Origin of the sequence: Nocardia sp. JCM 34519.1 (assembly GCF_020361265.1) — a bacterium.
In the GTDB taxonomy this organism is placed as follows: Bacteria; Actinomycetota; Actinomycetes; order Mycobacteriales; family Mycobacteriaceae; genus Nocardia; species Nocardia arthritidis_A.
The window spans coordinates 1-113,816 of record NZ_JAIRBR010000015.1 but is presented as its reverse complement, the minus strand read 5'-3'; the positions used below and the strand labels follow the sequence as shown (position 1 = coordinate 113,816).

General features: G+C 67.5%; 108 protein-coding genes (1 of these 108 running past the window's edge). 65 read left to right on the top strand and 43 right to left on the bottom strand.

The features are described 5' to 3' along the window. The 3 genes from LGY53_RS30175 to LGY53_RS30165 form a co-directional block, all read left to right on the top strand. Window positions 1-790 carry the 3' portion of a helix-turn-helix transcriptional regulator gene (locus LGY53_RS30175; RefSeq protein WP_225730076.1) on the top strand. The gene continues 158 nt to the left of window position 1, outside the view, so only the last 790 of its 948 coding nucleotides appear in the window; the start codon falls outside the window, past its left edge; it ends in the stop codon at window positions 788-790. Window positions 791-914: 124 nt separating this feature from the next. Beyond that, window positions 915-1,562: a TetR/AcrR family transcriptional regulator gene (locus LGY53_RS30170; RefSeq protein WP_225730075.1), complete on the top strand. Its 648-nt coding sequence runs from the start codon at window positions 915-917 to the stop codon at window positions 1,560-1,562. Then, window positions 1,559-2,140 (top strand): hypothetical protein, encoded by a 582-nt coding sequence (locus LGY53_RS30165; RefSeq protein ID WP_225730074.1) that lies wholly within the window; start codon window positions 1,559-1,561, stop codon window positions 2,138-2,140. Before LGY53_RS30170 ends, LGY53_RS30165 begins: the two co-directional genes overlap by 4 nt. A gap of 69 nt (window positions 2,141-2,209) precedes the next feature. Here the strand turns inward: LGY53_RS30165 and LGY53_RS30160 are convergent, their stop codons facing one another. Beyond that, a complete protein-coding gene (locus LGY53_RS30160) occupies window positions 2,210-3,760 on the bottom strand; it encodes an acyl-CoA carboxylase subunit beta (RefSeq protein ID WP_225730073.1) in 1,551 nt (516 codons plus the stop codon). A gap of 250 nt (window positions 3,761-4,010) precedes the next feature. Here LGY53_RS30160 and LGY53_RS30155 point away from each other — a divergent pair, with 250 nt between their 5' ends. After that, complete coding sequence (locus tag LGY53_RS30155) at window positions 4,011-5,006, top strand: alpha/beta hydrolase family protein (RefSeq protein ID WP_225730072.1); 996 nt, start codon at window positions 4,011-4,013, stop codon at window positions 5,004-5,006. 27 nt (window positions 5,007-5,033) lie between these two features. Further along, the gene (locus tag LGY53_RS30150) at window positions 5,034-6,080 is read left to right on the top strand and encodes an LLM class flavin-dependent oxidoreductase (protein WP_225730071.1); all 1,047 of its coding nucleotides are present in this window, start codon (window positions 5,034-5,036) and stop codon (window positions 6,078-6,080) included. 31 nt (window positions 6,081-6,111) lie between these two features. Here LGY53_RS30150 and LGY53_RS30145 read toward each other — a convergent pair whose 3' ends face one another. Beyond that, window positions 6,112-7,332 (bottom strand): CdaR family transcriptional regulator, encoded by a 1,221-nt coding sequence (locus LGY53_RS30145; protein ID WP_225730070.1) that lies wholly within the window; start codon window positions 7,330-7,332, stop codon window positions 6,112-6,114. A gap of 278 nt (window positions 7,333-7,610) precedes the next feature. Between LGY53_RS30145 and LGY53_RS30140 the strand changes: the two genes are divergently transcribed. Next, entirely contained in the window at window positions 7,611-8,087 is a 477-nt protein-coding gene (locus LGY53_RS30140; protein ID WP_167474827.1) for an HAD-IIIC family phosphatase, read from the top strand. Here the strand turns inward: LGY53_RS30140 and LGY53_RS30135 are convergent. After that, a complete protein-coding gene (locus LGY53_RS30135; protein WP_225730069.1) occupies window positions 8,084-9,016 on the bottom strand; it encodes a sigma-70 family RNA polymerase sigma factor in 933 nt (310 codons plus the stop codon). The genes LGY53_RS30140 and LGY53_RS30135 overlap by 4 nt on opposite strands. A 118-nt stretch (window positions 9,017-9,134) precedes the next feature. Between LGY53_RS30135 and LGY53_RS30130 the strand changes: the two genes are divergently transcribed. The 3 genes from LGY53_RS30130 to LGY53_RS30120 all read left to right on the top strand — a co-directional run bounded on the left by LGY53_RS30130 (window position 9,135) and on the right by LGY53_RS30120 (window position 10,255). Beyond that, on the top strand, window positions 9,135-9,485 hold the full coding sequence (locus LGY53_RS30130) for a DoxX family protein (protein ID WP_225730068.1): 351 nt from the start codon (window positions 9,135-9,137) through the stop codon (window positions 9,483-9,485). A gap of 61 nt (window positions 9,486-9,546) precedes the next feature. Further along, window positions 9,547-9,858, top strand: coding sequence for a helix-turn-helix transcriptional regulator (locus LGY53_RS30125; protein WP_225730067.1), 312 nt, complete (start codon window positions 9,547-9,549; stop codon window positions 9,856-9,858). Between the two features lies 1 nt (window position 9,859). Continuing rightward, on the top strand, window positions 9,860-10,255 hold the full coding sequence (locus LGY53_RS30120) for a VOC family protein (protein WP_225730066.1): 396 nt from the start codon (window positions 9,860-9,862) through the stop codon (window positions 10,253-10,255). 7 nt (window positions 10,256-10,262) lie between these two features. Here the strand turns inward: LGY53_RS30120 and LGY53_RS44005 are convergent, their stop codons facing one another. Both LGY53_RS44005 and LGY53_RS30110 read right to left on the bottom strand, forming a co-directional pair. Next, window positions 10,263-11,477, bottom strand: a complete 1,215-nt coding sequence (locus tag LGY53_RS44005; protein ID WP_305082714.1) for a peptidylprolyl isomerase — start codon at window positions 11,475-11,477, stop codon at window positions 10,263-10,265. A gap of 32 nt (window positions 11,478-11,509) precedes the next feature. Further along, a complete protein-coding gene (locus LGY53_RS30110) occupies window positions 11,510-13,099 on the bottom strand; it encodes a GMC family oxidoreductase (protein WP_225730065.1) in 1,590 nt (529 codons plus the stop codon). Window positions 13,100-13,225: 126 nt separating this feature from the next. Here LGY53_RS30110 and LGY53_RS30105 point away from each other — a divergent pair, with 126 nt between their 5' ends. Next, window positions 13,226-14,038 carry a hypothetical protein gene (locus LGY53_RS30105; protein ID WP_225730064.1) on the top strand — a complete coding sequence of 271 codons (813 nt, stop codon included), beginning with the start codon at window positions 13,226-13,228 and terminating at the stop codon, window positions 14,036-14,038. Window positions 14,039-14,258: 220 nt separating this feature from the next. Continuing rightward, window positions 14,259-15,776 carry an LCP family protein gene (locus LGY53_RS30100; protein ID WP_225730169.1) on the top strand — a complete coding sequence of 506 codons (1,518 nt, stop codon included), beginning with the start codon at window positions 14,259-14,261 and terminating at the stop codon, window positions 15,774-15,776. Window positions 15,777-15,786: 10 nt separating this feature from the next. Here LGY53_RS30100 and LGY53_RS30095 read toward each other — a convergent pair whose 3' ends face one another. Together LGY53_RS30095 and LGY53_RS30090 are read right to left on the bottom strand one after the other, a co-directional pair. Next, window positions 15,787-16,332, bottom strand: a complete 546-nt coding sequence (locus tag LGY53_RS30095) for a hypothetical protein (RefSeq protein ID WP_225730063.1) — start codon at window positions 16,330-16,332, stop codon at window positions 15,787-15,789. A 349-nt stretch (window positions 16,333-16,681) separates the two neighbouring features. Further along, on the bottom strand, window positions 16,682-18,121 hold the full coding sequence (locus LGY53_RS30090; RefSeq protein WP_225730062.1) for an MFS transporter: 1,440 nt from the start codon (window positions 18,119-18,121) through the stop codon (window positions 16,682-16,684). A gap of 187 nt (window positions 18,122-18,308) precedes the next feature. Here LGY53_RS30090 and LGY53_RS30085 point away from each other — a divergent pair, with 187 nt between their 5' ends. Continuing rightward, a complete protein-coding gene (locus tag LGY53_RS30085) occupies window positions 18,309-18,857 on the top strand; it encodes a TerD family protein (protein WP_225730061.1) in 549 nt (182 codons plus the stop codon). A 304-nt stretch (window positions 18,858-19,161) separates the two neighbouring features. Further along, complete coding sequence (locus LGY53_RS30080; protein WP_225730060.1) at window positions 19,162-20,079, top strand: helix-turn-helix transcriptional regulator; 918 nt, start codon at window positions 19,162-19,164, stop codon at window positions 20,077-20,079. Here the strand turns inward: LGY53_RS30080 and LGY53_RS30075 are convergent, their stop codons facing one another. Then, the gene (locus LGY53_RS30075; protein WP_225730059.1) at window positions 20,080-21,801 is read right to left on the bottom strand and encodes a GMC oxidoreductase; all 1,722 of its coding nucleotides are present in this window, start codon (window positions 21,799-21,801) and stop codon (window positions 20,080-20,082) included. Between the two features lie 136 nt (window positions 21,802-21,937). On the opposite strand from LGY53_RS30075, the gene LGY53_RS30070 reads away from it, so the two are divergent. Continuing rightward, window positions 21,938-22,636, top strand: a complete 699-nt coding sequence (locus tag LGY53_RS30070; RefSeq protein ID WP_225730058.1) for a TetR/AcrR family transcriptional regulator — start codon at window positions 21,938-21,940, stop codon at window positions 22,634-22,636. Between the two features lie 16 nt (window positions 22,637-22,652). Here LGY53_RS30070 and LGY53_RS30065 read toward each other — a convergent pair whose 3' ends face one another. Beyond that, window positions 22,653-23,597: a PHB depolymerase family esterase gene (locus LGY53_RS30065; protein ID WP_225730057.1), complete on the bottom strand. Its 945-nt coding sequence runs from the start codon at window positions 23,595-23,597 to the stop codon at window positions 22,653-22,655. Window positions 23,598-23,651: 54 nt separating this feature from the next. Then, window positions 23,652-24,986, bottom strand: a complete 1,335-nt coding sequence (locus LGY53_RS30060) for a glycoside hydrolase family 1 protein (RefSeq protein WP_225730056.1) — start codon at window positions 24,984-24,986, stop codon at window positions 23,652-23,654. A 675-nt stretch (window positions 24,987-25,661) separates the two neighbouring features. Between LGY53_RS30060 and LGY53_RS30055 the strand changes: the two genes are divergently transcribed. Next, the gene (locus LGY53_RS30055; protein WP_225730055.1) at window positions 25,662-27,044 is read left to right on the top strand and encodes a bifunctional lysylphosphatidylglycerol flippase/synthetase MprF; all 1,383 of its coding nucleotides are present in this window, start codon (window positions 25,662-25,664) and stop codon (window positions 27,042-27,044) included. A 52-nt stretch (window positions 27,045-27,096) separates the two neighbouring features. Here the strand turns inward: LGY53_RS30055 and LGY53_RS30050 are convergent, their stop codons facing one another. Both LGY53_RS30050 and LGY53_RS44000 read right to left on the bottom strand, forming a co-directional pair. Then, window positions 27,097-29,319 (bottom strand): MMPL family transporter, encoded by a 2,223-nt coding sequence (locus LGY53_RS30050; protein WP_225730054.1) that lies wholly within the window; start codon window positions 29,317-29,319, stop codon window positions 27,097-27,099. A gap of 125 nt (window positions 29,320-29,444) precedes the next feature. Continuing rightward, window positions 29,445-29,939, bottom strand: a complete 495-nt coding sequence (locus LGY53_RS44000) for a MarR family winged helix-turn-helix transcriptional regulator (RefSeq protein WP_225730053.1) — start codon at window positions 29,937-29,939, stop codon at window positions 29,445-29,447. 87 nt (window positions 29,940-30,026) lie between these two features. Between LGY53_RS44000 and LGY53_RS30040 the strand changes: the two genes are divergently transcribed. From LGY53_RS30040 to LGY53_RS30025, 4 genes are all read left to right on the top strand, one after another. Further along, window positions 30,027-30,356, top strand: a complete 330-nt coding sequence (locus LGY53_RS30040) for a rhodanese-like domain-containing protein (RefSeq protein WP_225730052.1) — start codon at window positions 30,027-30,029, stop codon at window positions 30,354-30,356. Between the two features lie 64 nt (window positions 30,357-30,420). Next, window positions 30,421-32,706: a molybdopterin guanine dinucleotide-containing S/N-oxide reductase gene (locus tag LGY53_RS30035; RefSeq protein WP_225730051.1), complete on the top strand. Its 2,286-nt coding sequence runs from the start codon at window positions 30,421-30,423 to the stop codon at window positions 32,704-32,706. A gap of 79 nt (window positions 32,707-32,785) precedes the next feature. Next, window positions 32,786-33,628, top strand: coding sequence for a RimK family alpha-L-glutamate ligase (locus tag LGY53_RS30030; RefSeq protein WP_225730050.1), 843 nt, complete (start codon window positions 32,786-32,788; stop codon window positions 33,626-33,628). 239 nt (window positions 33,629-33,867) lie between these two features. Continuing rightward, window positions 33,868-35,361 (top strand): sialidase family protein, encoded by a 1,494-nt coding sequence (locus LGY53_RS30025; RefSeq protein WP_225730049.1) that lies wholly within the window; start codon window positions 33,868-33,870, stop codon window positions 35,359-35,361. A 91-nt stretch (window positions 35,362-35,452) separates the two neighbouring features. Here LGY53_RS30025 and LGY53_RS30020 read toward each other — a convergent pair whose 3' ends face one another. Beyond that, window positions 35,453-36,208 carry a VOC family protein gene (locus LGY53_RS30020; RefSeq protein WP_225730048.1) on the bottom strand — a complete coding sequence of 252 codons (756 nt, stop codon included), beginning with the start codon at window positions 36,206-36,208 and terminating at the stop codon, window positions 35,453-35,455. Window positions 36,209-36,816: 608 nt separating this feature from the next. Here LGY53_RS30020 and LGY53_RS30015 point away from each other — a divergent pair. After that, window positions 36,817-37,764, top strand: coding sequence for a DMT family transporter (locus LGY53_RS30015; protein WP_225730047.1), 948 nt, complete (start codon window positions 36,817-36,819; stop codon window positions 37,762-37,764). Between the two features lie 7 nt (window positions 37,765-37,771). Here the strand turns inward: LGY53_RS30015 and LGY53_RS30010 are convergent, their stop codons facing one another. Then, a complete protein-coding gene (locus LGY53_RS30010) occupies window positions 37,772-38,818 on the bottom strand; it encodes a YafY family protein (RefSeq protein WP_225730046.1) in 1,047 nt (348 codons plus the stop codon). A gap of 63 nt (window positions 38,819-38,881) precedes the next feature. Here LGY53_RS30010 and LGY53_RS30005 point away from each other — a divergent pair, with 63 nt between their 5' ends. After that, window positions 38,882-39,082 carry a hypothetical protein gene (locus LGY53_RS30005; RefSeq protein ID WP_225730045.1) on the top strand — a complete coding sequence of 67 codons (201 nt, stop codon included), beginning with the start codon at window positions 38,882-38,884 and terminating at the stop codon, window positions 39,080-39,082. Between the two features lie 285 nt (window positions 39,083-39,367). After that, a complete protein-coding gene (locus LGY53_RS30000) occupies window positions 39,368-39,850 on the top strand; it encodes a nitroreductase family deazaflavin-dependent oxidoreductase (RefSeq protein WP_225730044.1) in 483 nt (160 codons plus the stop codon). Window positions 39,851-39,863: 13 nt separating this feature from the next. Here the strand turns inward: LGY53_RS30000 and LGY53_RS29995 are convergent, their stop codons facing one another. After that, window positions 39,864-40,397 (bottom strand): hypothetical protein, encoded by a 534-nt coding sequence (locus tag LGY53_RS29995; RefSeq protein WP_225730043.1) that lies wholly within the window; start codon window positions 40,395-40,397, stop codon window positions 39,864-39,866. Between the two features lie 126 nt (window positions 40,398-40,523). Between LGY53_RS29995 and LGY53_RS29990 the strand changes: the two genes are divergently transcribed. Beyond that, window positions 40,524-41,015, top strand: a complete 492-nt coding sequence (locus LGY53_RS29990; RefSeq protein ID WP_225730042.1) for an N-acetyltransferase — start codon at window positions 40,524-40,526, stop codon at window positions 41,013-41,015. Between the two features lies 1 nt (window position 41,016). Here the strand turns inward: LGY53_RS29990 and LGY53_RS29985 are convergent, their stop codons facing one another. After that, window positions 41,017-42,033: a LacI family DNA-binding transcriptional regulator gene (locus LGY53_RS29985; RefSeq protein WP_225730041.1), complete on the bottom strand. Its 1,017-nt coding sequence runs from the start codon at window positions 42,031-42,033 to the stop codon at window positions 41,017-41,019. Window positions 42,034-42,191: 158 nt separating this feature from the next. On the opposite strand from LGY53_RS29985, the gene LGY53_RS29980 reads away from it, so the two are divergent. The 6 genes from LGY53_RS29980 to xylA all read left to right on the top strand — a co-directional run bounded on the left by LGY53_RS29980 (window position 42,192) and on the right by xylA (window position 48,743). Beyond that, window positions 42,192-43,232 carry a sugar ABC transporter substrate-binding protein gene (locus tag LGY53_RS29980; RefSeq protein WP_225730040.1) on the top strand — a complete coding sequence of 347 codons (1,041 nt, stop codon included), beginning with the start codon at window positions 42,192-42,194 and terminating at the stop codon, window positions 43,230-43,232. Next, complete coding sequence (locus LGY53_RS29975) at window positions 43,232-44,269, top strand: ABC transporter permease (RefSeq protein WP_225730039.1); 1,038 nt, start codon at window positions 43,232-43,234, stop codon at window positions 44,267-44,269. Before LGY53_RS29980 ends, LGY53_RS29975 begins: the two co-directional genes overlap by 1 nt. Further along, window positions 44,266-45,048 carry an ATP-binding cassette domain-containing protein gene (locus LGY53_RS29970; RefSeq protein ID WP_167474852.1) on the top strand — a complete coding sequence of 261 codons (783 nt, stop codon included), beginning with the start codon at window positions 44,266-44,268 and terminating at the stop codon, window positions 45,046-45,048. Before LGY53_RS29975 ends, LGY53_RS29970 begins: the two co-directional genes overlap by 4 nt. Continuing rightward, window positions 45,041-45,988: a carbohydrate kinase gene (locus LGY53_RS29965; protein WP_225730038.1), complete on the top strand. Its 948-nt coding sequence runs from the start codon at window positions 45,041-45,043 to the stop codon at window positions 45,986-45,988. The genes LGY53_RS29970 and LGY53_RS29965 overlap by 8 nt, the downstream gene beginning before the upstream one ends. 232 nt (window positions 45,989-46,220) lie before the next feature. Next, window positions 46,221-47,009: a carbon-nitrogen hydrolase family protein gene (locus LGY53_RS29960; protein WP_225730037.1), complete on the top strand. Its 789-nt coding sequence runs from the start codon at window positions 46,221-46,223 to the stop codon at window positions 47,007-47,009. A gap of 549 nt (window positions 47,010-47,558) precedes the next feature. After that, on the top strand, window positions 47,559-48,743 hold the full coding sequence (gene xylA, locus LGY53_RS29955; RefSeq protein ID WP_308103019.1) for a xylose isomerase: 1,185 nt from the start codon (window positions 47,559-47,561) through the stop codon (window positions 48,741-48,743). 424 nt (window positions 48,744-49,167) lie between these two features. On the opposite strand, the gene LGY53_RS29950 is transcribed toward xylA, so the two are convergent. Together LGY53_RS29950 and LGY53_RS29945 are read right to left on the bottom strand one after the other, a co-directional pair. Continuing rightward, a complete protein-coding gene (locus LGY53_RS29950) occupies window positions 49,168-49,851 on the bottom strand; it encodes a hypothetical protein (RefSeq protein ID WP_225730035.1) in 684 nt (227 codons plus the stop codon). Between the two features lie 217 nt (window positions 49,852-50,068). Beyond that, window positions 50,069-51,277, bottom strand: coding sequence for a site-specific integrase (locus LGY53_RS29945; protein WP_225730034.1), 1,209 nt, complete (start codon window positions 51,275-51,277; stop codon window positions 50,069-50,071). Between the two features lie 235 nt (window positions 51,278-51,512). On the opposite strand from LGY53_RS29945, the gene LGY53_RS29940 reads away from it, so the two are divergent. Further along, window positions 51,513-53,543, top strand: coding sequence for a M13 family metallopeptidase (locus LGY53_RS29940; RefSeq protein WP_308103014.1), 2,031 nt, complete (start codon window positions 51,513-51,515; stop codon window positions 53,541-53,543). Window positions 53,544-53,554: 11 nt separating this feature from the next. Here the strand turns inward: LGY53_RS29940 and LGY53_RS29935 are convergent, their stop codons facing one another. Then, window positions 53,555-55,027, bottom strand: a complete 1,473-nt coding sequence (locus LGY53_RS29935; RefSeq protein WP_305082712.1) for a hypothetical protein — start codon at window positions 55,025-55,027, stop codon at window positions 53,555-53,557. A 386-nt stretch (window positions 55,028-55,413) separates the two neighbouring features. On the opposite strand from LGY53_RS29935, the gene LGY53_RS29925 reads away from it, so the two are divergent. Further along, window positions 55,414-55,914: a hypothetical protein gene (locus LGY53_RS29925; RefSeq protein ID WP_225730032.1), complete on the top strand. Its 501-nt coding sequence runs from the start codon at window positions 55,414-55,416 to the stop codon at window positions 55,912-55,914. Between the two features lie 132 nt (window positions 55,915-56,046). Further along, window positions 56,047-56,214 carry a hypothetical protein gene (locus tag LGY53_RS29920; protein WP_167474861.1) on the top strand — a complete coding sequence of 56 codons (168 nt, stop codon included), beginning with the start codon at window positions 56,047-56,049 and terminating at the stop codon, window positions 56,212-56,214. Window positions 56,215-56,266: 52 nt separating this feature from the next. Here LGY53_RS29920 and LGY53_RS29915 read toward each other — a convergent pair whose 3' ends face one another. After that, window positions 56,267-57,697, bottom strand: coding sequence for a carboxylesterase/lipase family protein (locus tag LGY53_RS29915; RefSeq protein ID WP_225730031.1), 1,431 nt, complete (start codon window positions 57,695-57,697; stop codon window positions 56,267-56,269). Between the two features lie 106 nt (window positions 57,698-57,803). Here LGY53_RS29915 and LGY53_RS29910 point away from each other — a divergent pair, with 106 nt between their 5' ends. Beyond that, complete coding sequence (locus LGY53_RS29910; RefSeq protein ID WP_225730030.1) at window positions 57,804-59,039, top strand: MFS transporter; 1,236 nt, start codon at window positions 57,804-57,806, stop codon at window positions 59,037-59,039. A 137-nt stretch (window positions 59,040-59,176) separates the two neighbouring features. Here LGY53_RS29910 and LGY53_RS29905 read toward each other — a convergent pair whose 3' ends face one another. Then, window positions 59,177-60,037 (bottom strand): TauD/TfdA family dioxygenase, encoded by an 861-nt coding sequence (locus LGY53_RS29905; protein WP_225730029.1) that lies wholly within the window; start codon window positions 60,035-60,037, stop codon window positions 59,177-59,179. 275 nt (window positions 60,038-60,312) lie between these two features. Between LGY53_RS29905 and LGY53_RS29900 the strand changes: the two genes are divergently transcribed. Genes LGY53_RS29900 through LGY53_RS29860 form a run of 9 tightly spaced genes read left to right on the top strand, consistent with a single transcriptional unit; the run spans window position 60,313 to window position 70,638 of the window. Next, complete coding sequence (locus tag LGY53_RS29900) at window positions 60,313-61,296, top strand: aminotransferase class I/II-fold pyridoxal phosphate-dependent enzyme (protein WP_255664205.1); 984 nt, start codon at window positions 60,313-60,315, stop codon at window positions 61,294-61,296. Beyond that, window positions 61,293-62,282: a polyprenyl synthetase family protein gene (locus tag LGY53_RS29895; RefSeq protein WP_225730027.1), complete on the top strand. Its 990-nt coding sequence runs from the start codon at window positions 61,293-61,295 to the stop codon at window positions 62,280-62,282. The genes LGY53_RS29900 and LGY53_RS29895 overlap by 4 nt, the downstream gene beginning before the upstream one ends. Further along, complete coding sequence (locus LGY53_RS29890) at window positions 62,276-63,241, top strand: UbiA family prenyltransferase (protein WP_225730026.1); 966 nt, start codon at window positions 62,276-62,278, stop codon at window positions 63,239-63,241. Before LGY53_RS29895 ends, LGY53_RS29890 begins: the two co-directional genes overlap by 7 nt. After that, on the top strand, window positions 63,238-64,899 hold the full coding sequence (locus tag LGY53_RS29885; RefSeq protein WP_225730025.1) for a prenyltransferase/squalene oxidase repeat-containing protein: 1,662 nt from the start codon (window positions 63,238-63,240) through the stop codon (window positions 64,897-64,899). The genes LGY53_RS29890 and LGY53_RS29885 overlap by 4 nt, the downstream gene beginning before the upstream one ends. Further along, window positions 64,896-66,170: an NAD(P)/FAD-dependent oxidoreductase gene (locus tag LGY53_RS29880; RefSeq protein WP_225730024.1), complete on the top strand. Its 1,275-nt coding sequence runs from the start codon at window positions 64,896-64,898 to the stop codon at window positions 66,168-66,170. The genes LGY53_RS29885 and LGY53_RS29880 overlap by 4 nt, the downstream gene beginning before the upstream one ends. Next, on the top strand, window positions 66,161-67,369 hold the full coding sequence (locus LGY53_RS29875) for a cytochrome P450 (protein WP_225730023.1): 1,209 nt from the start codon (window positions 66,161-66,163) through the stop codon (window positions 67,367-67,369). Before LGY53_RS29880 ends, LGY53_RS29875 begins: the two co-directional genes overlap by 10 nt. A gap of 34 nt (window positions 67,370-67,403) precedes the next feature. Beyond that, window positions 67,404-68,666, top strand: coding sequence for an acyltransferase (locus LGY53_RS29870; protein ID WP_225730022.1), 1,263 nt, complete (start codon window positions 67,404-67,406; stop codon window positions 68,664-68,666). Beyond that, window positions 68,663-69,598, top strand: a complete 936-nt coding sequence (locus tag LGY53_RS29865; RefSeq protein WP_225730021.1) for a hypothetical protein — start codon at window positions 68,663-68,665, stop codon at window positions 69,596-69,598. The genes LGY53_RS29870 and LGY53_RS29865 overlap by 4 nt, the downstream gene beginning before the upstream one ends. A gap of 26 nt (window positions 69,599-69,624) precedes the next feature. Further along, the gene (locus LGY53_RS29860) at window positions 69,625-70,638 is read left to right on the top strand and encodes a methyltransferase (protein ID WP_225730020.1); all 1,014 of its coding nucleotides are present in this window, start codon (window positions 69,625-69,627) and stop codon (window positions 70,636-70,638) included. Window positions 70,639-70,646: 8 nt separating this feature from the next. On the opposite strand, the gene LGY53_RS29855 is transcribed toward LGY53_RS29860, so the two are convergent. Together LGY53_RS29855 and LGY53_RS29850 are read right to left on the bottom strand one after the other, a co-directional pair. Next, complete coding sequence (locus tag LGY53_RS29855; protein ID WP_225730019.1) at window positions 70,647-70,925, bottom strand: hypothetical protein; 279 nt, start codon at window positions 70,923-70,925, stop codon at window positions 70,647-70,649. Between the two features lie 157 nt (window positions 70,926-71,082). Beyond that, window positions 71,083-71,880, bottom strand: a complete 798-nt coding sequence (locus LGY53_RS29850) for a S9 family peptidase (protein ID WP_225730018.1) — start codon at window positions 71,878-71,880, stop codon at window positions 71,083-71,085. A 100-nt stretch (window positions 71,881-71,980) separates the two neighbouring features. Here LGY53_RS29850 and LGY53_RS29845 point away from each other — a divergent pair, with 100 nt between their 5' ends. Next, window positions 71,981-72,679, top strand: coding sequence for a methyltransferase domain-containing protein (locus LGY53_RS29845; RefSeq protein WP_225730017.1), 699 nt, complete (start codon window positions 71,981-71,983; stop codon window positions 72,677-72,679). A gap of 97 nt (window positions 72,680-72,776) precedes the next feature. Here the strand turns inward: LGY53_RS29845 and LGY53_RS29840 are convergent, their stop codons facing one another. Continuing rightward, window positions 72,777-73,100: a hypothetical protein gene (locus LGY53_RS29840; protein ID WP_225730016.1), complete on the bottom strand. Its 324-nt coding sequence runs from the start codon at window positions 73,098-73,100 to the stop codon at window positions 72,777-72,779. 50 nt (window positions 73,101-73,150) lie between these two features. After that, window positions 73,151-74,260, bottom strand: coding sequence for an NAD(P)/FAD-dependent oxidoreductase (locus LGY53_RS29835; RefSeq protein WP_225730015.1), 1,110 nt, complete (start codon window positions 74,258-74,260; stop codon window positions 73,151-73,153). 67 nt (window positions 74,261-74,327) lie between these two features. Between LGY53_RS29835 and LGY53_RS29830 the strand changes: the two genes are divergently transcribed. Both LGY53_RS29830 and LGY53_RS29825 read left to right on the top strand, forming a co-directional pair. After that, window positions 74,328-75,008, top strand: coding sequence for a TetR/AcrR family transcriptional regulator (locus LGY53_RS29830; protein WP_225730014.1), 681 nt, complete (start codon window positions 74,328-74,330; stop codon window positions 75,006-75,008). A 154-nt stretch (window positions 75,009-75,162) separates the two neighbouring features. Continuing rightward, window positions 75,163-76,632: a hypothetical protein gene (locus LGY53_RS29825; protein ID WP_225730013.1), complete on the top strand. Its 1,470-nt coding sequence runs from the start codon at window positions 75,163-75,165 to the stop codon at window positions 76,630-76,632. A 10-nt stretch (window positions 76,633-76,642) separates the two neighbouring features. On the opposite strand, the gene LGY53_RS29820 is transcribed toward LGY53_RS29825, so the two are convergent. From LGY53_RS29820 to LGY53_RS29805, 4 genes are all read right to left on the bottom strand, one after another. After that, the gene (locus tag LGY53_RS29820) at window positions 76,643-77,179 is read right to left on the bottom strand and encodes a hypothetical protein (RefSeq protein ID WP_225730012.1); all 537 of its coding nucleotides are present in this window, start codon (window positions 77,177-77,179) and stop codon (window positions 76,643-76,645) included. A 524-nt stretch (window positions 77,180-77,703) separates the two neighbouring features. Continuing rightward, entirely contained in the window at window positions 77,704-79,095 is a 1,392-nt protein-coding gene (locus tag LGY53_RS44245) for a sensor histidine kinase KdpD (protein ID WP_225730011.1), read from the bottom strand. Continuing rightward, a complete protein-coding gene (locus LGY53_RS29810; RefSeq protein WP_225730010.1) occupies window positions 79,092-79,781 on the bottom strand; it encodes a response regulator transcription factor in 690 nt (229 codons plus the stop codon). The genes LGY53_RS44245 and LGY53_RS29810 overlap by 4 nt, the downstream gene beginning before the upstream one ends. A 694-nt stretch (window positions 79,782-80,475) precedes the next feature. After that, window positions 80,476-81,660 carry an alanine--tRNA ligase-related protein gene (locus tag LGY53_RS29805; RefSeq protein WP_225730009.1) on the bottom strand — a complete coding sequence of 395 codons (1,185 nt, stop codon included), beginning with the start codon at window positions 81,658-81,660 and terminating at the stop codon, window positions 80,476-80,478. 289 nt (window positions 81,661-81,949) lie between these two features. Here LGY53_RS29805 and LGY53_RS29800 point away from each other — a divergent pair, with 289 nt between their 5' ends. Next, complete coding sequence (locus LGY53_RS29800; RefSeq protein ID WP_225730008.1) at window positions 81,950-82,246, top strand: putative quinol monooxygenase; 297 nt, start codon at window positions 81,950-81,952, stop codon at window positions 82,244-82,246. A gap of 172 nt (window positions 82,247-82,418) precedes the next feature. Beyond that, a complete protein-coding gene (locus LGY53_RS29795; RefSeq protein WP_225730007.1) occupies window positions 82,419-82,733 on the top strand; it encodes a hypothetical protein in 315 nt (104 codons plus the stop codon). A 9-nt stretch (window positions 82,734-82,742) separates the two neighbouring features. Here LGY53_RS29795 and pepN read toward each other — a convergent pair whose 3' ends face one another. From pepN to LGY53_RS29775, 4 genes are all read right to left on the bottom strand, one after another. Further along, on the bottom strand, window positions 82,743-85,352 hold the full coding sequence (gene pepN, locus LGY53_RS29790) for an aminopeptidase N (RefSeq protein WP_225730006.1): 2,610 nt from the start codon (window positions 85,350-85,352) through the stop codon (window positions 82,743-82,745). 808 nt (window positions 85,353-86,160) lie between these two features. Further along, entirely contained in the window at window positions 86,161-86,451 is a 291-nt protein-coding gene (locus LGY53_RS29785; protein ID WP_225730005.1) for a hypothetical protein, read from the bottom strand. A gap of 110 nt (window positions 86,452-86,561) precedes the next feature. Continuing rightward, window positions 86,562-86,852, bottom strand: a complete 291-nt coding sequence (locus LGY53_RS29780) for a DUF6412 domain-containing protein (RefSeq protein ID WP_225730167.1) — start codon at window positions 86,850-86,852, stop codon at window positions 86,562-86,564. A 58-nt stretch (window positions 86,853-86,910) separates the two neighbouring features. Continuing rightward, window positions 86,911-87,963, bottom strand: coding sequence for a protein kinase family protein (locus LGY53_RS29775; protein ID WP_225730004.1), 1,053 nt, complete (start codon window positions 87,961-87,963; stop codon window positions 86,911-86,913). A 931-nt stretch (window positions 87,964-88,894) separates the two neighbouring features. Between LGY53_RS29775 and LGY53_RS29770 the strand changes: the two genes are divergently transcribed. Further along, window positions 88,895-89,842, top strand: coding sequence for a hypothetical protein (locus tag LGY53_RS29770; RefSeq protein WP_225730003.1), 948 nt, complete (start codon window positions 88,895-88,897; stop codon window positions 89,840-89,842). A 110-nt stretch (window positions 89,843-89,952) separates the two neighbouring features. Here LGY53_RS29770 and LGY53_RS29765 read toward each other — a convergent pair whose 3' ends face one another. The 4 genes from LGY53_RS29765 to LGY53_RS29750 all read right to left on the bottom strand — a co-directional run bounded on the left by LGY53_RS29765 (window position 89,953) and on the right by LGY53_RS29750 (window position 93,893). After that, window positions 89,953-92,649 carry a DUF4132 domain-containing protein gene (locus tag LGY53_RS29765; RefSeq protein ID WP_225730002.1) on the bottom strand — a complete coding sequence of 899 codons (2,697 nt, stop codon included), beginning with the start codon at window positions 92,647-92,649 and terminating at the stop codon, window positions 89,953-89,955. Continuing rightward, window positions 92,649-93,038 (bottom strand): hypothetical protein, encoded by a 390-nt coding sequence (locus LGY53_RS29760; protein WP_225730001.1) that lies wholly within the window; start codon window positions 93,036-93,038, stop codon window positions 92,649-92,651. Before LGY53_RS29760 ends, LGY53_RS29765 begins: the two co-directional genes overlap by 1 nt. A gap of 154 nt (window positions 93,039-93,192) precedes the next feature. After that, entirely contained in the window at window positions 93,193-93,648 is a 456-nt protein-coding gene (locus LGY53_RS29755; RefSeq protein ID WP_225730000.1) for a MarR family transcriptional regulator, read from the bottom strand. Next, complete coding sequence (locus tag LGY53_RS29750) at window positions 93,645-93,893, bottom strand: hypothetical protein (RefSeq protein ID WP_225729999.1); 249 nt, start codon at window positions 93,891-93,893, stop codon at window positions 93,645-93,647. The genes LGY53_RS29755 and LGY53_RS29750 overlap by 4 nt, the downstream gene beginning before the upstream one ends. Before the next feature lie 104 nt (window positions 93,894-93,997). Here LGY53_RS29750 and LGY53_RS29745 point away from each other — a divergent pair, with 104 nt between their 5' ends. Together LGY53_RS29745 and LGY53_RS29740 are read left to right on the top strand one after the other, a co-directional pair. Then, window positions 93,998-94,879, top strand: a complete 882-nt coding sequence (locus LGY53_RS29745) for a DUF2268 domain-containing protein (protein WP_225729998.1) — start codon at window positions 93,998-94,000, stop codon at window positions 94,877-94,879. 124 nt (window positions 94,880-95,003) lie between these two features. Next, window positions 95,004-95,846, top strand: a complete 843-nt coding sequence (locus LGY53_RS29740; RefSeq protein WP_225729997.1) for a MerR family transcriptional regulator — start codon at window positions 95,004-95,006, stop codon at window positions 95,844-95,846. Window positions 95,847-95,855: 9 nt separating this feature from the next. Here LGY53_RS29740 and LGY53_RS29735 read toward each other — a convergent pair whose 3' ends face one another. Beyond that, complete coding sequence (locus LGY53_RS29735; RefSeq protein ID WP_225729996.1) at window positions 95,856-96,422, bottom strand: acyl transferase; 567 nt, start codon at window positions 96,420-96,422, stop codon at window positions 95,856-95,858. Window positions 96,423-96,517: 95 nt separating this feature from the next. Next, the gene (locus LGY53_RS29730) at window positions 96,518-98,722 is read right to left on the bottom strand and encodes a BTAD domain-containing putative transcriptional regulator (protein WP_225729995.1); all 2,205 of its coding nucleotides are present in this window, start codon (window positions 98,720-98,722) and stop codon (window positions 96,518-96,520) included. A gap of 72 nt (window positions 98,723-98,794) precedes the next feature. On the opposite strand from LGY53_RS29730, the gene LGY53_RS29725 reads away from it, so the two are divergent. The 4 genes from LGY53_RS29725 (at window position 98,795) to LGY53_RS29710 (ending at window position 102,791) form a co-directional block, all read left to right on the top strand. Further along, complete coding sequence (locus tag LGY53_RS29725) at window positions 98,795-99,796, top strand: NADP-dependent oxidoreductase (protein WP_225729994.1); 1,002 nt, start codon at window positions 98,795-98,797, stop codon at window positions 99,794-99,796. Between the two features lie 89 nt (window positions 99,797-99,885). Then, on the top strand, window positions 99,886-101,184 hold the full coding sequence (locus LGY53_RS29720; protein ID WP_225729993.1) for a DUF2254 domain-containing protein: 1,299 nt from the start codon (window positions 99,886-99,888) through the stop codon (window positions 101,182-101,184). A 109-nt stretch (window positions 101,185-101,293) separates the two neighbouring features. Continuing rightward, window positions 101,294-101,896 (top strand): DUF308 domain-containing protein, encoded by a 603-nt coding sequence (locus LGY53_RS29715; protein ID WP_225729992.1) that lies wholly within the window; start codon window positions 101,294-101,296, stop codon window positions 101,894-101,896. 136 nt (window positions 101,897-102,032) lie between these two features. Next, window positions 102,033-102,791, top strand: a complete 759-nt coding sequence (locus tag LGY53_RS29710; RefSeq protein ID WP_225729991.1) for a hypothetical protein — start codon at window positions 102,033-102,035, stop codon at window positions 102,789-102,791. A gap of 6 nt (window positions 102,792-102,797) precedes the next feature. Here LGY53_RS29710 and LGY53_RS44240 read toward each other — a convergent pair whose 3' ends face one another. Both LGY53_RS44240 and LGY53_RS29700 read right to left on the bottom strand, forming a co-directional pair. Continuing rightward, window positions 102,798-103,586 (bottom strand): GNAT family N-acetyltransferase, encoded by a 789-nt coding sequence (locus tag LGY53_RS44240; RefSeq protein WP_225729990.1) that lies wholly within the window; start codon window positions 103,584-103,586, stop codon window positions 102,798-102,800. 58 nt (window positions 103,587-103,644) lie between these two features. After that, window positions 103,645-104,820: an MFS transporter gene (locus LGY53_RS29700; protein ID WP_225729989.1), complete on the bottom strand. Its 1,176-nt coding sequence runs from the start codon at window positions 104,818-104,820 to the stop codon at window positions 103,645-103,647. Between the two features lie 82 nt (window positions 104,821-104,902). Here LGY53_RS29700 and LGY53_RS29695 point away from each other — a divergent pair, with 82 nt between their 5' ends. From LGY53_RS29695 to LGY53_RS29680, 4 genes are all read left to right on the top strand, one after another. Then, the gene (locus LGY53_RS29695) at window positions 104,903-105,262 is read left to right on the top strand and encodes a helix-turn-helix transcriptional regulator (RefSeq protein WP_167479385.1); all 360 of its coding nucleotides are present in this window, start codon (window positions 104,903-104,905) and stop codon (window positions 105,260-105,262) included. A 93-nt stretch (window positions 105,263-105,355) separates the two neighbouring features. After that, on the top strand, window positions 105,356-106,177 hold the full coding sequence (locus tag LGY53_RS29690) for an alpha/beta fold hydrolase (protein ID WP_225729988.1): 822 nt from the start codon (window positions 105,356-105,358) through the stop codon (window positions 106,175-106,177). 75 nt (window positions 106,178-106,252) lie between these two features. Next, window positions 106,253-107,074 carry an alpha/beta fold hydrolase gene (locus LGY53_RS29685; RefSeq protein ID WP_225729987.1) on the top strand — a complete coding sequence of 274 codons (822 nt, stop codon included), beginning with the start codon at window positions 106,253-106,255 and terminating at the stop codon, window positions 107,072-107,074. A gap of 68 nt (window positions 107,075-107,142) precedes the next feature. Beyond that, window positions 107,143-108,243, top strand: a complete 1,101-nt coding sequence (locus LGY53_RS29680; RefSeq protein ID WP_225729986.1) for a TfoX/Sxy family DNA transformation protein — start codon at window positions 107,143-107,145, stop codon at window positions 108,241-108,243. A gap of 84 nt (window positions 108,244-108,327) precedes the next feature. Here the strand turns inward: LGY53_RS29680 and LGY53_RS29675 are convergent, their stop codons facing one another. Continuing rightward, the gene (locus LGY53_RS29675; protein WP_225729985.1) at window positions 108,328-109,437 is read right to left on the bottom strand and encodes a hypothetical protein; all 1,110 of its coding nucleotides are present in this window, start codon (window positions 109,435-109,437) and stop codon (window positions 108,328-108,330) included. A gap of 330 nt (window positions 109,438-109,767) precedes the next feature. On the opposite strand from LGY53_RS29675, the gene LGY53_RS29670 reads away from it, so the two are divergent. From LGY53_RS29670 to LGY53_RS29655, 4 genes are all read left to right on the top strand, one after another. Next, the gene (locus LGY53_RS29670; protein ID WP_225729984.1) at window positions 109,768-110,073 is read left to right on the top strand and encodes a hypothetical protein; all 306 of its coding nucleotides are present in this window, start codon (window positions 109,768-109,770) and stop codon (window positions 110,071-110,073) included. 43 nt (window positions 110,074-110,116) lie between these two features. Then, a complete protein-coding gene (locus tag LGY53_RS29665) occupies window positions 110,117-110,530 on the top strand; it encodes a VOC family protein (RefSeq protein WP_225729983.1) in 414 nt (137 codons plus the stop codon). Between the two features lie 83 nt (window positions 110,531-110,613). Then, window positions 110,614-111,369, top strand: coding sequence for a phosphotransferase family protein (locus tag LGY53_RS29660; RefSeq protein WP_225729982.1), 756 nt, complete (start codon window positions 110,614-110,616; stop codon window positions 111,367-111,369). Between the two features lie 191 nt (window positions 111,370-111,560). Then, complete coding sequence (locus LGY53_RS29655) at window positions 111,561-112,325, top strand: SDR family NAD(P)-dependent oxidoreductase (RefSeq protein WP_225729981.1); 765 nt, start codon at window positions 111,561-111,563, stop codon at window positions 112,323-112,325. 36 nt (window positions 112,326-112,361) lie between these two features. On the opposite strand, the gene LGY53_RS29650 is transcribed toward LGY53_RS29655, so the two are convergent. Further along, a complete protein-coding gene (locus LGY53_RS29650; RefSeq protein WP_308103013.1) occupies window positions 112,362-112,769 on the bottom strand; it encodes a helix-turn-helix domain-containing protein in 408 nt (135 codons plus the stop codon). A gap of 49 nt (window positions 112,770-112,818) precedes the next feature. Between LGY53_RS29650 and LGY53_RS29645 the strand changes: the two genes are divergently transcribed. The 3 genes from LGY53_RS29645 (at window position 112,819) to LGY53_RS29635 (ending at window position 113,745) form a co-directional block, all read left to right on the top strand. Next, entirely contained in the window at window positions 112,819-113,175 is a 357-nt protein-coding gene (locus LGY53_RS29645) for a DoxX family protein (protein ID WP_225729980.1), read from the top strand. 114 nt (window positions 113,176-113,289) lie between these two features. Beyond that, window positions 113,290-113,469, top strand: coding sequence for a hypothetical protein (locus LGY53_RS29640; RefSeq protein WP_225729979.1), 180 nt, complete (start codon window positions 113,290-113,292; stop codon window positions 113,467-113,469). After that, the gene (locus LGY53_RS29635) at window positions 113,470-113,745 is read left to right on the top strand and encodes a hypothetical protein (protein WP_225729978.1); all 276 of its coding nucleotides are present in this window, start codon (window positions 113,470-113,472) and stop codon (window positions 113,743-113,745) included. It begins immediately after the preceding gene. Window positions 113,746-113,816 lie beyond the last annotated feature (71 nt).

The window sequence follows — 113,816 nt, the reverse complement described above, 5'->3', positions numbered from 1 at the left end:
GGCGATTCGCGGATCCCATTCCAAGATCAGCAGATTGGAGCTCGGGCGGGTCGGACTGCGGCAGCGCGACCTGGCCGATCTGCTCACCCTGTACGGGGTCACCGATGCCGACGAGCGGGACGAATTCGAGAAGATGGCCAAGGCGGGCAACGCCTCCGGCTGGTGGCATCGCGAGAACGACTGGCTGCCCAAATGGTTCGACCTCTACCTGGGCCTGGAACAGGGCGCGCAGCTCATCCGGTGCTACGAACCGCGCGCGGTGCCGGAACTGCTGCAGACGCCCGATTACGCCCGCGCGCTGCTGATGCTGGCGCACTCGCACGAGCCGCCGGACGCGGTCGAGCGACGGGTCGCGCTGCGGATGCGCCGCCAGCACATCCTCACCCGGCCGAAACCGCCGCAGCTGTGGGCGGTCGTCGACGAGGCCGCGCTGCGCCGCCCGGTCGGCGGCTCGGCGGTCTGGCGGGCCCAGCTGGAATATCTGCTGGAGGCGGTCGGGCAGCCGCACATCACGGTGCAGGTGCTCGCCGATGACGTCGCCGGTCCGGCGCTGGCCGACGGCGCGTTCACCATGTTGCGGTTCGCCGAGGCGGATCTGCCCGACATCGTCTATCTGCAGCAGCTCACCGGCGCGCTCTACCTCGACAAGCGCAGCGATCTGGACGCCTATCGCGTGGTGCTGAACCGGCTCTCGGTGCACGCGGCGCAGCCGGAATACACCGCGAACCTGATCCGGGCGCTCACCGAGCGCCATCCCGACGTGCTCGACGAGCCGTCCGGGTCCGAGTAGGCGTACCTGTAATTCGCACGGTCCCCGTCGTTTTCACCGCAATACCGGCCTGTCCTGTGATAAGAGTGATCCAGGTCTCGGCAATGTAATGTCCCACTGAGACAATAGGTGGTAAACTGCGGTTATGGGGACCGACGACGAAGTCGACCTGGATGGACGGCGGCTGCGCACAATTCGCAGTCGAGAAGCCCTGGCGCGGGCGGCCTTCGAGCTATTCGCCGAGCGTGGACTCGACGCGGTGGCGGTGGAGGACATCGCCGTGCGCGCGGGCGTCACCAGGCGCACCTTCAGCCGGCATTTCTCCTCGATCGAGGCGGCCGTCCTCGGCGATATCGACCAGGACGTGCACCTGCTCAACGAAACGCTGCGCGCCCGGCCCGCATACGAACCGCCACTCACCGCCTACCGCAACGCCGTACACGATTGGCTCGGCCTGGCCTTCGCCGGACCCGGCGATCCGAAACTGGTCCGGCGCTGGGAACTGTTCCAATCCTTCGCCGACGAACCGGCGCTGTTCGCCGCCTACCACCGCATGCGACTGGACGCCGAGGCCGAGGCGCTGCGCATCCTGGCCGAACGGCTCGCCGTGGATCCGGCGGTCGATCTGCGCCCGGCCGCCGTAGTGGCGACCGGCGCGGCCCTGCTCGTCGCCGCCCTGCAGGCCTGGGCGGCGGGCGATGATCCCACCACGCTGCCCGCCCTGATCGAGGGATTCTTCGAAACCCTGTCCGAGCTGGCGGCCGAAGACCGATGCGAGGAGGCACGATCATGAGTGGCTCGACGGGCGTCTTGCGTCGCACCTGCCGGTGGGCGGGCTTGGACCGGAATCCGATGCGGCGCAGAGAGGATCGACTGCAGGCGGCGTGCGCCATCACGCTGCTCGTGCTGTTCCTCGCGGCGGCGCCGCTGTTGGCCGTACTGCTCGGCGGCCGTGTCTACCGGTCCGAAAACGCCGCGGTGCAGGCGGAATTCGCGAGCCTGCACGAGGTAAGCGCCACGGTGCTGGAAACCGGTAAGGCGCCGCTGTATTCGCCGATCACCCCGGTGAAGGTGGCGTGGAAGGATGCGGACGGTACCGAGCACACCGCGGCGTATTCGTCCACGAAGATCGTGAAACCCGGTGCGACGCTGAACATCTGGCTCAACGGGTCGGGCAATGTGGTGGAACCGCCCGCCGACTCGCGGGCCGCGAGCAAGGCCGTGCTGGTCACCTCGGGCGCGGTGTTCGGCGTGCTGATCGGCTGCGTCGCATGCTATCTCGGGCTGCGCTACAGCCTGGACCGCAGGCGGCTGCGCCAATGGGAGACGGATTGGATCACCGCGGATCTGTTGTGGGGCAACCACAGCTGAGCCGACGAATAAGCCGGAATCCGGAAGTGACTGTGCACCAACGGATTCCGGCTTCGTAGAGAAACCGTTCTAAACCGGCATCAGGCTGTGCTTGCGCGGATTCGCCTTGCGCGCCTGCTTTTCCCGCAGCAGTCGCAGCGCCTTGCGGATCTCCAGCCGGGTCTGCGCGGGTTCGATCACCGCGTCGATGTAGCCGCGTTCGGCGGCGATCCACGGGGTGGCGACCGCGGCGTTGTAGAAGTCGATCATCTGCTGGCGCACCGCATCCCGCTGTTCGACCGGTGTGTTCTCCAGCTGTCTGCGGCCGACGATGCCGACCATGCTCTCCGCGCCCATCACCGCGATCCGCGCGGTCGGCCAGGCCAGGCTGATATCCGCGCCCAGCTGCTTGCACCCCATCACCGCGTAACCGCCGCCGTACGCCTTGCGGGTGACGATGGTGACGATCGGCACCGTCGCCTCGATCACCGCGCGGAAGAAACGGCCGCCGCGCTTGATGACGCCATTGCGCTCCTCCTCGACGCCGGGCAGCACGCCCGGTGTGTCGACGACGAAGATCACCGGCAGGTTGAACGCGTCGCACAGCCGGATGAAATGCGTCGCCTTATCCGAGGCGAGCGCGTCGAGCGCGCCACCCAATGCCTGCGGCTGGTTGGCGACAACGCCGACGCTGCGCCCGTCGACGCGGCTGAATCCGGTGATCAGGTTTTGCGCGGTGCCCGCGGAGATCTCGTGGAAGGCGCCGTCGTCGAAGATGCGCAGCAGGATGTCGTGCATGTCGTAGCCGACCTTGTCCGAATCCGGGATGATCCGGTTCAGTTCCAGGTCGTGCTTCGTGAGCTCCGGCTCCAGCCCGGGATTCACGATCGGCGGCTGTTCCAGGCAGCTGGACGGCAGATAGCTCAGGTATTCGCGGACCCAGTCGAATGCGGCCTGCTCGTCGTCGGCCACATGGTGCACGGTGCCGTTCTGCTCCAGCGCCGCCGCACCGCCGAGTTCCTCCGCGGTGACCACCTCGCCGGTCACACCCTTGATGACCTCGGGACCGGTGACGAACATATACGACTTCTTCGTCGCGACCAGCACATCCATATTCACCGGCCCGTATACCGAACCGGCCGCGCACTTGCCGAGCATGATCGCGACCATCGGCACGAATCCGGACAGGTCCTCCTGGCGGCGGCACATGAGCGCGTACCAGGCCAGCGAGGTGACCGCGTCCTGGATGCGGGCGCCGCCGGAATCGTTGATCGCCACCACCGGGCAGGCGTTCGCCTGGGCGAATTCCATGGCGGCGGCGACCTTGCGGCCGAACATCTCGCCGACCGAACCGCCGTGCACGGTCTGATCGTGCGCGATCACCACGACCGGTCTGCCATCGATGCGGCCGCGGCCGGTGACGACACCGTCGCCGTACATGCCGTCACCACCTGATCCGGGCTGGCGCATCAGTGCGCCCATTTCGACGAAACTGCCCTTGTCGAGCAGCATCCGCACGCGCGCGCGGGCGCTCGGAATACCTTTGGCCTTGCGTTTCGCGATGCCGGTTTCGCCGGCGGGTTCTTCGGCGAGCTCCAGGAGATCCCGGAGGTGGTCCAGCTTCTCTCGCGTACCGCTCATAAGATTTGCTTGCTGCCCTTCACAACATGCGCCGCAGATCGGCGCGAGGCTCGATGCTATCGGGATTGAGACGCGCGGCACAGTCGTTCCGCGCAAGTCATGGGATAACTCACAGCTATCCCTCTTGCACTCTGGGTAGTAGGCGGTTTTGTGACCGGATCCAGTGTGGCGGGCAACCATTGGTCACCGAAGCCAAGAAACGCCGAAATCCCTGCACAGCCAAGGTTGTTGCCTCTATCGTCGTTGGCCTATGAAGCTGCGCGCGCCGGTCACCGCGGCGATGGTGATCATCGCCGCGCTCGCGCCCGCGCCGGTCCTGGCCGATCCGGTGCCGGTGGCCGATCCGTCCATCAGCCGAACATCGTTGGTGCGCACCGAGGTTGTTACACCGGGCCGGGAGCGGCTGTATATCGCGTCGGCGGCGATGGGGCGGGTGATCGCCGTCGATGTGTTGCGCGGCAAGGGATCCGGGCCGCATCCGGCGCTGTACCTGTTGGACGGCGTCGACGGTGAACCGGTGTCGGGCTGGCTGAGCAAGGGCGGCGCCGCCGAATTCTTCGCGGACAAACCGGTGGATGTGGTGCTGACCAGCGGCGGCGCCGGCAGCATGTACAGCGACTGGCTACGCCGCGACGCCGCCCTCGGCGTGAACGAATGGGAGACGTTCCTGACCGAGGAGCTGCCGCCGATCGTCGAGTCGTATCTGAATACCAACGGGCGCAGGGCGATTGCCGGGGTGTCGATGGGCGCGCAGGCGGCGGTGATGCTCGCCCAGCGCCATCCTGGACGATACCGCGCGGTGGCCGGGCTCAGCGGCTGCTATTCGACCGCGGATCCACTCGGGCACGCGGTGACGACCATCACCGTCGCCTCGCGCGGCGGTAATGTCGAAAACCTTTGGGGGCCGGTGTCTTCGCCGGAATGGGCGGCGCACGACAGCGTGCTCGGCGCGGCGGCGCTGCGCGGGACCGCGATCTACCTCGCCGCCGCGCCCGGCTCGCCGACCGGCGCGGATCTGGTCGAAGTGGCGAATTCGCCGTCGGTGGCCGACGCGTTGCGGACGGCGGGCGGCGGCGCGGCGCTGGAGGCGGGCGCACGGGCGTGTACCGAGCGGTTCGCGGCGCGGCTGGCGGAACTGGATATTCCGGCGACCGTCGAATATCTGCCGGAGGGGATGCATACCTGGCCGGATTTCAAGGCGGAGCTGCCGAAGGCGTGGCCGGTGCTGGCGGCGGCCTTGGAATGAGCGGGCGCCCGTGGCGTTGACAGGAGTATGACCTCAGCACTGACCTCGGTCCGGTTCTCGATCCTCGATCGGTCGCGGGCGCGGCGCGGGCAGCGGCATCCGGACGCGCTGCGCGAGACGGTGGAATTCGCGCGGCTGGCCGAGCAGTGGGGCTATCACCGGTTCTGGGTATCCGAACATCACAGCGTGCCGGGCGTCGCGGGTTCGGCGCCGACGGTGCTCGCCGCGGCCGTCGCGGCCGCGACCTCGCGGATCCGGATCGGCACCGGCGGGGTGATGTTGCCGAACCATCAGCCGCTGGTGGTCGCCGAGCAGTTCGGGGTGCTGGAATCGCTGTATCCCGGGCGGATCGATATGGGTCTCGGCCGGTCGGTCGGCTTCACCGACGGTGTGCGCCGGGCGCTGGGCCACGGTAAGGACGACGCCGACGATTTCGACGAAAAGCTCACGGCGGTACTGGAATACCTGGCGCGCGGCCGCGACGGCGTGCACGCGTGGCCGGCCGAGGGGCTGCGGGTGCCCGCGTACCTGCTGGCCACCGGATCCGGTGCGGACCGGGCGGCGCGGTTCGGGCTGCCGCTGGTGATCGCGGCGATCGGCGGGGCGGAAGACAAGATGGTCGAATCGATCGAGCGATACCGCGGCGCGTTCCGCCCCACCGAATGGGGTGCGCGCCCGTATGTGATGATCTCCGGCACGGTGCTGATCGCCGACACTACCGAGCAGGCGCGCAGGCTGCTGCTGCCCGAGGCGTGGTCGGCCGCCTACTCCAGGACCAGAGGCGAATTCCCGGCGCTGATCCCGCCCGCCGAAATCGAGGCGATGACGATGACCGAGCGGGAGCGGCGCCTGTTCGACGAGGCGCTGCGCGGGCAGATCCACGGCACCGCCGACGAGGTGGCGGAGTCGTTGGAGCGGTTGGTGATTCGGACCGGAGCCGATGAATTCCTGGTGCACACCAGCACTTACGACCGCGCGGCGCGGCTGGAATCGCATCGCGCGCTCGCGGTGCTGGCCGGGCTGAGCACACCCGCGCTGGCGGCGCGAGGGGGCGCGACCGAGCGGGCGGCGTGACCGAGCGGTCGCGGCGCGCGCGGAAAGCGTTTCAGGACCGGTAGGTTCGGGCGACCAACGCCGAGCGCAGATACCACAGCCCTGACGGCTGGGACGGGTCGAATCCGGTGAGCTGGCCGATCCGCTTGAGCCGGTAGTCGACCGTATTGGTGTGCACGTGCAGCACCCGAGCGGTGCGCTGGCGGTTGAGGTTGTTGCCGATGTGGCGCTGCAGGGTCTCCAGCAGTTCGGGATGTTCGTCGAGCGCGTCGAGCAGTGCGCCGAGGTACTCCCGGCCCGGCCCCGGGCGGGTGAGCTGATATTCGAGCGCGAGCTCGTCGAAGCGGTAAAGCCCTGCGACACACTGCAATCGCTGCACCATGTCGAGCAGTTCGTGTGCCTGGTCGGCGGCGTCCGGGATCTGCGCCGGGGTGGCCTGCACCATGGTCGCGGTGATGCCGACCTGCGCGGCATGCGTGAGCTGGGCGACCAGGGTGTCGAGCGCGTCGTCGTCGGCGTCGTCGGTGGGGATCAGGATGGTGCCGCCGTCGACGCTGAGCAGCGACAGTGCGCGGTCGCCGCAGCGGGTGGCCAGCTCGGCCTGCACCCGGCGGAGTTTGCGCCGGGCGACGACCTTCCCGTCCAGTGCCGGGTTGCGTTCGTCCTGGTGCGGCGGAATGGCAACGGCGAGTACGGCGTACGACTCGGCGATGGCGATACCGCATTCCCTGGCCATGGTCGAGGTGCTGTGCCCGCCGAGCAGGGCGGAGGTGAGCGTATGCACCGCGGTGTGGTGTTCGCCGACCACCGCGCGCAGTTCGCGCACGTAGGCCATGGATACCGCGGAGGTGATCATGTCCAGGATCTCGAGCAGTGTCTTCGCGCCGTCGACGAGGTTGCGGTAGTCGTCCTCCAGCGGCGCGTTGGCCATCACCAGGTCGAGGCCGATCTTGAAACCCTCGTGGATGGAATGGTGGATGGCGTCGATCGGCACGCCCTCGCGCGCCCATTCGGCGGCGGCGTGCTCGACCCGCTTCATCTTGCCCGGTAGATCCTGGCCGTCCAGCATGCTCGCGGCGAACTCCAGGCAGACCCTGGTGACGGCGGTCGCGTCGTCGCTGATCGCATCGCCGGGCAGCGTGCCGCACGGGGCGACATTCGCGACGAAATGCCCGACCATTTGGCGCGAGAGTGCGCGAACGTCCTTGAGCGAGGCGGACATCGGCTTACCGGACAAAGTGAGGCTCGGCCGCGTCGAACTGTCGACTGCCACTGCGACTCCTTCCACCCCCTGCTGACATCCCCCCGGTGCCCTGCTCACCCCGCAGGCTGCTGTCCCCGGTGTAGCTGTGCGGCGCATTCACACTAACTGTCTCGTCAGCGCCAGGGATCGAATCGCGCTGTTCTGTGAAATAGCCACGGATCGGCGCGCCCGTGTTGTGACCGATCACAGGATTCCCGAGCGCGGTGCGCGGCAAAATCTGGAAGCGGATGGGTGGCGTCGGTAGCATCGTGCGCGGCGGCACCGACCGTCAGTGATAGGGGCAGGTGATGAGACCGGCGCTGAAATGCCTTGTCTGGGAACTGGACAATACGCTGTGGGACGGCGCGGTCTGCGATGCCACCAGCGGCGCCCCACGCCCGGCCGCGCTGCGCACCCTGCGCACATTGAGTGAGCGCGGGATCTGGCATGCGGTGGCCGGCCGCGGCGAGCGGGATTGGACGTTGGACAAGCTCTACCGGCACGGACTCTACGATATGTTCTCCGTCATCGAAATCGGTTGGGGCCGTAAGTCGGCGGCCATTGTGCGGATCGCGCACCGGCTCGGGCTGAGCCTGGACGGCGTCGGCTTCATCGATGACGAACCGATCGAGCGCGCCGAGGTCGCCCGCGCGCTGCCGCGGGTGCGCTGCTACGCCGCCCGCAATGCCGATGTGCTGCCCGCGCTTCCGGACTTCCGGCCGATGCTGCGCCGCGGCCCGGACCCGACGCCGCCCCTCGGTTTCGCGCGCGTCCCGGCGATCTAGGGGAGTAACACCGGCGTGCTGGAATCCGTTCCGGCGGGCCGGAATCCGTCGCCGGGCCGGTCCAGCATGGCGATATCGGTGTCGCGCAAGCGCTTCGGATCGGCGATCACCTCGTAGGCGGCGATCCTGTTGTCGCGCACCGTCACCCGGAGCGCGAACAGCAGACGCCCGTGCGGCGCCACCACGATGCCCACCGCGCCGTCGACCAGCGCCAGCGCCGCGAAACCCGAACGACGCCGCAGCACAACGGTTTCCTCGGCCACCCGGGCCGCTCCGCGCACGGTAACGGCCATACCGGCGGGCAGCGCCGCCGGATCGGCGGTGCGCACCACGTCGGGCGCCAGCACCGCGAGCAGTTCGCCGAGGTCGCCGCCGCGCGCCGCGGCCAGGAATGCGGCGACCACCCTTTGCTGTTCGGCCAGATCGACAGCGGCGGGCCGGGATTCGCCGTGCACCCGGTGCCGGGCCCGGCTGGCCAGCTTCTTGGTGGTCGCGGCGCTGCGGTTCAGGATCGGCGCGATCCGGTCGAACGGCAGCGCGAACATATCGTGCAGCACGAAGGCGACCCGCTCCTCGGGGCCGAGCCGGTCCAGCACCACCAGCAGCGCGCGGCCGACCGAATCGATAAGCAGCACTTCGTGTTCCGGATCCTGATCGGCGGTGGCGCCGAGTGCGGCCAGGTCGGCCGTCGGATCCTCCGGATGCGCGGTGCGGGCGCGCAGGATGTCCAGACAGATCCGGGAGATCACTGTGGTGAGCCAGCCCTCGAGGTTTTCCACCTCGGCGATATCGGTGCGCGAGAGCCGCAGCCACGCCTCCTGCACCGCGTCCTCGGTGTCGTCGGCGGTGCCGAGCAGGCGGTATGCGACGGCGCGCAGCCGACCGCGCTGGGCGTCGAAACGTCGCGCCAGCAGGTCCTGTGCTCGCACCGGTCACCTTTCCGTGCTCGCGCTCGTCAGCACTGTCGAGGGATCGGGGTGATCCCTGGCCGCGATCATTTCACGATCGCGGATCGGGCGGTTCGAATGGTGAGAAAGGACAAATTCCATGGAAACCGGCTATGTGGTGCTGTCTGTTTCGACCGCGGCCATGGTGTTGGTAGCGGCGTGGATCGATGTGGGACGCGCGGAGTGGGTGCGCGGCAATATGGCCGCGTACGGCGTGCCGGAGTGGGCGCTCACCGCACTGTGCGTGATCAAGGCGGTCGGCGGCATCGGGTTGCTCGCCGGGGTCTGGTATCCGCCGCTCGGCCTCGCGGCGGCGCTCGGGTTGGCGGTGTACTTCCTCGGCGCGGTGGTCGTCGTCGCGCGCGCCCGCTGGTACCGGCACCTGCGCTATCCGGTGCCGTTCCTGCTGCTGGCCGCCGTGACAATGGGTTTCGCCGTGGCCGTGATCTAATGCTCAGCCACTTCGCTGATTATTCATTGACAAACATTCAGCTGAGTGGCTTAATATAAGTATGCGAGAGGAAGACCGCTCGGATATCTACACGGCGGTCTTCGGCGCGCTGGCTCACCCGGCCCGGCGGCGGGTGCTGCTCACGATCTACTTCAACGGCGGATCGATGACGGCGGGCGAGATCGCCGCCGTATTCACCCACGCCTGGCAGACCACGAGCAGGCATCTGCGGGTGTTGGAGGAGGCCGGGTTGGTCGGCACCGAACGCCAAGGCCGCCAACGCGTTTACCGGCTGGAGCGCAAACGTTTGAACCTCGCGGCCGAATGGCTCGCCCACTTCGCCGACGAATCGGGACCGCAGAAAGGTGGCTGATATGCCGAATTCCGAAGATATTCCACGGCTGTTCCGGATCGCCGTCGAGGTGGGCGATCTCGACACGGCGATCACGTTCTACAGCAGGCTGTTCGGGGTCGAGGGACGCGGACAGGCCGGGGCCAGGGCATATTTCGACTGCGGGCCGGTCACTTTGTCGGTGCAGCAGCTGGATTCGCCGCATCCGGCCGCCAAGGCGCTGTATTTCACGGTGCGGGAGCTGGAACCCGTGTACCGGCGCGCGCGGGAACTCGGTTGCTGCTCGACCGAACTGGTACATGACGCGCCCGCGGGGGAGATGGTGGTGCGGCCGTGGGGCGAACGCTCCTTCTACGCCGACGACCCGTGGGGCAATCCGCTGTGCTTCGTCGAGGAGGGCACCGTGTACGCCGGATGAGCCGCGGTCAGTGCGGTTGGGCGGATTGCAGGGTGATGGGCAGCTTCGGATGGCCGTCACCCGGTCCGTTGACATCGTCGGTGCCTGCCGCGGCGACCTTGTCGACGGTGGCCAGGCCGGCGGCGTCGACCGTGCCGAAGATGGTGTAGCTCGGCGGCAGCAGGGAATCGCCGTAGACGATGAAGAATTGGGAACCGTTGGTATTCGGCCCGGCATTGGCCATGGCCAGTTTTCCGCGCTGATAGGTCACCGGCATCTTGGTGTCGGCGCCGGTCACCGGATACTCGTCGGCGAATTGATAACCGGGGCCGCCGGTTCCATTGCGCGACGGGTCGCCGCACTGCAGCACCCGCAGCTCGCCGGTGGTGAGCCGATGGCAGCTCGTGCCGTCGTAGAAACCGGACCTGGCCAGGTGCACGAAACTGTTGACGGTGCACGGCGCTGCGCCCGCGTCGAGCGTCAGGCCGATCGGGCCCTGGTTCGTGGTGACGTCGATTCGCACGGTGCCGGAAGGGATGTGGTCGGTCGGCGGCGCGGCGACGGGTTTGCTCGCCGGGCCGGGTCCGCTCGGATATGTGCAATTCACCGGTCCCGTAACGGGTTTCGGGCTCGGCGGCGGCGCGACGATCGGCGTTGCGGTGTCGGCCGAGGTGGCGGTGGCCTCGGCGGCGCCGGAATCCGATCCGGATCGGTAGAGCAGATAGCCGCCGCCGATCAGCAGCACCAGGCAGACGACGACGATCGGCACGCCGATCAGCAGCCACTTCGGCGGTCCGGCCGGTGGGCGATAAGGCATTTGGGAGTGCAGCGCCCCGGTCGCCGCCGCGGCCAGTTCGCCCGCGCTGCCGAAGCCGCCCCCGAGCGCCCGCCCGACAACCGCGTCGAGCGCGGGCGGCACATTCGGGTTCAGCCGACTGGGCGGTGCCGAAAGCCCTTGTGCCGCTGCCGGTCCCAAAAGCAGCTCGGCGAGGGTGCGGCCGAGGGCGGCCACATCGGCGCGCGGATCGCCCGGCACACCCGCGAGGCCGAGCAGCTCGACGGATCTATCCGGGTGAATGAGCAGGGCGGCGGGCGTCACCGTGCCGTGCACCACGCCCGCCCGGTGCGCGGCTTCGAGACGTTCGGCCGCGCGGGCGATGATTTCGACCGCGTCGGACGCGGCCAGCCCCGACGGGTGCCGGGCCAGCAGCTCCGCTGCGGTGATATCCGGTGGCAGTGTCATCCAACCTCCCTCGTTCGTGGGAGGTTATACCGTCACGATCCGCCGAGGATGAACCTGGCCGCCTGCTCGCCGACGAAGACGCTCGGCGCATGGGTGTGGCCCCGGATGAGCAGCGGCATCACCGAGGCGTCGGCGACCCGCAGCCCCCGCACACCGCGCACTTCGAGATGCGGTGTCACCACGCTGGCGTCGTCGGTGCCCATCCGGCAGGTGCCGACCGGGTGGTAGAGGGTGTGTGAATAACCGTTCAAGGTCAGCTCGAGCGTGGCCTCCATATCGCTGGGGGCCTGCGGCGGATAGATCAGCGGTCCGAGCGCCGAGCGCAGCGGTTCGGTGGCCGCGAGTTCCGCGCACACCCGCAACCCGGCCATGATGGCGGCGCGGTCGGCGCCCGCGGTGTCGGATAGGTAGCGCGGATCGATCACCGGTTTGGCGGCCGGATCGGCGGAGGCCAGTGCGATGCGGCCGCGGCTGTACGGGCGCAGCAGTACGGCGGCCAGGATGACGCCGTGCTCGGTGGGATCGAGCAGGCCCTCGTAGTAGAAGGGCGCCGGCGCGAAGATCAGCTCCAGATCGGGTAGTTCCAGATCGCCTCGGCTGCGCACGAATCCGTATGCCTCGCCGACATTCGAGGTGAGCATGCCGCGGTGGCGGATCAGATAAGCCAGCAGCTGCCGCGGTTTCTCGGCCGCGTAGAGCGAATCGCCCGGCACGCCGTATCCGATGCCGGACACCAGGTGATCCTGCAGATTGCTGCCCACCTCCGGCGCGTGCACCAGCGCGCGAATTCCGTGGCGCGCCAACTCGTCCCGGTCGCCGATGCCCGAAAGCATCAGCAGCTGTGGGCTGTTGATCGCGCCGCCGCACAGCAGCACCTCGCGGTGCGCGGTGACGGTGTGCGTGGCGCCGCCTTGCCGATATTCGACGCCGACCGCGCGAGTTCCGTCGAACAGCACCCTGGTGGCCAGCGCCTCGGCTTGCACGAACAGGTTCGGGCGGCTCAGCGCCGGCCGCAGGTAGGCGTCGGCGGCGCTCCAGCGGCGGCCGCCGCGCTGGGTCACCATGGTTTGGCAAAACCCTTCCGGCAGCGGCCGATTCGGCGGTTCGATCGGATATCCGGCCGCCTCCGCCGCGGCCAGGTAGGCGGCGGTGATGCCGCGCGGACTGCGCTGATGCGAGACGTGCAGCGGGCCGGTGGTGCCCTCGTCGGGGAATTGCGCGCCCTCCACCTGCTCGATGCGACGGAACTGGTCCACGGCGGCGGCGAAACCCCACTCCTCGCCGGCCAGCAGCGCCCATTCGTCGTAGTCGGCGCGGAAGCCGCGAACCCACATCATCGCGTTCATCGAGGAGGATCCGCCGAACATCTTGCCGCGCGGCCAGTAGATCTCCCGGTTCTTCAGCTCCGGTTGCGGCGTGGTCAGATAGTCCCAATCCACCTCGCTGCGAAACAGTTTCGCGAACGCGGCCGGGATATGCGCGAATTTGTTCTTATCGGGCGGTCCGGCCTCCAGCAGCGCCACCGTCGTCGCGGTGTCCGCGCTGAGCCGATTGGCGAGCACCGCGCCCGCCGATCCGGAGCCGACGATCACATAGTCCGCGCTGGCCGCACCCGTCTGCACTGTTCCGACTCCGATCTGTGCCCGTAGGGCCAAGATACGAGCTATCACCGGCCGCCGGTCGTTTTTCCGCCATTCCGGTGTAATTACCGATCGCCTCGAACGCCGCGCAGACCCTAGACTTTCGCTGTGCACGCCGCGTTCGCGCCCGGTCCGGTGGAACCGGGCAGGCATCCTCAGTTCGAATTCACCACCGCGCCAACAGGTTTGCTGGCAGACCGGGTCAATGGAACATTGCTGCTCGGCGCGGCGCTGCTCGCGGTGCTCGGCTCGTTCCTGCCACTCTCGGCCGATGGCGATCGGCGGTACAACGCCTGGTCCTATGCCGAGGGCGCGGGATATACCCAATTTCTAGGCGTTCCACTGATTACCGCGGCGGCGGTCGCGCTGGTCATCGCCACGCTGCTGCTCGCCGGTGCGGGCACCGGGCACGTGCTGGTGCGTGCATTCGGATTGTTCGCGCCGTTCGCGCTTGCCACCGCGACCACCGGCGTCCTGCTCGCCACCTTGTACGTGCGGCACGGCGGCTTCGCGGGCGGCTTCGCCGCCGTGGCCGTCGCGACGCTGATCGCCTTCGGCGCGGGTGCGGCGGGTGCGTTCGCGATCGCGGCGGGCCATCGACTGCCGCAACGCCGTATGCCCGTGCCGTTCCCGGCCGCGCAGCTGCCGCCGCCGTTCCCGCCGCCCTTTCCCGGTCATCAATTGTTAGATGTCCCAACGGCTTTGCCGGAGTCGCACGGGCCGTCCTTGTTCAGTCAGCCCATCGCGGTCGCGCCGCCCGGGCACGAGGCGCCGCCCGCCGCCGGATCCACCCCGCCATGGAACCAGGGCGCCAAGACGGCCTTCCCGCCGCATAAACTGGACGCCGAGGCCGGACTCGCCGAGCCGCCGCAGCGGCCCGAGTCGTCGCCCGATCGGCCGTTCGCGGAACCGGAACAGTGACCGGTACCGGAAGTCCGGAGGGCGCTCGCGAAAACGTCTGACCAGCTTCGGTTGCTGGCGCTCCGGCAAGGACCCTATATTCGACGGCGTTATGACGCGTGCAGGCGATTGGCCACAGGCCCCGACCCGTCGTCGCCATGCGCGCCCGCCGCGTAGGCGACGCTCCGCACCGTGGTGGCGCACGACCGGTCGAGTGCTATCCGGATTCCTGTCCTTGACCGTGCTCGTGGGTACCGGGGCGGCATGGGAGAGCTACCAGGTGGTGGTCTCCGGCGTCACTACATCGGGTGCGCTCGCCGACGGCCCCAAGTCCAACGGCAAGGACCAGAACATCCTGATCATGGGACTGGACAGTCGCCTTGATCAGCAGGGTAAGCCGTTGCCCAAGGAGATCTACGACGCGCTGCACGCGGGTGATGAGGACAACGGGTTCTACAACTCGAACGTGCTGATCCTGCTGCACATACCCGGCGACGGATCGAAGGCGACGGCCATTTCGATCCCGCGCGACGACTGGGTCCAGGTCGCCGATCAGGCCTGCCAGTACGCGCCGTGCAAGGCCAAGATCAAGGAGGCGTACAGCCTCGCCTACGCGATCGAGAAGAACAAGCTCGAGGTCAAGGGCGTCAAGGACGAACTCGACCTGGAACAGCGCTCGCGGGAGGCGGGCCGCAAGGCCGAGATCGCCACCGTGCGCAACTTCCTCGGCGGGGTGCCGATCGACCACTTCGTCGAGGTGACCCTGGTGTCGTTCTTCCAGATCGCGCAGGTGGTGCAGCCGATAACGGTGTGCCTCAACGAGAACACCTCCGACGACTTCTCCGGCGCGGATTTCAAGAAGGGCACCCAGGACATCGACGCCTCGCAGGCGATGGCCTTCGTGCGTCAGCGCCGCGACCCGGACGAATCACTGAATTTCACCGACCTCGACCGCACCCGGCGGCAGCAGGCGTTCATCGTCTCGCTGATCCGCAAGTTGCAGCAGAGCGGCACCGTCGCCAATCCCGGCCGGCTCAAGGGCCTGCTCGACGTGGCGAAGCAGAATATCGCCATCGACGACCAGCTGGATCTGGCCTCGTTCGTGCAGCGCGCTTCGTCGCTGTCCTCCGGCGGGATGACGCTGTTCACCTTGCCGGTCAAGGATTTCGGGCAGAACAACGAGGGCCAGGACATCAATATCGTCGATGTCAACGAGATTCGCGGCATCGTGAAGAATCTGCTCGCGCCGCCGAAGAACGGTGATCCGGCCGCACCGCCGCCGACATCGGCGGTGCCGACCTCGACGACCATCCCCGCGGCGAACGGCGTCACCCTCGATATCGTCAACAGCACCGGGCAGTCCGGGCTGGCCAAGCGGTTGCAGCAGCAGTTCACCACGGTCGGATTCGGCAAGGGCGAGCTGATCACCGGCGCGGTGCTCACCACGACGACGGTTACCTACGGCAAGGGCGCGGATGCGGCGGCGCAGGCGCTGGCCAACCAGCTCGGCCTGACGGCGTCGAAATCGACCGCGGTGGACCCGAATACGGTGCGGCTCACCGTCGGCACCGATTCGTCGACGATCGGTGCGCTCGCCGCCGCGTCGACGACCGACGATCAGTCGGGTGATTCGACCACGACGCCGACGCCGACCACCACCATCCCGCCGGTCTCGGCCACCGCGACCGGTGCGAAAGCGCCGCAGCCGACCGATCTTTCGACGATGGACGGCAGCAATGGCATTCCCTGCGTGAAGTAGCTACGCCTTATCAGCGGACGGCGTCGAGTGCGGTGGTCCAGTCGGCGGCGATCGCGTCCTGTGCCTTGGCGAGCGGTACCGTGCCCGCGCAAACGAGTTGGTGCAGTTTGGATTCCACCGCGTCCTTGGGGTTGGGGGAGCGGCCCGGCTCCACCCACAGGTTGCGCGGATCGTTGGGGTCGCCGCCGAGTTCCAGTGAGACCAGGTGATCGTATTCGCTGTCGGCGAGGGATCCGGTGTAGCCGTACGATTTCGCGTTCGCGCGCTTCTCGGCGTCGGTGATCCGGGCGGGCGGCCGGATGGACTTGGTGTAACCGGACTGGCAGATGGTGGTCGCCAAAGTGTCCTGGGTGACACGGGGATTGAGCGCGCCGGGCGTGCACACCGGATCGGGGAGCGTGGCGCCGTTCGCGGCGGTGCCGTAGTGACAGCCGGTGGGCTGCGGTTCGACCCGGTACGTGCCCTGCGGTCCCGGTCCGACCGGAACCGCCTGCGCCACCGCGGTTCCCAGGAAAAGCGTTGCCGTGACACCCATTCCGACCAGCACCCTGCGCATGCGCCGAGATTAACCATTACGAGCGGAAACAGGAACGTTTCGTAGGCAGAATTCACCCGTTCGTACCCGGCCCGCCGCCGTTGCGTTGATAGACAACGCAAATGAGCCCAGGTCGACGAACTGACCTGCGGTGGATGCCGAATCGCGCGGTCCGCCAGCCCATCCGCGATTCGCCGCGCGGTGACAGTCGATAGCACAAAGCCCTCGGCGACTGTGGATCGCCGAGGGCAAGTGGTGTCATCGACAGCGCGGCGGGCGCTATCACTTCGAGCTCATTGGTGTGGCGCTCGCCCGATGCCGCCGCTCGCGACGGTTCGAAACTCGCGGTAGCGCAGGTCTGTTCGACGATTCAGCGCGCCGCTCGGGCCGCGAGCGCGGCGGCGACCAGCACCGTCACCCCTTCGGCGATGGCGGTTGCGCCGAGCGCATGTGCCGCCGAGAGCGTACTGCCGCCCGCCAACCCGAGGAATATCGTTCCGAAGCAGGCGATCCCAACCACGATGCCGAGTTGCACGTTGGTGACCAGGATTCCGCTGGCGTCGGCGGCCAATTCCACCGGCACCTTGGCCAGGGTCCTGGTCATCAGCGGGCTGAACGCCAGCCCGAAACCGATTCCCATGACACCGAATACGACCAGCGCGAACGCCCCCACATCGCGGCCGTCGCGCAGTATCGCGCCCAGCACCACCATCGATGCCGAAGCGATCACCAGTCCGAGCGGGATCATCGGCGCGTGCAGCCGGGCCGGGATGCGCTCCCAATTCAGGCTGGTGATCGCGAAGGACACACCCATCGGGATGCACACCAGCCCGGCGTGCAGCGCCGTGTAGCCGAGGGTGCCTTGGAGATGGATCGCGAAGACGAACAGCCAACCGCCGAAGGTGGCCATCATCACGAAAAGCGTTGCCGCGGTGAGCACCAGACCCGGCGCGCGCAGCACCCGCTCGGCGAACAGCGGCAAACCGCCGCGCCGGTGCACCACCTGTTCGATCCGCGCGAATGCCGCGATGCCGAAAACGCTCGCGCCGAGCGCGATCCAGGACCACAGTGGCCAGTCCTGTTCGCGTCCCAGCACGAGCGGCAGCACGAACAGCAGTACCGACGCGGTGAGCACGGCCAGCCCGGCGAGGTCGAGCTTGCGTTCGAGACGTGCGGTGGCCCTTGGCAGTACGCGCGGCGCGACAATCAGCAGGAGCAGGCCGATCGGCACGTTCACCAGGAACACCCCGCGCCAGCTGCTGCCGAACAGGTCGGCGTCGACGATGAGCCCGCCGAGCACCTGCCCGATCACCATGCCGCTGGAGGTGATCGCGGCGTAGGCGCTCAACGCCTTCGCCCTGGCGTTGCCGGTGAAGGTGCGCTGGATCAACGTCATCACCTGCGGCACGAGGGCCGCCGCCCCGATACCTTGCGCGAACCGGAATACGATCAAAGCGGTTTGGTTCCAGGCCAATCCGCAGAGCAGGGAGGCGGCGGTGAAGACGACGAGTCCGGCGACGAAGGTCCGTCGCTGGGTGAACCGGTCGCCCAGCCGCGCACCGGTGACGAGAAGTACGGCGTAGGCGATCACATATCCGGCGACGATCAGCTGCAGCGCCGATCCGGTGGTGTGCAGCGAGGTGCGAATGGACGGAATCGCGACGTTGACGATGGAGGCGTCCAGGACCGACATGAATTGTCCGGACAGGATTACCGCCAGCAGGAGCAGGGTGCGCCGGGCACCCGGAACGGCAGGCGCCGCAACGGTTGTCGTAACCGTCGAGGGATTCGGCGACAAGATCTTGGACATGCGAACAAGCGTGCGACGGATCCGGCACGGGTAACAGGAGCCCCTTGATACTGGTACCGGCGGCACCCGGATATCGGCCGCCCCGTAAAGAACTCGTAAGCGCACCGCCTAAAGTGGTTGGCGCGGCCCACCTTCGGTGCCGCTGTCGATCAGGCGGTCCGGCCGCCCCGAGGAAGGGATATCCGCGGTGACGGTCCCGCTGCGCGACAACAACGGTGCGCGAGTCGATTTCGTGACGATGGGGCTGGGCTGGGATCCGGTGCGGCCCGGGCGCTGGTTCACCGCGAAACGCGCCGATATCGATCTGAACGCGGCGGCCCTGCTGTTCGACGGTGAACAGCTCGCCGATGTGGTCTATCACGAGAAGCTGACCTCCGACGACGGCGCGATCCGGCATCAGGGCGACAGCGTCACCGGCGAGGGCGATGGCGACGACGAGGTCATCGCGGTCGATCTCACCCGGGTCGATCCGCGCATCACCGCGATCATGTTCCTGGTCACCTGCTATACCGGGCAGACCTTCGCCGAAATAGATAATGCGTTCTGCCGTTTGGTCGACGGCGGCTCCGGCGCCGAATTGGCCCGCTACGACCTGCCCGCCGATCATCACACCGGTCTGATCATGGGCGTTGTCGCCAGGACCGGAGATGGCTGGGAGTTCCGCGGCGTCGATGAGGGAATCGCGGCCCGGCATCCGGTGGACGCGGTACCGCTGGTCGGTCGGTTTCTGCGTTGAAAGGCTGGTGCCCGCCCGGCGCAAGGCCGGGCGGGCACACTTCCCCGTGCCCCACCGCACGCCGCCACGTCGGTAAGGCACGCCAAGCGTACCCGCAGACATCGATTCGGTTGCGGTATCGCGCGTCTCGGCGCGTCACCCCAGGACACGGGGTGCATGACAAGAATCAGCCGTGGCGCGGCGGCGCCGTGCGGGGTGAACTACGGAGGGGACAGGTATTCGTCGCTACCGGTAACAGGGTGGTTCGGATACTGGTACCGACGGCACCTGGATCGGCTATCGGGATTCGGAGAAGATCGAGTTCATGACGAATGTGGTCGACGCGCGGGCGATCCGCAAGGCGCGGCGCGGTGAGTTGGGCGCCTTCCTGAAGTCGCGACGGGCGCGGATCACCCCGGAGGATGTCGGGTTGCCGCCGGGACCGCGGCGGCGCACGCCGGGACTGCGGCGTGAGGAGGTCGCGCAGCTGTCCGGCATCGGCGTCACCTGGTACACCTGGCTGGAACAGGGCCGCGAGATCAATGTCAGCGTGCAGGTGCTGGAGGCGATCGCGCGCACGCTGAGCCTGGACACCGCCGAACGCGCGCATATCTATCGGCTCGCCGACGTGCCGACGGTCCCGACGGCGCCCGCGAACGATCCGCTGCCCGACGAGATCCAGGTCATCCTGGACCATTTGGCGCCGCTGCCCGCCGCCGTGCTCAGCTCACGCTACGACGTGCTCGCGCACAACGAACCCTATGCCGCGCTGTGCCCGGGCTTCCTCGGCGCCGAACGCAATCTGGCACGGCATGTCTTCCTGACCCCGCAGTGCTGCAACAGCTACATCCAGGAGTGGGACGACCTGCGCCGCATGGTCGCCCAGCTGCGCGGTGCGTACGCGAAGAATCTGGACGACCCGGGCTGGCGGCAGTTCATCGACGAATTGGTCGCGCGCAGCGCGGATTTCGCGGCGCTGTGGGCGCGCAACGATGTCGCGGTACCCGCCAACCGGATCAAGCAGATCCGCCATCTCGCGGTCGGCCGCCTGGAGATGATGGTCACCAGCATGAGCCTGCCCGCCGTGGCGGGCGCCTGGGTGCGGATATACACCCCGAGCGATGACGCGCAGGCGGCAAAATTACAGCTACTGCTGGATATGCCGGAGGCGGAGCGGACCCGGCCGTGGCTCGAACACCGCGAACGCGCGCACGGCGCGGCCCGGACCGCCACGGCGGTGTGATCAGGCCGGGGTCTGTTCGCCGCGGATCTCGACGATCGGCAATACCAGCGCCGCGGGCGAATTCGCGGGCACCACGGGGTGTTTCGGCGCGACCGCGGCGATCCGCCGGTAGCCCGCCGACTGCTCGGGCCTGGTGTCCTGTTCGCCCTTGTTCGGCCAGTAGGCGGCGGCGCGCTCGGCCTGCGCGGTGATGGTGAGCGACGGGTTGACGCCGAGATTCGCCGAGACCGCCGCGCCGTCGACGACGCTCAGCGTCGGATAACCGTAAACCCGGTGGTAGCCGTCGATCACGCCGTGTTCGGCATCCGCGCCGATGGCGGCGCCGCCGAGGAAGTGCGCGGTGAGCGGGATATTGAAGATTTCGCCCCAGCTGCCGCCCGCGATGCCGCCGATATCATCGGCGACCCGTCTGGTCACCTCGTTGCCGACCGGGATCCAGGTCGGATTCGGTTCGCCGTGGCCCTGTTTCGAGGTGAGCTTGCGGCCGAACAGCCCGCGCTTGGTGAAGGTGGTTATCGAATTGTCCAGGTGCTGCATGACGAGGCAGATGATGGTGCGCTCGCTCCAGTTCTTGGTGCTCAGGAAGCTGACCAGCTGGACGGGATGCCGCAGCACCAGCCCGAGGAAGCGCAGCCAGCGGGGGATGCGGCCGCCGCCGTCCACCATCAGGGTCTGTAGTAGCCCCATCGAATTCGAACCCTTGCCGTAGCGGACCGGTTCGATGTGGGTGTCGGGAGTCGGGTGGATCGAGGAGGTGATCGCGACGCCCTGGGTGAAATCGACACCGGGCTGCACCGTCTTGGTGGCCGCGCCGACGATCGATTCGGAGTTGGTCCGGGTGAGCATGCCGAGCCGCTCGGACAGGTCGGGCAGAATTCCCTTGTCCCGCATGGCGAACAGCAGCTGCTGGGTGCCCCGGGTGCCTGCCGCGAGCACCACGTGCGCGGCGGTGTAGGTGGCGGGCCGCTTGCGCACCCACGCGCCGGTGCGTTCGGTGGCGACATCCCAGGTGCCGTCGGGCAGCGGGCGCACCGCGGTCACCGTCGTCATCGGAATGACCTGTGCCCCGGCCTTTTCCGCGAGATACAGATAGTTCTTGACCAGTGTGTTCTTCGCACCGTACTTGCAGCCGACCATGCAGTCGCCGCATTCGACGCAGCCGGTGCGGTCGGGCCCGACGCCGCCGAAATACGGATCGGGCACGGTCCGGCCCGGTTCGCCGAAGAACACGCCCACCGGGGTCTGCACGAATGTGTCGCCGACGCCCATATCGTCGGCGATTCGCTTGAACACCTCATCCGCCGGCGTCATGTGCGGGTTGCGCACCACACCCAGCATCCGTTGCGCCCGTTCGTAATACGGCGTGAGCTCGGCGCGCCAGTCGGTGATGTCGCGCCACTGCGGATCGCGGAAGAACGGCTCCGGCGGTACGTACAGGGTGTTCGCGTAGTTGAGCGAACCGCCGCCGACGCCCGCACCGCCCAGGATCAGCACGTCGCGCAGCAGGTGGATGCGCTGGATCCCGAAGCAGCCGAGTTTGGGCGCCCACAGGAAGTTCCGCAGATCCCAGCTGGTCTTGGGCAGTTCGTCGTCGGCGAAGCGGCGCCCGGCCTCGAGCACGCCGACCTTGTAGCCCTTCTCCACCAGCCGCAGCGCGCTCACGCTGCCGCCGAATCCGGATCCGACGATCAAGACGTCGAAATCGGTCGCCCGCTGGTCCATCTGGAAACTCCTCGATCTGTCGCCGGTGACCGGAATAACACTACTCCCGAGTAGGTTGGCTGGACGGCGTCGGGACTCTTCGAGAGCGACGCTCTCGTTTGTTGACATTGCTCTCCGAAATGCGCACCCTTGGGTCATGCCGACGACGCCACGCGCCCGCGCCCGAGCACAGACCATGACCGATATCGTCCGTATCGGCCGGGAACACCTGGCCGTGCACGGCGCCGCCGCGCTGTCGCTGCGCGCCGTCGCTCGCGACCTCGGCGTCGTCTCCTCGGCGGTGTACCGGTACGTGCGCAGCCGCGACGAACTACTCACCCTACTGGTGGTGGACGGGTACAACGCGCTGGGCGATGCGGTGGACGCGGCCGTCGCCACCGCCGGGACCGACCCGATCGAACGCTTCCGGGTGGTCGGCCGCGCGGTCCGGGCCTGGGCGCTGGCCGAACCCGCCCGCTACGGACTGCTTTTCGGCACTCCGGTGCCCGGCTACGACGCGCCCGCCGAACAGACCACCACGCCGGGTGTCCGCGTGATCGTCACCATCATCGGCTCGATCGACGAGGCATACCGCGCCGGTCTGCTCATCCAACCGAAGAATCCGGCACCCGTATCCTCGGCTCTCGCGCAGAACTTCGCCGCGATCCGAACGGAATTCGGCATCGACATCCCCGATTGGCTTGTGGCGCGCACGATTTCGGTATGGTCCGGTCTGTTCGGCGCGGTGAGCGCCGATGTCTTCGACATGTACGGCCAGGACACCTTCGTCGATCGGGCCGAAATCTTCGAACTACAGCTGGAGGCGCTGCTCGCGACGCTGGGCTACCAGGGCTGAGCACCGGCGGCGTGGTTCACGGGTGGACCACCGCGAAGAAGCGCCAGATGGTTTCGGTGGCGTCGAACTGATGGCTGACCGGCCCGATCAGCGCCGCGGGCAGATACTGCTGGCCGCCGGGCCAGGTATGGCCGCCCCCCGTCACCGAATACAGCACCACCGAGGTGCCGCCCGCACAGGCGGCGGTAAAGGTCGTGACGGATGTTCCGTCATCGGTGCGTGGCGGTAGGTCGGCCGTATCCGGTTGTCCGCAGTCATTTTTCGAGCGCCATAACTGCTGTGTTGCGTCGGCGGACAATACCGGACTCTTGCCGGAGCCACCGAGATTGCCCGACGTCACGCGGACGACACCGCCCTGATAGGGCACCACCGGATCGGCGGTGCCGTGGATCTCCAGGACCGGAAGTGGGTGCGCCGGTGCGCAATCCGGCGCGTCGGCGGCGGGCAGCGTTCCGGCGACCGGAGCGATGGCCGCCAGCTTCGCCGACAAGCGGCAGCCCAGATCCTCGGTGAACATGGCGCCATTGGACATTCCGGTGGCGAAAACCCTTGTGGGATCGACATTCTCGTCGGCGACGAGGCGATCTATCAGCGACGAGACGAATCCGATGTCGTCGACGCCGAGCGCACCGGCCCTGGTGTCGGCACCGCGACCATCGTTCCAGGATTTGTCGATGCCTTCGGGGTAGACCGCGAGGAAACCGGAATCGTCGGCGAGCCGGTCGAATCCGCTCCGATCCGCCATGTATCGGGCCGTCCCACCGCCACCGTGGAAGACCAGTACCGCCGGGATCCGCCCCGGACGTGGCGCCGCGGGCCGGTGGATCAGGTAATGGCGTTGCGTACCGCCGACATTCAGGTCCAGCGTGGGATCGCCGGACGTCCGCGCGGCGGACCGCCCACACGCGACGGTGCAGGCTATGGCCGCGCAAAGTGCAACGGTAACCAGGGTTCTCGGCACGAAATTATCGTATGGCCGGGGCCCGGCGGCGCCGCTGAAGGAATTCTGAAGAAACTACTGGGGCACCGTCACCGGATCGGTGCAGCTGCCGAGCGGGTTCACCAACGAGCAGGCCACCGGTGCGCGAGTGGGTCGGTAGTCGGCCGGAACGCCGCCGGAGTGGGTGATCTCGGTGTACGCGGGCACCGCATCGGTCGGCCTGCGGGTGAGGGTGGGGTCGGTCAGCACGTCGACCGTGTAGAGGCCGAATCGCGGTGTGTAGGAGCCCCATTCGTAGTTGTCGGTGAGGCTCCAGTAGTTGTAGCCGATGACGTTCATACCGTCGGCCTTGGCGCGCTGCAGCCAGTAGACGGTGTCGCGCAGATTGTCGCCGCGACGGTAGCCGTCGGCGCGGGGTTTGCCGTTCTCGGTCGGCATGCCGTTCTCCACGATGTACAGCGGCTTGCCGGGGAACTTGCGTGAATAGTGTTCCAGCGCATAGTAGATGCCCTCCGGCTGGAGCGGGTTGTTCCACAGCTTCGCTGCACCGATGGTGCTGGCGATGCTGCTGACGAGGGTGTCGGGGGAGAGGCCGTAGTAGTAATCGATGCCGATGTAGTCGAGTTTCGCGGCGATCTTGTCGACCAGGGACCCGGATACGACGTCCTCGGCGCCGCCGGGAGTATAGGCGACGTTGCTCGTCACCAGCGCGCCCGGCTGTTTCGCGTGGATATAGTCGTAGATCGCGTTGTGCGCCTGGGCGATTCGCTCATGCATGGCGAGTGTCGCGGTGAGCGGCAGCCGTTGGCCGCGTACCTCGTTGACCACGTACAAGATCGGCTCGTTGAAGGTGACCCAGAGCGGATCCGCCGCAGCGAATCGGTCCACGACGGTACGGGCGTTGGCCAGCCAGTCCTGCACGATATCCGGGTTGTTCCAGCCGCCGCGGTCGACCTCCCAGCCCGGGTACACCCAGTGGTCGATGGTGAGCATCGGGCGCATACCGGCGGCCTTGATGGCTCCGATCACTTTGTCGTAGAAGCGAAGTCCGTCTTCATCCCAAGCGCCGGGCCGCGGTTGAATCCGTGCCCACTCGATGCCGATGCGATAGACCTTGACGCCCAGCTGCTTCGCGAGCTGGATATCGGACTCGTACCGATTGTAGAAGTCGACCGAATTCCGGTAGGGGTCATCGGTTTTGCCTTCAGCGGCATACCGCGACCAGTTGCTGTCGGGAGCGTTGCCCTCCGATTGATAGCCGGAAGCCGCAACGCCCCAGAGGAAATCGCTGCCCAGCGGCACGACCCGGTCGGGCGCCGCGGGTCGGGCCGCGGCCGGACCCGCGCCGACGATCAGTGCCGCAGCGGTGGCGAGGGTGGCGAGGATTTGGCGGCGGCTGGGCGATCGCATCGAACTCCTGTTCCGAGGACTATCGGCGGTGGTGGACCTTCGGCGCACGTCGCGCGCCGAATCGGAGCGGTGCCACGCGACACAGGTTAACTGGCCGGGTGTCCGATTCTCGTCGTTGGAGTGGATTGCAGACGGGGTTGCAGTCGGGTGGGGCGGGATGGGGAAACGGCAGTTCTCGCCGGACGCGGCGTGGGTACCGGGTCGGCCGGGGAGTGTGCTGGACCGATTGCGAGCGAGCCAACGGTCGGGGAGGGCTTCGTGGGACGGAAGTGTTTGTGCGGTAGGAGAGTTGGGCCACATCGGCGCATCCGGCTAGGCGTGATCCGGCTCGCCTAGGCGGGGCGGGAGGCTGAAAACTCGTGGTCGAGTCAGTAACATTATCTTACGTAGATATGCGCATCTAACTATGTAACTCCTCCTATGAAATACGATTGCATCCACACAAGTTGACGAGAAAAGTGAAGTTGACCTACCCCACCCCGGCAAAGAGGAGAGGGGTCGCTCCGAGGCGGCTGGGTGGGTCGGATTGCGAAGGGATACCGAAAGTCGGTGGCCGGCGTGGTGGCCGCCGTTGGTGCCCGGGTAAGCGAATAGTGTGGTTGATACGGTGTAAATGGCGGGAGGCCTCCATGGCGAGCATGTCTAGTGAGCGTCGCGGCAAGGTCGGTGACCGGCATGGGTGAGGAAGGGGGGATCGTGGCGCGGAACTCGACGCTGACCGCCTATCGCGAGGCAGCGTTCACCACGGCGCCCGTGGTACGGCCGATCTTGATGACCGGTCTGTTGGCGGTGAGCCTGATCCTGGTGTACTCGGCGGTGCGGGCGATGCACGAGGGGGTGAATCATTCCTGGTTCGTCGCGGCCTCGCTGGCCGGTATTTTCATCGCGCGCGGGTTGCATCTGCACCGGCCGATCACGTTGCCGCACTTGACGGTCGCGGTGTTCGTGCTGGCGTTCGCGAATGTCGCGTACCGGGCCGAACATCCCGGCGTCGGATTCGTGCTGCTGGCCTCGACCGGCCTGATCCTGATGTTGCCGCAGTCGAGCAAACCGGAGCCGCAGCAGCTGTATCGGGTGGCCGCGCTGGTCGACCGGACCGAGGGTGATCCGTTGGCGCCCTTCGCGATGCACTCGTCGAAGACGTATTTCTTCAACTCGCAGTCCACCGCGGCGATCGCCTACCGGGCGCGGTTCGGTATCGCCGTGGTCGCGGGCGATCCGATCGGCAACCGCGCCGATTTCGCCGAATTGATCAGTGATTTCTCGGAATTCGCGATGAACCACGGGTGGCGGATCGCGGTGCTGGGCGCGAGCCCGGAGATCAGCGAGCTGTGGCGGTACCGCGCGCTGGAGCATCGCGGGCTGCATCCGGTGCCGATCGGGCGCGATGTGGTGATCGAGGTGGCGAAGTTCGACATGGTCGGGCGCAAGTTCCGCAATCTGCGCCAGGCGGTGAGCCGCACCAAGAATTTCGGGGTGCGCACCGAGGTGATCCACGAGTCGGCGCTGCCGGATCAGCTGCGCGCCGATCTGCTGGGCATTGTCGACGAGTGGCATGCGGGCAGGCAGAGCCGGGGCTTCTCGATGATCCTCGATCATCTGCTGGATGGCCGGAATCCGAACATGCTGGTGGTGCTGGCGCGGGACGCGGACGGCCGGGTGGTCGGCTTTCAGCGGTACGGCGTATCGGGCGGCGGCCGGGAGTTGAGTCTCGATGTGCCGTGGCGGCGCAAGGATGCTCCGAACGGTTTGGACGAGCGGATGGTCGTCGATCTGGTCGACTACGCACGGGAGCAAAAGATCGAGCGAATCTCGTTGGCGTTCGCGGCATTTCCCGAATTGTTCGCCGACAAGCAGCGTTCGCGTACCGCACAGTTGATGTATCTGCTGGTGCACCTGGGTGATCCGCTGATCCGGCTGGAGTCGCTGTACCGGTATCTGCGGAAGTTCCACGCCCTGTCGAGTCAGCGGTATGCGCTGATCCGCTGGCGTGAGGTGGTGATCGCGGCGGCCGCCATGCTGACGCTGGAGTTCGTGCCGCACCGCAAGCAGTTCTGAATTCGTCGGCCGCACCGGGCTTCTCGGTGCGGCCGACGCATCAGATTTCCCGTCATACCGTCGGCGGGTCGGTGACCCGGGTGGTTTCGACGAGGTCGACGATCTCGGTCCCGGTGGGCGTTTCGGCGGCGAGGACGGGTTCGCCGAGGCCGATCTTCTGCTGCACCTTTTTCATCCAGGCGGGTGCCCACCAGCAGTCGTCGCCGAGGAGTTTCATGATGGCGGGGACGAGCAGCATACGCAGTACGGTGGCGTCGATGAGCAGCGCCGCGATCATGCCGTAGGCGATGTACTGCATCATCACCAGATCGGAGAAGGCGAATGCGCCGGTGACGACGAGCAGGATGAGCGCGGCGGCGGTGATGATGCGTCCGGTGTGCGCGGTGCCCGCTCGGACGGCCTCGGTGGTGCTGGCGCCTTTGGCCCGGGCCTCGGCCATGCGGGAGAGCAGGAATACCTCGTAGTCGGTGGACAGGCCGTAGATGATGGCGATGATGAGCACCAGCACCGGTGCCATGATCGGTTGCGGGGTGAAGTGGAGCAGCCGGGATCCGTGTCCGTCGATGAAGATCCAGGTGAGGATGCCGAGGGTGGAGCCGAGGCCGAGCGCGCTCATGAGGGCGGCCTTGATGGGCAGTACGAGTGAGCCGAAGGTGAGGAACATCAGCAGCGTGGTGAGGAAGACGACGAGCACGATCATCACGGGGATGCGGTAGAGCAGCGCGTCGATGCTGTCCTTTTCGAGTGCGGGTTTGCCGCCGACGAGCAGGGTGGTGCCGGTCGGCAGGTCGAGGTCGCGCAGGTAGTCGATGGTGGTGCCGCCCTTGGCGGAATCGGCGAGCCGGGCCTGCATACGGTAGACGCCCGGGTGTTCGGGGGCGGGTTCGGGGACGTTGAATTCCTCGATGAGTCCGGGGGCTTTGTTGGCGAGGTGGTAGACCTGCCCGACGTCGTTTCGGTTGTCGGACAGGACGATCAGCATGAGCGGGTCGGCTTTGCGGAGTTTGAAGAGCTGGTCGAATTCGGTTTGGGCGGAGCGGACTGGGTTGTCGACGGGCAGGTATTTCTCGCTGAGCCCGCCGAATACGAGGTGTTTCATCGGGAGGATGAGCAGGAACAGTCCGATGCAGAGCGGGATGGCCACGCGCAGTGGGCGTTGCATCACCCAGCGGGTGGTGCGTCCCCAGAATCCGTTTTCGACCTGTTCGGCGGTCTTGGTGCGGCGGAAGCGCTTCAGCCCCAACATATCGACGCGTTTGCCGAGGACGGCGAGTGCGGCGGGCAGGATCGTGATGGCGGTGAGCGCGGCCAGTGAGACGGTGGCGATGGCGCCATAGGCAAGGGATTTGAGGAAGCCTTGGGGGAACAGCAGCAGTCCGGCGAGGCTGGCGATGATCATGGTGGCGGAGAAGACGACGGTGCGTCCCGCGGTCATCACGGCGCGGCGGACGGCGGCGGGGGTGTCGTAGCCCTCGGCGAGTTCTTCGCGGAATCGGCTGACGATGAACAGTCCGTAGTCGATGGCGAGGCCGAGTCCGACCATCGAGATCACGCCGGAGACAAAGGTGTTCACCTCGGTGAGGTGGGTGAGGGCCATGATGATGCCGTTGGCGCCGACCACGGTGAGCGCGCCGACGATGAGTGGCAGTGCGGCGGCGACGAGTCCGCCGAAGATGAAGAACAGCAGGATCGCGACGACGGGGATGGCGAGTTTCTCCATCCGTTTGATGTCGTGTGACATGGTGTCGTTGATGGTGCCGCCGACGGCCTGCAGCCCGGCGACCTGCATGCCGGGAAAGGTGAAGGCGTCCTTGGCTTTCCGGTAGTTGTTCACCATGTCGGTGTCGTTGTCGCCGCGGATGGCGAGTGCGGCGAAGGCCTTGGTTTTGTCCGGGGTGGCGGCTTGGGCGCCGCTGAGTTTGCCGCCGGCGGCGGGCCAGTAGGAGCCGTTGATGGCGGCGATTTCGTTGGGGTGGTCGCGGGGCAGGCTTTTCAGGAATTCGATGACGTCGGCGCTGTATTGGGGGTCGTCGACGGTTCTGCCCGGGGGCGGGGTGAACAGGAGCAGGACGTCGCCGTCGTGGTTGCGGCCGTAGATGTCGTCGGAAATCTGTGCGGCGTGGGCGGATTCGGAGGTGAGGTCGAACAGGCCGCTGGAGCTGAGGTGATCTTCGACACCGAATCCGTAGCCGCCGAGTGCGAGCAGTGCGGCGGTGACGACGGTGAGTACGGCGTAGCGCAGGCGGTGGACGAGTGCTCCCCAGCGTGCGAACATCAGGCGGCCTCCGATTCGCGGCGGGCGGGCAGTGGTGATCGGTCCGTCGCGCGAAATGGCAAGGGCCGCATCCTTTCCGGGTTATCGACGCATATGTGGTCAGCAAGGTGCCTGCGGTGCGGGCTCTACGGTTTGCTTCGGATTCTGGCGCGGTTCGTTACGGACAGTCGTGGTGGATCGAGGATTTTGCCGAGTGTGGTTGCCAGGGCGGTGAGTTCGGCGGTGTCGAGGCGGTCGGCGAAGTGGCCGGCGATGCCGTCGCGGTAGCGGGGTGCGGCGCGGTGCAGGTGTTCGCGGCCGGTGTCGGTGATGGCGACGAAGGCGGAGCGGCCGTCGTCGGGGTTGGCGGTGCGGGTGACGAGTCCGGCGGATTCCATTTCGGTGACGAGCCTGCTGACCCTGGTGCGGCTGAGGACGACGCGTTCGCCGAGGTCGGACATGCGCAGTGGGGGGATGCCGTCGAGTTCGAGGAGTACGTCGTACCAGGCGAGGGGCAGTCCGGGGTCGCGGCGCAGGTCGGCGTCGAGGCGTGGGACGAGTTGGGCGTGTACGCGCAGGAGGGCGGACCAGGCGGTGGCCGCGGCGTCGCGGTGTTGGTCGGTGGTTTTGTCCGGTGGCACGGTGTCGATCATACCCACTTGTGTGCGTGCGCACGCATATAGTAGCGTGCACACGCACATACTTCGTGCGTTGAGGAAGGAAAATCCATGACGACAGTGATCGAACGGGCCGAGCTGGCGGCGGCGATCGAGGCGGGCACGGTGACGGTGCTCGATGCCCTCGGTGCGGGCTATTACGAGAAGGCGCATCTGCCGGGTGCGGTGCCGTTGGTCGCCGACGAGGTGGACAGCCGTGCGGCGCAACTGCTTCCGGATCGGGACGCGGCCATCGTCACCTACTGCTCGAATACGGCCTGCCCGAACAGCGAGCAGGTCGCTGCCAAGCTGCGCGCCCTGGGCTACACGAACGTGCGGGCTTACCGGGCCGGGATCCAGGACTGGACCGAGGCCGGGCTGCCGGTGGAATCCGAGGCCTGATCGATCGGACCCCACGAATTCGTGGGGTCCGACTCTGTCGGTACGCCGGCGTAGTTTGAAAGGCATGACAACGCATCTCACGCACTGGGGGGCCTTCGAGGCCACCAGCGACGGTATTCGGTTGACCGAGGTGCGGCCATGGCGCGACGATCCGGAACCGACGCCGTTGATCGAGAACGTGGCCTCGGCGCAACATCATCCGACGCGGATCGATCAGCCCTACGTGCGCAAGGGTTGGCTGGAGCACGGTCCCGGCGCCGCCGCGCGCGGGGACGAGCCGTTCGTTCCGGTGTCGTGGGAGACGGCGCTCGATCTGCTGGCGGGCGAATTGGCAAGGGTGTACCGGGAATACGGGCCGGAGGCGGTGTACGGCGGCTCCTACGGGTGGGCCAGCGCCGGGCGGTTCCATCATGCGCAGAGTCAGGTGCACCGGTTCCTGAACTGCCTCGGCGGTTATGTCGCGCACCGCAACAGTTACAGCCTGGGCGCGTCCACCGTGCTGCTGCCGCACATCATCACCGATGTCGACACGATCTTGGCGCGGGCGACCACGAAATCGGTTGTCGCGCGGGAGGCTCGGCTGGTGGTCGCGTTCGGTGGGCTGTCGCCGAAGAATTCCGCGGTATCACCGGGCGGGGTGTCTCGGCACAATGCCCGCGGCTGGATCGAGACGGCCAAGGCGAACGGATGCCGGTTCGTCACGGTCGGGCCGCTGCGCGACAACATCCCGGCCGAGGCGGCTGCGGAGTGGATCGCGCCGCGTCCGGGCAGCGATGCGGCGCTGATGCTCGCGCTCGCGCAGGTGCTGGATGCGGAAGGCCTGGCGGACAAGGACTTTCTGGACAGTTACACGGTGGGTTACCACCGGTTCGCGGCGTACCTGCGCGGCGAGACCGACGGTGTGGTCAAGGATCCGGAGTGGGCGCAGGGGATCACGGGTGTCGCGGCGGACCGGATCCGGTCGTTGGCGCGTGAGATGGCGGGCACCAGAACGCTGATCACTGTGAGCTTGTCGCTGCAGCGGGCCGAACACGGCGAGCAGCCGCTGTGGCTCGGGGTTGTGCTGGCCGCGATGCTGGGCCAGATCGGTTTGCCGGGCGGCGGTTTCGGGCACGGCTACGGGTCCTCCGCGAATGTCGGTATGGCCGTTCGGGTTACCTCGCCGCCGCGGCTGCCGCAGGGCGAGAACGGGGTGCGCGAGTTCATCCCGGTCGCGCGGATCGCCGATATGCTGCTGAATCCCGGTGCGCCGTACGAGTACAACGGCGAGCATCGCACATATCCGAACATCAAGCTGATCTATTGGGCGGGCGGCAATCCGTTCCATCACCACCAGAACCTGGCGCGGTTGCGGTCGGCGTTCGCCCAGCCGGAGACCATTGTGGTGCACGATCCGTTCTGGTCGGCGACGGCGCGGCACGCCGATATCGTGCTGCCGTCCACCATGACGATCGAGCGCGACGACTACGGCTGCGGTGAGGGCGACCGGTTCTTCTTCCCGATGCGTGCGCTCACCCAGCCGCACGGGCAGGCCCGCGACGACTACTGGACGTTCGGCGAGCTGGCCGAAAGGCTCGGTGTCGGAAAGGAATTCACCGAGGGCCGGACCACGCAGGAGTGGTTGCGGCACCTGTACGAGCAGTGGCGGGAGCGGCTGGTCGCCGACGGGCACGAGCTGCCGGATTTCGACGCGTTCTGGGCCGGTGAGTGGCTGGAGTTGCCGATCGAGGCGGAGGAGCACATCGCCTTCGCCGACTTCCGCGCCGATCCGGCGGCGCATCCGTTGCCGACGCCGAGCGGTCGGATCGAGATCTTCTCCGAAACCATCGCCGGATTCGGTTACGACGATTGCCCGGGGCATCCGGTGTGGTTGGAACCCGAGGAATGGCTCGGCGGACCGCTGGCCGCCCGGTTCCCGATCCAGTTGGTCGCCAATCAGCCGCGCACGAAATTGCACAGTCAGCTCGATGTGGGTGCGCACAGTCAATCCACGAAAGTGTCCGGGCGCGAACCGGTTCGGCTGCATCCGGCCGACGCGGCCGCCCGCGGCCTCGCCGACGGCGATATCGCGCGGATCTTCAACGATCGCGGCAGTTGCCTGGCCGGAGTACGGGTCGACGAGGCGTTGCGTCCCGGCATCGCGCAACTGTCGACAGGCGCATGGTACGACCCCGATCCGGCGGACCCGTCGTTCTGCCGTCACGGAAATCCGAACGCGGTGACGAATGACCGTGGCACATCGAGGTTGAGCCAGGGATGCACCGGGCAGCTGTCGCTGGTCGAGATCGAGAAGTACACGGGTGTGGTACCGGAGCTGAGCGTGAGCGGCCCGCCGGTTATCGAACGCTGACGGGTTGACGGCTGCGCGGGAATCTATCGGGATCGGGGCAAATAGGTTCTGCGCGTTGGGGTTTCCCTATACTTGCCGCATGTTGGCTGCGAGCGGGGCGAGTCCGGAGAGTCCGCACGGCCCGGGGGCGATGCGCCGTCGCTGCTTCGTAGCGCAGATCGAATGCGCCGCCCGGCAACTCGATGTGGATCTGACGTGGTACTCCGATCACTGGGTTGCCCATCTGCGCTACGCCGGGCGCCAACAGCATCTGGTCGGATACGCCTTTCCGCTCAACGACTTGTCCGCGGCTCACCTCGCCGACGACAAGGTGGCCACCTCGGTGGTGCTCGCACGCGATGGTGTACCGCACATCCATCACGAACTACTCTGGCTCGCCGCCGAGGCCGAGTTCGAGGTCGGCGCGTTGGCGGTATTGGATCGGGTGTCGGTGCCGCTGGTGGTCAAACCGTGTACGGGCCGGGGAGGTTTGGACGTGTTCCGGGCGACGTCGGTGTCCGGATATCTGACGGTGGTGAGGTCGCTCGCGCGGTCGCACCGGACGTTGGCGGTTTGTCCGTTGATCGCCATCGAGCGGGAATTTCGGGTGATCTATTTGCGGGGCAGTGCCGAGCTGACCTTCGAGAAGGTGCGGCCGGACGGACACTGCGACTGGCGGCACAATCTCGAACACGGCGCGGTTCCGGTGGTCGTGGACGACTCCGCGACATGTGCGGCGTTGGCCGCGTTGGCGAAGCAGGCCGCGACGGCATTGGGCATTTCGTTCGCATCGATCGATATCGTGCAGTCCGATCGGGGACTCGAAGTGCTCGAGCTGAACAGCGGGGTCAGTCTCGAATATTTCAGCCGATCCAATTCGGAACACTTCCAGCTGGCGGCCGGAGTGTACCGGCGGGCGCTGCAAGCCTGCCTCGACTGCTGACGTATCGAGACTTATCCGGTCGCGACGGACTCCGGCACTGCTCCCCACTTGAACACTAATTCTGTTGTGGGACAACGAAACCTACAATTGCCACACGATAGGTGTCGGATGGTCTGCCGCGGCTTGCCGGCAGCGGGCAGGCTAGCGCCTGTCGCGTTCGCCGGCTACCGCCATCGCCGGATTTCCTCGCACGAATTTCAGTGACGGCCGCACGCTGTCCGAGTACGCCGGGAGAACCAATGCGTCGCCCCGTATCCACCGCATTCACCGCCTCATTCGCCACCGCGACCGCCGTCGCCGCGAGTATGGGCCTGGGCACACCCTTCGCCTTCGCCGCCGCGACCCCACCCGTCGTCGTCTCCGGTCCCACCCCGTTCGCCTCCGGCTGTAATGGCGCACCGCAGACCGGGACCAATTACCCCAACACCGAGGTCGAGCCGCAAATCGCGATCAATCCGACCAATCCGAACAATATCGTCGCCGGCTACCAGCAGGATCGGTGGTCCGACGGCGGCGCAAACAGCGATATGGCGGGCGTCTCCCACGACGGCGGAGCGACCTGGAAGCAAGTCGTCATCCCGCACATCACCCACTGCGCCGGTGGCAATGCGAGCAACGGCGGCGACTACGAGCGCGCCACCGATCCCTGGGTCACCTTCGCACCCGACGGGACGTTGTATTACGTCTCGCAGCCACTCAACAGCTCCAACCCGAACAACGGGATGTCTGTCAGCAGGTCTACCGACGGCGGCGACACCTGGAGCGACCCCGTCTCCCTCATTGCGGACACCGCGGCTGGGGTCCTCAACGACAAGGTCTCGATCACCGCCGACCCCACCGATGCGCATTACGTCTACGCCACCTGGGACCGGCTCTCCACTTCTAAAGCCAACCGCAGTGCCGCTGAGGCGTTGCACGAACGGGCGCAGGCGAGCAGCGGCCCCACGATGTTGGCCCGTACCACCGACGGTGGCGCGACCTGGTCCACGACAACCATTTTCGACCCCGGTCAGAATGCCCAGACCATCGGCAATCAGATCGTGGTGCTGCCCAACGGAACCCTGGTCGACGTCTTCGACCTGATCTCGAACGGGAGCACCAGCATCGCGATCATCACCTCGACCGACCACGGAGCCACCTGGTCCGGACCCACCACGGTCAACCAGGTGCAGGAGGGCGGCGTCACCGACCCCAACACCGGTGCCACGATCAGGACCGGCGGCGGTATCCCGGAGATCGCCGTCGACTCCCGCACCGGGGCGTTGTACGTGACCTGGCAGGACAACAGGTTCAGCGGTGGCGACCACGACGGCGTCGCCTTCTCGAAGTCCACCGACAACGGAGCGACTTGGTCCGACCCCGTCGAGGTCAACACAGCCACGAACACTCCTGCCTTCACCCCGACCGTGCGCGCCGGAGTGAACGGATCGATCGCCGTGTCCTACTACGACTTCCGTAACCTCGCCGCGGACAACACGACGACCCTGCCCACGGACTACTGGCTGGTGACTTCCTCCGACGGCGGCACAACCTGGTCCGAAACCCATATTGCCGGTTCGTTCGACATGTTCACCGCCCCGAACGCCGAAGGATATTTCCTCGGTGATTACGACGGACTCGCCGCCACCCCAACCGGCTTCCGCCCGATGTTCGCGGCGACCAACGACCAGGATCTCGACAACCGCACCGATATCTTCACCGCGACCGCCGACAGTACGGCGATCACCAGATGAGCTCCGCTGCAATACTTTTCGATCACCGCCGTATTGGGCAAGGGCTGACCGAGATCGCTGCGTGCTCGGCCGGCCCTCACCTGCGAGAGTGCTACTGCGGCATCTCTCCTACGGTCACGGCCGTGTCGATGAGCCCGAACACCTCACCCTGCGGCGCCGCGACCATCGCCATCCGGCCGACCGGCGAATCCGAGGCGGGCATGACGACCGTCGCGCCGAGCTCGGACGCCCGCGCCACCCCGGCATCGACGTCGTCGAACTGGAACCAGGTCAGCCAGTGGCTGGGCACCGGCTCGACAGGCATCACGGTGTCATCGTTCATGCCGCCCGCGGGCTGTTCGCCGCCGCGTGGAGTGAACATCGCGTAGTTCATGGTCTTGCCGTCACCGAGGTCGGTGTAGGCGTAGCCGAAGACATCGGCGTAGAACTTCTCGGCGGCGGCGAGGTCCCGGGTGTGCAGCTCGTTCCAGCAGTAGGAGCCGTGTTCGTTGTGGACCGCGGCGCCGTTGTGCGCGCGGGCCTGCCAGACGCCGAACACCGCGCCGACGGTGTCCACGCCGATGAACATGCGTCCCGCGTCGAGCACATCGAACGGAGGCGTGCGCACCTGGCCACCAGCGGCGGACACCTTTCCGGCGACCGCGTCGGCGTCGTCGGCGGCGAGGTAGGTGGTCCACACCGCGGGCATCCCGGCCTGCGGTTTGGGGCCGATCCCGGCGACCGCGTTGCCGCCCTTCATCCCCATCAGGTAGCCACCGGCGTCCTCCTCACCGCCTTCGATGGTCCAATCGAACAGCGCGGCATAGAATTCGCTCGCCTTGACCGGGTCGTCGACCTGGCAGTCCACCCAACAGGGGGTTCCTTCCGGCCAGGGTGTGGAACGTACAGGCATCGGTCTCGCCGTTCTTTGCTATCGGTTGCCCAGTCATCGGCTGCTGCTTACCACCAACTGCGGATCTCCCACCCGCGGCCGACGGCGGTCGACGACCGAGGCCTGGCTCATACCTTCGCGCTCGGGCAGCCTCGGCGAACGATCCGTCGGGCACCAAAACCCAACTGGGCCAATCGTTTTCGACTGATCTTCCGGGCATAACGCATGGCGTGGGGATTATGCCGGCGGCACCATCGCCTCCCGACATGGCCACAAACTTCCGCAATTGAATTAGACATGACCTCGAGGTGCGTCCGCACAGGATTCGTCGATCCGATGAGCAATCCGCCGGACAACTCATGTTGCCCAACCGATCACGCCGCGACCTGCCTGCGGCTTCGTGACGGACGTAGGTCGTCTGCGATGCGCTGTCCCACCCTGGTGAGTGGCGGTGGCGCGCCGATGCCGGTGTGCGTTCACGTCTGATGAGGTCGAGAACTGTTGTGGCACTGCTCAATACGCGTGATTCGTCGGAAATTCGGTGGTCGGAACGGTGATTGTGTGGTCACACTGCGACCGTGGTGATGACGGAAAGAGCTGGGCGGTCGGCGATTCGGGCTCGGGCGAGCGCGTGGTGTTTGACGTCGTGGGTGTTGTTCGCGAGTTCCGGGCCGTTGGCGAAGGCGGTGATGGGGGCGGGCTGGTCGGCGGCCGCAGTGACCTCGGTGCGGATCGCGTTGGCGGCGGTGCTGTTGGCGCCGGTGGTGGCGGTGTTGCGGCCTCGGGCGCTGCGGTTTGGCCGTGAGGATCTCTGGCTGTTGCTGGGCTATGGAGTTCTCGGCGTCGCCGGTGTGCAATTGTTGTTTTTCGTTGCGGTGGCGCGGGTTCCGGTTGGGGTGGCGATGGTGTTGGTGAATCTCGCGCCCGCGCTGGTCGCGCTGTGGGTGCGGGTCGTGCGTCGCACGCGGCTGCCGGGGCGGGTGTGGTTCGGCATCGGATCGGCGGTGGCTGGTTTGGCCTTGGTCGCGCAGATCTGGCGTGGCGGCGAGCTGGATATGCTCGGTGTCGCAGCCGGTTCGGGTTCGGCGATCTGTTCGGCCGGGTACTTCCTGCTCGGCGAGCACGGTGCGAGCAGGCACGACCCGGCCGGGCTGACCATGGCCGGGTTGGCCGTCGGCGCGGTGGTGATGGCGGTGTTCACCCCGCCGTGGACATTGCCCGCGCAGCTGCTCACCGCCCCGGCTGTGCTGGGTGGTGTGGAGGTGCCGGTGTGGCTGGTGCTGCTGGTTCTGGCCGTGATCGGTACCGCGCTGCCCTATCTGGTGGGGCTGCGGGCGCTGCGTGATCTGCCCTCGGCGCCGGCCAGCGTGCTGGCGGTGGCGGAACCACTGGTCGCGGCCGTGCTGGCATGGCTGCTGCTCGGCCAGTCGCTCGGGGTGATGCAGATGGTCGGTGCGGTGGTCATGGTGATCGGCGCGCTGCTCGTGCAGCTGAGTATGCCGGAAACCGTTGCCGTGCTTCCGGATCGCTGATCCGGTCTCAGCAACGCTCGCCGCTGTCGGAACATGCTGGGGTATCGGTGATTTCACCGCATGCGGGGGTGAGGTAGGTGTTGGCGAGCCCGCGGACCACGGCGATGGCCGCTTCGCGCAGGTCGGCGGGGGCCAGGATCTCCACGCCCGCGCCGAGGGAAAGTAGTTGGCCCAGTGCGTGTTCGGTGGATTCGATGGGGATGACGACGCGATACCAGCCGTATTCGTCGGGGGTGAGCGCGGTGTGTTCGACGGCGGCGGTGATGAGCGGGTCGAGGACGTCGGGGAGGCGGCGCAGTGCGTCGGGAGACAGGCGGACGGTGGCCTGGCCCGTCCGGCGGCGGGTGTCGAGGTCGGCGAGCAGGGTGTGCCAGTAGTCGGTGAGTTCGAAATCGTCTGGGCGGTCGAAGGTTTCGGTGAGGGTGTCGAGCCCGAGGATGCGCGAGACACGGTAGGTGCGGATCTGTTCGGTGTGCTGTTCGGTGTGCCGGGCGACGAGGTACCACAGGCCGGCCTTGGCGACGATGCCGTAGGGGGCGACGGTGCGGGTGACGACGGTCTGGTCGGCCCATTGGCGGTGGTAGCGCATGGTGAGTAGGTGTTGGTTCCAGACGGCGTCGGCGACGGTGGGCAGGAACGGTACCTCTTCGGATTCGCTGTACCAGGGCAGCCGGTCGATGAGGAAGCGTTTGGCGATGCGGTCGGCGCGGTCGCGCAGTTCGGGCGATAGGGCGGCGGTGAGTTTGAGCCGGGCGGTGGTGGCGGCGTCGCCGAGGCCGAGATCGGCCGCGGTTTTGGGTAATCCGGTGAGGAACAGGCTCTGCGCCTCGTCGGCGGTGAGGCCGGTGAGTTTGGTGCGGTACCCGTCGAGGATCTGGTAGCCGCCGTCCTTGCCGGGTTCGCCGAAGAGGGGCACGCCGGAGGCGCTGAGCGCGTCGATATCGCGGTAGATGGTGCGGACCGAGACCTCGAGGTGTTCGGCGAGTTGGGCGGCGGTGAGTCTGCCGCGGGTTTGCAGGAGCAGGAGGATGGAGACCAGTCGGCTGGCGCGCACATCCCGAATTCTCCCAGCGACCACTGACAGAAGATGTCAGTGAGTGCCGATTACCTTCGCTCGGTGACCATTTACCAAGTGCATGAGGACGCTGATCTGTTCTTTTCGACCACCAGCGCCCAGGAATCCGAAGAATCCGACCGAACCGTCACCGAACGCCCGGTGCTGTCGCTGCTGAATTGGCTGTTCGACGACCCGAGCAGACGCTATCGGGTGCGCCCCGGCTTCGAAGTCGATGCCGCGCCACGTAATTGGCCGCGATGAGGGCGCGCTGGGAGCCCGGAGCGCGGGCCGACGCGGTTCACGCGCGGCAATCGAGTTCGCGCGTTGTCTATCGCCTACGCGGGAAGCCGAAAGCTGCGCGGGGACAGCGTCGTCCGCGTTGGTGGGCCGCGACGGGCCTGGGATCCGGGATATCAGACCGGTCGGTTGGTGAATTGGCTGGATGGGAGCCGTTTTTCGGCCTGGGCGGGCATCCGTGAGTGATGGTGCTCTCACCGGGGCGCGCCGGGGCCGTGCCCGGCCGGTGGTTCTGTCAATATCGTGCCCATGGTGTCGAATCCGCTGCCCGCGTTCGCTCGGCGGCTCGCGCAGCAACCGTGGGTGATGAGCATGTCGCCGGTGGTGGTGCCCGCCGAGCGGTTGATCCGGCGGTTGACCGGTGGACGGATGGGTGTGCTCGATCTGGCGGGGTTGCCGTCGATCGAGATCACCGTGCGCGGCCGCAAGACCGGGACGCCGCGGACCACCTCGCTGCTGTACGTGCCGAACGGCGAGGCGTTCGTGGTGATCGGCTCCAACTGGGGTAGCCCGAAACATCCGGCGTGGTCGGCGAATCTGCGCGCCGCGTCGACCGCGACGGTGCGGCACTGCGGCGAGCGGTTCCCGGTGCGGGTCACCGAGGCGACCGATGTGGATCGCAAGCGGCTGTGGGATCTGGCGGTGGAGTTCTGGCCCGGCTACGAGATGGAGTACGCGCTGTCGGGTTTCCGTGAGTTCCGCATCTTCGAGCTGCGCCGAATCGAGGACTGAATTCTGTTGCGGCTCAACCGATTCGGTCGAAGGGTTCGATGTCGACGACGACCGGTTTGGAATTGATGTACGTGTCGAGGTCGGGTAGGTTCCATTCCTCGCCGGGCCGGATTCGGTGGAAGCGGAAGGTCGCGTTGGAGTCGTTGGCGTCGATGATGAACCGCACCCCGATTCGCGGCACCAGCGTGTAGACCTGGCTGGCGAGGGTGCGGGCCAGCGCGATTCCGTGTTGTAGCAGGACGCGCTGATCGGCCTCGGCGATGATCGGGCGTCCGTCGTGATGGCCGACGGTGACCGGGACGTAGTCCTCGAGATGGAGCAGGCTGGCCGCGCATTCCCAGCCGGTGAGGTCGAAGTGTTGGCGGGCGGATTTGTCGACGACGGCGCTGGAATCGGCCCAGGTGATCACGTCGTCGTGCTGGCTGAAACCCGATTCGACGTGTGGCCGTAGTTCGGCGGCCAGACCTGCCGGGGGTTCCAGGCCGGTGAATCCGTCAAGTACGCCAAGAACTTTCACCGCGGCGTCGCTCATCTTCAACGTCAACACCGCTCAAGCGTGTCACGTGACAGGTCATCTCGCGGCCGAGTTGCCCACACTGCCGTGGGCGGCCGGCGGGCCGAGCGCGCCGAAAAGGGTTGGTCGCGCTCGTCGCGGTCCGGATACGCTGCACGGATGCCCGAGGAGATGACAGCGGACACGGTGCGGATCGAGGAGTACGACGGGGACCGCGGCCGGATCGAATGGCTGATGCGGTTGGCCGAGGAATCCGATCAGATGCTCTACAGCTATCGCGACACCGGGCGGGTGTGGGTCGCGGTGAGCGCCGCCGGGGAGATCGTCGGTCAGTTGCTGGCCGCGCCCGAGGCGGATGGTGTGAGCTGGGAGATCGTGAACCTGGGTATTGCGGAACCGTTGCGCGGCAAGGGAATTGGGCGGCGGATGGTCGAGCGGGCGATCTGCGAGGCGGGTAAGGCGGGGATGAGCCGGGTCGAGGTGGCAACGGCGGCAACCGATATCGGCAATCTGCGGTTCTATCAGCGATGCGGATTCCGGATGAGCCGGATCGTGCGCGACGCGTTCGGCGCGCACACCGGATATCCGGAATGGATTGATGTGGACGGGATTCCGCTGCGCGACCAGGTGTGGTTCGATATGGAGCTCTGAGTCAGGGGCGCAGTTCACCCGATCCGCGTACCAGCAGCCGGGTCGGCACGATCGTGTGCCGGGGTGGTCCGGCGTCGCCGTCGAGTCGTGCGAACAGTAATTCGGCGGCGGCCCGGCCGATCGCCGCGGGATTCTGGGCGACGGCGGTGAGCGCGGGATCGAGTAGTTCGGCCAGCGGCAGATCGTCGAATCCGACTACGGCGACCCGGTTTTGGCGGCCGCGGCGCTGCACGGCGCGCAGCACGCCGATGGTGATCAGATTCTGTCCGCTGAACAGCGCGGTGGGCGGGTCCGCCGCGTCGAGGAGTTCGCCCGCGGCGCGTTCGGCGGACTCGATGCAGCGCAGGTCGTGCCGGATCAGCGTGGGGTCGAGGGCAATCGCGTTGCGCGCCAAGCCTTCCACATAACCGGCGTAGCGTTCGGCGGCGGTCCGGATGGTGTGCAGGTCGCCGAGGAAGGCGATGCGGTGGTGGCCGTGCGCGGCCAGGTGGCCGGTGGCGGTGGCGGCGCCGTCGCGGTTGTCGACGGTGACGCTGTCGAGGCCGGTGCCGTCCTCGGCCCGGTCGACCAGTACGACGGGGGTGCCGCGGCGCTGTTCGTGCAGCAGCAGCGGGTATTCGTCGCCGACGGGCATCACGATGAGTCCGTCCACCCGCCGCGACAGCAGTGCGTCGAGCACCTGCCGCTGCCGGGCCGGGTCCTCGTCGCTGCTCACCGCGAACACCAGGGTCCCGCGTTCGTGGGCGAAGTCCTCGACGGCCCGATGCAGTTGGGAGGCATAGGGATTGGCGACATCCATCAGGATGAGACCGATGGCGGCGGTTTTGCGGTCCAGGCCGCGCAGCGTGCTCGCGGCCAGGTTGTGCCGGTAGTCGAGCATGGTCACCGCGTCGGTGACGCGGCGGGTGAGCGCGGCCGAGACGCCGGGCTCGCCGCGCACCACCCGGGAGACGGTTTTGATGCTCACCCCGGCCAGCGCCGCGACATCGCGCATGGTGGCGCCCCTGCGGCCTGACAACGCTGCCTCCGAATCGGCCGACGCCGACATCGCCTACCTCGCTTCACACGCCATAAAGCTGGTCAATACCGTTGTTTCGCGGCCCTGGACATGAGCCACGTCACATTCTATGGTTCTGACAACGTTGTCTTCTATGACCGTTTTTCAGGAGTACGCCGATGTTCTCGCAACACCCCATCGGCCGCACCGCACGCCTGGCCGGCGTCGGGATCGCGGTCACCGCACTGGCCTTCGCCGCGACCGCCTGCGGTAGCGGATCGAAATCCGATTCGGGTCAGGTGGTGGTCGGCTTGATCACCAAGACCGACACCAACCCCTTCTTCGTGAAGATGAAACAGGGCGCGCAGAAGGAGGCCGACGCGGCCGGGGTGAAATTGCTGACCGCCGCCGGAAAGTTCGACGGCGACAACGCCAGCCAGGTCACCGCGATCGAGAACATGGTGAACGCGGGTGCGAAGGGCATCCTGATCACCGCGAGCGATACCAAGGCGATCGTGCCCGCCGTCAGCAAGGCGCGCGCGAAAGGCGTCGAGGTGATCGCGCTGGATACGCCGACCGATCCGCAGAGCGCGGTCGACGCGCTGTTCGCCACCAACAATTTCACCGCGGGCCAGCTGATCGGCAAATACGCCAAGGCCGTCGAGGGCGACAAGCCGGTGAAGATCGCGATGATCGACCTGAATCCCGGTGTCACGGTAGGTGTGTTGCGGCACAACGGATTTCTGACCGGATACGGGGCGGCGCAGGCCACCCAGGATATGAAGGAGGACGTGTCCGCGCCGAATGTGGTGTGCGCGCAACCGGCCGAGGGCGATCAGGCGAAGGCGCAGTCGGCGATGGAGACCTGCCTGCAGAAGGATCCGGGTATCAACGTCGTCTACACCATCAACGAGCCGTCGGCGCTCGGCGCGTACACCGCGCTGAAGACCGCGGGCAAGGAGAAGGATGTGCTGATCGTCTCGGTGGACGGCGGCTGCGCTGGGGTGAAGGCGGTGCAGGACGGCCGGATCGCGGCGACCTCCCAGCAGTATCCGCTGCTGATGGCGAGCAAAGGGGTGCAGGCGGTGGTCGATTTCGCGAAGAACGGTAAGAAGACCTCCGGATACACCGATACCGGCGTCAACCTGATCACCGCGAAACCGCAAGCGGGCGTGGAGTCCAAGGACGTGCAGTACGGCCTGGACAACTGCTGGGGCTGATGAAATTGGCTGCAGCGCAGAACGATTCGGTGGAGGTGTCGGTGACGCGGCCCGGCACAGGGGCCTCCGCGGTCGCGGGCCGGTTGACGTTCGCGAAAATCCTTGCCCTGCCCAATATCGGGCCCATCCTGGCGATCGTGATCGCGGTGGTGTTCTTCGCCGCGCGCTCGGACCGGTTCCTCACCGGCGGCAATTTCTCGCTGATCGTGCAGCAGGTGATGGTGGTCGGCACGCTGGCGATCGGGCAGACGCTGATCATCCTGACCGCCGGAATCGATCTGTCCAACGGTGCTGTGATGGCGCTCGGCAATATCGCGATCACCAAACTCGCGGTGGATTCCGGGTTGCCGCCGTTGGTGGCGATCGTGCTCGGATTGGCGTTGACGGCCGGATTCGGTTTGGTCAACGGCACTTTGGTGAGCTGGGTGAAGCTGCCGCCGTTCATCGTCACCCTCGGCACCTACGGGATCGCGTTCGCGCTCACCCACATCTATTCGCAGGAACAGACGATTTCGGGACTGCCGGGCGCATTGACGTTCTTCGACAAGACCTTTCCGCTCGGCGACACCGATATCACCTACGGGTCGGTGATGATGCTGATGTTGTTCGCCCTCGCCTGGTATGTGCTGCGGCTGACCGCGGCCGGGCGGCACGTGTACGCGGTCGGCAACAATCCGGAGGCGGCGCGGCTGACCGGAATCGACACGCGCCGAGTACTTCTCGGCGTATACACCGCGGCCGGACTGATCTACGGCGTCGCGGCCCTGCTGCTGGTGGCCCGCACCGGGGTGGGCGACCCGAACGCCGGCCAAACCGACAACCTCGACTCGATCACCGCCGTAGTGCTCGGCGGCACAAGCCTTTTCGGTGGCCGGGGCGGCGTGATCGGCACCCTGCTCGGCGCGTTGATCGTCGGCATCATCCGCAACGGGCTGCAGCTGATCGGGGTGGCCTCGATCTATCAGACGCTGATCACCGGCATCCTGGTGATCGCGGCCGTCGCCATCGACCAGCTCAACCGCAGGAGGCAGAAGTGAGCGCGACTCCGGTGCTGCAGGCGAAGCGGCTGGTGAAACGGTACGGGCATGTCACCGCGCTGGACGGCGCGGATTTCGAGCTCTACCCCGGGGAAATCCTCGCCGTCATCGGCGACAACGGTGCCGGGAAATCGACGTTGATCAAGGCGCTGTCCGGTGCGATCGTCCCGGACGAGGGCGAAATCCTGTTGGACGGCAAGCCCGTTCGCTTCCGGAGCCCCATCGATGCGCGCCGGGCTGGCATCGAAACCGTCTATCAGGATCTGGCCGTCGCACCCGCGCTCGATATCGCCGAGAACCTGTTCCTGGGCCGGGAGATCCGCCGCCGCGGCGTGCTCGGTACGGTTTTCCGGATGCTGGACAAGAAACGCATGCTCGCCGAATCCCAGGCGCATATGGAGAATCTGAAGATCGGCATCCGGTCCATGAAACAGGATGTCGAAACGCTGTCGGGCGGGCAGCGGCAGGGCGTCGCGGTGGCGCGCAGCGCGGCCTTCGCCCGGCATGTGGTGATCATGGACGAACCGACCGCCGCGCTCGGCGTCAAGGAAACCGGGATGGTGCTCGACCTCATCCGCGAGGTCCGCGACCGCGGGCTGCCGGTGATCGTGATCAGCCACAACATGCCCAACGTCTTCGAGATCGCCGACCGCGTGCACATTCAGCGGCTCGGGCGGCGGGTCGCGGTGATCCGGCCGCACGAACACTCCATGTCCGACGCGGTCGCCATCATGACGGGGGCGATGGCGGGCACCGAAGTCGACGGTCACGGTGTCTGAACCGCGCGGCGTCATCGCCGTCGCCGGTGAGGCATTGGTCGACCTGGTGCCCGCGGGCCCGCCCGACCAATTCCACGCCGCGCCCGGCGGCAGCCCCGCCAATGTCGCGGTGGGACTGGCCCGTTTGGGAGTCCCCGCGCGGATGCTGGCCCGCATCGGTGCCGATCTGCTCGGCCGCCGCATCCGTAAACACCTGTCCAGCAACGGAATCGACCTCGACCACGCGGTCGCGGCCACCGAACCGTCCTCGCTGGCGCTGGTGGACCTCGCACCCGACGGCGGCGCCGACTACGACTTCCGCATCGGCGGCACCGCCGACTGGCAGTGGACCGACCGCGAACTGGCCACCGCACTGGACGGCAATGTCGTTGCGCTGCACACCGGTTCGCTGGCGCTGGTGCTCCCGCCCGGCGCGGACGCGCTGATGCGGCTCGTCACCCGCGCCGAATGCACCATCTCCTACGACCCGAACTGCCGGCCCCTGCTCACCGACCGCGCCGATATGCTCGCCCGCGTCGAACGCATGCTTCCGCTGGCCGACATCGTCAAAGCCAGCGCCGAAGACCTGGCCTGGCTGTATCCCGGGCGTGCGGTGGAAGACGCGCTGCGCGAATGGGTTTCGCGTGGACCCGCGGTGGTCGTGCTGACCCTCGGCGGTGACGGCGCCATCGGGATGACCGCCGAGGGCGCTGAACCGGTGCGTTGTCCGGGGCGCGCGGTGCGGGTGGTGGACACCGTCGGCGCCGGTGACGCGTTCACCGCGGGACTGCTCGCCGGGTTCAGACGCCGCGACCTGCTCGGTGCTGCTCGTCGAAATGCGTTGCGCGCGTTGGGAAACGGTGAGTTCGGCGCGGTTTTGGAAGAGGCGGCGTTGATCGCGGCGATCACCTGCACCCGGCGCGGTGCGGATCCGCCCACGTTGGCGGAGTTGGGGCGGTGATGGTTCGGGGTCCGTTCGGGATGATCGGCACGTCGGGATGGTGGTTCCGCCGCTACGACGACTGGATCGCCCCAGGTAGGCGCGTGGTGCGTTGGCAGGCGGGGTCTCGGTCCCATCATGGTGTCGGCAAGCCGGGCTGGTCGAAAGACAGCACAACGGCAATCGACCCGCACCGTCGGACGGGCGGGTTCGGTGATCCGGCAGAATACGAGGTGGCAGAAGGGATCGGATCATGCTTGGCAGAATCGCGTTGGCACAGGTGAACAGCACCGCCGATCCGGGCGAGAACCTGGGCGTGGTGCGGGAGTACACGGCTCGGGCCGCCGCGGCGGGGGCGCGACTGGTGGTGTTCCCGGAGGCGATGATGCGGCGGTTCGGCGGCAATCTCGCCGCCGTCGCCGAACCCGTCGACGGGCCGTGGGCGGATGCGGTGCGGCGGATCGCCGAGGAAGCCGCCGTCACGGTGGTCGCGGGCATGTTCACCCCGGCCGAGGATGGGCGGGTGCGCAATACGCTGCTCATCACCGGCGGCGGCGTCGACACCCACTACGACAAGATCCACCTCTACGACGCGTTCGGGTTCACCGAATCGGCCACCGTCGCCCCGGGAGAACACCCGGTGCTCGCGGAAATCGCCGGAACCACAGTGGGTTTCGCAACCTGCTACGACATCCGGTTCCCCGGTCTGTTCCAGCGGCTCGCCGCCGACGGCGCCGACCTGATCGTGGTCGCCGCGTCCTGGGGCGACGGGCCCGGCAAGGTAGACCAGTGGCGGCTGCTGACCCGGGCCCGCGCCCTCGACGCCACCGCCCTCGTCGCGGCCTGCGGCCAAGCGCGGCCCGCCACCGTCACCAACCCCACCGCCCCGCTCGGCGTCGGCCACAGCGCCGTCATCGGATCGGGCGGCGCAATACTCGCCGAACTGGGCCCCGACCCGGACCTGCTGATCACCGACATCGACCCCGGTCAGGTCGACGACTGGCGCAAAACCCTTCCCGTGCTGGCGAACCGGCGCTACTGAAACAGTTCGATCGGCTGTCGTCCACGGGCCGTTCTCGAGAGCGGGTCTCACTGCCGCGCTCACGAGGGTCGGCCGGACAGTAGCGGCGCACGCGACCAAGGGTGGCGCTTTGTGTGCGGCTCGAGCCTCGTCGGTCCAGGCTGCGGCACGGCCGGGACCCCCAAACAAGCCAGTCCCACCGCGACATTGGCGGGGCTGCCGCCGGGTGCGGCGTGGCGGCGCAGAGGTTTGTGCCTGCCAACGCCACCTCGATGCGGCGTCGCGGCCGTGCACTGCTCGGTGCGGGACACGGATCCCGCGATGCGGCTCGAGCCTTGTCGGTCCCCGGCGGCGCAGAGGTTGTGCCTGCCGACGCGACCCCTGTGCGACCTCGTGACCACTGCTCGGTGCGGACGCGGATCGCGCGATGCGGCAATCACATTCGATACTCGGTAAGCGCGCCGCACCGATACCGGTTCGGCATCGGTGCGGAAAACCGTGTGCGAACCGGCCGTGGCGTGGATGCTGAACTACGGCAGGCGATCCGGCTCGCGGCAGAAGGGTGACGAGATGACGCCGACCCCGGTGAAAGAGGACAGGTTCTCGTTCGGATTGTGGACGGTGGGCTGGCAGGGGCGCGACCCGTTCGGCGATCCGACCAGGCCCGCACTGGATTCGGTGGAGGCGGTGCACCGGCTGGCCGAACTCGGCGCGTACGGCATCACCTGCCACGACGACGACCTCATCCCGTTCGGCGCGAGCGCCGCGCAGCGGGACCGGATCGTCGAACGGTTCCGCAAGGCGCTGTCGGAGGCCGGGCTGGTGGTGCCGATGATGACGACCAACCTGTTCACCCACCCGGTGTTCAAGGACGGCGGATTCACCGCGAACGACCGCGACGTGCGGCGGTTCGCGCTGCGAAAGGTGTTGCGCAACATCGAACTCGCCGCCGAACTCGGGGCGGGCACCTACGTGCTGTGGGGCGGGCGCGAAGGCGCGGAATACGATGCCGCCAAGGATGTGCGGGCCGCGCTGGACCGCTACCGTGAGGCGCTGAACACGCTCACCGCCTTCGTACTCGACCGCGGCTACGACATCCGCTTCGCGATCGAACCGAAACCGAACGAGCCGCGCGGCGACATCCTGCTGCCGACGATCGGGCATGCGCTGGCTTTCATTGCGACACTGGACCATTCGGAGCTGGTCGGGTTGAATCCGGAAGTCGGGCACGAACAGATGGCCGGGCTCAACTACACGCACGGCATCGCGCAGGCGCTGTGGCACGGCAAACTGTTCCACCTCGACCTCAACGGTCAGCGCGGCGTGAAATACGACCAGGACCTGGTATTCGGGCACGGCGACCTGCTCAACGCCTTCGCCCTGGTCGACCTGCTCGAACACGGCGGCCCCGGCGGCGGCCCCGCCTACCACGGTCCCCGCCACTTCGACTTCAAACCCGCACGCACCGAGGATATTTCGGGAGTCTGGGCGGCCGCGGCCGCGAATATGCGCACCTATCTGCTGCTGCGCGAACGCGCCGCCGCATTCCGCGCCGACCCCGATGTGCGGCAGGCGCTTTCGCTGGCCCAGGTGGACGAACTGAACCGGCCGACACTGGCATCGACCGAAACCGCGGAAGATCTGTTGTCCGACAAGGGAATCGACGACTTCGACCCGGACGTCGCCGGTGCCCGCGGCTGCGGCTTCGTCGCACTGAACCAACTCATGGTCGAACACCTGATGGGCGCCCGCTGAACCCGATGCTATACCGTAACGATATTGCGGCTGTGCGGGTTTCGTAGTAGGTCAGCTGGTAACGAAGGCGGGAGACCGAGCGATTCGGCCTGTGAACGGACTGGCGATGGAGGGTCCGATGGCCGAGAATGCCGCGTCGATACACCGCTGGTTTCGGTGGGCGGTTGTGGTCGCTCGCATAATGATGAATGTTCTGTGCGTGGCTGTGTTCCTCGTAGGCATGGCTGGGATCGGCGCAGTAGTGGCCTTCGTGTATATGTCTGATTCGAGCCTGTATCACCGGAGTGATGAGCCGGGCTCGGATATGAGGCCGATGACAGTGCCGCAGACAGAGCCGTTCCCATCGCCCACCACGACCACCCCGCCGACCGCTGAGCCGCCACGCCGGTGAAGTCGAAAAACTCGAGCTGCCGGGAGGCGGAACCTAGCTCGAAACCAGGCCCCGCACAGTCGGTTCCGCGGCTTCGCCGCAGGGGTCGGAGCTGTCGAACACGGCAATAGTCCTCGCCGGGGCGATCCGGCAGAAGCCCGCGTCGTCGGACAGGCGGACCACCGCGGGCGGGTCGACCGGGAGACGCAGGCGCGCCCGGTCGATGTCGCGCGGATCCACCGGACGAAGGCGAGCGGTCCGGCCACCGGGCTCCAGCGGCGGATCGGGAGGCGGCGACGGGAAGGATGCGAACGCCGAGGGCAGCGCGTAGCGTCCGACGCGGGCCACGGTCTGCCGCTCGGCCCGGAACAGCACGCCGCCGCGAGGCCATTCGAAGACAAGGATTCGACCCGTGAGCGCTACCTCCAGGGGCAGGTAGGCGCGGCCGTACAGGTCGGGATCCGGGCTGGACAGGGCGTGAAAACCGCAGGTGCAGTTGGGATCCGGGGCTCGGTGGTCGAGCCGCAGCCCACATTCTGCGATCGCGTCGGCCGGATAGGATCCGCCTCGGGTGGCCGGGACGAATCGGTCCCCGGCCGGTCGTGCCACCTTGTACGCCCAGATCGCCCACAGCCCGTCGATGGTCTGCGTCAGCGCGGACGCCACAGCCTCCGGAACCACCGGGACGGTACTTGTCCCGGCCTCGAAATCCGCGAGCAGTCTTCCGCCTTCACACATGATGCGTTACCTCGGTACGAATGCCGGTTTACCTGTGTCCGAGCGTACGCTCGCAGCCACCGACTACGCGAGCCTCAGCCAAATCCGAGCGAATTCGGCCACCAGATCATCTGCCTCATGATGAGCAAGACACTCGGCCCGTAATCCGGATCAGGAATCCGAGTCGCTACAGCTCAGCGAATCGACCGTTCCGCACGATCGATGAGACAGGACCCACTCACAGGCCGAGTTTCGTGACGGCGTTGTCCTCCAAGGGATTCGCGGTGCGTATATACCCGTGGACAGTGCGCGGGTTGGACCAGCGGCCCTGGCGCATGATTTCGCGGTCGCTGGCGCCACCGAGCGCGGCCTGGGTGGCGAATCCTGCGCGCAGCGAGTGCCCGGAGAACAGGTCGGGGTCCAGACCGGCCCGCGCCGCATAGCGTTTCACCAATTCGGCGACCGCGCGCCCGGACATGGGCCGGTCGCCGATCGTGCCGTGCCGGTTGATCGCCGGAAACAGCGGCAGCTCAGGGTATTCGGCGAGCACGCTGCCGGTGAAGCCGTGACAGCGATGGATCCCGGCGTCGACGGCCGGGGCCGCGGCCAGCCAAGTTCGCACACCGGATTCGCCTGCCGCGTCATGGATTTCCCGCAGCCGCAGCCAATCGGCGAATGCGCACACCGGGCAGGTGGACGGGCGGCGGCCGCGGGGCAGCGCCACCCGCTGCTCGGCGACGCCGGTCGGGTCGGTCTTCGTCGACGGCAACCGCACCAGCAGCACCGGCTCGCCGGTCCGGTGCTCGACGCTCACCTCGATATCCGAAATCCGCAGTCCGGCAAGCTCACTGCGGCGCAGCGCACCCGCGAAACCGATCAGCAGCATCAGGGCGTCGCGCCGCCGCGCGGGTTCGGACGGCCAGCCCGGCTCCGGCAGACCCGCCAGCAGTTGATCGAGTGTGTGCAGCAGCACCGGGCGTTTGCGAGCGGGCCGGGCCCGGCGGGTGCGGCGGATACCGCGCAACGTCAACCGCACCACATCGGATCTGGTCGGCGATGGCAGACCGTTGGCGGCGTGCACCGCGGCGATGGCGGCCGCCTTGCGTTCCAGCGTCGCCGGGCTGAACGCCCACTCACCGCCCTCGCGGCGCGCGTCGGCGGCCGCCGCGAGATACACCGCGACATCCAGGGCGTCGGCGGGCAGCGCGCGGCGCCCCTCGGTCGCGCACCAGGCCGACCAGGCCAGCCAATCGGTGCGGTAGGCGCGCAAAGTATTCGCCGACTGCGATGCCTCCAGATATCGGCTCAGCGCCCCCGCCTGCTCGTCGTCGAACCGGTCGCGCACCAGCCGCAGCGCCGCGGCGTCGACGAGCACGCTGCGCACCCCGTGCCGCAGCTGGGTGCGCACCGACTCCGGCACCGCGACCACCGCGGACCGCTCCGTCATCGCGCAACTCCCGTCGTCAAACCGAAAACGTAAGCGTACGACAGGATCCCGCGCGAACCGCCGAACCGGGCGCCGGATGTCGCGGTGAACGCGGCCCGGCGTGGGGGTAGGGTCCGGCGCGGTGGCGGGAATCGCCGATACGGGTACTGGCGAATGTTCAGCAATCGCCGGTAATCTCGGCCGAGGCTGGCGGTGATCCTTCCAGCCAGAAATGTTGCCGAGGATAGGGGATTCCGTGACCGCTGCCGGTCGTTCGATCGCGCTGGACCGCCGCACGTTTCTGCTCGCGCTCGGTGCGCTGCCCGTCGTCGCCGCGTGCGGCAAGGATGCGGCGCCCAAGCAGCTCACCGGACCCGACCTGAGCGGCGCGGATCCCGCGATCCGGCCGCAGGACGATCTCTACCGCAACGTCAACGGCAAATGGCTCGCCGAATATCGGCTGCCGCCGGACAAAACCCGCTATTCCACCTTCGACCAGGTCGCCGAGCTCGTGCGCGGGCAACTGCGGGCCATCGTGGAGGGCGCCGACCCGAAGGCGGGCACCACCGACCAGCAGATCCGCGACCTCTACGACGCGCGGATGGACGCCGACACCGTCGAGAAACTCGGCCTCACCCCGCTGGCCGGGCTGTTCGCGAAGATCGACGGCGCCGCGACCAAACCCGACCTGGCCAAGGTGATGGGTGAGCTACCGATCGCCGGGCTGATCGGGCTCGGTGTCGATGTCGACGCGAAGAATTCCACCGCCTACCTGCCCGTGATCGGCCAATCCGGTATCGGAATCGGCGAACAGTACTACCGCAAGCCGCAATTCGCCGACAAACTCGCCGCCTACCGCACCTACCTCGAACGCCTCGCCACCGCCGCCGCCCTGCCCGACCCGGCGGCGCTCGTGGGCCGGGTGCTCGACCTGGAAACCAAGATCGCCGCCGCGTTCTGGGACAACGTCCGTCTGCGCGACGAGGACGCCCAGTACAACGTGCGCAGCTGGCCCGAATTGGTCGCGCTCGCACCGGAATTCGAGTGGGCTGCGTGGCTGTCCGGCAAGACCGATCGTCCGGCGGATCTGTTCGCGAAAGTGGTTGTGCACCAACCGTCTTTCGTCACCGCCGCGGGCGGGTTGTGGGCGCAGACCGATATCGCGGTGCTGCGCGACTATCTGCGCATCGTGCTGCTGCGCGATTTCGCGAAATACCTGCCGAAGGCGTTCGCCGACGCCGACTTCGAATTCAACGGCAAGGTGATGAGCGGACTGCGCGAGCAGCCGGAACGCTGGAAGCAGGCCGTCGACACGGTCAGCCAGAAGCTCGGCCAGCCGCTGGGGAAACTGTATGTGGCCAAACACTTTCCGGCCGACGCCCGGGACCGCGCCAAGGAAATGGTCGCCGACATCATGGCCGCCTACCGGGACAACTTCACCAACTCCACCTGGATGAGCCAGCCCACCCGCGACGCCGCCATCGCCAAACTCGGCAAGATCGACACCAAGATCGGCTACCCCGACAAGTGGATCGACTACTCGGCGGTGCGCATCACCAAGGGTAAACTCATCGAATCGCTGTGCGAGATACAGGCTTTCGAACGCAAGCGGATGTTCGGCCGGCTCGGCGGCCCGGTCGACCGCACCGAATGGCATATGACACCGCAGACCGTCAACGCCTACTACAACCCCAACGGCAACGAAATCGTCTTCCCCGCGGCATTCCTGCAGCCGCCGTTCTTCGACAAGGATGCCGAGCCCGCGGTGAACTACGGTGCGGTCGGCGCGGTCGTCGGCCACGAGATCGGGCACGGATTCGACGACCAGGGCGCGAAATACGACGGTGACGGCAACCGCACCGACTGGTGGACGCCGCAGGACCAGGCAGCGTTCGAAGCGAAAACCCAGCAGGTGATCGCCCAATACGATGCGCTGGTACCCGAGGGACTCGACCCGGCCATGCACGTCAACGGCAAGCTCACCGTCGGGGAGAACCTCGCCGACCTGCGCGGGCTGCAACTGGCGCTGGCCGCCTACCGGATCGCCGAAAAGCGAAGGGGCAACGACAAACCCGACTACACCCCGATGTTCCAGGCCTGGGCGCGCAACTGGCGGACCAAGCAGGCCAAGGAAAGTGTCGAGATGCAGATCGAGAACGATCCGCACTCACCGGGAGAGTTCCGCGCCAATCAGGTGGTGCGCAACCAGGCCGAGTTCTACACCACGTTCGGGGTGAAGGAGGGCGACCGCATGTTCCTCGCCGCCGACCAGCGGGTGAGCTTCTAGGTTCGCCGGTATCACCAGGTATCGGCGAGCCGCCACAGCCGCACCGTGGCGTCCTTGCCGCCGGTTGCCAGCATGGTGTTGTCGGGGCCGAACGCCACCGACCAGACCTCGTCGGTGTGGCCGGACAGCGGCTGGCCTGCGGGTTGGCGGACGTCGACGTTCCACCAGGGGCTGTACACATTCCACAGCCGTACGGTGTCGCCGGTGGCGGCGGCCAGCAGTCGCCCGTCGGCGCTGAAGTCGACCGAGGACACCTTGCCGTCCGTGGCGGCCGGCGGCCGATCCGCTTCGCGGGTGCGCATATTCCACCAGCGGACGGTGGCGTCGAGCCCGCCCGAGACCAGGAGGTTGCCGTCGGGGCTGAAGGCCAGCGCGAAGACCGGGCCGGCGTGGCCGGTGAGCGGGGGCCCGTCGAGCCTGCGGGTGCGCACGTCCCACAGCCGCACCGTCCCGTCGAGATGGGCGGTGGCGAGCCGGGTACCGTCCGGTGCGAACACCACGGCTTGCACCGGGGAGGGCTGGTCGACGGTCAGCGCGACGTCGGGCTGCCGGTTGTCCGTATGCCAGAACCCCACCCGGCCGCGCTGATCGCCGACGGCCAGCAGCGGTTCCGTCGGACTGAACGCCACCGCGCCGAAGTCCGCGCTTTGGAAGCTTTCCACCGGGGCGGGCTCCCGGGTACGCATATCCCACAACTGCGCGGCGACCCAGCCGTATTGGGTGGGCCAGGTGTTGGGACCGGAACCGGAGGCCAGCAGGTTGCCATTGGGGCTGAACGCGATCGAGCGCGCACCGGAGATGTCGCCCTTGAAGTAACTTTTGAGCTGATCGCCATCGGGCTTGCGGGCGTGCACATTCCACAGCAGCACCGTGCCGTCCGATCCGCCGGAGGCCAGCAGGTCGCCGCCGGGGTTGAACATCATCGAGAACACCGGGGCGGTGTGGCCGGTGAGGACAGCGTCGGCGATCACCGTCGTTCGGCGTGCGGCGAAGGCGGCGGTGAGACCGGCGGCAACGGGGACGGCGGCGAGGCCACCGATCAGCAGCCGCCTTCTGCCGAACCGGTTCGCCCGCGGCGGAGTGGATTCCGTTGACTGCGCGGTTGTTTCGTCCGGACGCGGTGTCGGTTCCGCTGTGGGCACGGTCGTTTCGTTCAGGCGCGGCACGGCGACGGTCAGCGGTGTCGTCGGTGCGGGCGCGCGGCGATGCCGTCCGGCGGCGAGCGCGTCGGCCGCGGCGTCGGCGAGGGCGACGCAGGTGGGCACGATATTCGGGTGATCCAGGTGGGCCGCCAGCTCGGCCTCGCGGTCGAACGCGGCGCGCACCTTCGGGTCCGCGGTGTAGGAGTCGTGCAGAACCTTCAGTGCCACAAGACGTTTCAGCCTCGGATGGCGGGCGAGATAGACCACGCCCATACCGCCGGTGCCCAATGCCCGCTCGATGGCGAACCCGGCGAAATCCGTCCCCACCCGCAGAACCACCATCGACTCCTGTGCACGCCCGCGCGGCCCACGGCGGTGAAAAGTGATCGGGCCCAAGGGAATCTAACCCGAAACCCGGTGGACCGACAACCGGTCCCAGCAAACGTCGGCGCGATCGCACCCGCTGTGACCTGCGTCGTTGCGCGGTCGTCGAGATAGCTGGAATATCGAAGGTGATCGACCACGGTTGGTCGATGTGTGTCGGGGTACGGCTGCCGAGGTGTCGGCATGCGGTGAAATCCGGGGTGCAGGCCGGGATTTCGCGTCGGCGAATGCCACCCCGATCGTGCGATCGCACCGCAACGGCGACGGGGCCGCCCGATCGTCCGATCCGTCGTGCCCGGCACCGATCCAGCAGTGGATGGCGTCACCGGAAAGGATCGAATGCGATGACAGGAACCATGGTTGATGTGTTGACCCCGCAGGTCGCGCAGCCGGAAGTCGGGCAGGACCGGCGGGCGCACCCCGCCGCCGCGGCGATGTGGCGGGAGGCGAAAACGGTGGTGGTGACCAGGGTCGCCGGCCCGGGACAGCTGGTGCGGGCGCCGCGGCTGGTGGTTCCGATCGGGGATAACCAGCTCGCGTACCGTATCTCGTCCCGCTCGGCCGAGGCCGGGCAGTTGGCGCGCGACGGCCGGGTGCTCGTGCAGCCCGGCGACTGGCGCGGCGAGCCCGCGCTCGGCTCCCATCAGCGGCAAGGGCAGGCCCAGCTGGTGACCGCGGGCACGCTGGTGCCTTATGTGGAGGCGGAACTGGCGGCCAAATATCGGTGGCGGGCGCCGTTGGCGCGGTTCGCGCATCGCGTGGCGCGCGCCGGTGTTCCCTACGGCGATGTGGTGGTACTCGTCACCGTGTCGGAGCCGAGCCCGATCCCGTTGCCGCCCGCGTGATTCCGCGTGCGGCGGGGCCGCGATAACAATCCGGCCGCTTCCCGGTGCGCGGATCGGATACGGACGGTCGATCGGGGCCGGGAACGGGAATTCCTCCGGTACGCCAACCTCGCAGACCCGGAGGAGAACGCCATGGACAATCTGGTGTGCATCGACTGCTGGCGCCGGGACAACCTCACCTTCGCGCAACGCCTCGACCCCGCCTACATCACCCCCGGCCCCGTCTACCGGTGCCCGACGCATCGCGCGCTGCACGACGATCCGCGCGGCGATATCGGACCCGAACCCCAGGCCGCCTGAGTTCCGGATCCGGCTGCCGCGACGCCAATCCACCACCGCGGCAACCGGATCCCTAGACCAGGTCCGATGTGTCGAACCGGTGCGCGTCCCAGAGGCGGCGCGAACGCTCCTCGGGATACCGGCCGATCGTCGGTTCGGTGTCGTAGACGCGGGTGATCCGGGTTTCCGGATCGTATGGCGCCCAACCGGGTTCGCCGGTGGCCGCGAAAGTCAGCCAGTCCGTGCGCATTCGGTGGGCGACACCGGTGATCTCGGCGGCCGCGTTCGGCAGTGCCGATGGGTGGGCGCGCACCTCGTCGGCGCCGAGTGTGCCGAAGACGAGCAGGACGTCGAGGCTGTGCGAGGCGCCCTGTTCGCGATGGAAACTCCAGCGCAGTTCGTAGAGCCGGGCGCGTCCGCCGGCGGCCCGCGCGAGATGCAGGGTCGGCATCCGGAACAGCCAGTCGGCGTTCACCAGCTCGTACAGTTGCCGGGGCGTGGCCTCGGGATACGTGGCGCGGTAATCGCCGGTGGCCGGTGTCATGCGTTGGAGTGCGGTGGTGATCCGCTCGTCGGTCGGTTCGCCGACGAAGAGACGGTATTCGTCACGGGTGTGCCCGATGAGCAGGTCGACGTCGTGGGCGGCGCCTTCGGCGAGTGCGCGCCACGGCGCCCGCGGCAGCACTTCCCCGTCGACGACGGGAGAGAACGGTGTCGGGGTCAACGCCATCGGACCCCAGGAGTCGACGAACTCCGGCATCCTGTCGAGGATCGCGTGCGTCGCGGCGATCAGCGGGCCCGGCGGGATCCGCGCGAGCTCGGCCACCGTCGCGCGCACACCGAGTCGCGCGGCGATCGCCGCCGAAATGGACGCGGCCAACCGCGGGGAGAAATAGGTGCCGGGCAGGCTCTGCACGATCGCGCGCCGGAACAGCCCGGCCACCATCGGCATGGCGAGCAGTGCGGCGATACATCCCGCGCCCGCGGACTGGCCGAATACGGTGACATTGCCCGGATCGCCGCCGAAGGCCGCGATATTGTCGCGCACCCAGCGCAGCGCGGCGGCCTGGTCGAGAATGCCTCGGTTGTCCGGGGCTCCGGCGATATGGGCGAACCCTTCGACGCCGGTGCGATAGTTCATGCTCACCAGCACCGCACCGGATGCGGCGAGCGTCGCACCGTCGCAGTGCGGATTGCTGGACGTGCCTTCGAGATATCTGCCGCCGTGTATCCACACCAGCACCGGCAGCCCGGCCGCGCCCGGCTCCGGTGACCAGACGTTGACCGTCAAACAGTTACCGCCCGATACCGAATCCGCTTGGGGTACAGGCGGTCCGAACTCGAGCGCGTCGCGGACACCGTCCCACGGCAGCACCGGGGCGGGTGCCGCGAACCGTCGCGCGCCGAACGGCGGCCGGGCATAAGGGATTCCGCGGAAGACCGCGACGGTGTTCTCCCGCCGGCCGCGCACGATCCCGGCGACCGTGCGGATTTCGATACTCATCCGGCCTGCCTATCAGCTGTCGCAGCGGCTTTCACTCGATGTGGTTCGTCTCACAGACCGAAAGCCATTGACCGTCACATTAATGTGAGGGTTTCAGCATACGAGCATGGTGAATCGAACATCTGACAAGAGTGTCGCCGCGGTCGCGAAAGATGGGTCGCGACTACCGCTTTCGGCATTGCTGGCGTTGACGACAGCGGCCTTCCTCACGGTGCTCACCGAGGCCCTGCCCGCGGGTGTGCTGCCGGATATGAGCGCGGGCCTGCACGTCAGCGAGTCGGCGACGGGACAGCTGGTCACCGTCTACGCGATCGGGACGGCGCTGACGACGATCCCGCTGTCCATCGCGACGGCGGCGTGGCGGCGCAAGCGCCTGCTGCTGACCGGCGTGATCGGGTTCCTGGTGGCGAATACCGTTACGGCGGTGTCGCTGAACTACGGGCTGACGCTCGCCGGGCGCTTCGTCGCCGGTATCGCGGCGGGCGTCGTGTGGGGGCTGCTGGCCGGGTATGCCATGCGGTTGGCTCCGGAGGCCTTGCGGGGCAAGGGAATCGCGATCGTCATGGCCGGAATTCCGCTGGCCCTTTCGCTGGGCATCCCGGCGGGCACCTTCCTGGGTAACGCGGTGGGCTGGCAGATCACCTTCGGCGTGATGTCGGTGGTCGCGGTGCTGCTGGTCGGCTGGATCATCATGTCCGTCCCGGATTTTCCGGGTCAGCGGGCGGGCGGGATTTCGCTGCTCGCGACCGCGAAGACGCCCGGTGTCGGGCCGGTGCTGTTCGTCACCCTGACCTTCGTGCTGGCGCACAACATCCTCTACACCTATGTGGCGACGTTTTTGAAGGAAGTCGGCCTGGGCGACCGGGTGGACGCGGTGCTGCTGGTCTTCGGTATCGCCTCGATGGTCAGCATCTGGTTCACCGGCGCGCATATCGATCGGCGGCTGCGCGGATTGACCATCGCCGCAACGATTCTCGTCGCCATCGCGGTGGCGGCGCTGGCCGTGCTGTCGGGGAGCGCGGCGCTCGTATTCGTCGCGGCGACGCTGTGGGGACTCGGCTGGGGCGGCGCGCCGACCCTGCTGCAAACCGCCGTCGCCATCGCGGGCGGCGAGGCCGCCGACACCGCGCAGGCCATGCTGGTCACGCTGTGGAATGTGGCGATGGCGGGCGGCGGCATCGTCGGCGGTGTGCTGCTGAATCTGTTCGGGCCCAGGGTATTCCCGTGGAGCGTGCTGGTGCTGCTCGTTCCGACGCTTGCGGTGGTCGTCGCGGCGCGGGCGCACGGGTTCCCGGGGCGTTCGACGGCGAGCGCGCCCGTTGCCGTCACGGTCGCCGAATAGAGTTGGCGATGAAGGAGATTCAGCTCGCCGCGGCAGGTGATTCACCACGCCACGGTGCGATCGGATCCGCGGTCCCCGAGATCGCGCCGGTCTATGTCGACGACGTCGAGGATGCGATGCCTGGCGATTCGGTCCGGTCAGTAACCGCTGGCCGCGTTGATCCGCGACGGCCAGTAACGCTCACCCGGAGCCGGTTCATATGCGGCCCAGCGCGCCGGATTTCCCTTCGGATGATCGCCGAGTACGGTGACGCGCCTGCCGACGCGGCGTTCGGCGTAATCGTTGACCGCGTAATGCTGGGTCACCCGATTGTCCCAGATCGCCACCGCGCCGGGCTGCCAGCGAAAACGGCAGCAGAATTGCGGACTCTCCGAGAATTCGATCAACTGCTGCAGCAGCGCATCGCTTTCGTTACGGCTCAATTGCGGAATATGCGATGTGAACAATCGATTGGCGTACAGCGAGCGTCGCCCGGTTTCCGGATGCTCCCGCACCAGCGGATGCTCGGCCGACGAGGAGAATCCGGTGGCCGGTACGGTGACCTGATGGACCGCCGTCAAACCGTCCACCAATTCCCGAATGGGTGTGGAAAGCCGCTCGTAGACCAGATATTGATTGGTCCACATGGTGTCGCCGCCGCGGGGCGGGCAGGTGATCAACTGCAGAATCGAGACGATCGGCGGGCTCGGCTGGAAGGTCATATCGGTATGCCAGCAGTCGACTTTCCCGCCCTTATCCGATTCGATCAGCACCACCTCCGGGTGATCATCGAGTTTCGGCAGGTAGGGGTGTATTTCTACCTCGCCGAAGCGGCGCCCGAACGCGACGTGCGCCGCCGGCGGCAAATCGCCCTGATCGGGAAAGAACAGCACCAGATGTTCCAGTAGCAGCGCGTGCACGGTGGCGAATTCCGAATCGGTGATGGTGGCCAGATCGATCCCTCTGACCTCGGCGCCCAGCGCGCCGGATATGGGTCTTATATCGATATCCGCGGTCACATTGCCTCCTCTGCCGCGTTGTTCTCGATATGGTACGGCCGCCACCGCCGGCCATCGGCTCGAATCGGACATAATTTTCTCGTCATTTTCCCGCCATCATATAATCGGCCGATAATTTTCCTGTCAAATACGATGGTTTCGATCGCGCGGGTCATCGGCCGGTCATAAACTTCGAGCTGGAAGCTTTGCGGCGGGAACGGAAATGCTGCGGGCGGGACGGAGGGCAGCCGATTATGCCGATGTCGCAAAATTCGGTTGATTATCACGACTTATCGATGAATACCGTGGCTTTTCGCCCGGCCGGGTCGGTGGTCGCCGCGGTGGCGCGGACGGCCGCGGCTGCGAACGAATATCCGGATATGGCGGCCACCGAACTCACCGCGGCGGTGGCGCGATGGCTCGACGTGCCCGGCGGATACCTGACGTTCGGGCCCGGTTCGGCGGCGCTGTGCCAGATCGCGCTGCTCGCCTGGTGCGGACCCGGCGCCGAGGTGGTGCACCAGTGGCCGTCGTTCGAGGCGTATCCGCTGATGATCGAGCAGGTGCACGCGACAGCGGTGGCCGTCGCATCGCGGGACACCGAAACCGATATCGGCGATATCGCCGCCGCGGTGACCGACCGGACCCGAATGGTGTTGCTGTGCAACCCGAACAACCCGACCGGCGCGGTGCTGCGGCAGGACCGCATTCGGCGGCTGCTGAGCCTGTTGCCCGAACACGTCACGGTGCTCGTCGACGAGGCATACCGCGATTTCGTCCTCTCGCCCGGCTATCGCGACGCCGTCGAGCTCGTCGCCGACGATCCGAGAGTCGCTGTGCTACGGACGTTTTCGAAATCCTTCGGGCTGGCCGGACTGCGCGTCGGCTACCTGATCGCGCAACCGGCGCTGACCGCGAAGCTGGCGGCGGCGCGGATGTTCTTCGCGGTGAGCGCACCCGCGCAGGCCGCGGCGGTGGCCGCGGTCGAGCGGGTGGCGGAAATGCGGGAGCGCTGCGCCGCCGTCGGCGCCGAACGGGCCAGGCTGCGGGGGGTGCTCTGTGAGCAGGGGTGGGCTGTTCCGTTGAGCCACGCCAACTTCCTGTGGCTGCCCACCCCGCAGGCCACCGAATTCGCGAGTCACTGCGCGCAATACGGTGTCGCGGTGCGGGCCTGGCCGGGCCGCGGGGTGCGGGTCACCGTCGGCGCTCCCGCGTCGAATGACGTATTCGCCGGGCTCGCAGCCGAATTCATCGCACTACCGCGGGCGGTGGCGCGATGACGTCGGGACAGATCACCCCGCCCGCCGTCGACACCGTCGCCACGCTGCTGCGTGAACTCGTCGCGGCCTGGCCCGCCGGGCGGGGCCGGCTTTCGGATATGGCCCGCTACGCCGTGCTGCCCGCGGGCAAACTGCTGCGCCCGATCCTGGTGCTGGAGTCGGCGCGGGCGGTGGGCGCCGATCCCGTCGCGCTCGCACCGGTCGCCGTCGCACTCGAATTCCTGCATGTGGCAACGCTTGTGCACGACGACATCATCGACGGTGACCAGCTGCGCCGCGGCAGGCCGACCGTGCATGCCAGATACGGAAAGGGCGAGGCGATCGTGGCCGGCGACGCCCTGCTGCTGGGCACCTTCCTGACCATCGCGGAGGGCGCCGACAGCTTCCCGCCCGCCGCGGTGCTGCAGGCGGTGCGCATCGTCGCCGCCGCGGGCCTGCGACTGTGCGACGGCCAGGTCACCGAGGCCGAACTGACCGGCGATCTCGATTGCGGCATAACGCGATACCGCGCCATGGCGGCGGCCAAGACCGGCGCGCTGTTCGAGGCGGCCTGCGGTGCGGGCGCGGTACTCGGCGGCGGCACCGAGGCGCAGCAGGCCGCGTTGCGCGCCTACGCCGGACATCTCGGCTGCGCCTTCCAGATGCGCGACGACCTGCTGCCGTACCTGGCCGACGACGCGCGGGTCGGCAAGAGCCGGATGAGCGATATCGCCAACCGCAGACCCACCTTTCCGGTGCTCGTCGCCGTCGAACTCGCCGACGCCGAACAGCGTGCACGGCTGGAACTGATACTGAGCGGACGGCTTTCGCCGGATATCGCGCACCTGCTGCTCGGCGAGGTGTTCACCGAAACCGGCGCGCTCACCGTCGCGGCCGAGCGGGTCGCCGCCGAGGCCGCGGCCGCGCGCGACTGCCTGCACGGCTTCGGCGACCGCGGCGACCGGCTGGCCGCCCTCGCCGACGACACCATCGAGCGCACATGGTGAGCATCGGCTCGACCCGGAACTGGCTGGCGCACATGGAAACCTGCCGGCCGTACACGCTGGCCTACCCGGGCCTGACCGGACTGGCGGGCGCCGCGCTGACCGGTGCGCCGACACCGGCGCAGTGGGTGACGGCCTGGCTGGCGCCGACCCTGGTGTGGACCGGCGGCCTGTACCTGGGCGACTACTTCGATCGAGAGTTGGACGGTGTCGGTAAGCCGCACCGGCCGATACCGTCTGGGCGACTGACGCCGCGCACCGCGGTGCTCACCGGAATATGCTGCGTGGCAGCGGCATTCGCCGTATCCGCACTGGTCGAGCCGCGGGCCGTCGCGATCGCGCTGGCCGGGGCGGCCGGGACCGTCGGCTACAGCAGAGTCCTGAAACGGCACGGGATTCTGGGGAATCTGGCCCGCGGCGCGCTCACCGGACTGGTGCTGATCTTCGCGGCGACCCTGGTACACGGGTGGCCCGCGCCGCTCGTCCTGGGGTGGGCCGCGGTGTTCTGCCTGCAGGACACCGGATCCAATATCGTCGGCACCGTTCGCGATATCGCGGGCGACCGGGCCTGCGGCTACCGCACCGTCTCGGTGGTATACGGCGGAGTGTTCGCGAACCGCTGCGCGGCAGCCTGTTTCGCGGTGGCGGTGCTGGGGGCGCTCGCGCTGCACGGGATCTCGGCCGACCTCGGGTCCGGGCTGCTGCTGGCCGCGATCTGCCTCGGGATCCGCGCCTACGGGCCGGTGCTCGGCTCCGGCCCGATCGATCCGCGAAAGGCGTTGCGCACCCACGAGATTCTGGTCGCCGAGCGACTGGTGCTGGCCGCCGCGGTGGCCGCGAACGGCCTCGGCGGCCCGGCCACGCTGGGAATACTGGCCGCGGCGTTGGCGATCTCGCTGTCGACGCAGCTGCTGCTGCGCGGTCGTCACGAATTCGGCAACGGCACAGTGGAGCTCGCATGACCGACGCCATCACCGATATCGATTCCGTCATCGACGCGGGCGCGGCGGCGCTGTTCGCGCAGCTGCGGCCCGACGGATACTTCATGTTCGACTCCGGCGCCGGTGCGACACTGGCCACCGCGGGCGCCACGCTGACTCTGCACCTGCACGATCCGGTCGGCGCACGCGAATACGTCAGCCGGGGCTGCGCGCACCTGGCCGGTGCGCAAAACCCCGACGGCGGTTGGGGTTCGGTGCCCGGTCAGCCCAGCGAGGCGGTCACCACCGCGATCGCCGCCGCCGTGCTGCACCTGGTGTCGACCGTCCACTATCGCGACGAAATCGACGCGGGCCGCGCGGCATTGGCCCGGATGGGTGGCCTGGCGGGAATCGCCGACCCGGCACTGGCCGCGGTCTGCGGGCGATTCCACGCGATGGCCGGATGGGTGCCCGAACAGTCGATCCGGGTGCCGCTGTGGGTATTCCTGCTGCCCGGACTGCGCCGCACCAGGATGTCGTTCCGTTCGGCGGTCCTGGCGGCGACGGCGATCGCCCAAGCGCGCGGCAACCCGGCCGGCGGGTTGCGCGGGATGGTGGACCGCGCCGCCGAACCGGCCGCCCTGCGCCTGCTGTACCGGGTGTACGAGGACGAAGGACGCACCGGCGAATTCGGCGCCGACGCATGGGCTGTCGCAATGACCGCCATCCCGCTGATCCGCTCGGGCGCGGCGACGGACCTGGTCGCGGCCATGGCCGGATATCTGCGCCGCGCCGTCGCCGCCGACGGTTCCTGGCCGATCGTCGACATCCGGCTCACCTACACCGGTTTCGCCGCCACCGGACTGTGCGACGCCGGTTACCGCACCGATCCCCGGCTCGCCCGCGTCGGGACGGCGATCCGGGAAGCGCAACTGACACAGCCGTTCTCGATGCTGAACTGCCCGGCGGGCGGCTGGAGCTATTCGGGTCCGCGCGGCTGGCCGGTAACCCTCGAATCCGCCGAACTGCTCGCCGCGCTCGCGACACTGCCCGGCGCCGAACGGGATCCGGCACTGGCCGAGGGCCTGCGCTGGCTGGCGGGCAGACAGGACCGGCGCGGATCGTGGAGTCTGTGGGTGCGCGATACCGCGCTGCCCAACGACGGACCGTGTCCCTACCTCACCGCCCAGGCCGTCGACGCGCTGCTCGACGGCGGTGTGCCCGTGGCAGATCGGCGGATCCGGCGCGCGGTGCGCTGGCTCACCGGTGAGCAGCGGGCCGACGGATCGTTCGACGCGCTGTGGTACCGCGGCGCGACACCGGGCACCGCCGAAGTACTCGGCGTGCTGGCGCGAACCGGGCTCCCCGCGACCCGGCCCGCGGTCCGGCGTGCGACGGATTGGCTGCTGCGGCACCAACTTCCGGACGGCTCATGGGGTGACGGCGCGGCGGGCAGCGTCGAGGAGACCGCATGGGCGCTGCGGGGCCTGCTGCGGGCGAGGGTCGCGTCGGCGGCGATCGACCGCGCCGCGGACTGGCTGGCCGCGGCGCAACTACCCGACGGACGCTGGCCGGAGGCGCCGGTGAGCGCCTACATCCGGCACTGCGTGCACTACCCGAACGGCGCGATCACCGCGGGCCTCGCCCTGCGGGCGCTGGCCGCCTACCGACGCGCAAAGCACCAGGGAGCAGCGAAATGACAACCTCCGACACCGATGTCGTGGTGTGCGGGGCCGGGGCGGGCGGCCTCGCCGCGGCCTGCGCGCTCGGTGCGCTCGGCCTGCGCGTGCTGGTCGCCGAACGACGGCGCGAACCCGCGCGCATCGCCAAAGGCGAACTGCTGCAACCGAGTTCGATGTCCAGCCTGACGCGGTGGGGCGCCGCGCCACGGCTGTCCCGCGGCGGCGGAGTCTGGATCGACCGGCTCTGCGCACGCGACCCGGACGGGCACGCGCTGCTCGAACTCGACTACGGCCGCACGCTCGGCGCGGATCGGCGCATCCTGTCGGCCGACTACCCGGCCATCCTGACCGCCCTCGCCGACAGCCTGCCCGCGAATGTCGAACTGCGCCGCGGCATCCGAGTCGAGGAATTGGTGCGGAACCCGGCCGGGCGGGTCCGTGGCGTCGTCGTGACCGACGGTGCGCGGATGGCGAAAACGGTTTCGGCCGAATTGGTGATCGCCGCGGACGGTTCCGCATCCGCGCTGCGTGCCGCCGCAGGCATCGCCCTGCCGCGCGCGCAATACCCGCACCGGCTGGTGTCGTTCGAGATACCGGGCAGGCACAGTGCCGAATTGACCGCCTATGTGACCGATCGCGGTCTGCGGCTGGCCTATCCGCTGCCGCACGCCCGGACCCGCCTCTACCTGCAGGCGGGCGCCGATGAGCTACGCGGCCTGGACGACAACGGGATTCGCCGCTGGGCCGCGAACACGGTCGCGGAGGTGGAACCGCTGTCCGGGCTCGGTGAGCTGTTGCTCGAGCGCGGAACCCGGCGCCAGATCTTCGGCGTCCCACGCTATCTGGTCGATCGGCTGTCGATACCGGGCATGGCGCTGCTCGGCGAGTCGGCGCACGCCGTGCATCCGATGGCCGCGCAGGGGATGAATTCGGCCATCGCCGACGCGGTGGAATTGACCGCACAACTGCGGGAAGCGGGCGAATGGTCCAGCGCGGCGGTCGATTCCGCGTTGCGCGGATACCACCGGGTGCGGCTGCCGCAGCTGCGGCACGTCGCGACCGTCAGCCACAACGCCGCCAGGATGCTCACTGCCGTCTCACCGATGGGCCGAATGCTCGGCAGACGGCTGATGCGCGGCACCGCGGGCAACCCGCGGCTGCTCGCGGCCACCTGCCGCAATATCGCCGGAATCGAGCCGCGGCCGCTGCGGCCGCTGGACCGGCTGTACCAACTCGGCCTGCTTCGCGACCCGAATTCCAGTGCGCAGCAGGAGGAGTCATGCAAGTAGGGGTGTCGTGGACGTTACCGATCGTCCGTACCGAGCCATTCGACCTGCCCGTCGCGTACCGGGAGATGTTCGAGGCGGGCCCGATCCAGGCGGCCCGGTTACCGAACGGCCGGACCGTATGGGTCCTCACGCGGCACAGCGAGATTCGCGGCCTGCTCACCGATCCGCGCACCACCGCAGACCGCGCACATCCGAACTTTCCCTCGTTCGACGCCTCCGGCGACACCGCGACGGCGCTGATCGCGGGCCCGGATCCCTTTCTGGTGTCGATGGATCCGCCCGCGCACACCCACGCCCGCAACCAGCTCAAACGGGAGTTCGAGCAGCGACGCATCCGGGAACTGGCGCCGGTGGTCCAGGAGATCATCGATGCCACGCTGACCCAATTGCTCTCGGGACCGAAACCGGCGGATCTGGTGTCGGAGTTCGCGCTCCGGGTGCCGTCGCTGGTGATCTGCCGGCTGCTCGGCGTGCCGTACACCGATCACGATTTCTTCGAATCCCGGACGCCCGCGCTGATCGACAGCACCGCATCGCCGCAGCGATCCCGCGCGGCCTTCACCGAAATCCATGGCTACCTCACCGACCTGATCGCCCGGCGCGAGGCGCAGCCGACGGACGACATCATCGGCAACTATGTGCGCGCGACCCGCGCCAGCGGCACCTACCGGCGGGAAACCCTTGTCTCGCATGCCTTCCTGCTGTTGATCGCCGGGCACGAGACCACCGCCAACCAGATCGCGCTCAGCGTGCTCGCCTTGCTGCGACGGCCGGAACTGTCGGCGCGACTGCGCGCGGAACCCGCTCTGATGCCACGGGCCGTCGAGGAAATGCTGCGGTATTTCACCATCGTCGATTCGGTCTCGCGGGTGGCGACTGCGGATATCACGATCGGCGCGACCACCATCAAGGCCGGAGACGGCATCGTCATGGTATGCAGCCTCGCCAACCGGGACCCAGACGTCTTCGACGAACCCGACGACCTCGAGTTCGCCCGCGGCGACCGGCGGCACCTGTCCTTCGGATTCGGTCCGCACCAATGCCTCGGACAGGGTTTGGCCCGGCTGGAACTGGAATTGGCGCTGCGATCGGTGATTACGCGCCTACCCGGCCTCGCGCTGGCGGTGCCGGCCGGGCACCTGGAGTACAAGGGCACCACCTCGGCCTTCGGCGTGAAACGCCTGCCGGTCGTCTGGTGACCGCCGGAATTCGTTGCGCGAAAGGAGATTCGGCGTGCCCGACGAGCTGATCAGAGAACTGGACCCCAGCGAGGCGCGGTTCGTGCCGCACGGCGCCTACAGCGGCCATACCGTGCTGGTCACGGGCGAACTCGACGCGACGGCGCTCGGTGCGGCATTCGCGGTGCTCCAGCGCAGCTACCCGGTGCTGACCTGCCGCATCATCGAGGAATCCGACGGCAGGTGCCTGCTGATCCGGTCGAACGCAAGCCCGCCGGTCGGCCCCTGGTTCGGCGACGGCGACCCCGGACAATTGCGGGACCCGGCCCAACCGCTCGACCCCGCAACGCAACTCGCCTACCTGGATGTGGTGGCGGCGCCGGGGTGCGCCCGCGTCACCTGGTACATCCACCACGCCGTCGCCGACGGCAGCCACGCGATCGAACTGTTCGCCCGACTCTGGGACTTCTACACCGACTGCCTGACGGCCACTGTGCCGGAACCCGTGCCGCACGACTATCCGCGATCGCTCGAATGGTATTCCGCCACATACGGATTCCGTCGTGGCCCGCTGTCCGGGCTCGAGGATGTCACCGTACCGCTGTCGGCAGAGCCGAAACCGGACCCGGCGGCCGCCACCGAAATCCTGGGCGGTGGCCTCCTCCGGCCCGCGCGCAGCACGCTGGACGCCGAGACGACGGGTCGGCTCATCGCCCTGGCCCGGCGCACGGGTCTGACGGTCAACAGCGTGGTCACCGGGGTGCTGCTGCGGGCGTTCGGCGCACGGACGAGCGCAGGCCCGAGACCGGTGCGCGCGCTGTACGCGGTGGATCTGCGCCGCCATCTGGACCCGCAGGTGCCCGCCACCGCGGCCACGAATCTCGCCGCTTCGGCGTGCTTCGCCGCCGATCTGGAAACATGCGGCGGGACAATGGAACTCGCCCGCCGGATCGCCGACCGCTTGCGCCGCGACCTGGCGCAGGGCGTGTTGCAGCAATCGGTGTGGCACTATCCGGACTTCTACGGCGAGCGCCGGACCCGGTCGGTGGCTGGTCATCTCGGGATCACCAATTGCGGTGTCATCCCGAGGTTCCGGATGCCGCCCGGGGCGGCGATCACCGATTACGAGATCGTGCACCTGCTGGCCCATCCCCGGCCGTCGACCGAGGTGACCTCGCAGATCGGGCTGTTCATGCTCTACACCTTCGCGGGGCGCCTCACCATCGGATACGTCGGTGCGGTCGATGCGGACATCTTGTTGGCGGTCATCCGAGACGAGCTGACGGCCATATCCGCCGAAGGGCCGGTGCTCCGATGAGCTGGTCGGCGCAATCCTCGTACGGCGTGGTGATCGTCGCCTGGTGTCCCTCGGAAGACAATATCGCGCACGCGATTTCGCTCACCGAGACCGGCGGGCAGGTCTGTGTCGTCGACAACTCCCCGCAACCCCAACCCTGGTACGCACGCGTGCGCGACGCCGGAATCTTGTTGGTGGTCAACCGAAACCGTGGCGGGCTCGGCGGCGGTTTCAATCGTGGGATCGATGCGCTGTTCGGCCGCGGTGTCGACGTCGTCTTCATCCTCGACCAAGACTCCGAGGTGGACGGCGGCTATTTCGCCGATATGCTCGCCACACCGGTACCGGTGGAATCCGGCCGCCCATATTTGGTGGGGCCGGTACCGTACGACGTCGAGACCGGCATCCTGCTGCTGGGACATCGGGTGGCCGGCGCGGAACAGATTGCGGCACTGGCGAAAAACGGAACCATCGAGGTCGATTTCCTGGTGTCGTCCGGGACCATGATCACCCGGCGGGCGTGGCAGGCGATCGGGCCGTTCGACGAACGGTACGTCATCGATTATCTCGATTGGGAATTCTGTCACCGAGCGGCGCGGCGCGGGGTCGGCCTCATCGTCAACGCGGACGTGCTGATGCGGCACCGGATCGGCGATATCCGGTTGCGGACCGTGCTCGGCATGCGGATGCTGGTCTTCGGCTACGCGCCGATCAGGCGCTACTACCAGACCCGCAACTGCGTCCACTTCACGACGCGGCATGCACGCGAACGGCGAAGCCTGCTGGCGCTCAACGCATTTCTGGTGCGCAACATACTGTCGGTGCTGCTGTTCGAACCGGATAAGGTGCCCAAGCTGCGCGCCATGGCCGCCGGGTTCGCCGACGGCGTCGTCGGCCGCCTCGGCCATCTCGCCGAAACCCGAACCCAACTCGCCGAAACGTCGCGTCGGTGACCCGAGTCGACCCAGGAGTGTGCACTATGCCCGACACCACAAGCGATCCCGCCGCCGAACTCGCCCGGCTCACCGACCTGGCCACCCCGTACGCGGTGCGCGCCGCGGTCACCCTCGGCCTGCCGGAAATACTCGAAGCGGGACCGGCGAGCGCGGCCGAGCTGGCGAAAGCGACCGGCGCGGACCAGGATTCGCTGGACCGCCTGCTGCGGTACCTAGTCGCGCACCACGTCTTCGCGGCGGCCGCACCGGATCGATATGCGCTGAACGACATCTCACGTCAACTGACCGGCCCGGACGGCGCACCCCAGCGCGCATGGCTGAACCTGTCCGGCGCGGGCGCGCGCATGGATGCCGGATACGCTGGCCTGGCCGACGCCGTCCGCAAAGGCTCCGAGGGCTACAGTTCCGTGCACGGCCTGCCGCTCTGGGCGGATCTCGCCGAAAGACCGGACCTGCGAAGCGGATTCGACGAGCTGATGGGCGCCGACACCGCCCGCATCGCCCACCTGCTCGCCACCGAATACGACTGGACCGGGCTCGGTCAGCTCATCGATGTCGGCGGCGGCATCGGCATCCTGCTCGGCGAAATACTCGATGCCCAAACGCATCTCACCGGCGCGGTATTCGACCTGCCACCCGCCGCCGCGGCGGCCAGGCGCCGCTTCGCCGCCGCCGGGCTCGGCGCCCGCGCCGCCGCCGTCGACGGCAGCTTCTTCGACCGGATACCACCCGGCGCCGACGCCTACCTGATCTCCCGGGTGCTCACCGACTGGAACGACGAAGCGGCACAGCGGATCCTCGCCAACTGCGTGACCGCCGCCCGCCCCGGCGGCCGTGTCCTCATCGTCGAAATGCTGCCCGACGACGTTATCGCGGACCCCCGCTCCGCATACGATCTGCAGATGCTCGTCGTGGTCGGCGGCAAACTGCGCTCCACCGCGGACTTCACCCGCCTCGCCGAACGCGCCGGAGCCGTCGTGGTCGGCGTGCGCCGCTGGGCATGCGGGCTCACCGTGCTCGACTGCCGCCCCAGCTGATGGTCAGTTCACGCCTTCGGATCCCGGAACCCGGGGATGCCGAGGTGGGCTCCGATGGCGGCCACCGCATCCACGAGCGTGCGCCCACCCAGCTGCTCCCAGCCGGGATACGGCTGATCCTCGCTGGTGAGATCGCGGGTTCCGGGCCCACCGAGCTGATCCATCGTGAGTCCGGCATGCTCATCGATCCACGCCACCATATCGCCGGCGACGATATCCTGACCGCGCCTGCTGCGGATCACCTCGTTGGCGAACACCCCGTCCGTCTGCGCGTCCTCGTTCGACATTGCGGATCCTCCTCTCGAGAGCCGTTGTGCTGCAATCGATTCAATCCGGGTATACCACGGCGGCAGGTGCCGGTGCGCGGGCCGGAAGTCGCTCGGCCCGGTCGGGTGCAGGTCGGCGGTTGTTTCGAAGATCAACGCGCCGAACCGATTTCGATCTTCAGCCTGCGGCCGGGAGATGACGGCGGAACCACACTGTCAAACCGGAATCCACCGCGCGGGCGCCCGGCAACTGGGGTGCGGGTTCGATACCGGGCTCGTCGGCGAGCGGATGCGCCAGCCCGGGGATCGACAGCAGCTCGGACCGTTCACCCAACGCGTCGGCGAACCGCAGCGCGTCGGCGCGCAGCGCCGGATGATCGAGTTCGCCGCTGACCACCAGCAGCGGCGCTCGACCGGCGATCACGGCCGCCTCGGCGATGAAATCCAGGCTGTCGACGACCTTTTCGGATTCGGCATCGTACGGGTAGTCGCCGGGAAACAGGTCGACGACCGACCGCATCCGGATGGCGGCGTTCACCACCGCCCCCGCGAACACCGGAATGTCGGTGTCGGCGAGGATCCGCAGCGCGACCGCCCCGCCCAGCGAGCCGCCGAGCACGTCGATCGGGCCGTCGTGCACCGGCAACTGCGCACGGATCGAGTCCAGCGCGGCCGGGAACTCCTCGGTCGCCTGCCGGACGAACGGGTGCAGAAACAACATCAGCGGATCCTCGGTGAACAGCCGCACGATGGCGTCGGTGCTGCCGTCCACCATGCGCGCCCCACACATCGGCATGCCCAGATGCACCCGCCACGCGGGCAATTCGTTCATCGGCAGCGCCGCGGCGAACGCGGCATCCGACCTCGGCGCGTCGAGCATATGCCAGGTGACGATCAGCGGGGCGGCGCCGCCATCCGGCGGCGGCAACGCGGTGAACGGCACACCGGCCGCCGTTCCGGTAATCGGTGACTGCATGCGGACACGGTAAGGCCTGGCGCTGCCCGCCGGAAATCGTTTACGCCACAAGCGAAAACGGGGTTGACCTCAGGTCGGCATGAAGTCCGACCATGGCAGCATGTCCAGTTTGCTCGCTGTCCTCGATGCCAACGACGCGCGGCCCGCCGCCGTCGAATTACGCGTACGCTCCTACGAATTGCTGGGCGACCTCGGCGGCCGTACCGTCGTCGATGTCGGATGCGGCGGCGGCCGCGCGGTCGCCGAACTGGCCGAGCGCGGAGCCCGCGCCGTCGGCATCGATCTCGAGCCCGAGATGATCGCCGCGGCGCGCAAACGCTGGCCCGCCGGCGAATTCCACGTCGGCGACGCCTGCGCGCTACCGTTCGACACCGGATCGGTCAGCGGCTACCGCGCCGACAAGGTCCTGCACATGCTCGACGACCCGGCGCGCGCCGTCGCCGAGGCGCGCCGCATCCTCGCACCGGGCGGGCGGGCCGTGCTGCTCGGCCCGGACTGGGACACGATCGTCATCGATTCCGACGACCCGCAGACCACCCGCCGACTGATCCACGCCAAGGCGAACTCGCTCCCGTCACCACGGATCGCCCGACGATACCGAAACCTCTTGCTGGACGCCGGTTTCACCGACCCGGTCGTCGAAGTGCACACCATCATCTACACCGACGAAACCGCGCTCACCACCGTCATGCGCCGCATCACCGACGACGAGACCTGGCTCGCCGAACAAACCGAACGCGCCCGCGCAAACCGGCTCTTCGCCGCGATACCGATGTTCCTCGCCGCCGCCCACCGCTAGCGCCAACCCATTTGCGCCCGCGCCGGTTTCGGCTTACTCGACATGAGATGGCCTGCGCGCGAAGCTAATTGCCGCGCCGCGCGTGGTCCTGGGTCCTTCAGCGAAGGAGCTTCAGGTAGTTGGGGTTGGGATCGGTGCGGCGTGGACTGCGCTCACCATGTTGTTTGGCATGTCGACGTTGAATCGCGTACTCGCGCAGTTCGGCGTGCCAGGCCGCGCGGGCGGCCTCGAGCAGATCGAGGGCGCGCAGGAGCGCGGCTTCGTCTCGGGAAAGCGGTCCTGCCCGCTCCGCGAGGAAATTCAGCGTGCCGCGAAAACCGATGGGCCGGTACAGCTGTACGCAGGAACGCAGCGCCGAGACCCGATGCGGGTAGGGCAGGGTGGGGTCGCGCACCTTACGGGCGAAATTGTTGAAGCTCACGCGCACACATTGTGCATGCGGGTCGAGAACGCGACGGCTTCGGGAGCCGTTCAGCCGGGTTGGAAGAATGCGAGCATTCGCCGGCTGGCGTCCGGCGACATCAGGACCTCCTGCATACGTGCCGACATCCGGGCGGCGGTGCCGGTGCGTTCGAACATCTCGCGTTCGTATTCTTCGATGGCGGTGGGGAAGTCGTGCGGGTGCGCGGCCAGGGCGAGACCGAGCACGGCACCGTCGAGCAACGCCATATTGGCGCCCTCGCCCACCGGCGGCATCAGGTGCGCGGCATCGCCGACCAGCGTGACGCCCGGATTCGACGGCCAGGTGAGGCCGACCGGCAGCGTGGTGATCGACCGCGGCACAACGGTATCGTCGCAGGCCGCGATGAGCGCGGTGAACCGTGGATGCCAGCCGGGGAGCAGTTCGATCAGCCGCGCCCGGGCCGCGGCCGGATCGTCGAACGGGATCCCGCTGGTGGCGAACCAGTCCTCGGCGGTGTGGTAGAAGCTGAGGCCGATGCGGACGCGGCCGTCGCCGTTGCGCTGCGCCGCCAGGGACAATCCGTTGCCGAGCACCCAGTAGTTGCCGCGCCCGACCATCGCCGCGAGGTCCGGATGTGTGCGGTCGATATCGGGAATGCCGAGTTCGACGACGTTCTGGCCGATATGGACCGGACGGGCGTCGGTGAGCAGCGCGCGAACCCTGGACTGCGCGCCGTCCGCGCCGATCAGCAGGTCATATGCCGCGGTGCCGCCGTCGGCGAAGCGCAGCAGGCCGTCCTCGGCGGATTCGAACGCACGCCCCCAGCGCACCGTGCCCGCGGGCAACGAATCCAGCAGCAGGTTCCGCAGATCGGCGCGGTCGACCTCGGGGCGCAGGAGCGGGGCGTCATCGGGCGTGTCCTCCTGGTGCAGCAGCGTGCCGTCCGGCTCCAGCAGACGCATATCCTGCCCTTCACCGCGGGCGATGGCGTGGAACCCGTCGATCAGTCCGGCCTCGCGCAGCGCCCGCTGCCCGGAATGGATGTCGAGCATGCCGCCCTGACCGCGCGCGCCGCGCGAGGACTCACGCTCGTACACGACGGCGTCGATGCCGTGCACGTGCAACACCCGGGCAAGGGTCAGGCCGCCCAATCCGGCTCCGACGATGGTGATGGTCATGATCGCCCCTTCGATACGCTGAACTATTCGATACACTGTATCGAAGCATTCGGTGTATCGTCAGGGCATGTTGGTGTGGGAGCGGCCGGAGCCGCCGGATCGGCCGGCGCCGGCACCATTGAGCCGAGAACGGATCGTGGGTGCGGCGATCCGGCTGGCGGACGCGGACGGGCTGGCGGCGGTATCGCTGCGCAAGGTCGCCGCCGCCCTGGACGTCGGGCCGATGCGGCTGTACGGCTACATCGCCACCAAAGAGGAATTGCTGGACCTGATGGTCGACGCGGTCTACGCCGAGATCCGGCCGAGCGGAGACAGTTGGCGAGAAGTGCTGCGGTCTATGGCCGAAACCACCCGGCAGGCCGCTCACCAGCACGAATGGCTTGCCGACCTGATCGGTGGGCGGCCGCAGCTCGGACCGAACGCGCTGGCCAGGGGAGAGGCCGTGGTGGCGGCGATGGGCGAGATCGACGTGGACAGCGTCATGCCGGTGATCGACGCGGTCAACGCGTACGTGATCGGCGCGGTGCGCCGGGAGATCACCGAACGACGCGCCGAGCGAACCACCGGGATGGACAAGACGCAGTGGCAGGCCGCCTTCGGCCCCTACCTGGTGCGGACCTTCGCCACCGGCCGATACCCGGCGCTGGCCACGGTCATCCGCGACGCCGCCCACCTCGACGCCGACCAAACCTTCCACACCGGCCTCGACTTCCTCCTCGACGGCATCCAAGCCCGCATCCACGGCTGACCTGCCTCGAATGGCCAGTTGCCTTGCAGGAGACGCGATCTGGCCGCTCATGCGGAAAGACAAGTCCCACTGAGGACGCGGCCCGAACGGCCAACCGGCGTAAAGTCATCCTGAGATCGTGAGTGGGACCCGGCGGTGCTGCGAGGTGGTGCGCGTGGGTAAGCGCGTCGACGCGTTGGTTGTCGACAACGACGACGAGGTGCGGCGTAGGCTCCAGCGCTGCGTCGCGGCATTGCGGCACATGGTCGACGACAACTGGTTCGTCGGCCATGAAGACACCGTGGGTATGGAGGTCGAGCTCGATCTCGTGGACCCGTTGGGCCGCCCGCGGCTGATCAACGACCTGGTCCTGGAACATCTGGACCGGACGGACATGCAGGAAGAACTCGGTCGGTTCAACGTGGAGCTGAACCTGGCCCCGCGTCGGCTGCGGGGAAGTGTGCTGCGCGACTGCGAACGCGAACTCGCCGACGTGCTGAACGCCAGCCGGGCGCGGATCGAGCGGCTGGGCGCTCGGCTGGTGGCCGTCGGCATGCTGCCCACCGTCAGCGCCGAGCAGCTGACCCTCGAACGGATCTCCGCCAACCCGCGCTACGCGCTGCTGTGCCACCGCCTGCGCGCCGCACGCCACAGACCGTTCGTCGTGCGCATCCCCGACGGGTGCGAGCCGGTGGAATTCACCACCGACGCGCCCGCTCCCGACGCCGCCGCGACCAGCCTGCAGCTACACCTGCGGGTGCCGCCCGACCGGTTCGCCGACTATTACAACGCCGCCCAGCTGATCGCCGGGGCCCAGGTCGCGGTGGCCGCGAATTCGCCGTACCTGCTGGCCCGCCAGGCGTGGCAGGAAACCCGCATCACGCTGTTGGAGCAGCTGCTCGACAGCCGCCCACCCAGGGACGTCCGGGTCGGCGCACCGGCACGCGTCCGGCTGGGCGACGGGTGGATCGACGGCCCGGTGGAACTCTTCGACGAGCTGGTGCGGCTCTTCCCACCATTGTTTCCGACGCTGGACGACGAGGATCCCGATGCCGCCGTGCGCGCCGGGTATACCCCGAACCTGCGCGAGCTTCGGCTGCACAACGGCACGGTCTGGCGCTGGAACCGCCCGGTCTACGACGTCCAAGCGGGACACCCGCAGTTCCGCATCGAAAACCGGGTCCTACCCAGCGGACCGACCGCCGCCGATATGGTCGCCAACGCCGCCTTCTACTACGGCCTGGTCCGCGCGATCGTCGACAGCGACGACATCCCCACCAGCCGGATCCCTTTCGCGGTGGCGGAGCGGGACCTGCATCGCGCGGCACGCGACGGGCTGACGGCGCGGCTGTCCTGGCGGGGCGTCGACCACCCGGTCGACCGGCTCACCTGTGAGGTGCTACTGCCGATCGCCGCCGCCGGGCTCGACGCCTGGGGCGTGGACGCCGACGACCGCGACCACTACCTCGGCGTCATCGAAGCGCGAGTCCGATGCGGCCGTACCGGCGCCGCCTGGCAGACGCTGATGGTGCGCCACCTCGAGGAACACGGTCTGGGGCGAATCTCGGCCCTGGGCGAGATGACCCGGCGATATGTCGAGTGCTCGCACACCGGCGCTCCGGTACACACCTGGCCTGTGCCATGACCCGGGCATGTCACGACGCGTCCCATTCGACCCACGGGTTCGGCTTGCATTCACTCAGGAAGAGCCGGCGGTCCGGGTGGTCGTAAGCCAGGAGACAAGCGTGGGCGGCAACGTTCTTCAACATCACCCGGCCGTCCGCCGGAATCGCTTCCCACAGCGATTCGTCGCTGTCGCACGTCCAGCTTCCCGCCATCGCCTGATCCGTGGCGACACCCAAACAGTGACCCGGATAGTCGGTCATTTGATACCGGTAGCCGGAACCGGTGAAAGTGACGGTGAAGACATGTTCGTACCCGGGATCGCAGCCGGAATCCGGCAGGGCGTCATCCAACCACGCCGACTCGTTGTCGTAATAGATGCACCGCACCGGATTCAGGCCCCAATTTCTCAGCCACAGCTGAGGATCGGCCTTGGGCTGTGGCGCGCCGGTCGGACGGGCGGTGGTCATCGGCGTCGAGGGAGTAACGGACGTCGGTGTATCGGTTCGCGGCGCCGCACCGGACGGATTCGCCGCCGAGCACGTCAGGGCCGCCGTCACCGCGGCCATCAGCAATATATCTGCTCGCATGCGCATTGAATTTCCTTGTGTAGTACGGGGCAGAATCATCGGGCGATCAGATAAGCGCCGGATTCCATTTCTGCAAATTCGCTGTGCTCGGCGCAGCGGTAGCGATTCCCAGAAGCGTTGCGCCGAGCGCGATACCCAGGACCGTCTTCCTTCTTGCGAACATCTGCACGCCTATCTCGATATCGGGCCAACGGTCTGCCGTGTGGGCCGCCATACCGGTGTCACCGGGCGGCCCGACCCGCCAGGTGTCTTTGTTTAGCCGTTTCGTGTTGTTCGATCTCGGGGGCGCCAACATCGAACAACATGATCCGAACAATGCGCGGCGCTCTCGATGCTGGATATTCGGTCCTTGGAACGGCTGTCGGGGCCGAGTGACGTGCGGATTCGCCGATCGCGTCGATATTCGAACGACAATCCCCTGATATCGGTTCCCCACTCGGCGAATAGCCGAGTGGGGAACCGAACCATTTTGGTGGACGCGGATTCGAAATGACGTAACTATGTCAGTCGTCGCTGTGGTTCCGGTCGGCATGCATGCGAAGAGTGACTCGCAGCCGGGTACCGCCGAGCGGGCTGTCGTCCATACCGGCCGAACCGCCGTGCAGCCGGGCTTGCTGCGCCACCAGCGCCAGGCCGAGACCACTTCCGGCCGCCGCGGTCGGGCCGCGGGAGAATCGCTGGAACACTCGTTCCCGGTCGTCGGGTAGGACTCCGCTGCCATTGTCGTCGACGGTGAGGGTGATCATGGCGTCGCCGCCGATGCGGGCGTCGATTCGCACCCGGGTGGCCGCCCCGTGGCGCACCGAGTTGGTCACGGCATTGTCGAGGATCGAGCGCAGACCGACCGCCAGCCCCCGCATCCGCACCGGTTCGGTGACCGCCGAACTGATCGACAGCGCCGGATGGATCCGCCGGGCATCGTCGATGACCTGTTCGATCAGCTCGTCGAGGTCGACGTCGGCGAAGTCCGCGTCGGTGGTCAGCTCGCCGAGGGCCAGCCGTTCCAATGCGTCCAGGGTCGATTCCACCGCATACTGTGCGGCGCGCACATCGGTGAGGATTTCGGCGCGCTGGTCCTCGGTGAGCGGCAGTGAATGCAATACCTCCAAGTCGGTGCGCATCGATGTCAGCGGGGTGCGCAGCTCGTGGGCGGAGGTGGCGGCGAAATCGCGTGCGGCGGCCAGAGCGTCGGCGGTGTGCCGGCGTTCGGCGGCGATACGCTCGAGCATCTGGTTCATGGCCGCGGTGAGTTCGGCGGTCTCGGCGGTCTCCCGTTTCGACGAAACCTCCAGCGTCAGCCGCGAACCCACCCCCTTGGTCGCCTCGGTCAGCCGCCGCAGCGGCAACACCGCGCGGTGCGCGAAGAACCAGCCCAGCCCGGCGGCCAGCACGATCGCTACCATTCCGACCGTCAAGATCCGGTCACGTTGCTGCGTGATCGTGTCGGCGACCACCGACTTCGGGACAGCGGCCGCCACGGTGCCGCCATCGGCGGGGAACTGCCACACATATCCCGACCCGGTCGGCGAGGGCGTTATCCGCCCGGGTTGGGGCGGGATCGTGGATGTGGGCTGCGGTGGGTTCGGTCGGGCGGTACCGGATGCGCCCGGATATTCGGGCGGGATCGTGGGTGTCGGCTCAGGTGGGTTCGTCGGTCCGGCGGTACCGGATGCGCCCGGATGTTCGGGTGGGATCGTGGGTGTCGGTTGCGGGCGGGTCGTCGAAACCGCACCGCCGCGGGCGACATCGAGCGATTTCACCACCTTGTCGAGCTGCTGACCGGTACTGGTTTGGGCGACAGCCAGAAATACCGCGCTCATCGCGACGACCACCAGCGCGGCCGCTGCCGCGCTGGCGAACGCCACCCGGGCGCGCAGCGAAATCGGGGACCTCACGGCTCGGCCCGCAGCGCGAAACCGACCCCGCGCACGGTGTGTATCAGGCGCGCGCATCCGGTCGCCTCGATCTTGCCGCGCAGATTCGACACGAATACGTCGACAACCTTCGTCTGTGTCGGAAAGTTGTAGCCCCACACCTGATCGAGCAGCTGAGCACGGGAGAACACCTGCCCCGGCGCGGATGCCAGCGCGGCCAGCAGATCGAATTCCCGTCTGGTCAGATCCAAGACGATGTCGTTGACACATGCGCGGCGAGTACCGATCTGGACGGTGATCGGCCCGGCGACCAAGCGGCCGGGATCGGGCGCGGCCGCGGGCACCCGCCGCAACAAGGCCCGCAACCGCGCCACCAACTCACCGAGATCGAACGGCTTGGTCAGATAGTCGTCCGCACCCGCATCCAGGGCATCGATCCGGTCGGAGACCTCCGACCGGGCGCTGAGTACGCAGATGGGAATGTCGTTTCCGAGCGAGCGCAGCGCGGTGACCACCTGGACCCCGTCGAGCCGGGGCATACTCAGGTCGAGGACCATCGCCGCGGGCGCGCCCGCGGCGATGCGTTGCAGCGCACCGGCTCCATCGGCCGCGGTGTCGACGGTGAAACCGGACAGCTGCAGTCCCCGCGCCACCGATGCCCGTATCCGGGCATCGTCGTCGACCACCAACACTCGGCTGTTCGTCACGGGACCGACACTAGTTCCGGCAGACCGACGCCGTCGGCCGGCAGAGCGGCCCCAGCCCTATTCATGCCGACGGGACCAACCTGAGCTGTGTCGGAAACGGACCGGGTTGCTGTGTCGGCGTCGGGGCCGGACCGGGCTCCTGCGTCATGGTCGGGACCGGACCGGGCTGCTGTGTCGGGGTCGGGATCGGACCACCGCTGGAACCGGTCGGCCAATCGGCCAGGGCAGGTACGGCAAAGGCGACAGTCGCACCGGCTCCCGCAGCGGCCACGGCAACCGCGAGACGAAAAGTGGACAATTTCATGGAGCGCTTCCGTTCTCTAGGACTTACCGGATGTCGGTATCCGAACACCGCCAACGCTATGAGCCGAGTTCTCAGCAACGACTAACCAATGGTTAAGAAACCGATAGGAGTGGACGCGCCATGAGAGACCATGGGGGCCTTCTTATTTCGGGATCTCGAAAGAGGCCGTCGCACCCGGATCGGTCGGTCGGCACAGCCGCTTTGGGCTTAGGACCGAGAACCCGAGGGGCGCAATGGCATTCGTAAGAGAGAACAACCGGAACCGCGATGAACGCATTGACCGGTGCCACCGCCAGCTCTGCCAGCACCGGGCGTGTCCGCGGCAGCCGCAATGTCACCCAACCAGATGACCCGCGACCCGGACGGCCTCGTCACCTTGATGCCGCCATATCAAGACCTGCTGGCGTTTTCCGCGCTGAGGTACACCACGAGGTCGCGGGGCAGGCCGTAGGTGTAGTGCAGGTATCGGTAGTCGTCATCGCTCAGGGGTCCGGCGAAACGCTTGTGGGACAAGACTTGTCGTCCGCGTCGGAGCAGCAGGGCGAATTTGCGTTCCTCGTCGAGCAGGTCCGAGCGCACCTCCTGCGGGTGACGCGACTGCCGGAAGTGTTCGAGGGTGCACTCGATCAGTTCGATCGGGAGGTCGGACAATGTGCGGGTGGGGTCGTCGCGCCACAGCGTGGTGAGCGCGCGACGGAGCAGTCGACGCAGCACGTACCCGCGGCCGGTGTTGGACGGTATGGTCCGGTCGCCGAGAACGACGATGCTGGACCGCAGATGATCCGACAGCAGGCGCAGCGACGGTTCGTTCAACGATCCCCAGAGCCGGGGCAGGGTGGTCCGCCACGGCTCGAAAAGGTCTATCTCGTAGACGGATTGGGCATTGCGCAGGATGCGCACCAGTCGTTCCAGTCCCATGCCGGTGTCGACACTCGGCCGGTCCAACGGCTCGAGGCTGCCGTCCGAGTGCCGGACGTATCGCATCATGACGTGGTTCCACACCTCGACCCAGCGATCGTCGGTTGTCGGTGTGCCCCACGGTATCCCGGGCCCCGTCCAGACGAAGATTTCCGAATCGGGGCCACACAGGCCGGTGGGACCGTTCCACCAGTTCTCGTCCGTGGCCGGTTCGACCGGTAACCCCAGCTCATCCCACGTCTGCCAGGATTCGTGGTCGGGTCCGACAGCGTCGTCCCCGGCGAAGACCGTGACGTGCATTCGCCCGGGATCGATGCCGAAGCCGTCACGCAGCAGCTGGTAGCCCCACCGCAGGCTCTGCGAACCGCCGTAGTCGCCGAGTGACCACGAGCCGAGCATCTCGAAGACGGTCAAATGCGTATCGTCGCCGACCTCGTCCAGATCGGTGGTGCGCAGACACCGCTGCCTATTGGTGAGCCGTCGACCCAGCGGATGCGGGCGGCCCCGCAGATACGGGGTCAACGGATGCATACCGGAGGTGGTGAACAGCACCGGATCCCCCGGCGGGGAAACCAGCGATTCGCTGGGCACGAGTTCATGGCCGCGCTCGCGGAAGAATTCGACGAAGGTGTGAATGGTCTGGTCAGTTGTGATCATGGTGGCGGCTCCATCGAGGTGAAATCGACCGGAAGCGACCGCACATGGCAAGTCCCGCAAGAAGACCGACACCGGCGGACCGTTTCCGGTCGCCGGCAAGAGATGAAGGTCAGACGGCAGCGACCGGCAAGCTGTGAGCTCGCTCGGCCGCGGTGGCGATTCGTCGACAGGCCTTCATGGGCCCACGGTAGCAACGACACCTACCGCGGCGCGATCGAATTTATCGGCGATACCGAACTCGGCGCGGACACCGTACGGTGATGGAAGCCGCTGGAGGAGAAGGAATCCCATGGCCATTCAGCACATCGTCACGATTCGGGTCGCGCCGGGCAGATCCGCAGAGTTCGCCGAAGCGTTCAAGGCCCTGAAAGCCGTCGCCGAACAGGAGGAAGGTTGTGAGCGATACGACCTTTTCCAGAGTATGGACGATCCCGACACGCTGGTGATGCTGGAACGTTGGACCAACCAGGACCTGCTCGACAAGCACACACGGGCCGAGCGCAGTGGTAGCGCGATGCTCGTCGACGCACTCGTCGGGCTTTGGGCGCCCGGTGTCACCCCGACCGTCGAGCGCTTCGAGGACTGACCGTGCCCGCTGGCCATCGCGGGATCTCGGAAGAGCCACGGGCTGAGCACCATACGCCGCCATCAGTGCTCGCACATACCGGATGTCCGCGGGAAGTAATCCATTGCTGCACAAGGCTATTCGCGCTGCGATACGCTGTTGGTCGTCGTTCGATCTACGCGGGAGGCATGTGATGACCGAGCAGGAACCGGCGCCGGAGAACCGCGATATGCAGATAGTCGACGTATCCACGCCGGAATCGGAGACCTCGGCCACGCTGTCGGTGCACTACCGCGATGGCAAAGCGGTCCTCGTCGCCACCGGCGGGTCCGTCATCCCGAGCGTCATCGAGGTAGAGAACGCCAACGGCAGCGTGGTCGCTCACTATGCGGCAGACACGACACCGACCGCGCGGGGAGTGCGTGTGTCGTTCTGGCAAGGCGTCAGCATCACCGATGAAGCTGGGCAGATCTACGACACTGCCTCCGAGGAACAAGCCTCCGAATAGACAGGCAAGCTACCTATCGCTGGCGTCGAATGTCCTTGCGCGCAAAGCTCGTTCGACACCGTCCTTACCTTCCAACACCAGGCGGCGCAAAGGCCACGGGTGCTCTTCGGCGAGGAAACGCTCCGCCGCGTCGACGGCGGCGGTGCTGATCTGATGCGGGTAGAGGGCTCGGGCCAGGGTCTGGGCGACCATCGTCGACTGCCGCTCCCACGCCGCCGGGAGCTCGGCGAAATACCGGTTCGTATAGTCGGTGAGCAGGTGCTCCTGACCGGACGGGGCGAAGTTGAACGCGATGGCGCGCACCGTGGTGTTGGCCAGGGTGGTGTCGAGGAGCAGGCGGTCCCAGGCGGCCTTCTTCACTGCGGCCTGGGGTCGGGCCACAGCCGCGGCGGCCGCGTGGCGGCGACCGTGGTCGGTGGCGTCGCGAGTCAGCTCGGCATCGATGACCGGGGTCGCGGGGCCGTCGGCATCGATACGACCTGCCGAGGCGAGGGTCCGGATGATCTTCCAGCGCAGCTCGGTATCCACCGCCAGCCCCGGCAGGCCGACCTCGGCCGGGTCGCCGTCGAGCAGTGCGGCCAGCAGATCGAGCTGACGTTGCGGCAGGCGCGCGCCGAGCGGGGCCTCGAACGGCCCGGCGATGCCGGTGAGCGCGTTGATCAACGCCAACTGATGGTCGGAGCCCGGCGCGGCCGCGCGGGCCAGCGCCACCACACCGTCGGTGTAGATCGCCCACCCGGTCTCGGCCGCCCAGTCCGGGTCGGCGTAGCGGCTCAGCGCCGTCTGGGTTTGCAGCAGAACCCGTTGCACCACAGCGATTTCCGACTCGGCGCCGACCCCGCGCAATACCAGGCCGACGTAGTCGCGGGTGCGTAACTCCGCGTTGCGAACCATCTCCCAGGCCGCCGACCAACACAGAGTGCGCGGCAGCGGATCCTCGATATCGGCGATCCGCGCCAGCACGGTGCGCAACGACTCCGGGTCCAGCCGCAGTGAACAGTAGGTGAGATCGTCGTCGTTGAGCAGCACCAGCGCACCGCGCTCCACACCCACCAATTCCGGCACCTCGGTGCGCCCGGCGGCGATATCGAGCTCGATTCGCTTGGTACGCACCAGCTTTCCGTCATGATCGGAATAGATGCCGATGGCCATCCGATGCGCGCGGAACTCACCGGCGCCCGGAGCCGCACCCTCCTGCACCACCGCGAAAGAGGTGAATGTGCCGTCGGTGACCGTGAATTCGGGACGCAGCGTGTTGATACCGGTGCTCTCGAGCCACTGCGCACTCCACCCGGACAGGTCGCGGCCGGACGAATCGGCCACCGCCCGAACAAGATCCGCGAGCGTCGCATTGGCGTAGGCGTGTTCGGTGAAATAGTTCCGCAGACCGGCCAGGAACGATTCCCGCCCCACATAGGCGGCCAGCTGCTTGAGCACCGACGCGCCCTTCTGATAGGTGATCGCGTCGAAATTCACCTGCACCGAATCGATATCGGGGATGTCGGCGACGATCGGGTGCGTGGACGCCAGCTGATCCTGCGCGTAGGCCAACGCCTTCTCGTTGTTGGCGAAGCTGGTCCAGCATGTGGTGTATTCGGTGGCGTCGGCCTGGGCCAGGTTGGCGGCGAAGGTGGCGAACGATTCGTTCAACCACAGGTCGTCCCACCACCGCATGGTGACCAAGTCGCCGAACCACATGTGCGCCATCTCGTGCAGCACGACATTGCAGCGGCGTTCGTAGGAGGCGCGCTTCACCTTGGAACGGAATACATACGCCTCGGTAAAGGTAACTGCGCCAGGATGTTCCATGGCGCCCATGTTGTATTCGGGGCAGAAGATCTGGTCGTACTTGCCGAACGGGTACGGCACACCGAAATTGGCGTGGTAGAAGGCGAAACCCTGTTTGGTTTCGGCGAAAAGCCGTTCCGTGTCGAGGTATTCGGCCAGGGACGCACGGGCCAGGATACCCAGCGGGATGGTGCCGTGCTCGTCGGTGTAGACGTCATCCCAGCGCACATAGTGCCCGGCGCAGATGACCATCAGATAGGTGGACAGGCGTGCGGTGGTGGCGAAGGTGTGAGTGGCCTTGTCACCGTCTTTTTCGACGCCGACGATGGCGCCCAGCGAGACGACCTCCCAGTCGGCGGGCGCGGTGACCGCGACATCGAAGGTGGCCTTCAGATCCGGCTGGTCGAAGCAGGCGAATACTCGCTTGGCTTGGGTGGGCTCGAACTGGTTCGACAGATAGGTTTTTCCGTCGGCCGGGTCGACGAAACGGTGCAGGCCCTCACCGGTGCGCGAGTAACGGCAGTCCGCGTCGACGACCAGTTCGTTGCGTTCGGCCAAGCCGCGCAACAGGATTCCCGGTGAGCGCCCGGAATCGGACACCTCGACCGGGGCGCCGTTGAGCGTGACCGAGCGGACCGTCTCCGCCGTGAGGTCGATGAAGGTCTGCGAACCGGGGGTCGCGGTGAAGGTGACCGTGGTCAGCGATCGGAATGTGCCGCCGGCCGGTTCGGCGGGCTGCTCGCTGAGATCCAGATGGATCCGATAGTTGTCGACCTCGACTGTGGCAGCCCGGGTGATCGCTTGGTCGCGGGTGAGGCTCGGTGCGGACAAAATGAACTCCTCGGTATCGCAGGCTCGCCCCGCCCCATGCGTTCCGAAGTCCGCCGCGGCCTCGCCTCGCGCAATATCTCTGCGCCACCGTTCACAGCCGGTGGCGCACAACGATTTCCAGCATGCCAGGTTCAGGCCGATGTGCGGTAGCCGATTCCGGCGACTCTCCCGGCGGCGCCGAATTGATCTCGGCGCACCTGAGCACGGCACTGTGCGGACCGGCCGTTACGATGTCGGCGTCGCATGCCGGGTATTTGCTCTGACCTGGCAGATGTCGGCGGAGCTTGCTGATCGTGGTTGGAAGGGTTGGGGAATGAGGGTTACCGCGGGGATATTCGGCCTGCTGATCGCTGTCGCGGGGGCGGTGATGATGTGTCTCGGCTACATAGCACAGCATGATTTGCGTGACGATTCCGCGCGAAGTACACCCGGTCTGGGTATGACTTGCCAAGCGAATCGGGACAATCCCCGGTTGCAGGACTGTAGCTGGGGTTGGTGGGATGGGCACAACAGCACGCGCGGCGAGGACATCATGCCGGTCAGGGAGCGTACCGGTGAACTCATCAGCGACGTCGTATTGATCGGTGCCGCACTCTTCGTCGGTGGTTTGGTGTTGACCGGTGGGGCGCTCGCGGGTGGGGGCAGGACTCGCCACATATCGTCCGCAATGCCACCGCAGCAGTGGCAACAACCGGCGGCGCAGTGGTCCGGAGCTCCCTCGACCGGTCACCCGGGTGGCGTCTAGTCGCCCACTGATCCGGGCCTGTTCGAGCGCCGGCCCACCGGTTGGTATCGGCGAAAAGTCCTGTCACTCGGCTGATTTGCGGTGCCGTCGTCGGCGGTACAGGTAAACCGCCACCATCGCGATCGAGATCAGCACAGCCCATACCGGTGCGATGAGCGCGACCGCCGTGATCACGTCCAGGCCGACTGCGATCTCGGCGACCGGGATCGCCACCAGCAACAACGCGCCGGCCCACCGGCTCACCGCCGAAATCGCTTGTGCGGCAGAGAAGTAGGCGAGCGAAAAGTATCCGGCGACACGCGAGATCGCAGTGCGCAGACATTGCGCGGGCCGCGCGAAAACAGACAGAACCATTGAGACACCCCAGGACGTGCACCACGGCAGGCATGCCGACACTCACGAGAGCAGGTGCGGGACAACAGGTACGGAAACGAATCCGGCCGCCGATCCCTCCCTGAGAAGGTCTAGGCTGCCGCGATGCGCCGTCCTGGGGCGCGCGCTCGAACATGCCCGGCGGCATCGGGGTCACTATGCCTGCACGAGACGGTCGCAAAGGTGTCGTCACAGATATCGACCAGCGAGTAACCCGTCGACCGTGCCGAACCCCCGATCAGCGCGGCCGCGATCGCCACCACAAGCACCACAACGGCCGCGGCCATCGCCTGCGCCGCGCCCCCGACGGTAACCGGCAGCATGAACAGCAGAATCGAGGCAGCGACGAACTTCAGCACCAGCATCTGGTCGCTGAATTCCATTGGCACACAACCAATGCTACACATCTGGTCATCTCGGTCTGAACGAGACCCAGACCCATCAGATGCTGAACAAGCTTTCCGGCCCGCCGATCCGGCGGATCGCCTCCAAGGGATACGGGGTGTGCCTGCTCTCGAAACGGAATTCGCGGTAGTAGTCGGTCATTATCGCGGCGAGTGCGGCGTGGCGGGTGAGGATCGCCGCGATCTGCGGCGGAATCCCCGTCGGCGTTTCCCCTCTGGCGCAGGCGTGCACGAACGCGATGCGCTCGTCCTGCTTGTACCCGTACAGGGCGACGACGAGCCACTGCACCAGGTGGGTGAGGGTGTAGCTGCGGTCATAGGTCTGATGTTCGGCGAAGAAGTCGACCTCCTCCTTCGACAGATCGAAGCGGGAGGAGATCGCGAGGCCGTAGTCGGTGAAGAACAGCCGCTCGCCGTCGGTGAGGATGTTCTGGAAATGGCCATCGAAATGCAGGAGCCCGCGGGCGTTCATGAAAGAGATCCCGGCCTCGAGTTCCTTCATCACCATGGAGCATGCCTGCACGGCCGTCTCTTCGTCGGCTTTGACCTGAACGTCCAGCCAGTCGTGCAGGTTCTGCGGGATGTACTCCAGGAACAGTGCGACGCAAGCCGTGGAGTCCCGCAGCGCCTCGATCCGGTGACGCACCTGTGGTCCGCCTCCCCAGTAGGCGACAACGTTCTCCACATCGGCCAGTTCCTCGGGCAGCGTCTGCCCGGTGTGCGGCAGCACCCGCCAGTGGTACATCAGGGGAAAGCCCTCATGGTCATGTGCGAGCACCCAGTTCGTCGTCATGATGTGCACGGCCAACTCCCGCCAGGCCCCCCATCCCGGACTTGCGGGGACCCCGAGTCCGGAATGGCAGAAAACAGGTAGCCCGAAGAGGTTCGCCGTGGACCGGATGTTGTCGGGCTGCCTTTCCAGATCGGTCAGCGCCAGCCGCTTGACGAAGACCGGGGTCCCGTCGACCTCCAGCAACGCCGAAGTCCCGCCGACACCGGAACCCAGCGGTGCGGCCGAATCCACCAGGTGGCGCAGTTCGCGATCACTGCGCAGCGCCAATGATGTCGAGACGGCACTGTAGGCAGCCAAACGCGCACCATGCGACGTATCGAACTTCTCGGCGTTCACCTCCACCGAGGCACCAACCTCTCTTGCAGCACCAAAGGGTATGCGTACGGGACGGTTTGCCCCCTGGCATTCGCGGACGGCATAGCGGACCGTGGCTCGCAGGATCGATCCGAATACCCTTTGGCCACAATGTACGTGCCGATCAACAGCAAGGTCGGGCAAGCACGCTGCCTCGGCAGACCGCCGCTCCGCATCGGCTCGGGTAGGCCGGACGGCTGCCAGGTGATTCCGTCCGACCCAGGACTCGAACCCGGTCCGCCGCCCCCGGTCGCTGACCAGAACTGACCCGGATAGTTCCGCTGCCTCGGGAGACCGCGTCGAGCTCATCGACAAACTCTGGCAATGACTTCCACGGCGCCAAGCCACCGGCGGTCACAAATTCCGCATCCGCCTCGGCGGCCCCTTTATCGGGGGGAGGGCACAGGAACATCGTCGCCAAACTCGCCGTGCCGGATTGGTTGCGAAATCCACCACTCCCATGAGAACTGACATAGGCGACAAGGGGTGCACAGTTTTCGAAGGCGTTTCGTGACATTACGTTTCGTATACACAAACCAAACGAAACGAAACGGCTTACCGGAGAAGAGCGGGGAGGCAACGGATTCTGACCTCCGATAAGGTTCACTTATCGGAGGTCAGAACTCGGCGGATTCGACACGCGCAACACGGATTTCGTTTCGTGTGAATACGTTGGATGCGACGTAAGTGACGCTACGATTCTCGAATGTCCAACGTGTGCAACTTTCCAGGGTGTTCGCGACCGTCCGCTCGCGGGGGAGGGCCGGGGCGGCCGTCGGAATATTGCGACCATCCGGAGCACACTCGCTGGCGGGCATGGCGGGAAAGGCAACGGCAGCAACAGGACTCGCAGGTACCGGAGGCTTCCGTCACTGTGACGACACCGGGTCCGGTGACGGTGGCGCGGTTGCGGGCCGACGAGTTGCTCACCCAATTCCGTGGGCTGGCCGATCAATTGGGAAATACGCTCAGCGCGGCGGTGGCGGAACTGTCCACCCTGGCCGATCCGGCGGTGGCCGAGGCGCAGGTGCAGGCCGTGCAGGCGGATGCGGCCCGGCGGATCGCGGAGGCCGAGGTCGCCACCGTCGCCGCCGAGCAGGCCAGGCGGGCCGCCGAGGAGGCGCGGACACTGGCCGAATCCGCCGCCGACGATGCCGCGGCCGCCGCCGAACGCGCGGAAGCCCTTGTCGCCGAGGCGAATGCGGCCCGCGATGACGCGCTGCGCGAGGTGCAGCGGGTCACCAAACAGTCCGCCGACGAAGTGTTCGCGGCCCGCAGCGCCGCCGAGGCCGAGGTACGTACCGTGCGCCGGGAAACCGCCGAGCAGATCGCCCGCGCCGAAAAAGAAGCCGCGGAACGAATCGAACAGGCCGAACGCCGCGCCGCGGCCGAAATCGCCCACGCCCAGCGCGAAGCCGCCGCCCAGGTATCGGCGGCCGCCGCCGAACGCGACCTCGCCGCCCAGCGCGCCGCCGACGCCGAACGCGCCACCGAACGAGCCGAGCAGGCCGTACTGGAACGCATCGAAGCCGCCAACGAGGCCCGCGACGAATGGCGCAGGGCCCGAACGGAATTGGAAACCACCCGCGCCGAACTCGCCGAAACCCGCCGCACCGCGACAGCCGACCTGACCGCGGCCCGCGCCGCCGCCACAGCCGCCGCCGAACAAGCCGAAGCCGCGGCCGCACAACGCATCCAAGCGCTCGACGAAGCCCGCGCACAAACCCTCGCCCGCGCCGAACGCGCCGAACGCCAACTCGACGAACTCCTCGCCCGCTCCGCATCCGAATCACCCAGTCCGCCAAATGGATCCGGGGGCTAGCAAGGGCCGCCCGCCGCCACCGGATCCCCGGGCGTGCGTACCCGACCTGCGCGCCCTTGGATTCGTGTGCACCGCGTTGGCTCCCAGATCATGCCCGGCCAGGTTTGCGGTCACGAGAGTTGGCTCAGGATTGTCGGGTCGGTGATCTTTGTGTCGTTGGCCAGCAGCAGCGCTTTGCTGAGGATCACCGACAGCGTCAGGTCGCCGTCGAACGGCAGGAACGAATCCGGCGTGGCGGGGCGTCGCGACGGGACGATGCACAGGTAGCGGTTCTCCGGTGCGATCAGGACGTTGCCCGAGCCCAGGTGGATCCGATACGTGTGTCTGCTGCCTCGCACGCTCAGGAATCTGCCGTCCACTGTGCACTGGTGGCCGATGGCGAGCCGGGGGAGCAGCCTGATCAACAGATCCCGCCTGGTCTGCGCGGTTTGGCTCAGTTCGCCGAAACTGTAGTCGGACCAGTAGCCGGCGAACCTGCCGCGGGGGCCGCCGTCCTGCCATGTCGGGTCGTTGCCGACGCTCGCCACACCGACGAACAGGTCCACATCGCGCAGCACTTCACTGAATACCAGTTCGGGCACGTCCGATAGCGGCAGTGGCGCGGCGGGCCCGCCCGAGTCGCTGCTGAAGCCGCCACGGAAACCGCTGTTGGCCCGGTTTTCCGGGGCGTCGATCGGGTAGAACCGCACCTGGTCGGTGCATAGGTACAGGTAGCTACCGGACTCCGTGGTGTCGGCGCCCCGATCGTCGCGATCGCCCTCGACCCAATATTCCGCCCGCAATCCCCACTGCGGCAGCTCGCGGGTCGGTGGTGGCACCGAGTCGTCGGCATCCAGCAGTAGCCTGTTGCGCCATCCCCGGACCGCTGCCAGCGCGTGGAATTGATGTTGGCGCAGGATGTGCCCCGCGAAGCGATTCGAATAGTCGCCGGTGCGGCGCTCCGCGTCGGTCAGCACATACACTTCGCGATGGGCCTGTTTGAACGGTTGGCGAATATCCTTGCGTTCCAACCAATCCCGCCATGCTCCGATCTCCTCCGACGAGCGGCCGAGCGGATGCCACAGCTCCACGACCGCACCGCTGATCGGGTGGTCGGCCAGGTCGCGCAGCGCGCCGTCCGCGTAGCCGCAGGTGACCCCGTCGACTGTCCACAACAGACGGCGGGCGATCGTACCCACCAGCGGATGGTCCAGGTAACGCTCCCGCCATGCGGGGTAATCCCAGATGCGTCGGGCCAGGAATTGGCGGTCCAGCCGTTGGACTTGGGCGGTGAGCATCTTGCCGATGTCCTTGACCGTCGCCGTGAGTTCCCGCAATTCCGCGGCGTGATCGCGTTTCACCGCGGCCGGAACACTTTTCACCGGTTTGCCCGCAAACCAGCGCAGCGCCGCCCCGGTGCCGTCCACGGTCAGTGTCGCCGACGCGTCGCCGAAGACGAACTCCGCGTGGCCCACCGGCGTCAGGCCGTAGGTGGGCACGGCCATCTCCTCGATATCGGCGCGGGTCAGCCCGAGCGCGCGTGCCTTTGTGTCGAGCGCGGCGTTGATCAGCTTCAATGTGCCCTTATAAGTCACCGTCGCGGCCAGTCGGCCCAGCTCGGCCAGCGCCGCATCGCCGGCGAGTCCGCTGAGAGCGTAGACGCCGGCGTTCGCCACCTTCGGGTTGCGCGGGCCCACACCGGTGAGCCTGCGCAACGACGTCTCCACCAGGCCACCGACAACACGGGCAGTTGTCGGCCGCGGCGACCGCAGCGTCAGCAACCAGAGCAGCCCGCGCACAGCATTCGCGTTGAACGGGTCGTAGAGGCTGTTGAGCGGTTCCGGCTCGACCAGCAAACCGTCCACCAGCGGCAGTGTCCTCGGCCGACCCACCAGTTCCAGCAGGAGCAGCACCTTCTCCTCGAAGGACTCCACCTTCGTCAGCAGAACTCGTCCGGTTTCGATCCACTTCGCGTTCGGCCCCGACATCGTGGCGGTGGTCGCGAAGGCCAACAGGTCGTGCCAGCCGGGCGACGACCGCGCCAGCTCGAGTGCTCGGTCCGCCCATTGCTCACCCACGTTCAGCACGGGTTCGGGGCATTGCCGGGCGACGTCGACGACACGGGCGGACGGGTAACTTTCGCAGGCAGCACGGCGAAACACCGCGACAACCTCGGGACTCAGCGCGCGGCCGGATGTCAATTCCGCTTGCGCCAGAACCGGATCGAACGACCACAGGATCGAACGGCCGAACTGGTTCGACAGGGTTTCCAGCGCCCCCCGCCGTTCTTCGACGAGTATCGGCAAAGTAGGAGCTATGGTCGACACCAGAACCAGGATGCCGTAGCGAGCGCGCTCGGAAACGGCGGGAAAAGCGGCCGCACACGTGTCGGCCAACCGTTCGACAGTCTCGTCCGGCAGGCCCTGGACTACGTCCAGCGCGCTCGACCAGAGCAGCACGTCTTTGGCGGTCGTCTCGTATGCCCGCATCATCGCGTCGGACAGGGCAGCCATATCGTCCGCGGCGATGGCGGCGCGCATCGCCACCATGGGTTCGGAAAGATTGCGGGCGACGGCCAATTCCAGAACACCGATGCCGTGTCGCGGATGCTCGGAAGCGCCGACGATCGCGGCCGCGCAGACGCGAGCCAATCGTTCGGACGCCTCGGTCGGAAGATGCCCCACGAGGTCCAATATCTCGGACCAGACCTCCATTTGGGATCGGTCGGCATTCGCCTCGTATGCGCGCATATACGCGTCGAAGAAGGCGTCCATGTCGTCGGCGGCGACGGCCGCGCGCGCCGCGGTGGCGTACTCGGAGCTCGACATCAGCCACCCACCAGAGCTATGAGCCGAAGGAACGTGATTTCCACGCCGGTGGGCAGCGCGACCATCTCGTCGAGTTCCTCGATCTGTCGATCGCCGACCAGCACCACCAAACCGTTGCGCGCGAACGCCTTCAGGACCGCGTCGTACTGGCGTTCCGGGTCGATATCGGTAGTAATGCGAAATCCGTCGCCTACCACGTCGGCATGTGCCGGCCGAACCAGACCACGAAAGACACCGCCCGCTGCCGCGGCGTTGTACTCGGCGACTTCCTCGTACACCCGCCGCCGAATCACCTCCCGCAGCGGCAACCGCTCCTCGGCAACCTCGAATGTCCAAGCATAGTCACGATTTCCGGTCGTCGTCTCGTCGACGACCTTCACCTCTACCATGACAGCCGACCCTAGCCACGAGCACCGACAGAACCTGAGAAGCCGCATTTCCCAACCTCGAGAAGTGTTGCCAGCGACGGCATCTCGTGATCGTCGAATTACAATCCACGCTCGCGCAACGTATTCGATGGCTTTGAACCTGCCAGCTTGCGGATCAGCACGAAGCATCGCCGAGTTTTTCGGCGCAGGTGCGCAACCACTCCATGATCCGGGCGCGATCGGGTTCGGCCTGGGCGAGCAGCAGGCTCTCCAACTCCTGCACCGCCGCCGCGGCGGCGGCCAGTCGCCGTTTGCCGAGGCCGGTCAGTACGTTGCCGCGGGCGCGCTGTTCCGGGGAAGGTTCGGCGCGGTCGATGAAACCCGCATGACTGAGTGCGTGCAGAATCCGCAGCATCGTCGGCGCGGCGACGAAGTTTCGGCGGGCGAGTTCGGCATTCGACATCCCGGGGTGCTCGGCCAGCATGGCGAGTACCGCGTATTGCGGAGCGGTGAGACCGTACTCGGCCAGCGCCGAGGGCAGCACGACTTTCGCGGCGGACCGGCCGCTGCGCCGTATCGCCCGAAACGGGCACCTGCTGTCGGCGGCCGATCCCGGTCCCGCGCCGATCACGCGGTGGTCGTCACCGCCGGGACCGGCACCGCACCAGGGGGACTGCGACCATCGAACTCGCGCAGCACTTCGGGATCGGTGAGCTGATTCTCGCCGCCCGCGGCGCCGAACGCCTCGATGCGGTGGTCCGGCTGCCGGGCCGCACCATCGCGCTCGGCGAACTGCCCGCGGATTGGGAATCGAACGGCATTCTCACCCAACGGATTCGAGCACTGGGCGATGACCGCACCGGCCACGAGAGGCATGCTCGCACACATGGGCGGAAACGCCCTGACAGGCCATGCCGGGACAGCCTGGCGACCAAAAGGTTTTGACGTTGTCGCTACGTCAATGTTTAGTGTCCGCCGACATGACAATCACCGTCCTCGACACCTACACCGAGATGACGCGGATCCTGCGGGCCGCGCCCGCGGCGCGCGCCTCCCTGCTGCGGGCGATGCTCGAACCCATCAGAGGGATGTACCGCTATCAGCCCGGCGACGTCGATCTGGTCGATATGCACCGGCAGACGGCCGGATTCCCGTTGGACCGCGCCGAGGACCAGTGCCTCGCCGCACTGGAGACGATGGCCGCAGGCGATATCTGGAATCGAATGCGACACGCCCTCGACGACGCGCTGACCACCTTGTTGGCGGCCAACCCCGGATTCACCGCGCCGGATATCACCGTGCTGCTCGTGCTCGGTGACCCGGACGACACCAACCTGATGGGTCCGAGCCTCGGCATGAGCGCATTCGGCGGCATCTCCGGCCAGATCACCATCACGCTGTGGCCGTATCCGGAGAACGTGGCGCGGATCGAGGCGACCGCCGTACACGAACTGCACCACAACCTGCGCTTCGGTCCCGGTGGCGTGGTGTGGAACCCGATGACCGTCACACTTGGTGAGCATGTGGTTTCGGAAGGACTGGCCGACGCGTTCGCCCGCCAGCTCTTCGGCGACGAACTCGGCTACACCCGCATCGGCGTGCCACACCTGACCGACGACGCGGTATTCGACAAGGTGGTGCCCGAACTGGGGCTGACCGGCATGCACAACTTCACGGCCTGGGTGCACGGCGACGCCATCGCCGAATACGTCGGCATCACCCCGGTAGGCCTGCCGACCGGCGCCGGATACGCCGTCGGCAACAGACTGGTCGACACCTATCTGGCGGCCACGGGACAGACCGCGGCGCAGGCGTTGCACGCCGACAGCGCGGAGATCATCGCCACCGCGCTGGGGCGTTGATCACCCGAGATCCGGCCGCGCGCAAGGGAATTCAGTGTGGTCGGCCCGACACGTGTTCCGGGCGGTAACAATCGGCTTCTCGGTCGAAGTCACCTGGTCGAACTCGACTCAGTAAGGTAGCTGTGTGATCGCCACGGCAAGCGGACTCGTCACCACGAGCCCGGAACGCTTGCTCCGGGGCGAGGCACCGGGTGGTATGACGCAGGAGACGACGATGGAGTGGCTGGTCAACGAGCTCGCGGCGCGGGCCGGTATCACCGGCCGGACGCTGCGGCACTACGACCGGATCGGGTTGCTGTCACCGTCGAGGATCGGGACGAACGGCTACCGGTATTACGGACCGGACGCGGTCGCCCGCCTGCAGCGCATCCTGCTCATGCGGCGGCTCGGACTCGGCCTGCCCACCATCGCTCGGGTCCTGGACGAGGAGGCCGACGAACTCGGTGCGCTCCGGGCGCACATCGACGACCTCGAAGCCGAACGAGACCTGCTGGACCAGCGGATCCGCGCCGTCCGGCACACGCTGGAATCCCGGCAGGCCGGGATAGACCCGTGCATGGATGTGATGCTGGAAGGCTTCAACGACCGATACCGGGACGAGGTTGTCGCGCGATGGGGTGCGGCGGCGTTCCAGGCCGCCAACGACTGGTGGCACGACAAAACCCTGGAACAGCAGCGGGCTTGGAAACGTGCGACCGACGAGCTGGTCGCCGCATGGATCGACCTGTGGCGCGACGGCGTCCCGGCGACAGCGGAACCCGCGCAATCGCAGGCCGCCCGGCATGTCGCGTGGCTGACCGAGATCCCCGGCACACCGACCGCCGAGGGCGACCGGGACCGGTCCATCCAGATGGTGCGCGGCCTGGCCGATATGTACGTCGACGATCCGCGGTTCGCCGCCACCTACGACGGTGCGGCGGCCTTCGTCCGCGACGCGTTGCACGAATACGCGAAAACCCGGATGTAGCAGGGGATTTCAGCTCCAGACACCGCTGTCCACTTCCCAGATGCCATGGTCGCCGTGCGTGGCCGGCTGGATCAGGTGCAATGCGACCCTGCTGCCGTCGCGGTTGGTGACGAAGACGACCACCGGTGCGCCGGTGCTGGTCTGGACGTCGAACCAGCCGAATCGGCCCTGTACGAAGGCCTTTGCGACGGCGACCCGGTCCAGCCGCCACGGCTGATGCCCGCTGTCGACGGATTTCTGCAGGTCCGCTGCCTGCTGGGGGGTGAGGCCCTCGCCGGGGAACGACGTCCCTGACGAGGGATGGGGGTTCGGGGCGGGTTGCGGCGGGGTTTCCGGAGCCGGTGGCTGCGGGGCGGCCGTCGGCGATTGCGGTATCACCGTCGGCGGCTGCGCGGACTCCTGTGTGGTAACGGTGTTCGACGGAGCGGATGAGGTGACGACCGTCGTCGACGGCGGCCGGATGGTCGTCTGGGCGGACGAACAGCCGCCGATCGCGGCCGCACACGCGAGGACGCCGAGAGCTGTCACCGTGCTCCGCCAGGACAGCGGGGCAGTGGTGCGGGTGCAGATGCGCATGGGTCGTCCTCGGCTCGAAACCCGGCTGCTGTCCGGGGTTTGATCGCGTTGCCCTGATGTCGCGTCGCGGGCGCGGATCGTTAACCGCGGGATCGTCAGGCGACGGCCTGCGCGTCGCCGCCGGACGGTACCGGGGTGAGCCCGCGCTTCTCGGATTCGCCTGCCGCACGCAACTTTTCCAAGGCGTAGACGCGGACGGCCGTGCGCAGGTGGTAGCGGGGTCCGTCCGGATGTTCGGTCATCGTGACGAGCGAGCGATCGACCAGACGGGCGAGCGCGTCGACATCGGCGATGGCGTCGAGAGCAACCGCGCCGTCGTGAGCGGCCAAGCGAGACAACAGGATTTGCTCGGCCGACGATAGCCGCTCCCAGTCGGAGTCGAGCAATGACCGAAGCGAGCGATGCCGGGCCGGACCGCCGCGGCCACCGGTCAGCACGGCGAACGGGTCGTCGAGCCGGGCGGCCAGCGCAGTGACGCCGAGACTGCGCACCCGAATTGCGGCCAGCTCCAACGCGACCGGGATCCCGTCGAGGCGGCGGACGATAGCGGCGACAGCGGCGGCATTGTCCGAAACCAGCCGGAACCCGGGCGCCGCCGCCGTCGCACGCTCGACGAAAAGCGCTATCGCAGTGGACGATTCCAGGCCACCCGTCCCCTCGGACGGCACGGTCAGCGGCGCTACCCGCAGCACCCGCTCACCCGAAACCGCGAGCGGTTCCCGACCGGTCACCAGCACCCGCAGCCCCGGCGCCACCCGCAACAGCGACTCGACGACCTCCGCGGCCGAATCGACGACATGATCGCAGTTGTCGAGCACCAGCAGCTGCTCACCGGTCTTGTTCGAAGATGAATGACCTGCGACCGACAATTCTCCACCGAGCCGGGGCAGGGTGCGAGCCGCCGGATCTGTGGCGCTCGTGAGCTCCGAATCGACTGTATTCGAAGGGGTTTCACCCACTCCGAGCAGCGCGCATGCCGACGCTGGATCTGCGGTACTCGTGGGCTCCGGATCGACCGTAGCTGTTCCGACGCGAGCGACCGGCGCGCGAGCCGGATCAACGGTGCTGACGGTCCCCGGATCGCGTGGAGCCGAGTAGGTTTCACCGGACAAGGTGCGGGCCGCAGCCAGATCCGTGGCGCGCCTAGGCACGGGATCGCCATCGGACGGAAGTGTCCCAGCGAAGGCGGCCAAAGGGTCGACCGGCGTACGCGTTGGGCTCGAATCGGCTGTGGCTGGACGTGTTTCACCGCGGGTGACAAGTGCGCGAATCTCCTCCGGACCGGCGTCGCCGGTGAGGTTCAAGAGGTCGGCGTACCAAATGCCGCCCGGGAAGCGGGTTTCGAGCCCGCGTGCCGTCTCGATCGCGAGCACCGACTTGCCGACTCCGCCCGGGCCGGTCAGCGTCACCAGCCGGGCGTCGCCCAGTGCCGTACGCGCCTCTGTCACCGCGTCGGCCCGCCCGATCAACGAGGTGACCGCCGCGGGCAGGTTTCCGGAGACGGGCGGCTTACTCGAAGCGCCGATCGCCACTGGCGCGGTGACTTTCGCCTGCAACGCCGGATCCTGTTTGAGGATCGCCTCGTACAGCGCCGCCAGCTCCGGACCCGGATCGATGCCGAGTTCCTCGGCCAGCCGCGTGCGCAGTGCGGCGTACGCGGCGAGTGCCTCGCTCTGCCTACCGGCCCGGTAGAGGGCGCGCAGATGTGCGGCGTGCAGGCGCTCGCACAGCGGGTGCCTGGCCACCAGGTCGGCGAGTTCGCTTGCCAGCGCCGGGTTTTCGCCGATGTCCAGGAGCGCCTGTACGTGCTGCTCCACGGCGGTGATCTGTTCCTCGTCCAGCCGGGTCGCCGCCGCGCGGGCGAAATCGGCGTCGGCGTACTCGGCGTATGCGGGGCCGCGCCACAGGCCGAGCGCGTCCGAGAGCAGTCGCACCCGCAGCGCCGCATCGCCGGTATCCATCGCTTCGGCTACCATCGAGCGAAAACGGTTGGCGTCCAACGAATTCGGAGAAATAACCAGCCGGTATCCGGCGGGCTCCCACCGCACGAGGTCCCGGCCGCCCGGTTCGGCGGCGCCCAGCGTGCGCCGCAGCTGCGACACCCGGGACTGCAACGTGGCCAACGGGTTCCGGGGCAGCCGGGCCGCCCACAGATCCTCGATGAGCCGATCCGGCGGAACCGGCCGCCCCGCCGCGATCAGCAGTGCGGCGAGCAGCGCCCGCACCTTCGCGTCCGGAATCGGCACCGGCCTGCCGTCATCGGTCCATACGGCCAACGAGCCGAGCACTCCGAAACGCATCGCATCAGCTTACTTCCAGCGACGACGGCGAACCCGAAGGGAACCCGAAGCGGGCCCCGGCACGGTATCGACATGACGAAAACCTATGAGAGCCGCGAGATCAGGCTGGCCGAGCGGCCGCAGGGCATGCCGGGGCCGGCCACCTTCGAGTTGGCGAAGACCGAGGTGCCCGAGCCGGGTCCCGGACAGGTGCTGGTCCGCAACACCTGGATGTCGGTGGACCCGTACATGCGGGGCCGGATGGACGACGGCGATTCCTATATCGCCCCGTTCGCGATCGGCGCACCGCTGGACGGGCACGCGATCGGCGAGGTCGTCGCCTCCCGCGCCGATATCCCGGTCGGCGCGACGGTCGCGCATTTCGCGGGCTGGCGGGAGTACGCCCTGCTGGACGCGGAAACGGTGACCGCCCTTGATATTTCGCTCGACCGCCCGCAGGACCACCTGGGCGTGCTCGGCCAAACCGGATTCACCGCCTACCTCGCCGTCACCGAATTCGCCCGGGTGCGCGCCGGTGACGTGGTGTTCGTTTCCGGTGCGGCGGGCGCGGTCGGCAGCGTCGCGGGGCAACTGGCGCGCAAGTTCGGCGCGGCGACGGTGATCGGTTCGGCGGGCGGACCGGACAAGGCGCGCGCCCTGACCGACACCTTCGGCTTCGATATCGGCCTCGACTACCGGGCGGGCGCGATCGGCGACCAACTGCGCGCCGCCGCACCGCACGGCATCGACGTCTACATCGACAACGTCGGCGGCGACCACCTGGAGGCCGCCCTCGACGCGCTGACGATGCGTGGCCGCGCGGCGCTCGTCGGCATGATCAGCGGCTACAACACTCCGATGCCCGGTCCGCGCAACCTGTACAACGTGGTCACCAAACACCTGACCCTCCAAGGCGTTCTGGTCACCGAATACCTCGACCGCCAGCCCGCCTACACCGCGCGGGCCGCGCGCTGGGTGGCCGACGGCAGCCTGCGCGGCGCGGAGACGGTCGTCGACGGGATCGAGAACGCCTCGGACGCATTCCTCGGCATGCTGCGTGGCGCGAATATCGGAAAGATGCTGGTTCGCCTGTGAATCGATCGGCGTCGGACACCGGCCGGATCGACGCGCCCCGCTAAGGTCGGCAATAACTGGCAATCTCCCAGCGATCGGTGGTGGCGCATATGCTCAACCCATTCAGCCGGGTGCGCTGGACCTACCGGCAGCGCCGGGTCTGGCGACTGCCGGCGGCAATAGTCGCCGCGGCATTGCTGCTGGCATGGGCGGTGCCCGCGGTGGATCGTGCGCTGGCCGAAGAGCTGCGGCGGGTGCCGGTCGCGGGCACCTTCGATGCCGGGGTGATGGCGACGGTGCTGTCGTCGGTGGCCTCGGGCACCATCACCTTCTCCGGATTCGTCTTCAGCGTGGTGTTGCTGGTCATCCAGTTCGGCACCGGATCGATGTCGGCGCGGCTGTCGCCGCGGCTGACCCAGGACTGGGTGGTCGGCGCCGCGCTCGGCACCTTCATGGCGACCTTCACCTACACGCTGCTGATCTCGGTGCGGCTCGGCACCAGGGTGGAGGATTACGAACCGGTGCTGTCCTCGATCGTCGCGATCGGGCTCGCGCTGGCCAGCGTCGGACTGTTCTTCGCGCTGCTGACCAGGGTGGTGAACTTCCTGCGGTTGGTGAAATCGCTGGAGTACATGGCGCGCACCGGTGCCCGCACCGCCGCCGAGGTGCATCCGGAGCCCTTTGACGCACACCATGTTCCGGATCCGGACCCGGAGTCCCCGGACCGGGTGATCCGCTACGCGGGCACCGGCGGGGTGCTGCTCGGCATCGACACCGGACCGGTCACCGCGCTGGCCGCCGCCGCGGCCTGCCGCATCACCCTGGTGCCCGCGATCGGCGATTTCGTGCTGCCCGGCGCGGCGCTGTTCGCCATCCACGGTAACGGTGTCGACGAGCGAAAGCTGCGCAGGCACGTGGTATTCGGCATCGAGCGGGTGGTGGACGCCGATCCGGCGTTCGCGCTGCGCGTGATGGTGGATATCGCGCTCAAGGCGCTCTCGCCCGCGGTCAACGATCCGACCACGGCGGTGCAGGCCCTCGATCACATCGGCGCGCTGCTGGTCGAACTGTCCGGGCGTGACCTCGGCGTGCGCCGCTACCGCGACCGCGCCGGGGTCGAGCGGCTGCGGCTGCGCAACTCCGACTGGATCGACTACCTCTCGCTCGCGGTCGACGAAATCCGTTACTACGGCGCGGATTCGCTGCAGGTCACCCGGCGGCTGCGCGCGCTGTACACGGACCTGCTGCGACTGTGCCCGCCGCAGCGCAGGCCGCCGGTCGAACAGCGGCTGGCCGCACTCGACGCCGATGTCCCCGCCGCGTTCCGCACCGCGCTGGACCGCGCCATCGCCGCCGAACCGGACTGGCAGGGCCTCGGCGGCCCGACCATCGCCGAGGCCGCGAGCTGACTGCAAGCGCCGACGCGCGGCCGATGATGCGATGCGGCACGCCGTGTGAGTTGGCATACTGCGCAGCAAATCACAGGCTATCCACAGTGGCGGGCCATACCATATAGCTATGCCCGCGGACGAGGAGCAACAGCGCGCGCCGGTGTTGGGCGAGGGCGTGCGGCAGACGATTCTGGTGACGGGGATCTGCTCGGTGGTCCTCGGTGTGATGCTCGGGGTGTGGCCGCAGAAGACGGTCGGCATCGCCGAACTGCTGTGCGGACTTTATCTGCTGCTGAGCGGAATGACCCAGCTCACCGTCGCCTTCGCGGCCCGGTTCGCCTGGCCGCTGCGGCTGGAGCTGTTCCTGAGCGGCGCGCTGGCGGTGGCCATGGCGGTACTCACGCTGCTCGATGTGAATTCGGTGCTGCTGCTGGACGTCTGGCTCGGGCTCGCCTGGATCACCCGCGGTATCGCGCACGCGACCGCCGCCGCCTGGACCGATGACCTGCCGCACGCCGGGAAACAGGAACTGTTCGGCCTGTTCACCATCGCACTCGGCATCGTGGTGATCCTGCTCGAGGTGAATTCGCTGGTCGCGCTCGGCGTGGTGGCCGGGCTCGGGATGATCGCGATCGGCGCGCTGGAATTGCTGGCGGTCACCGCGGTGCGCGCCGACGGCATCCACCTACCGGGGCCCGCGCTGCTGCGCTGGCGCACCGCGCAACGATGACCGCCCCGGCACTCGATGCCGGTGAATCCGCCGACGCGCGGGTCGCTTTCGGCATCGCGTGCCGAGTAGCGGGACACGCCGAATCGAGTAGCGCGACACTCGTGGACGATCGGTGCATTCGGCGCATTCTGGGCAGATGAACAGCCTGGACACCCACCCACGCGGCGGCATCCGGGCCGCGGAGCCGCCCCGGTGCGGCGCGCGCGGCATGACGGTGTTCGGAACCGGCGTGGACTGCTATTTGGCGAACCGGCCGACCTTCGAGTCGCCGCACAACTATCAGACGCTGCTCGACATCGAGCTGGACGAGCGCGGCCGCCGCGCGCTCGGCACCGACCGGCGCATCGGATACGACGGCCCGCACACCTTCGAACCCGAGTATTTCCCGGTCGCCGAACTCGATCCGCGCGCCGCCCGGCCGCGCACCCGCTTCCGCGGCACGCTGGTGCGCGGGCGCGCCGAACGCGGCGGCATCCCGATCGCGCGGGAGGTCACCGCGACCGTGCGGACCGTGGTGTACTTCGCCGAACTCGATCCGTGCGGGGTCGGGCGCGCGCCGACCCACCTGTGTTTCGGCCGGGGCGGGCGGCTGTATCTCGCGCACCGGATCGCGCGCAGGCCGAGCTTCGATCAGATCGTTTCCGTGCGGTTCGTGCCCGGCACCCGCACCGACCTCGTCGGATCACCGCTGTCCGAGCATGCGGCGGAGCCGACATTCGAACGGGCGCAGCCGATCATCCTCGGACGGCGCGGGTTCGGCGGCAATCGGTTGCGGGTGGGGGAGGTCGCGGTGGCGGCGTTCTATGCCGTCGAATCGTCCGCGGATATCTCCGGATTCCTGGTGGAATTGGAGGTCGGACGGCAGATCCACCTCGAGGTCGCGGACCTGAGCTGATCACGGTCACTCGGTCAGGCGCATCTCCCAGAACTCGTCGCCATCCGGTTGCGCATAATTGCCGACCCGCCGGAACCCGGCCCGCTCGTACACCCGGATGGCGCGCTCGTTCCAGCCGTAGACGAAGAGCCGGAAATAGCTGGGCCGGAATGCTTCCCGGGCGAATTCCAGTCCGGACCGCAGGAATGCGAGCCCGGCGCCGCGGCCGGTGGCATCCGGCCGCATACCCAGCCCGATCGAGACCTCCCCATCGGCTCCGTACAGATCCGGCGCGGTGCTCCACGGCAGCGCCGCCGTACCGAATGCGAAGAACCCCACGGGATCCGCGTCCCCGGCGCGGACCGCGTAATGCGGACTGCGCGTATTCAGCAGTTCCGCCTCGCTGGAATCGTCATCCATGCCGTAGATCTCGTACGGCGGTTCATAACTCCACAATCGGATGATTCGAGCGTCCTCGGGGGTCATCGCGGTCAACGTGAACGATTGCACGCCGACAACCATCGCATACTCGCGCTTCGTGGACTTTCGTCCCGGCTCAGGACCGAGCATCTGCTCGCGCTGGCTGAAGATTCGCGCGGAGGCGAGTCGCTTGTTCGATATGTGGTTGCCGGGCCCCGGGCATGTGACGAACGCAGCCGAGTGCCGTCCCAGTAGTCCGCGATCGGCTGAAGCGGGCGGGTGCGTCGGTTTGGGCATAGTCGGGACGACCACGCGACATCCGTTGCGCGGCAGGGCGAATCCGGCGATACCGGTCGGCAGCAGCGTGATCGTGACGGCCCATTCGGTGACGATCACCGCGGTCGCCACCGACTCGGCCCGGGAATTCGGTGCTGCACAACGGATTCGATGACGATCAGGCGTTGACGGGGGTGCGACGGTGAGTGCGGGCCAGCGCCAGCAAGAGGATGACGCAGGCCAGGGCTACGACCCCTGCGCCGTATTGGACGGCGGTGGACAGGGGGATGGCGGTGGCGAGCAGGCCCATCCCTATGACGGGGCCGCCGGTGCCGCAGTAGCAGGCGACGAAGAAGCTGGACAGCACCTCGGCGCGGCGGTCGCCGGGGGCGGCCCGATTCACGGCGGTGAGCCCGCCGAGGAAGGCGAGGCCCTGCCCGATGCCCGCGATGACGGTGGCCGCCAGCAGTACCGGCAGCGATCGGACGCTACCCGAAATCGCAAGCAGCGCAAGGCCGGTGGCCAACATCGGCAGTCCGAGGAGTTCGAGGGCGCGGGCGGGTCTGCCGTAGCCGATCAGCTGGGCGATGGTGGAACTGGCGCCCATCAGTGCCGCAGCGGCGCTGCCGAGCAGTAGGTTGCCACTGCCGGACAGATTCGCCACATAGGTCGGTACCAGGGTGAGGAAGAGCCCGACCACGGCGAAGGCGAGGAAGCTGGCCACGCCGCTGGTCGCGAAGACGGGCCGGAGTTCGGCGGGCAGTTCGGGGCGGCGCGGACGCCACGGGGTGGTGTGGGTGGCCGCCGGAAGAGTCAGCACGGCGACGGTGGCGGGCAGCAGCAACCCGACCTCGACGACGAACGGCAAAACGTATGGGGCCGGGGCATATTGGGCCAGCGCGCCACCCAACACCGGACCGACGCTGATGCCGCTGATGGATACGGCGGTGGAGACGAGCGCGGCTTTGCGATGATCGCCCGTGGGCTCGAATTCGACCAGTGCCGCGCTGAGCGGCCCCGAGGCCGCACCCACCGCGATGCCCTGCAGGATGCGCGCCGCGAACAGCCAGCCGGTACTGGTGGCCAGCGCGAAAAGTACGGATCCGAGCGCGGCCAGCGCCAGCGCGGGCAGCAGCACTCGGCGGCGGCCGATCGCGTCGGAGAGCGGACCGCACAGCACCAGCGAGGGGATGAGCGCGCCGACATAGGCGGCGAAGATCAGCGTGAGCACCAGCGGTGAGAAGCCGAATTCCCTTGCGTAGCCGCGATATAGCGGGGTCGGGATATTCGTGCCCGCGAGGAGGATCAGCAGGGTGTATGCGATGGACCAGAACCGCCATCCGGCGTGTGACATGTTGGCTCCCCAAGATTTCATGTTCGGATTTCCTGAACATAGCACATGTTCGGGAAATCGGAACATGAGTTATTCTGGGGGTATGGCCAGCCGCACCGCCACCGAACTCGTCCACCCCGCCCGCGCGGACCTCCGGTTCACCGAGGTACTCGCCGCATTGAGCGATCCGGTGCGCCTGGCGATCGTCGCGCGACTGGCCGAACTCGACGACGACGCCGAATTGGCCTGCCGTGTCTTCGAACTCCCCGTCAGCAAGTCGACCCAGAGCAATCACTTCCGAGTGCTGCGCGAGGCGGGCGTCATCGCGCAACGCGACGAGGGCACCCGCCGGATGAACCGACTGCGCCGCGCCGACCTCGACGCCGAATTCCCGGGACTACTGGACCTGGCGATTCCCCAGGGCCGCGCCGTCGTGGCGGAATGGGCCGCGCAGCGGGCGTAGCACGAATTCGGCGCGAACTTGCCGCGAACGATGACTATCGGGCGCTCACACCGTCCAGACTGGTGACACCGCCGTCACTAGGAGAGCTCCCCGATGACCGAATCCATCCCCGTCGGCACCGGAACCCTCGCGGTTCCCGGCGCAAACCTGTACTACGAACTGCGCGGCACCGGACCACTGATCGTGCTGGCCGGATCGCCCATGACGGCGGCGCCGTTCGCGCCGCTGGCCGAGACGCTCGCCACCGACCACACCGTGCTCACCACCGATCCGCGCGGTCACGGCGGCACCGTGCTCGACGATCCGGCCCAGGACTCGACCCCCGAACTGCGCGGCGACGATCTGGCCCGGCTCATCGTCCACATCGACCGCGGCCCCGCCATCGCATTCGGCTCCAGCGGCGGCGCGAGCAGCGTGCTCGCCCTGGTGCAGGAAAATCCGGACCTGGTGACCACCGCCGTCGCACACGAGCCGCCCCTCGTGGAATTGCTCGACGACCGCGCGGGACGCATTGCCGCCGTCGAGGACATCCTGGCCACCTACGACGCGGGCGACACGCTCGCCGCCGGACGAAAGTTCATGGCGTTCACCGAGATTCCGGTCTCCGAGGAGATGATCGACCAGATATACGGCCCGGGCCGCGATCCGGCGCAGTTGGCCGAGGAGGCCTACTTCTTCCGCCACGAGATGCTGGGGACCACTCACTTCCTGCCGAATATCGAAGCGCTGCGCAATGTTCCGACCCGCCTGGTGATCGGCATCGGCGAGACCTCAGCGGGCCAGCTGTGCGACCGCGCATCGCGGGCATTGGCCGCCGGACTCGGGATCGAACCGGCCCTGTTCCCCGGCGGGCACGGCGGCTTCATGGAGGACGCGGAGGCCTTCGCCAAACGGTTGCGCGCGGTGCTGAGCTGAATACGCGCCGAGACCGATGAATTCGCGCGGCGGCGGCGGTCTGTTCCTGAGAACACCCGTTCCCAAGGAGGACGCATGGATTCAGTCGTCACCGGACGCACCCTGACGGTGCCCGGCGCCAGCCTGCGCTACGAGGTGCGCGGCGCCGGAACCCCGATCGCGCTGGTCGGCGCGCCGATGGCGGCGGCGGCGTTCGCGCCGCTCGCCGATTTGCTCGCCACCGATCACACCGTACTCACCACCGATCCGCGCGGCCACGCGGGCAGCGTCCTCTACGATCCGGACCAGGACTCGACCCCCGAACTGCGCGCCGACGACCTGGCCCGGCTGCTCACCGAACTCGGCGCGGGCCCCGCGGTGGTGTTCGGCAGCAGCGGCGGCGCCGTCACCGCACTGGCACTGTCGCAGGCGCGCCCGGATCTGGTGCACACCGTCATCGCGCACGAACCGCCGATCGTCGAGTTGCTCGACGATCGCGTCGAATTACGTTCTCGGACAGAGGAAATGATCGCCACCCACCGGTCCGGCGACACGCTCGGGGCCTGGCGGCAGTTCATGGCCAACGCGAATATCCCCATGCCGGAACCGGTGCTGCGGGAGCTTTTCGGCGGCGACCGCGACCTGACGCAACTCGCCTCCGAGGCATACTGGTTCGCGCACGAAATGCGCGCGACCACCGCGTGGGCGCCGGATCTCGACGCGTTGCGCACCGGATCCGTGCGGATCATCGCCGCGATCGGTGAGCAGTCGGCGGGGCAGCTCTGCGACCGCAGCACTCGTGCACTCGCCGCGGCACTCGGCATCGAGCCGACCATATTTCCCGGGGACCACACCGGATTCGTATCCGATCCGGTCGAGTTCGGCGACCGGTTGCGGGAGGTGCTCGCCGGCCGGTGACGAATCTTCGTACGGCCGGGTGAAATTCGGTTGAGCGGCGGCGGATTCTGTGGCGTCATGGAACACCTATGAAAGTGAAGCCGCAGCGGCCGGGGACGCGATATGCGGTGGGGGACGGGCTCGAGGTGCATCGCCGAACGATGCGACTCGACCGCCGGGACCACACCGTCATCTCGCTGCGCCCCGGCACCGCAATCCGATTCAGTACCAACCGTTTTCACAACACCTGGCATGTGCTCTCCGACGACCGGGGCGCACAGCTGCTGGCCCGGCTGCTCTGGGGGCTGTCGTACCAGGCGCGGCCGGGCACCCTGGTGGTGATCGATCAGCCGTTCCTCGCGCCGACCCCGTTCGACGCGGACCCGGCCGACCCGATCGTGTTGCTGCCCAACTGGTTCGGCAACCTCACCGCGTCGGCGGCACGGGAGCTGCGGCACCGGCTGCCGCTGCGCGGGCCGTCCGAGGGGACGGTGCGGTGGCGCAGTTTCGGTCTGTCCCAAGACTATTGGGCAAACCGCCCCGCCTGGCGGTGGCGGGCCGAGCGCGGCACCACCAGCCGCCGCAGCGGGATGATCGTGCTCGCGCCGATCGACCCGGACGAGTGCCGCGACTGGGCGGTCGACGTCGCCCGCATGAACACCGCGCAGCGCACCTCCGACCACCGCTACCTCGGCCCGTGGCGGCACGGCTACGACGGTGAGGTGCAGATCTTCCGGCACTTCCATCAGATGGTCGGCGTCGCCGCACGGGCGCGCCGCCAGGTACTGGACCGCCCGGACGGCGCACCAGCCGACCCGGACGGCCTGCGCTGCGCGATCTGGGCGGAATCCGCCCGAATCCGTGGACAGCACTTGCGGATTCGCGGCCGCACCCGCTACTGGACCGACCTGAACGAGGCCGCGGGCCTCAAGCTCGGGCCCGTCGGCATCAACTTCGTGTCCGAACTCCGGGAAGTCGGCGCGGTCGAAGCCTACCGCCGCATGCGCGCCGCCCAGGTCCGCGGCCTCGACCTACGCATGCTGTGGGCGATGGACGCCGTCATCACCGGAATCGACCGCGCCGCAATATCACCCGCCCGCCGCCGCCAATTACTCACCGAACTGCGAGCCCTCGACCGCCGCGAGGAATTGTCTGGTCATGTCGGCCGCAGCGGCAGCGATCCGACCTGACCTGAATCCCACGGCTCTGTCGGTCGACGGCGGGTGAACGCAGGCCCATCGGATTATTCGAACGGAAGCGCCCAGGGCGAGGGTTCAGACCGCATCCGGCGGGGCGTGATATTCGACCTGGCTGTCATCGATGTGCACGCCGTTCTCACGTAGGTGTTCGACGACCTGGCGCGTTAACTCGCGCGTGGGCCGATAGTGGGTGCTGTGATCGGAGATAAGATCCAAATGGCCATTGCTGACCCGGATTTCGCCTGCTCCCGCTGCTGGCGCGCCCGCGAGGAAGCTGGAGTGATGGAATACCCCCGCGATGTGTTGCGGTGCGGAATACAGGTCGCCGTTCTCGTCCATCACGAAAATGGCCCGGCCGCCTTGTGGGGTCCACAGCGTACTGGCCGTCGAGGTGTCGAGGAGGCGGCCGGTGCTGTCGTATAGCAGGCCATCGCGGATGGTGAGCTTGTACGCCTGTCGTTCGGTTGCATTCAAGTATTTGACGTGAGTGTTACGCCATACTCGATTGCCCGGCACTTCCTCACCGACGAATTCGGGGCGTATCGGTGTCGTCTGGTACCGGGCTACTGAGCCCCTGGGCACGGTACTTGTGGGCCCGAGGACGGTGATATCGCTTGGTTCGAGCAGCGTTGCCTGGATGATCTCGTCGACGATCCGGTGTGCTGGCAGATCGGTCTTCAGGGCGACGACCGCAGTAGCCGAACTCCCCGGCCATCCCGGCCAGATGAAACCGACTTCGACTCCCGATCGCATCCGAACCGGAAGACATTCGCGCCCGTCACTATCGGATTTGTTGAATATCAGGCGTAATTTCGTCTCGATCTCCGGCCACGACACATCGACTTGTGCGAAAGGTGCGCGGCCGGCGAATTCGGGCCATCGAGTCATCGGCAGTTCTTGGAATTGCGGTTCGGGCCATGGTCGCATGTCGTCGAGTTCGGCAACGATCCGGTTGAGGAAATCTCGAATCTCGGCCTCGCTGTGCCTCGTGCCTATCGTCGCATTGAGCTCTGCGCCCGACTCGAGAGCTTCGAGCAGCGCGCGGTACTCCTGATCGGGCGTGAGATCGAAGAAGGGTTTTGTGAGCAAGTTGCGTGATACGCGACTCACCTCCTCCGGGCCGAGTTCATCGAACTGAACCACATAGAGAATGGCGTTCACGACACCGCGCCATTCTTCGGTCATCTTTGTCCTCCACATCATTTGGGCGCCGCGAACGCAGGAGCCCGCCTCGACCCGGCTTTGTCTGGACCAGCAGGGTGGCGGTTGGTTGCCGCTCCCAGCTCGCCGCACTGTACTCGGCCGCGGAGTTCGTCGCGGTTCTTCAACCGTCGTGCGTGACGGTGCCGAGTGGATTGGGTAGGTGAATTGTGTATGGCCGCTGCTCAATTCGCGACGTTGACATGGTGGTGGACTGTCGACGGATCGGCGGCGAGTGAGTAGGTAGCGAACCTGGCCGCCATCGCCCGCGTCGCTACCGCCTTCTATCAGCGGGCGCTAACGCTGTTTGGCGGGTTGCTCGCCGAACAGGCCCGCATGGCGGCGCACCGCGGCGCCATGCGCAAATACGGTGGCGGGCCGGGACACGTCATCGCCCGGATCGCCGAATACCTGCGCGCCGAACAGGGACTCGGCCGGATCGGCGCTGACGCAGACTTGGAACCGTGGCGGTGCTACTCGACGGTGGCTGCTTCCACCAGCTTTTCTGCGCTACTACAGCGCTGGGCCGGATGCGGGTCCGATCTCGGCCTCGGTGGCGGAGCGGATGGCTCACAGCCTTTTTCGCGTACTGTGACAAAGGTCGCCGACGGGTCGCCGTGAGGTCAACCTGCCGGTAGGGCAATGCTGTGCAAGCATCGGTGGCATGTCGATTTCCGTGGAATCCATTGCCCATGTGCGGCTTACCGTATGCGATATCGGGCGGTCGCGGGCCTTCTACGAGAAGGTGTTCGGATGGCCTGTGGCGCTGGAGGTTCCGGCCGGCGCCGATGAGGAGACGAAGCGGCGGCTCGGATTCCTCTACGGTGGGGTGATCTATCGGATGGAACACGGTCTGATCGGGCTGCGGCCGGTGGGGACCGACCGCTTCGACGAAAATCGGGTCGGGCTCGACCATCTCGCGTTCCCGCTGGGTTCACTGGCCGAGTTGGAAGCGGCCGCCGCGCATCTCGATGCGTGCGGGGTCGCGCACGAGGAGATCAAAGATATCGGCGTCAGTTACATTCTGGAGTTCCGGGACCCGGACAACATCGCCCTGGAGCTGGTTGTCCGGAAGTAGCCGTCACCTCGGCACAGAGGCTCGGATGCGGGCTGCCCCGCCACGCGAAAAATCCGGCGACGTCGGAGATCATCCTCGCGATAATGGCCGGCGTGGCGGGAATCGAAGTCGTTGTGGCCCATCAGGAGCGCGCGACCTTGCGCGTGGGCGAGATGTTCCTGAAGATCGACGTCGATCAGGCACACGCCGATGTCGAGGTCGACGCGATGGCATTGGCGCCGATTCCGACGCCGGAGGTCCTGTGGCGCAAGCCGCCCGTGCTCGCGCTCGCCGCCCTCCGCGGAACGGCGCTCGGCCGCCTGGGCCGGCCGTCGACCGCGTCGTCGGCGGCGTGGGTCGCGGCGGGCGCCGCCATACGGATGCTGCACGACGCGCCGCTGCCGCCGTGGCCCGGTCGCGACCTCGACGGGGTCGCAGCGGAACTCGACGCCGAATGCGCGTGGCTCATCGCGAATGATGTTCTGCCCGCCGACGTGGTCACCCGTAACCGCCGGGCCGCCGAGGCCGCGCTGCGGCCGTGGACACCGGTGTTCGCGCACGGCGACCTGCAGGTCGCCCACGTATTCGTCGCCGGTGACGAGGTCACCGGCGTACTCGACTGGTCGGAGGCGGGCCCCGGCGATGCGCTGTACGATCTCGCCACCTTGACGCTGGGGCATCCGGAGCGCCTCGACGACGTCGTCGCCGGGTACGGTATGGACGTCGACCTGGACATCGTCCGCGCGTGGTGGTCGTTGCGGAGCCTGCGGGGTGTCCGCTGGCTGGTCGAGCACGGCTTCGACCCGACCCTGCCGGGCTGCGAGGTGGACGTGCTGAGAGCCCAAGCGATGCGAGGCTGACGCTCGCAAGCTCGTCCAGGTCCGCGCACCGGACCATTGGAACGAACCCGGGTACCGGCATTGTTGCATCGGTTGTCATCGCGGCGATTCCGGAGGAGACCCATGTTCGCGATCAACAAAGATCCAGCGGCACTTGCCATCCCGATGATCGGCCGAACCCGGCCAGGCGAGAACAGGGGAGTACTCGCCGAATGAGCGAACATCCGGATAGCTCGCGGCGGGTCGCTCTGGTGACCGGCAGCTCGCGCGGGCTGGGCAGCGCGATCGCCCGGCGTCTCGCAGCCGACGGATTCGCCTTGGTGGTCAACGGATTACCCGGCGACGCGCGGGTGCACGAGGTCGTGCGGGAGATCGGTGATGCGGGTGGTGTCGCCGCGGCGATATGCGCCGACATCACCGACGAGCGGGCTGTCGACGAACTCGTGTCCACCACCGCCGAAACATTCGGGCCGCCGGATGTATTGGTGCTCAACGCGACCGGCCCACAGCCCGAGGCGCCGCTGCTCGACGTGACCTGGGCCGACCACCTCCGGCAGTTGGACTTCTTCGTCAAGAGCCCGATCCTGTTGGGCCGGGCCGTAATTCCCGGCATGCGCGCCCGCGGCTTCGGCCGGATCATCCAAATCGACTCCGAGGTGGCCCACCGCCCACCTCCGGGCCGATCGGCATACGCCACGGCCAAGAACGCACAGATCGGCCTGACGCTCAGCTGGGCAAGGGAACTCGCACCCCACGGCATAACGGTCAACACGGTCGCACCCGGCTTCATCCCCGTCGAACGCCACGCCACCGTCCCCGCCCCGGTCCGCGCCGCCTACCTCGCGCAGGTCCCCGCGAACCGAATGGGCGTCCCCGCCGACGTCGCCCACGCCGTCAGCTTCTTCGCCTCCGAAGACGCGGGTTTCATCACCGGCCAACGCATAGTCGTCGACGGCGACCGCTTCCTCGGCACCTGACCGCACCGAAATGCCGTGTCTATGAAGGCGGTTCGATCAACAGCCCTTGTTCATGAGTTGGCTGTCCGGAATCTGGTGTGCCTCGTTCGAAATCGTCGATTCCTGGAAGTCGACAAGCGCTTCTCCGTGCTCTTGCGCCCACCGCGTCAGCATCGCTATCGGCTCCTGGAGTGTGCGGCCGAGCGAGGTCAGGCTGTATTCCACTCGTGGGGGCACTTCGGCGTACCGCTGTCGATCGATCAGTCCGTTGCTCTGCAGGCGACGCAGGGTCTGGGTCAGCACCTTCCGGGAGATCCCGCCCGACAAAGCAACAAGCTCACTGTGTCGCTTGGGCCCATCCGCGAGCGCGTACAGGGTGACCACGGACCATTTGTTCGCGATGACCTCGATCGCCGTGCGTGCAGGGCAGTCGGACATGAACATCATTCCGGCAGGAGGGCTCACGGCTCGAAGGTTACCAAAAGGTACCTATCGGGTTCCTAACGTTCCCACCATGCACATCGCAACCCTGATCCTGTCCGTCCTACTCGCTGCGGCAATGCTCCAGTCCGGCGCGATGAAGTTCGTTCGCCCAGCGTGGATCCTCCGATTCGCCGAAGCGGTCCACCTCACCACGCCCCAGCTCACCGCGCTCGGATCCCTGCAGATCGCCGCGGCGGCCGGTCTCGTCTGGGGCATCTGGTTCCCACCCTTCGCGGTCGCCGCCGCAACCGGACTGGTGCTCTACTTCTGTGGCGCAGTCGTCGCCCACATTCGCACCGGCGACCGAAATATGCTGGGAGCCTTGGTCTTCCTCGCGATCTCGATCGCGACGTCGGTCGTGCTTGTGCTCGATGTTCTCGCCGCGTGAGCTCGAGTTCCTACCTCGGCCGCCGGTTCTATGCTGCTGAAACAGGTTGCGGCCGACGATATCTCGTGAAAGAGCGGCACCGAGGCACCCACCCTGGTATCAGAGTTCGTGCATATGCGCGCCGCGACCGCCGCCCGGCTCACGTGGATGACCGCGCTCGGCGCCACAGCGACCGATGCGGCGACCGCAGGAATTGGCAGGGCCACAAACGATATCGTCGGGTTGTTGTGGTGGCCGGTCGGCTCCTATCGTCGGGTGCGGCGGTTGGGCGATGGCGCCGGGAAGGAATCCTGAATGATCACGGATCCGATAATCATCCGGATCGGCGAGGTCGTGCGGCTCGGCCACGGTGGCGAGCGGGAGGCCGCGCGCCGCCGGTTCGCGGAGATCTGGGACGAGATCGGTGGCGAGCAAGGCGATCCGCTGCAACGCTGCACGCTCGCGCACGCGATGGCCGATATGCAAGACGACGTGCGAGAGGAGCTGATCTGGGATCAGCGAGCATTGGCGGCCGTCGGCCTGATCACCGACGCGCGAGTCGCGGAGGCCGGGGTGTCGGTTCCGCGGTAGCTGTCAAACCGGATGAGACCGTTCAGGCTATGAATTCTGTGATGATGTTCTCCTTGGGCGGTTCGTTGATC

Coding starts and splice junctions, on each gene's coding strand:
- LGY53_RS30170 (WP_225730075.1), top strand. CDS start 915: ATGGGGACCGACGACGAAGTCGACCTGGATGGACGGCGGCTGCGCACA.
- LGY53_RS30165 (WP_225730074.1), top strand. CDS start 1,559: ATGAGTGGCTCGACGGGCGTCTTGCGTCGCACCTGCCGGTGGGCGGGC.
- LGY53_RS30160 (WP_225730073.1), bottom strand. CDS start 3,760: ATGAGCGGTACGCGAGAGAAGCTGGACCACCTCCGGGATCTCCTGGAG.
- LGY53_RS30155 (WP_225730072.1), top strand. CDS start 4,011: ATGAAGCTGCGCGCGCCGGTCACCGCGGCGATGGTGATCATCGCCGCG.
- LGY53_RS30150 (WP_225730071.1), top strand. CDS start 5,034: ATGACCTCAGCACTGACCTCGGTCCGGTTCTCGATCCTCGATCGGTCG.
- LGY53_RS30140 (WP_167474827.1), top strand. CDS start 7,611: ATGAGACCGGCGCTGAAATGCCTTGTCTGGGAACTGGACAATACGCTG.
- LGY53_RS30130 (WP_225730068.1), top strand. CDS start 9,135: ATGGAAACCGGCTATGTGGTGCTGTCTGTTTCGACCGCGGCCATGGTG.
- LGY53_RS30125 (WP_225730067.1), top strand. CDS start 9,547: ATGCGAGAGGAAGACCGCTCGGATATCTACACGGCGGTCTTCGGCGCG.
- LGY53_RS30120 (WP_225730066.1), top strand. CDS start 9,860: ATGCCGAATTCCGAAGATATTCCACGGCTGTTCCGGATCGCCGTCGAG.
- LGY53_RS44005 (WP_305082714.1), bottom strand. CDS start 11,477: ATGACACTGCCACCGGATATCACCGCAGCGGAGCTGCTGGCCCGGCAC.
- LGY53_RS30095 (WP_225730063.1), bottom strand. CDS start 16,332: ATGCGCAGGGTGCTGGTCGGAATGGGTGTCACGGCAACGCTTTTCCTG.
- LGY53_RS30090 (WP_225730062.1), bottom strand. CDS start 18,121: ATGTCCAAGATCTTGTCGCCGAATCCCTCGACGGTTACGACAACCGTT.
- LGY53_RS30080 (WP_225730060.1), top strand. CDS start 19,162: ATGACGAATGTGGTCGACGCGCGGGCGATCCGCAAGGCGCGGCGCGGT.
- LGY53_RS30075 (WP_225730059.1), bottom strand. CDS start 21,801: ATGGACCAGCGGGCGACCGATTTCGACGTCTTGATCGTCGGATCCGGA.
- LGY53_RS30070 (WP_225730058.1), top strand. CDS start 21,938: ATGCCGACGACGCCACGCGCCCGCGCCCGAGCACAGACCATGACCGAT.
- LGY53_RS30060 (WP_225730056.1), bottom strand. CDS start 24,986: ATGCGATCGCCCAGCCGCCGCCAAATCCTCGCCACCCTCGCCACCGCT.
- LGY53_RS30055 (WP_225730055.1), top strand. CDS start 25,662: ATGGGTGAGGAAGGGGGGATCGTGGCGCGGAACTCGACGCTGACCGCC.
- LGY53_RS30050 (WP_225730054.1), bottom strand. CDS start 29,319: ATGTTCGCACGCTGGGGAGCACTCGTCCACCGCCTGCGCTACGCCGTA.
- LGY53_RS30040 (WP_225730052.1), top strand. CDS start 30,027: ATGACGACAGTGATCGAACGGGCCGAGCTGGCGGCGGCGATCGAGGCG.
- LGY53_RS30035 (WP_225730051.1), top strand. CDS start 30,421: ATGACAACGCATCTCACGCACTGGGGGGCCTTCGAGGCCACCAGCGAC.
- LGY53_RS30030 (WP_225730050.1), top strand. CDS start 32,786: ATGTTGGCTGCGAGCGGGGCGAGTCCGGAGAGTCCGCACGGCCCGGGG.
- LGY53_RS30025 (WP_225730049.1), top strand. CDS start 33,868: ATGCGTCGCCCCGTATCCACCGCATTCACCGCCTCATTCGCCACCGCG.
- LGY53_RS30015 (WP_225730047.1), top strand. CDS start 36,817: ATGACGGAAAGAGCTGGGCGGTCGGCGATTCGGGCTCGGGCGAGCGCG.
- LGY53_RS30000 (WP_225730044.1), top strand. CDS start 39,368: ATGGTGTCGAATCCGCTGCCCGCGTTCGCTCGGCGGCTCGCGCAGCAA.
- LGY53_RS29990 (WP_225730042.1), top strand. CDS start 40,524: ATGCCCGAGGAGATGACAGCGGACACGGTGCGGATCGAGGAGTACGAC.
- LGY53_RS29980 (WP_225730040.1), top strand. CDS start 42,192: ATGTTCTCGCAACACCCCATCGGCCGCACCGCACGCCTGGCCGGCGTC.
- LGY53_RS29975 (WP_225730039.1), top strand. CDS start 43,232: ATGAAATTGGCTGCAGCGCAGAACGATTCGGTGGAGGTGTCGGTGACG.
- LGY53_RS29960 (WP_225730037.1), top strand. CDS start 46,221: ATGCTTGGCAGAATCGCGTTGGCACAGGTGAACAGCACCGCCGATCCG.
- xylA (WP_308103019.1), top strand. CDS start 47,559: ATGACGCCGACCCCGGTGAAAGAGGACAGGTTCTCGTTCGGATTGTGG.
- LGY53_RS29950 (WP_225730035.1), bottom strand. CDS start 49,851: ATGTGTGAAGGCGGAAGACTGCTCGCGGATTTCGAGGCCGGGACAAGT.
- LGY53_RS29945 (WP_225730034.1), bottom strand. CDS start 51,277: ATGACGGAGCGGTCCGCGGTGGTCGCGGTGCCGGAGTCGGTGCGCACC.
- LGY53_RS29935 (WP_305082712.1), bottom strand. CDS start 55,027: ATGGTGGTTCTGCGGGTGGGGACGGATTTCGCCGGGTTCGCCATCGAG.
- LGY53_RS29925 (WP_225730032.1), top strand. CDS start 55,414: ATGACAGGAACCATGGTTGATGTGTTGACCCCGCAGGTCGCGCAGCCG.
- LGY53_RS29920 (WP_167474861.1), top strand. CDS start 56,047: ATGGACAATCTGGTGTGCATCGACTGCTGGCGCCGGGACAACCTCACC.
- LGY53_RS29915 (WP_225730031.1), bottom strand. CDS start 57,697: ATGAGTATCGAAATCCGCACGGTCGCCGGGATCGTGCGCGGCCGGCGG.
- LGY53_RS29910 (WP_225730030.1), top strand. CDS start 57,804: ATGGTGAATCGAACATCTGACAAGAGTGTCGCCGCGGTCGCGAAAGAT.
- LGY53_RS29900 (WP_255664205.1), top strand. CDS start 60,313: ATGAATACCGTGGCTTTTCGCCCGGCCGGGTCGGTGGTCGCCGCGGTG.
- LGY53_RS29895 (WP_225730027.1), top strand. CDS start 61,293: ATGACGTCGGGACAGATCACCCCGCCCGCCGTCGACACCGTCGCCACG.
- LGY53_RS29890 (WP_225730026.1), top strand. CDS start 62,276: ATGGTGAGCATCGGCTCGACCCGGAACTGGCTGGCGCACATGGAAACC.
- LGY53_RS29885 (WP_225730025.1), top strand. CDS start 63,238: ATGACCGACGCCATCACCGATATCGATTCCGTCATCGACGCGGGCGCG.
- LGY53_RS29880 (WP_225730024.1), top strand. CDS start 64,896: ATGACAACCTCCGACACCGATGTCGTGGTGTGCGGGGCCGGGGCGGGC.
- LGY53_RS29875 (WP_225730023.1), top strand. CDS start 66,161: ATGCAAGTAGGGGTGTCGTGGACGTTACCGATCGTCCGTACCGAGCCA.
- LGY53_RS29865 (WP_225730021.1), top strand. CDS start 68,663: ATGAGCTGGTCGGCGCAATCCTCGTACGGCGTGGTGATCGTCGCCTGG.
- LGY53_RS29860 (WP_225730020.1), top strand. CDS start 69,625: ATGCCCGACACCACAAGCGATCCCGCCGCCGAACTCGCCCGGCTCACC.
- LGY53_RS29855 (WP_225730019.1), bottom strand. CDS start 70,925: ATGTCGAACGAGGACGCGCAGACGGACGGGGTGTTCGCCAACGAGGTG.
- LGY53_RS29850 (WP_225730018.1), bottom strand. CDS start 71,880: ATGCAGTCACCGATTACCGGAACGGCGGCCGGTGTGCCGTTCACCGCG.
- LGY53_RS29845 (WP_225730017.1), top strand. CDS start 71,981: ATGTCCAGTTTGCTCGCTGTCCTCGATGCCAACGACGCGCGGCCCGCC.
- LGY53_RS29835 (WP_225730015.1), bottom strand. CDS start 74,260: ATGACCATCACCATCGTCGGAGCCGGATTGGGCGGCCTGACCCTTGCC.
- LGY53_RS29830 (WP_225730014.1), top strand. CDS start 74,328: ATGTTGGTGTGGGAGCGGCCGGAGCCGCCGGATCGGCCGGCGCCGGCA.
- LGY53_RS29820 (WP_225730012.1), bottom strand. CDS start 77,179: ATGGCCGCGGTGACGGCGGCCCTGACGTGCTCGGCGGCGAATCCGTCC.
- LGY53_RS29805 (WP_225730009.1), bottom strand. CDS start 81,660: ATGATCACAACTGACCAGACCATTCACACCTTCGTCGAATTCTTCCGC.
- LGY53_RS29800 (WP_225730008.1), top strand. CDS start 81,950: ATGGCCATTCAGCACATCGTCACGATTCGGGTCGCGCCGGGCAGATCC.
- LGY53_RS29795 (WP_225730007.1), top strand. CDS start 82,419: ATGACCGAGCAGGAACCGGCGCCGGAGAACCGCGATATGCAGATAGTC.
- LGY53_RS29785 (WP_225730005.1), bottom strand. CDS start 86,451: ATGGTTCTGTCTGTTTTCGCGCGGCCCGCGCAATGTCTGCGCACTGCG.
- LGY53_RS29780 (WP_225730167.1), bottom strand. CDS start 86,852: ATGGAATTCAGCGACCAGATGCTGGTGCTGAAGTTCGTCGCTGCCTCG.
- LGY53_RS29765 (WP_225730002.1), bottom strand. CDS start 92,649: ATGTCGAGCTCCGAGTACGCCACCGCGGCGCGCGCGGCCGTCGCCGCC.
- LGY53_RS29760 (WP_225730001.1), bottom strand. CDS start 93,038: ATGGTAGAGGTGAAGGTCGTCGACGAGACGACGACCGGAAATCGTGAC.
- LGY53_RS29750 (WP_225729999.1), bottom strand. CDS start 93,893: ATGCCTCTCGTGGCCGGTGCGGTCATCGCCCAGTGCTCGAATCCGTTG.
- LGY53_RS29745 (WP_225729998.1), top strand. CDS start 93,998: ATGACAATCACCGTCCTCGACACCTACACCGAGATGACGCGGATCCTG.
- LGY53_RS29735 (WP_225729996.1), bottom strand. CDS start 96,422: ATGCGCATCTGCACCCGCACCACTGCCCCGCTGTCCTGGCGGAGCACG.
- LGY53_RS29730 (WP_225729995.1), bottom strand. CDS start 98,722: ATGCGTTTCGGAGTGCTCGGCTCGTTGGCCGTATGGACCGATGACGGC.
- LGY53_RS29725 (WP_225729994.1), top strand. CDS start 98,795: ATGACGAAAACCTATGAGAGCCGCGAGATCAGGCTGGCCGAGCGGCCG.
- LGY53_RS29720 (WP_225729993.1), top strand. CDS start 99,886: ATGCTCAACCCATTCAGCCGGGTGCGCTGGACCTACCGGCAGCGCCGG.
- LGY53_RS29715 (WP_225729992.1), top strand. CDS start 101,294: ATGCCCGCGGACGAGGAGCAACAGCGCGCGCCGGTGTTGGGCGAGGGC.
- LGY53_RS29710 (WP_225729991.1), top strand. CDS start 102,033: ATGAACAGCCTGGACACCCACCCACGCGGCGGCATCCGGGCCGCGGAG.
- LGY53_RS29700 (WP_225729989.1), bottom strand. CDS start 104,820: ATGTCACACGCCGGATGGCGGTTCTGGTCCATCGCATACACCCTGCTG.
- LGY53_RS29695 (WP_167479385.1), top strand. CDS start 104,903: ATGGCCAGCCGCACCGCCACCGAACTCGTCCACCCCGCCCGCGCGGAC.
- LGY53_RS29690 (WP_225729988.1), top strand. CDS start 105,356: ATGACCGAATCCATCCCCGTCGGCACCGGAACCCTCGCGGTTCCCGGC.
- LGY53_RS29685 (WP_225729987.1), top strand. CDS start 106,253: ATGGATTCAGTCGTCACCGGACGCACCCTGACGGTGCCCGGCGCCAGC.
- LGY53_RS29680 (WP_225729986.1), top strand. CDS start 107,143: ATGAAAGTGAAGCCGCAGCGGCCGGGGACGCGATATGCGGTGGGGGAC.
- LGY53_RS29675 (WP_225729985.1), bottom strand. CDS start 109,437: ATGACCGAAGAATGGCGCGGTGTCGTGAACGCCATTCTCTATGTGGTT.
- LGY53_RS29665 (WP_225729983.1), top strand. CDS start 110,117: ATGTCGATTTCCGTGGAATCCATTGCCCATGTGCGGCTTACCGTATGC.
- LGY53_RS29660 (WP_225729982.1), top strand. CDS start 110,614: ATGGCCGGCGTGGCGGGAATCGAAGTCGTTGTGGCCCATCAGGAGCGC.
- LGY53_RS29655 (WP_225729981.1), top strand. CDS start 111,561: ATGAGCGAACATCCGGATAGCTCGCGGCGGGTCGCTCTGGTGACCGGC.
- LGY53_RS29645 (WP_225729980.1), top strand. CDS start 112,819: ATGCACATCGCAACCCTGATCCTGTCCGTCCTACTCGCTGCGGCAATG.
- LGY53_RS29640 (WP_225729979.1), top strand. CDS start 113,290: ATGCGCGCCGCGACCGCCGCCCGGCTCACGTGGATGACCGCGCTCGGC.
- LGY53_RS29635 (WP_225729978.1), top strand. CDS start 113,470: ATGATCACGGATCCGATAATCATCCGGATCGGCGAGGTCGTGCGGCTC.